Source organism: Phycisphaerae bacterium, from assembly GCA_017999985.1.
Lineage (GTDB): Bacteria > Planctomycetota > Phycisphaerae > UBA1845 > Fen-1342 > JAGNKU01.
On the sequence record JAGNKU010000001.1, the window covers coordinates 179,421 to 294,763 of the forward strand.

The following is a 115,343-nucleotide window of genomic DNA, read 5'->3' on the forward strand; positions in this document are numbered from 1 at the left end:
CCCGCAGCGCCAGCAAGGGCCACCGCGCAGCGCGACAGAATCCGAGCCCGCAGCGCCAGCAAGGGCCACCGCGCAGCGCGACAGAATCCGAGCCCGCAGCGCCAGCAAGGGCCACCGCGCAGCGCGACAGAATCCGAGCCCGCAGCGCCAGCAAGGGCCACCGCGCAGCGCGATGGCATCCAGAAACCGGGGCCCCCATGACCACCCCGCTTGCCTACCTGCTTACCTGGACCTGCTACGGCACCTGGCTCCACGGCGACGAGCGCGGCTCGGTCGACGCCGATCACAACGCCCCAGACTCGCCATTTCTCCCACCCAACCCGGCACGTCTGAACAGCCGCACCGTCAGCCTGCGTTGCCCCCCTGCCAGGCTGGACGCCGCCAGCCGCCAAATCGTGCGCGACACTGTGATCGCCCACTGCAACCACCGCGACTGGACCCTGCACGCCCTGAACGTGCGCTCCAACCACGTGCACGCCGTCATTTCCTGCGGCGTGCCGCCAGAGCAAGCACTGGCCGAACTCAAGGCTTGGACGACGCGGCGTTTACGCGAATCGGGTCATTTCGGCCCGCGTGACAATGTATGGACCGAGGGTGGCAGCCGGCGGTACGTGTGGCACAGCGCCAGTCTGCGGCGCGCAGTGGAATATGTAATGGACACTCAGGGTGATGACCTGAGTTGAGCCGCGGCGCGAATCGCTGCACGTCGCACATAGCGCTCCGCAGGTCCCTCGCTTGCGCTTCGGGCTCGGATTTACGGCGCCGCACAACGCGCCTCCCGCTACAATCCCTGCTTCAGAACTCGTTCCCTGGAGAACCGCCATGCCCAAGTGCGCGCTGCTCGCCATCCTGCTCGTCACCACCATGGCTACCGGCCAGACCGCTCAGAACGACGCCCACCAGCGCTTCGCCGCCCTGCGTGACGCCTACCTGGCGAAATTCAAGCCGCTCTTCCTCGAATCCGAAACCGCGTGGTGGGAGGCCAACATCACCGGCGCCGACGCCGCCTATGCGCGGAAGACGGCCGCCGACCAGGCCCTCGTCGACCTGCACAGCGACCACGCCGTCTTTGCCCAATTGAAGGAGCTGAAGGAAGCCGGCGGCGTTACCGACCCCACCCTCCGCCGCGAGTTGGACGTGGTGTATCGCTCGTTCCTCGCCGGCCAGGCCGATCCGCAACTGCAGAAACAGATCGTCGCGCTCGAAAACGACGTCGAGCAGATCTTCAACACGCACCGCAGCCCGGTCGGCGACAAGATCCTGACCGAAAACGAGGTCCGCGACATCCTCGCCAACAGCACGAAATCCGCCGATGTCGAGGCCGCCTGGAAGGGTTACATGGAGGTCGGTCGCAAGGCCGACGAGAAACTCCGCCGGCTCGTCCAGCTCCGCAACGAGAAGGCCCGCCAGCTCGGCTTCCCAGACTTCTTCACTCTCAGCCTCGCCCTTCAGGAAATCGACCAGGCCGAGTTGTTCAAGCTCTTCGACGAACTCGATGCCCTGACGCGCGAGCCCTTCGCCCAGCTCAAGGCCGACCTGGACAAGGAGCGCGCCGCCCGCTTCGGTATCCCCGTGGCCGAGCTGCGCCCCTGGCACTTCGGCGACCTCTTCTTCCAGGAAGCCCCCGCCAGCACCGAGGTCGACCTCGACGGGCTCTTCAAGGACGCCGACCTGCTCGCGCTCTCAAAAACGTACTACGCCAGCATCGGCCTGCCCGCCAACGACATCCTCGCCCGCAGCGACCTGTACGAAAAGCCCGGCAAGTGCCCGCACGCGTTCTGCTCCGACCTCGACCGCGCCGGCGACATCCGCGTCCTCGCCAATCTCCAGCCCAATATCTACTGGGCCAACACCATCCTGCACGAACTCGGCCACGGCGTATACGACAAGTACATCCACCCCGACGTGCCGTTCCTGCTGCGCACGGCGTCCCACGGCATCACCACCGAGGGCATCGCCGAGCTCTTCGGCGCGCTCGTCAAGAACGAGGAGTGGCTCCAGCAAGTCCTCGGCCTCGACGCTGACACCGTCGCTCGCATCGGCCCCGCTGTCCGTAAATCCCTCCGCACCGAGCGCCTGATGTTCAGCCGCTGGGCCCAGGTCATGCTCCGCTTCGAACAGGGCATGTACACCAAGCCCGACCAGGACCTCGGCCGGCTCTGGTGGGACCTCAAGCAGCGTTATCAACTGCTCAGCCCGCCCGAATCGGTCGCGCGCCCGGACTACGCCGCCAAGGTCCACGTCCTCACGACGCCCGTGTACTACCACAACTACATGATGGGCGAGCTCTTCGCCGCGCAGGTCCGCCACGCGCTCGCCCGTGAAGTCGGCGGTAAGCTCGACGCGCAGCGGACCAGTTTCTATGACCACCCCCAGGTCGGCGCGTTTCTGCGCGATAAGGTCTTCGGCCCCGGCAACCTCTACGCGTGGCACGACCTCACGCAGCGCGCCACCGGCGAACCCCTGACCGCCAGATACTTCGCGGCAGACCTCGCGGCGAAGTAGTCAATTCATGTTGTACCGGCTGCGTGGCACGACCAGCGTGGAACAGGCCGGGTGGCACGGGCGTCTCGCCCGTCACTGATGCCATGTGGTATGGGCGTCCCGCCCGTCATCAATCATCCCCGCTCCGCGTACACCGCGTCCGCCGGATACGCAATGAACTCGATCCAGCGCTCGCCCGGCGCCGCGAGATAGAAGCTCCGCGTCCGATCGCGATGCGTTCGGATCTTGCCGCCATGCTGCGCAGCAAGCCGTTCGAGCTCCGCCTCCGACACGCGCCAGGCAATGTGGTCCGGATGATGGCCCTGCTGAATGAACGCGAGCTTCGTACCCGCCGCCTCAACAAACGCCCACGTCGCATCCTGGTACAGCACGCGGCAGCCGGGCACCATCCGCTGATACCAGCTCACCGCCGCGGCCACATCCGCCACCTGCTGCGCTACGTGATCGAATACTGGGCCGTTCGCTACATCCTCGCCGGGCATGGCATGATCTCCCGCGACGTCGCTCAGTTCGCCAGTACGACGCGATACCGCGCCTCGTTGCGCCGCACACGCGTAATGGCCGCGTTCACCTCCGCCATCGGCATGACTTCCGTACGCGACTGCACCCCGTGCCGCGCCGCCAGCGCCAGCATCTCGCGCATCAGCGTCCGGCTGCCGATCGCGCTGCCCCGCACCGCGTACCGCCCAACGATCAACGCCATCGGCGATACGTTGACCGTCCCCGGCGATGCCCCCACCAGGCAGAGCGTGCCCTTCTTGCGCAGCAGCGGCAGCCACGTATCCGCGTCGAGCGGCGCCGTGATCGTCGAGAGCAGGAAATCCAGCGCGCCGGCGGCGCCGGCCATCTGCTTCATGTCGCGGCTGTGCACGAAATGCGTCGCGCCAAGCTGGCGCGCCTCCGCCTCCTTGTCCGGCGTTGTCGAGAACGCCGTCACCTCACAGCCGAGCGCCCGCGCGAACTGAATCGCCAGGTGCCCCAGCCCACCCACGCCGATGATGCCCACGCGGCTGGTCGCCGCCGCGCCCTGCCGCAGCGGCGTATACACCGTGATGCCGGCGCACAACAGCGGGGCGGCGTTCTCCGATGCAAGCCCGGCCGGAATCGGATGCACGAACCGGCTGTCCAGGCGGATCGCCGCGGCAAACCCACCCGGCCGCCCGACGCAGGTAGCCTCCTCGCGCGGACAGCAGGTCTCATCGCCGCCGACGCACCATTCACACTGGAGGCAGGCGCCCGATTGCCACCCGACGCCGACGCGCTGCCCAATCGCGACCTCCGTGACGGCCGGCCCGCGCTCGCGCACCACGCCGATCACTTCGTGCCCGGGGATCAGCGGGTAGTTGCTGACCTGCCAGTCGTTATCGATCAGGTGAATATCGCTGTGACACAGCCCGCAGTGCGTGACCGCCAGCTCCACATCGAACGGGCCGAGCGGTGCGGGCTCATACGCGAACGGCTTGAGCACCGCGCCGCGCTCCATCGCCGCGTAACACTTGATCGCCATGTATGCGCCTCCTATGGGTCGGCGGCCTGCCGACTCCCCCGATCATAGGCAGACCCCCCGCGCGCCGCATGCGATCGATGCACGGCGACTACTTCCGCCGCCGGCGCTTGCCACGACCGGTTTCGCCCCCGTTGCCCTCTTCCTCGAAAAGATCCTCCGGCACCGCGACAGCTTCGTTTTCCGGCACAATCACCGTGCTGTCGTCGCCGGTCAGCTCGTCGCGCTCCTCTTCGGCGGTCCTTTCCATCGGCTTGCCATTCTCGTCCAGCTCGACGTCCGCGTCCGCTGTCCGGCGTTTCGCGATCGCCTGCAGGTCCTTCAGCAGCCGCTCCGCACTCTGCCCCGTCAGATTCGCCAGCGCCTCCGCCACATCCGGAATGTACCGGCCGAAGATGTTGCGCCGCTCGCTCTCCAGGCGTTGCCGCCGCCGCCGCCGCACGTACGCCGCCAGCTTGCGCCCGCATTCCTGCAGCGCGAGCTTCATCTCCTTGCGAATCTCGTCGTAGTCGGCGATGGCTTCCTTGCTCTCGCTCGTGAACGGCACCCACACGCTGGCCATGTGGATCATCACGACCAGCGGCCCGACCGGCAGCGAACCCGACGGCTGCGACTGGCCATAATTCCGCCAATCCACATCGAGCACGCTCTTGTACGCCGCACACGCCGACTGCTGGTACAAGAGCGGTACGCGGTTCGCGAAGCGGATCACCCGCGCGCCCTGGTCAGCCGGCAGATTGCCGCCGTACGCCAGCGCAATCTCGATCTGGAACGGATTACCGCGGTACACCGCCGGATCGCGCGTCGTCGCGGTGAAGAACTCCGCCTTCACCTCTTTGAGCAGGCCGGCCAGCAGGTTGCGGACCCCGATCGGCGCCAGGCAATCGGTCGGCGGCGCCATGAACTTCACACCCTGCATCGCCTCGTAGAGCTTTTCGACCTCGTGCGTGCCAATCTGGCTGGGCGACGCCTTCGGGCTGAGGTTCGCCGCGGCACAGATCGCCGCCGCCCCCGCCGCCGACACGCGGCAGAACTCGCGCTGCAGGAAACCGGCCAGCTTCACGCCCTTGGCTTCCTTCAGCATCTTCATCAGCACGCCCAGCTCGATGCCGTGCGGGTGCGGCATGATCTCGCGCGTCTCCGCCGGCAGGTCCTGCGTGCCGCGCGGAAACTCGCGGTGCTCCGGCACCGGCGAGATGTAATGAATGATCGCGTGCGGGTTGGCAATCGCGGTCTGCTCGATGTACTCGTCGACCGACTGCCGGCCCTTGGAGTAGCTCGCCACCAGCTCGATCGTGACTTCCGTGCCCTGCTCCCAGGGCACGTCGACGGTTTCTTCCAGGATCACGTCCGCCCGGTTCTTGGCGGTGTCCATCTGAATCTGGAAGTGGTGCGCCTCCTTCTTTGGACTGGTGCGCGACGTGATGTGCACGCTCTTGCCGGTCGTGAGCAGGCCGTACATGCCGGCGGCGGAAATGCCGATGCCCTGCTGGCCGCGCGACATCTTCAGGCGGTGGAACTTCGAGCCGTACAGCAGCTTGCCAAAGATGTTCGGAATCTGCGCGCGGACGATGCCCGGACCGTTGTCGCGCACCGTGACCCGGAAACGCTCCTCGGCAAGCTGATCGATCGTCACGTGCAGCTCGGGCAGAATCCCCGCTTCTTCGCACGCGTCCAGACTGTTGTCCACGGCCTCTTTCACGGTCGTCAGCAAAGCCTTGCGCTTGTTGTCGAACCCGAGCAGGTGCCGGTTCTTGGCGAAGAACTCGGACACGGAAATGTCGCGCTGCTGCGCTGCCAGCGTCTCCGCCGTGACCACGCGCGTCCGCGGTTTGCGGGCCGGCTTCGCGGGCGGCGCAGTCTCGGACGCCGCCTCAGGCGCAACCGCTGGAGCCTTCCGCGCAGCCACTTTCGGCTGGCGCGCGGCCGACTTCGGCGATTCGGCCTTCGCGACGGGATCCTCATCGTCGTCGGCACCCGGCTCCCAGGCCGGCTGGCTGACCGAACCGACCGGGATATGGCGTTGCGGAGCCAAATCGAACAGCGTGGGACTATCGTGTGAGCGCGTTTTCATTTCGGGTAAACTGGCCATCCCTGGCTCCACGTCGGCTGATTCGTAACGCACAACATATGGTAGCGGGATCGCGGGACGTGTACAGTGGGCGGTGGCGGCTGGCTCCGCGAGGTGTTGCGTGTCTCTTACTGCCAAGGAACGTCGGGCACTCCGTGCCGCCGGACATCACCTCCAGCCGGCCGTCAGCCTCGCGGCCGCGGAACTCTCCGAGTCCGCCCTCGCTCACGTCCGGGCCAGCTTCTCCGGTCGGCCCCTCGTGAAGGTGCGCGTCAACGCCGATAGTGTCGTAGAGTGTGACGCGCTGGCCCGAGAGCTGACGCAGCGCGTGCCGTGCGAGCTGGTCCAGCGCATCGGTCACGTCCTGTTGCTCTTCCGGCGTCCGGCCGCGGATTAGACCGCCGCGCACCCTCGGGCGCGGCTTTTGCGCCGGCCTTAAGGAGACTGTCAGCGTGGATGTGCAGACAACGCCCCGGGCACAATGGCTCAAGATTATCAGCCGCTTTCCGGTGGAACCCAGCCCCGAGCATCGGCGCAGCGAGGTGCGGCACGATGTGGCCCTGGGGTCGGTGCAGGTGGCCTACGAGAAGAACGGCCGTCCCACCCTCGCCGGCGGCAAGGTGCTGAACGTATCCGCCAAGGGCGTGCTGCTGCGGCTGAGCGCACGCATGGACAACGGCACCGTCGTGCTGCTGCGGGCGCACCTGGGCGACGAGAGCGTCGTGCTGGTCGGTCGCGTCAGCCACTGCACGGAAACCGTGGGTGCGTTCAAGCTCGGCGTCACGCTGGATTTCGCCAAGGCCGGCAAAGCCGTGCGGTAGACCGGGCGGTTTTCAATCCTTCTGAAACTTCAGCACAAGCTGGACAAGCGACACCGCGCGCCAGACACTCGACAGTGGTGGCGAAGCCGATTGGTGGAGAGACACCGTGCGGGTCGACGCGCTGTCCGGTGCCCTGCGTCTGGCCGAACTGTACGCGCCCATCGCCGACGAGCTCAAGCAGAGCCGCCGCATCCTCGCGGACGAGCTGATCAGCGACCAGACGCGCATCAGCGACCTGTGCCAGCACGTCGCCCAATTCCACGGCAAAATGCTGCGCCCCGCGCTCCTCCTCCTGGCCGGCAAGGCCTGCGGCGCGCTGCGGCCGGCCCACCCCGTGCTGGCGGCGGTAGTCGAACTCGTGCACATCGCCACGCTCGTGCATGACGATGTGCTCGATGAGGCCGACATCCGCCGGCGGGCCGCCACGGTGAATCGCCTGTGGGGCAACGGGCGCGCCGTGCTGATGGGGGACTTCCTGTACAGCCACGCCTATCACCTGTGCAGCGGCCTGCAGTCGCAGTTCGCCGCCCGCTTGATCGGCCAGACCGCGGTCACGACGTGCGAAGGCGAGATGATGCAGGTCGCCAACCGCGGCAACACCGCGCTGACCGAGGGCGAGTACTGCGACATCATCACGCGCAAGACCGCGGTGCTCGTGGAAGCCTGCTGCCACCTCGGCGCGTACTACGCCGAGGCCGACGCCGACACGGTGCGCCACCTGCGCACGTTCGGCCGCGCGCTGGGCATCGCCTTCCAGATCGTCGACGACCTGCTCGATCTCACCGGCGACGAGTCGGAGGTGGGCAAGTCGCTGGGGCGCGACGTGGACGAGGGCGAGCTGACCCTGCCGCTGATTCACTTCCTGCGCACCGCAACGCCGCGCCGGCGCGCCCGCCTGCTCACGCTGCTCGGCAGCGTGGACCCCCAGCGCTACCGCGAGGTGGCCACGCTGCTGCGCGATTCCGACAGCATCGCCTACGCTCAGAACGTCGCGCACGAGCACATCGCCACAGCCCGTACCGCCCTGGCCGCGCTGCCCCCGTCACCCGCACGTGACAGCCTGAGCACCATGGCGGAGTTCGTCCTCGCCCGGCGACAGTAACACTGCTCTGCGCTTCGAGACGGCGATCACGTGCGGCGCGTCGCCCCGGGGACTATCATGCCACCCCATGAGCGCGGCACACTACGTCTTCGCCGGCGGCGGCACTGGCGGGCATCTGTATCCCGGCTTGGCCGTGGCGGACGCACTCCGGCAACAGGCCCCGGACGCGGACATCACGTTCTTCACCACGACGCGCACCCTCGACCGCGACCTCCTCGCCTCCACGCCCTATCATCAGGTCACGCAGCCCGTGCAACCCCTCACGCTCCACCCGCTGCGCCTGCCCGGGTTCTGGCTCGCCTGGCGACGCAGCGTGGCCGCGGCGCGCGCGGCGTTTCTGCGGTGTCGACCGGCCGCCGTGCTGGGCCTGGGTGGCTATGCTGCGGGTCCGCCAGTCGTAGCCGCGCGATCGTTGGGCATTCGCACCGCGATCCTGAACCCGGACGCCGTCCCCGGCCGGGCAAACCGCCACCTCGCGAAGTACGCCGACCTGGTCGTACTCCAATGGGACGTCTCGCGCGCTCACTTTCGCCCCGGCACCAACTGCCAGACCTTCGGCTGCCCGATCCGCGCCGAATTTGCCTCCGCCGACGCCGCCGAAGGCCGCCGCCGATTCGAACTTGATCCGACCCGCCCGGTCCTGCTCGTGACCGGCGCGTCGCAGGGCGCCCATACCGTCAACGAAGCCATGCTGCGCGTTTGGCCTGCCTTCCACGCCGCCCATCCTGAATGGCAGCTTCTGCACCTGACCGGACCGGCGGACGAAGCCGGCGTACGGACTTCCTACGACGCCGCCGGTCACTCTGCGCGCGTCCTCAGCTTCACGCCCGAAATGCCGCTGGCGCTTGCGGCAGCAGACCTGATCGTCTCGCGAGCCGGCGCGTCGACCCTGGCCGAGCTGACGCTGCTTGGTCGGCCATCGATCCTGCTGCCGTACCCCTACCACCGCGACCGACACCAGCACGCCAACGCTCAGGTTCTGGTCGCTCAGGGTGCCGCGGCGCTGCTCGAGGACCAGTTGCGACCGGAACTGAACGCCGGCCCATTGCGCGCCGCCCTGGAGCGAATCGCCGATCCCGCGGTGCGGACGCCAATGGGCCGAGCCGCGGCCGGCCTCGGGCGGAAGACGGCGGCGGCAGATGTCGCCGCCTGGCTACTGAGGTAACGGGTGGGCCGGGCGTTACCGTTCCCGCGGAAGCGTCGTAAGCCCGCCGCAGACCAGATCGCCGCGCACTTTTTCAACTCGCGCTTGACGCGACGCAAAAACGCGCTAACGTGGGTATGAATGCACGGATATCCACAGGGAGGTGTGTGGTGATCAGTCAGACAACCGAGTACGCCTTGCGGGCCGTCGTGTGGTTAGCCGCCAATCCCGAAAAACCGTTGACCGCCCAGCAGATCGCCGACGCCACGCGGGTGCCGGCGGGCTATCTGGCCAAGGTCCTCCAGGGCCTCAGCCGCGCCGGCCTGCTGCATTCCCAGCGTGGCCTCGGCGGCGGGTTCATCCTGGCACGGCCGCCCTCATCGCTGACGATGTGGGAGGTTGTGCAGGCGGTCGACCCGATCCGCCGGATCGAGACCTGCCCTCTCGGCTTCGAAGCTCACGCCGCGCAGCTCTGCCCGCTGCACAAGCAGCTCGACGACGCGATCGCGACGGTTGAGAAGGCGTTCACCGCCTGCAAAATCAGCAAACTCATCGACCCGACGCACCCGTCGTCACCGCTGTGCGCGTATTTGCCCAAGGGCAAGGGCGCCAACGGCAAGCGTCCCAAACGCTAGCCGGCCGCGGGGAGGGCTCGGGCGCATGAGCTTCCGTGGCACGGTCTGGCGCAGCCAGGCCGTGACTTCTTGCACGTCCGGGTAGCTCTGTCTGGCACCGCCGCGCCGTGGCCATCACTCGAGATTCCACCACTCGCGCGCCGCACTACGGCGCCCCCGCCAGCAGCGCCACGAACGGGTTGATATCGCCGAAGCCCACGCTGCCATCGCCATTGATGTCACCGTTCAGCGGCGGACAGCCCGGATGCTCCGCCTGCCACCCCGCCGGATCGGTGAGCAGCAGCACAAACGGGTTGATGTCGGCGAAGTTCACCGCGCCGTCGCAGTTGAGATCACCAGCCAGCACCGCCGCGTCGCATTCGTCCGGGATGCCATTACCGTTCGCGTCGACTGACGTCCCGCTCGCGATGTCACACGCATCCAGCACGCCGTTGCCGTTGCAGTCGTGCCCGGCGAGTTCGCACTCGTCGGGGACGGCGTTGCCGTTGCAGTCGTTCGCCCCGCCGCCCGGCACCAGGCCGAGCAGCTCGATGTCGTCGATGTTCCAGCCCGAGTACGCCCACGCACCGCTGTTTACTTTGTAGCCCCAGCGGATGTACACGGTCGCCTGCTGGTCCGCGGTCGCGGCGAGGTCGCACTGTTGCGTGGACCAGGCATTCTCCCGGATAACCACGCCGCCGTTCGTCCACGCCTGTACCCACTGGCTGCCATCGCGCGACACCTCGATCGTGTCCGTCACGTACGGGTGGTAATCGCTGTTCAGCCAGCGGCGGTACTGCAGTGTCGTCTGTCGCATCCTCCGCAAATCAAGCGGCCCAAGCGTCACGTAGTACGGTCCACCATACGCAACGGAGTAATCGCCATTCAGGTTCACGCCGTACACGTTGGGCCCGGTCGCCCCACTGGTCGGATCGGGGTACCCGTGCGCCCCGCCCTGCCCGGTCGGCTGACCGTACGCCCACTCGCCCGTCACCAGCCATCCTGGGTCGGTGTCAAGCGGGAAGCTCAGCCGCGCCGCGACCAGCCCGACCTCGCAGTCATCCGGAATGCCATTCGTGTTGCAGTCAGCACTCGTGCCCGCCACCAGGTCGCATTCATCCGGTATGAGGTTCTCGTTGCAGTCCGGGCTGGACCCGTTGTACAGCTCGCAGAAATCCAGCACGCCGTTGCCGTTGCAGTCCTCCTGCGCCTGGCACTCGTCGGGCACCTCGTCCTGGTTGCAGTCCGCGCTCGTGCCGTCGCTGATGTCCACCATGTCCGGCACGCCGTTGCCGTTGCAGTCCACCGGCGGGGTCAGCACCAGCGTCGCGATGTATGTGCCCCAGATGTCGCTCGCGTGCCCGTACTCCTGGATCGTCCAGAAGGTGAGCTGGTCCACCGGGTCCAACGTCGTGTAGCTGTAGTCGCCCCAGCGATTGCGGCCATAGCTGTCAATGTTGTTCTGCGCGCCCGTGCCTTCCTTGAACTGCACCGGCGGCGCCATCTGCCCGGCCGGATCGCTCGCCAGCCGCCCGGTGTAGTAGCACCCGGCATACTGGCTCGCGTTCGACCCCGTGAAGCCCATCACCGCGTCGCCCGCCTGATTCACCATGATCGACGGGAAGTAGTAGTGCAGACTGCTGTCCGCCACGTTCCCCCACTGCACCAGCGCCAGCGTCGCCGGGTTGATCTGGTACCACCGGCACCCGGCCCGCCCGCTCACGTCGATCGTGTGGCAAGTCCACAGCGATCCCGCGCGATACACCGCCATCATCAGCCGATCGTCCACCGTGTTCAGCGGCGTCGAACTGCCCTGCGCGGGTGCGTTCGGCGGGTCGCTGAAGCTCGGCACTGTCACCATCCCGACCTCGGCCAGAGTCGGCGCCGTCAGCGGCGGATTGATCCGCCGCACGCGCAGCGACGAGGAACTCGCCCACGACACCAGGTACTCGCCCGAGGGCGCGCCGTACGTGTGCGCTGGCTGGATCGCGCCCTCCCACGGCAGGTTGCGGAACGCGGTGATCGTGCCCAGGCTCGGCGACGGTGCCACCAGCGGCGCCTTGTCGATCGCAAAGATCGTCATCCCGCTGCCGCCCCCCACCATGTACGCCGCCGTATAGATCCCGTGCTGATCCACGCCCAGCGTCGGGTAGTCCGGCCACTTGCCGGCGTCCGCCCCCTGCGCCGTTACGAAACTCGTCTTGAACCAGCTCCCCATCGGGTTGTTGGTCAGCGACACGGCCAGAAAGACCGTCGCCGTCGCGCTGAAATCCGTGACGATCACCACCCAGCGCCCGCTGTGATGATCGTACAGCACGCGCGGATCGCCGTTCGAGCCGGGCAGAAACGAGCCCAGCAGAATGTTCATCAGCTCGGCCCCGTTCGCCTTGTTGTACACCGCGAAGTTGCGGTTCACCGTCTCCACGTAGTGGTTTGGCCCCACGGCCCCGTCCGTGTCCGGCGGATAGCTCATCGAGCCCGCATCGCCGCGAATGACTCCCTGGAACTTCGAGATCAGCGCCGGCGCGGTCGCCCGCATGCCGGAAGGCCCGGCTTCGTCGCGCGGGGCGCCGGGCTCATCGAGCCGGTAGCCCGGCGGCGCGAGCGGGCCATGCACCGCCTGGTCGGCCGCGAAGTCGCCCCGGCCCGTCTCCCAGATCAGGCCCGCGTACCCGCTGTCCGTCAGCTTCGTGTCATACGGCAGATCGTCGAAGTCCACCACGACGGTCTGCGTCTGCCCCTGGCCCGTGGTCACGTACGTGAGATCGTCCAGCGCATACCACCCCCCGCCGCGCAGCACCGGCACGGAGATAATCTCAATCCGATCCACGCCGCGCAGGTCCAGCGGCACCCAGCGCGGCGTGTCGCCGATACCATCAAACCAGTCCGTCTCCTGCACCAGCGCGCCATCGCGGTACCCCAGAGCGCGCACCGCCGGCGTCCACGCGCCGGCCGCCGCCTGGCCCGCGAAATACGCACCCACCACATCGACCCGCGCGGGGAACCCGATCCCCATCCGCGTGTCGCCCCACTTGTTCACCGCGTGATGCGCACCCGAGTGCGGCGCCGTCGTGGCCCCACGGTTCGGCACCATCCAGACGCCCTGCTCGCCCGGTTTGCGGTCCTTGTCGTTGGCCGGCGGCGGCGCGAGTCGGTCGCGCTCCATCGCGGCCTCCATGCTCTCGACGTACGACGGCCCGTAGGTCGCCGGGTCAAGCCGCTCGCCGGTGATCGTCTCCTGGGCCCAGGCCGCCACCGGGGTCTGCCAGCCGATGACCAGTGCCGCGAGAACCACCGCGCTGATCGAAGTGCGAGTCCACATGTGCCCGTCCTCTTGTGCCGGAATCCGATCTGTCTGCGCACACCCGCCCCCCAACCGGCGCGGGTGCGCGTCGGTGGGGGGCAACCCAATTCACGCTCCGGGCGCGGCCAGTCCGCCGCACCGGGTCACACCAGTTTACCGCTGGCTGAGCAGCATCACGAACGGATTGATGTCGCTGAAGCTGACCGTCCCGTCGCCGTTCACGTCGCCGTTCATCCGGAGGCAGCCCGGGAACTGCACCACGTAGGCGGCCTCGTTGCTGAGCAGCAGCACAAACGGGTTGATATCGCCGAAGCTGACCGTACCGTCGCAATTCAGGTCGCCGGGCGCGTTCTCGCACTCGTCGGGCACGCCGTTCGCATCGTCGTCCCAGCTTGTGCCGCTGCTGATGTCCGTCGCATCCGCGATCCCGTTTGCGTTGCAGTCGATGAGCACCGGCGGCGCAAAGGCCCAGATCTCGATATCGTCGATGTTCCAGCCTGAATATGCGTACGCGCCGTTCGCGATGCGGTAGCCCCACCGCAGCCAGACCTGCGGCTGGTGGTCCGCCACCGCCGCGATGCTGTACGCCTGCTGTGTCCACGCCGCATCCCGCACCAGCGTCGTCCCGTTCGTCCAGACATCGGTCCAGGTCGTGCCGGTGGCCGACACCTGGATCGTGGCGTACGCGTACGGCTGGTAGTCGCTGTTCAGCCAGCGCTGGAACTTGAGCGTCGACTCGGTCGCCCCGCTCAGGTCGAGCGGCCCCATCGTGAGGTAGTAAGGTCCACCGATCGTGGTCGCATAGTCGCCATTCAGGTTCACGCCGTACACGTTCAGGCCCGTCGCGCCCGCCGTCGGGTCCGGGTTGCCGTGCGCCAGGCCGCCCTGGCCGGTCGGCTGCCCGAAGGCCCACTCGCCGGCCGTCATCCAGCCCGGATTGGTGTCCAGCGGGAAGTGGTGGATCCGCGCCGGGAATCCCACCTGGAGATCCACGGTTCGCGTCGTGTCACCGGAGTGGTTCGTCGTGTTCGTGAACGTCACTACGTCGCTGTAGCGCCCCGTGACCAGCGCAGCCGCATTGGCGTTGATCGACACGGTCACGGTCACATGCCCGTTCGCGCCCAGTTGCCCCGCCGCCGGCGAGACCGTCACCCAGTCCGCCAGGTGCCCAACCGTGAAGTCGATCGCGGTCGACGTCGGGTTCGACAGCGAGTACAGGATGCTGTTCGGCGCAAACGGCCCGCCAACTTCGCCCGCCGCATCCAACCCCTGTTCCGGTTCCACCACCAGCCGGCCCGGCCCGAGCGTGTCCACCGTCACTGCGCCGGTGTTGTCGGGGTCGAGCCAGTTGCTCAACCGCGAGGCGTTCGTGCCGCCGCCCGTCCACGACTTCGAGAAGCGCCCGTACCAGTCCGACGAATTGTTGCCGCACGCGGCGTAGCCCCCGTGGAGCTGGCCGACCACGCGGTGATTCTGGTCGAACAGCGGCGAGCCCGACGAGCCCGGCTCCGTCGTGCCGACGTCCCAGTCAATCACGCGGATGTGCGTGCCGTCGCCGGGCACGCTCGTGCCGAGATAGGACGTTGTCGTGCAGGCCTGGTATTCAAAGCTGATGCTCTTCTCGTCGCAGTCGGGATGGTGAATCGCCGTCGCACTGGTGGGGTCGTTCGTGCTGCGGTCCCAGCCCGCATATGTGATGTTCCACGCCGGACTCGGCAGCGAATCGAGCTCCACCAGCGTGAAGTCCGACGCGCTGTACGTGGCGCGGAAATACGAGCCCGTCTGGGACTGACTCAGCGACCCGCCACCGTGCTGCCCGCACGTCGGGCTCTGGAAGTTCCAGTACACCACCAGCGACGCCGCATTGCCGCTCGAGATCCCGCAGTGGTTGGCCGTCATGAAGTACGGCGTCATGTCCTGACGCACGTTGTTCACCATGAAGCCCGTGCAGAACAGGCTCCCGCCCGTCGAGATCACCGCCACCGTCGGGATCTCGTTGCGCCAGTTGTCGCCTTCCGGGCAGATCACGTCGACATTGCAGGCCCCGGACTTGTCCGGCAGCATCTCGCCGAACGCGCGATAGCCGACGTTGATCGCCGTCAGCTCCAGCCGCAGCTCGTCGGCGCCAGCCTTCGGCACCATGACCTGCACAATAATGTCGTCCGCCAGCACGACCGGCGTCCACAGCTCGCCGTGCGCCGCGTTATCGGCGGCGGTGAACGGCGGCAGATCGTAGCTGCCGTCCGCCGCGTATACCCGCAGCTCGCCGCCCGCCGGCATGTAGTACGCCGTGAACCCCAGGTTCAGCGACAGCGCACCGGGCGCGCTGATCCGCAGCCGCCACAGCCGCGCCTGGCCGTCCAGCTCCTCCCAGGTGCCGTCCGTCTCCGGCCGGATGATCGTCTCGTTCGGAATCGCGAACCGCGGCGCCAGACCGGCGGCCTCGCGCGCCGCGTCCTCAGCCTGTACCGCCGCCAGGTCGAGCGCCGGCAACTCCACCACGGCCAATGGCCGCGTCTCGGCCGGCACCTGCGCCGTCGCCGGACTCGGCATCAACACCGCGCCGCCGATCGCCGCGGTCACCACCAGACTGAACCATGCACCTCGCGTCATGTGTTGCTGCCTCCATCGCTCTTGCGGCGGATCCACGGCCGCGCTGGCGCGCGACCGCGCCCTCCAGCCACAACCGTGCCCGCGCGCGTCACGGCCGCACGGCCTGACACCTCGACAACCTCTGGCTTCCAAGCTCAGAATGCGATTCTCCGGCCAGGCCCGGCGCAGCCCAAGACGGCCTGCCCCCACACGGTCAGCCGGGCCACCAGGATATCTTTGCTCACAAATGTCCGCCTTGCCTCACCGGCGGCGCTGATCGCACAACATATGAGTGCGGGCTGCCTCTTCTCTGCTCCGGCGGGTACATTCCGCACCTCTGAGCATAGCGGGCACGCCCGGCCGCTTCAACCCAATCTTCTCCGCGCGACCCCGGCCGACCAGACTTCCTCAACCGGTTTTCAAGCTACTCGGCCCGGGCCCAGCGCGATCAGCGACCACTCAATATCCGCACGAACTCCGTCACATCGCCCAGCGACACGCTTCCGTCGCTATCCATGTCCGCATTCTCATATCGACAGTCCGGATACGTTGACTCGTAGAACGCCCGGCCCTGAATGGCCCGCACGAACGGATTGATGTCGGCGAAATTCACGTGCCCATCGCAATCCAGGTCGCCCGCAGCCCAAACCGTTAGCGCTACCGCCGCGCTAGTCACCTCACCGCAGGCATTCGCGATCACGCAGTCGTAAGCGCCCGCGTCCGAGAGCGAAACCGCTGCAATCGCGCACCTCGGCGCCGTCGCCCCCGCGATGTCCTCGCCGTCCCGGCGCCACTGATAGACCAGCGGCGCCAGCCCGCCCGCCGTCAACTGGAAACTCACGGACTGGCCGACCGTCCGCACCGCCGCCACCGGCGGCACGATCACCACCGGCACGGCGCACGCCGGGATCGCCCAGATCTCCACGTCGTCCAGGTTCCAGCCGGAATACTGGCCGGCCGAATCCGTCGGGCCCATCGTCCACTGCAGATACACCGTCGGCTGATTGTCAGCCTGCGCCGACAGGTCGAACTGCTGATACGTCCACGCCGCGTCCGTCACCTCGGCGGAGTTCTCCCACAAGACCAGCCAATGCACGCCGTCCACACTCAGACGCACCCGCGCCCGGTCGAAGAACGGCTGCTCCACGTTCAGCCACCGCCAGAACCGCAGCGAGACTTGCGAGAGCCCCGAGCAGTTCAGCACGGTCGTCGTCAGCCGCCGCTCCGGCAGCTCGTTCTCGTAGTCGCCGGCCAGGTTGTAGCCGTAGACGTTGTGGCCCGTCTGCCCACTGCTCGGGTCCGGGTGGCCATACTGCCCACCCTCTCCCAACGGCACCCCCCACACCCACAGGCCCTCGGCCAACCAGCCTGGGTCGGTGCTCATGTCCCAGCGCAGTACGGGGTGCGGCCGCCCCACGTACAACACCGCGCTGCGCGTCGTGTCTCCCGCGTGCGCGGTCAGGTTGGTGAACCGCAGCGTGTCGTAATAAACGCCCTCCGACAGCAGATCCGCCGCCGCGTTGACCACGACGGTCACCTCGGCCGTGGCCTGCGGAGCCAAAACGCCGCTTCCGCCCACGACCGTCAGCCACGCCTGCGTGGCGGTGACGCTGTACTCGAATTCGGTGTCGCCCACGTTCTCGAGCGTATACGTGCAACTGCCGGGCAAAAACGGCCCGCCCACGTGTCCGCCGGCATCCAGGCCGCTGGCTGGTGTCACGTGGACTCCCGTCGGCTCGTCGTTCGCCAGCGCATCCAGCGTCAGCACGCCGAGATTGAGCGGATCCAGCCACGTGCGCAACTGTGTCCCGTCGGTCGTCCCGCCCCACCACGAGCGCGCGAAGCGCCCGTACCAGTCCGATTGATCGTTACCGCACGCCGCGTAACCGCCGTGCAACTGACCTACGACGCGCCCATCCTGGTTGAACAAGGGCGACCCCGAGGAGCCGGGCTCCGTCGTGCCCAGATCCCAGTCGATCACGCGGATGTGCGTGCCGTCGCCCGGGCTGCCGAGTCCCAGGTAGCTGGTCGTCGGACAGGCCTGGTAGACGAAGCTGATGCTCTTTTCATCGCAACTGGGATGGTGGATGGCGACCGCGCTGCTGGGCGGATCCTCTGCGCGATCCCAGCCCGCGAACACGACGTCGAATTCCGGGGCCGGCGCGTCGTCCAGCTCCACCAGCGTGAAGTCGGTCACCGAGTACGCGGCGCGCAGCACCGACCCCGTCTGATACTGGCTCAGTGACCCGCCACCCTGCTCACCGCACGTCGGACTCTGGTAGTTCCAGTACACGACCAAGCTCGCCGCGTTCCCGGTCGTCACCCCGCAGTGGTTGGCAGTAATGAAGTACGGCTTCTTGTCCTGCGCCGTGTTGTTGACCAGAAATCCCGAGCAGTAGAGCTGGCCCTCGATCGAGATCACGCCCACCGAGCGGACCTGCACCTGCCAGGGGTCGGCCTCCGGGCACACCACGTCCACATTGCACGTACCCGAACGCTCCAGCGATGCCTCGAACCCGCGATAACCCACATTGATCGCCGTCAACTCGAGCAGCAAGTCGTCCTGCTCCGCCCGCGGCACGCGCACCTCGACAACGATGTCATCCGCCGGCACCACCGGCGTCCACAGTTGCCCGTGCTGCTCGTTGTCCGCGGCCGTGAAGGGCCCGACCTCCGGTTCACCGCGGGCCGCACGCACGCGCAACTCCCCCCCCGCTGGCATGTAATAGGCCGTGAAGCCGAGGTTGAGCGAGCGCGCCCCGGGAGCGTGGATCCGCAATCGCCAGAGCCGAGCGTCGGTCCCCTCATCCGCCCACGTGCCGTCCGTGCTCGGTCGAATCATGACCGCGTGCGCCACCGCGAAACGCGGCGCCAGGCCGGCAGCCTCACGCAGCGCGTCCTCCGCCGCCAGCGCGCGCTCATCCGGCCCCGGCAAACACACGCGGGCAACCTCATCCAGCGCGCGCACCTCTGCCGCAGTCACCCATGCCGCCAGCACAACCAGGCCAAGGCGGGCAAGTCTCGACATGGGCCGGGCTCTCCAGGCGCAACTCCCAAGACCGCGCGCTCTGTCTGTTGGCGGCCCCCTCGGCAGGGCAATCAACACCCCACGCCTGTTCCGCGGAGATTATCAGACCAAACACACTGTCCCGAGCGGCTGCCGGGTAGCGGCGGAACACATTCCGCCATTCCGACCCAGCATACCTCCACCCCGCCCGGCATTCAAGCATAGATGGGCAGCGCCGCGCGTGACCCGCCGGCGACTTTCAGGTTTACGTGGCCGATTTCTGCGTCTCCGCGCGCTGCCGCGCCTCTCGCCAGCGCGCGCAGCACGCGAGCAGTTCCGCCCGGTCAATCGGTTTGGTCAGATAATCGTCACAGCCCGCGTCCAGGCATTTCTCCCGGTCCCGCGCCATCGCGTGCGCGGTGAGCGCGATGATCGCCCCCGCGTAGCCGGCTTGTCGCAAGCGCAGCGTGGCCTGGTACCCATCCGTGACGGGCATCTGCATGTCCATCAGGATGACGTCGAACGGTCGCCCGTCGCGCCGCGCCTGCAGCGCCGCCACGACGGCGAGCTCCCCGTTCTCGACCACCATCACCTCCGCGCCCGCGCGCCGCAGCAGAAACGAGACCAGACGCTGGTTGTCCGGACCGTCCTCCGCCAGCAGTACCTGACAGCCGGACACGTCCGCCAGTCCTGCCACACCCCGCGCCGTTGCGCCCGCGGGTGGCGAAACCGACGGGGCCGCCGGGTCGGCGATCAGCGACATGCCCCCCAGCGCGCCCACGCCCACCGTGGCGCGCATGCACGTCCCCTGCTGCGGCGCGCTCGCCACCACACGCACGTCACCCCCCAACAGTTGCGCGAGCCGCTTGCTGATGGCCAGCCCGAGCCCCGTGCCGCCGAACCGCCGCGTCGTCGACGAGTCCGCCTGCGTGAAGCTGTGAAACACCCGCGCCACCTGCTCGGGCGTCATGCCCACGCCCGTGTCCACGATGTCGCAGCGCAGCCGCGGCGCGCCCCCCTCCACCGCGAGCGCCACCCGCAGCGTCACGCTGCCCGTCTCCGTGAACTTCACGGCGTTGGCCACCAGGTTGATCAGGATCTGCCGCAGTCGCGTGGGGTCCGTCTGGATCGTCTCCGGGATCGCCCCCTCGTACTCCACATGAAACGCCAGCCCCTTCGCATCGGCCCGCACCCGCGCCAAATCCGCGACCTCGGCCACAATCTGGCACGGCGAGCAGGGAATCGCCTCGACCTCCAGCTTCCCGGCTTCGATCTTCGAGAGATCCAGGATGTCGTTGATCACGTTGAGCAGGTAGTGCCCGTTGCGGCAGATCGTGTCCGCCGCATCACGCCGCGCCTGCGCCGGCAGGTCTTCCTCGTAGAGACTCTCGGCGAACCCGAGGATGGCGGTCATCGGCGTGCGAATCTCGTGACTCATGTTCGCCAGGAACTCGCTCTTGGCCCGGTTCGCCGCCTCCGCGAACGCCTTGCCCTGCTGCAGCGCCGCCTCCGTCCGCTTGCGCTCCGTGATGTCGCGTGCAAAGAAGAAGACGAACTCCTTGCCACCCGCTTCGAGGTAGTTACCCATCACTTCCACCGGGAACACGCGCCCGTCCCGCGTCCGGTGGCAGGTTTCCGCCATCACCGCGCCGCCTCGCTTCAATTCCTGCCAGCGTGCCGGCCACGCCACCGGCTCGCAGCGCGGATTCACGTCGAAAACACTGCACGCCAGGAGCTGGTCGCGCGTGTACCCCAAACTTCGACACGCCGCATCATTCGCGTACACAAGGCTGCCGTCTGGCCGGACCCAGAAGATCGCGTCCGCGGCATGATCCAGCGAGAACTGCGCCAGCCGCAACGCTTCCTCGGCCCGCTTCCGATCAGTAATGTCACGCACCGCCTCGATGGCCCCCACCACCCGCCCCTCCGAGTCGTGCAGCCGCTTCGCCGCCGCCCACACCGTCGCCCGGGGGCGGCCCAGCGGCGTCGTCTCCACTTCCGTCACCAGCACGTCTCCGCGCCGCTCGACCGCCGGGTACCGCGCCACCGCCTCGGCGTCCGTCTCCAGCACGAGGTCAATCAGCATGGGCCGCCGATGACCGTAGAATGGAAGCGCGTATTCGTGATCACCCTTCCCCAGCATCTGCTCTGCCGGGATTCCGGTCATCTCCTCCATCGCCCGGTTCCATGCGGTTACCCGGCCCTGGCAGTCGATCACGAACGTCGCGTCGGGCAAGAAGCTGACCAAGTCCTTTAAGCGCTGCTCCGAGCTGCGCAGTTGCGCCTCCACCCGGCAGCGCTCGTCGATTTCCCCGCGCAGCTCCGCGTTGGCGGCCAGAAGCGCCTGCGTGCGTTCCTGGACCCGCCGCTCCAGCATGTCGTGGCTCTGCTGCAACGCCGCTTCCGCGCGTCGACGCCGCCCCACATTCACCGCCAGGGCGGCAATCGCCAGGAGCAGCACTGCCGCGACCGCCGCCCCGAAGTAAGCCAACCGCACTTGCGACGCCGTCAGCGGGTACGCCCCGTTCTCCGGGTCGAGCGTCACGACCTGCCAGCCGGCGCCAGGCACGGCGCAGCGCGCCGTGCTGTGCCGGCGCCCTTCGTACTCGACGTGTGCCGCCGCCAGGGACGGCGCCAGCGGCGCCAGCGCTTCCCCGCCGAACTGTCGGCTGGCCACCAGCGCCGCGCGCCGCGCCATCTCCATTGGTAGCGCCGTCCGGTACAGCCACCCGGGCTGGTTGGAGGCCAGCACAACTCCTTCCGGCGACAGCAGCGCCGCCGGACGCCCGGCCGTCTCCAGCAGGCGATCGATCTCCTCAAACCCGACCTTCAGGACGACGGCCCCGACGGGCACCTCAGCCCCCGTCGCCCGCACCGGGATGCTCAGGTACAAACCGCGCACCCCCGTCGTCACACCCAGCGCCGGATACACGCAGATGCGCCCCTGCAGCGCCTCCGTGAAGTAGGGCCGGAAGGCGTAGTTGTTCCCGGTCAGCGTCTTACCGTCGTCGTACGGTGTGCAGGCCACGACCGCACCTTGCCGGTTCAGCACGTAGACTAGCGCAGCCTGGAACACCCGCCGCGCGGTGTTCAGCGCGATCAGCGCCGCGGGGGCATCCACTTCGAGATCACCCTGGGCGACGCGGACGACCTCCTCGGCGACCCCGAGCTGGTTGCTCACGCCCCCCAGCCGGGCCAACACGGCCTGCTCAATGGCCGCGCCCAACCGCAGGGCGTCCTGGCGCTGCGCGCTGCGCCGGTTCTCCTGGCGCAGCGCTTTCACGCCGCGGCTCCCCTCGTAGCCGCAGAGGACGACGCTCGCGAGGACGATCACGCCGAGCCAGCGCTCCCAGCGCCACGTCTTGAACCGGGATTTTGCCAAACGCCATCCGCCCGCACTGCCACGGAGCGCGACACAGCGGGCCCGCGCCCGATAAAGTCCCGCATCCGAACTGGCCGTGCGCCCTGTGTATCTGATTGGAGATCGTCAAACCCCACCCCGGGTGTGAGTTGCGGTACCGCTCAGAAGGCCCCCCGCGGCGCGCCTGGAAAACGGCCCGCACCGTCGCGCACTGGGGCATTAGCGGACCAAGGCGCGCACAAGAAAACAACGCGCCTTCAACCCTCGGCGCGGTCCGAGTAGCCATCCCCCCGGCATCGATCTGCGATTGCCCGCGCGCTAGCGCCGCTTCGAGCGGAAGCAATCTCGGCAGTAGACGGGACGCCCTTGGCTCGGCTTGAACGGCACGGTCGTTGTCGCCCCGCAAGCCGCACACACGGCCTCGTACGATTCCCGCGGCGCACCACCGCGGCCGCCACCGCCGCCGCCACCGCCGCCGCCACCACCGTATCCGCCACCGCCGCCGCCACCACCACGCGGCCCGCGGCTGTGTCCGCCGCCGCCACCGCCCTGGGCCTTGCGCTTGTCGCGGCACTCGCGGCAGCGCTTGGGCTCGTTGGTGAAACCACGCTCAGCGTAGCGCGCCTGATCTTCGGCGGAGTGAACAAACTCCTGTCCGCAGTCGGCACAAATGATGGTTTTGTCTTCGAACGACATGTTGGGGCTCCTCCGAGCGTGGGGTGGGCCGAACGACAGCGGCCCGATACCAGGCGTTGCGCGGTAACCAAACCAGGCGGAGGACCGCGATTCCGCCCACGGCGGGATCGCCCGGCAAGCCCATGCCGGCGCCTCGTGCCCAGTCGGCCCGCAGGGATACGGCGGTGAACCCTTTTCACGCGCCGGCCGCCAGTATGACCGAAGTCCGAGAGTCGGTCAATTACCCCCGCCGCTCCAACCAGGTTGATTCCCAAGCTTGCATGGTCTACTCTGGCTACGTGAACGTGTGCCGGCCGCGCGCCCGCGTTCACGCGGAGGCCGCCCTGGTGGCGTGCCCCTGCCGAGCTCCCCCGCCGCGGTGGACGCTCCAGCCCGGTGTTCAGCAAGCTTCACCTGAGGGTCACACGATGAGCCACGACATGCATTGGTCCCGTGAAACGCTGGCCGTCCACGCGGGCATCGAGTCCTCCGAATTCCATCCCGCCGTTCCCCCGATCTATCAGACGTCGACGTTCGCCTTCCGCAGCGCGGAGCACGGGGCGGCGCTGTTCGCCGGTGAAGACAAAGGCTACATCTACTCGCGGATGGGCAACCCGACGGTGCAGGCCCTCGAGAAGTCCGTCGCCGCGCTCGAAGGCGGCTACGCGGCCTTGGCCTGCGGTAGCGGCATGGCGGCGATCCATACCGTGCTGGGCGCGCTGCTCAGGCAGGGCGACCACGTCATCTCCAGCGAGGCCGTCTATGGGCCCACCTGCACACTCATCAGATCCATCCTGGTGGACTTCGGCATCCAGTCCACGTTCGTGGACACGTCCGACCTTGACGCCGTTCAGCGGGCCCTGCGCCCCAACACCAAGGTGCTCTACATCGAGACCCCCGCCAACCCCACGCTTGTCATCACGGACCTGGAGGCCGTCTGCAGTCTCGCCCACCAGCGCGGTGTGCTTGTCGTCGTCGACAACACCTTCATGAGCCCCATCCTCCAGCAACCCTTTCACTGGGGCGTCGACTTCGTAGTGCACAGCCTCACCAAGTTCCTCAACGGCCACGCCGACGTCGTCGGCGGCATCGTCGTCGTCCGCCAGGAAGCCCACTATCCGCAGCTGCGGCGGACGCTGAATCACTTCGGGGGCGTGCTCCCGCCGCTCGAGTCCTTCCTCGTTCACCGCGGGATCAAGACCGTCGCCCTCCGCATGCGGCAGCACTGCGAAAACGCCCAGCGCATCGCCGAACACCTGCAGAAACATCCCCAGGTCGCCTGGGTCCGCTACCCCGGCCTGCCCAGCCATCCGCAACACGCCTTGGCGCAAAAGCAGATGAACGGCTTCGGCGGCATTATCTCGTTCAGCCTGAAGGGCGGCCTCGAAGCCGGCCGCCGCATGATGAACGCCGTCCGCCTCTGCCTGCTGGCCGTCAGCCTCGGCGGCGTCGAGACCCTGATCCAGCACCCGGCGAGCATGACGCACGCGTCGATGGGCGCCGACGCCCGCCGGCAGGCGCACATCGAAGACGGTCTCGTCCGGCTCTCGGTGGGCATTGAAAACGTGAATGACCTGATCGCGGACCTGGACCAGGCGCTGGAAGCCGCCGCCGGCGAGCGTTCGGGGGGCCGGCAAGTCACCCAACCGGCCGCCAGCTAGGCGCACTCCGAACGCCCCTCCCTCGGACGTAGCGTCGGCCCCGGTAGCCGACGTCCGGTGCCGCGCTTTATCGTCCCGGCAGCCCCCGCTAGACTGCACTGCATGTTTGAGACCCTGAGCGACAAGCTGGGCAGCGTCCTGCAGAGCCTCCGCGGCCGCGGCCGGATCAGCGAAGCCAACGTCCGCGAGGCGATGCGCGAGATCCGCACCGCCCTGCTCGAAGCCGACGTCAACGTCGAAGTCGCCCGCAAGTTCTGCGATGCGTGTGTCGAGAAGGCCCTCGGCCTGGAGGTCATCAACACCCTCCGGCCCGAGCAGGTCATGGTCAAGGTCGTGCACGACGAGCTCGTCCGGCTGATGGGCCCGATCGAGACCCGCATCCCGTTCGTCTCGCAGCCGCCCACGATCATCCTCATGGCCGGCCTGCAGGGCTCCGGCAAGACGACCACCTGCGCCAAACTCGCCCGCTACTGCATGCAGCGCGGCAAGAAGCCCATGCTCGTCGCCGCCGACCTGAAACGGCCCGCCGCCATCGACCAGCTCGAAGTCCTCGGTAAGCAGCTCGACGTCCCCGTTTACACCGAGCGCGACCATCAGAACGCCGTCCGCGTCTGCCGCAACGCCGTCCGCGAGTCGCGCACGCGCGACCGCGACGTGGTCATTCTCGACACCGCCGGCCGCCTCGCGATCGACGACGAGCTGATGACCGAGATTTCGCAGATCGCGACCGCGACGTCGCCGCACCAGATCTACCTCGTCCTCGACGCGATGACCGGCCAGGACGCCGTCAACACGGCCAAGGCGTTCGACGAGCGTCTCGAGCTCGACGGCGCCATCCTCACCAAGTTCGATTCCGACACGCGTGGCGGTGCCGCTTTGTCGGTGAAGTCCGTCACGGGCAAGCCGATCAAGTTCATCGGTGTCGGTGAGAAACTCGACGCGCTCGAGGAGTTCCATCCGGAGCGCATCGCCGGCCGCATTCTCGGCATGGGCGACGTGGTCTCGCTGGTGGAGAAGGCGCAGGAGACGTTCGACGCGGCGCAGGTCGCCAAGACGCAGGAGAAGATGGCCAAGGGCGCGCTCGGGCTGGACGACTTCCTCGGCCAGCTCGAAAGCATGCGCAAGATGGGACCGATGAAGTCGATCCTGAAGATGATCCCCGGGGTCGGGTCCGCACTGGGCGACATGGACATGCCGGAGGAGGATCTCGACCGCATCCGCGGGATGGTGCACTCCATGACGCCGAAGGAGCGGCGCAATCCCGAGGTGATCGAAGCGTCGCGCCGGCGGCGGATCGCGAAAGGCGCCGGCGTGGACCCGCAGGACGTGAGCGGGCTGGTGAAGCAGTTCGTGCAGATGCGCGGCGTGATGAAGCAGATGGCGGGGCTGGGCATCGGCGGGCGGCTGAAGATGACGCAGCAGCTTGCGAAGCTGGGGATGATGGACGGCGGCATCCCGAAGATGAAGAAGGGCACGACGAAGTACCAGCCGCGCAAGCTCGAACGCAAGAAGCGCCGCCGGCGGTAGCCCAATGTCGCATCGACATCCCGCCGGCGGTGTGGTATCGGCATTGTGCCGGCGCTGTCGGGGGAGAGCAAAGCTCTGCTTTGCTACCGAGTGGTATCGGCGTCTCGCCGGTGATGTGGTACCGGCATTGTGCCGGCGCTGTCGGGGGAGAGCAAAGCTCTGCTTTGCTACCGAGTGGTATCGGCGTCTCGCCGGTGATGTGGTACCGGCGTTGTGCCGGCGCTGTCGGGGGAGAGCAAAGCTCTGCTTTGCTACCGAGTGGTATCGGCGTCTCGCCGGTGATGTGGTATCGGCATCCTGCTGGTGCCATAGGGTGCACAAGGGAGCTGCGCTCTACCCTGGTTCAACAGTGCCACGCGGCGCCGGACGCGATGGTCCGGCGCCGCGTGTTTGGCCCTGGATCGATCGAGCGCGTCGCCGTCATTCCGCGGGCGACGCGCCGTGCGCCCACTATGGGGCGGTCAGCAGCGCGATGAACGGATTGATGTCGCGGAAGTCGACCGCGCCGTCGGCGTTGATGTCACCGTTCAGCAGCGGGCAATTGGGGTTCGTCGCCTGCCACAGGTCCGGGTTGGTCAGCACCAGCACGAACGGATTGATGTCGCCAAAGCTCACCACGCCGTCGCAGTTCAGGTCGCCCGGCTCCAGCAGCCGCAGGTGTAAGTCGTCGTAGTACAGCGGGCTCGAGTTGTTGGCGACCAGATCGAGCGCGCCGATGTTGAGCACGCCGCCGCCGTCGCCGAACACGCCCGCGGTCCAGGACGCCGCCGTGCCGAGCTGCTGCCCGTCGTAGTAGACGCGGTAGAGGTCCGCGTTCAGGTCGATCAGCACCTCGATCTTCACCCAGCGGTCCGTGACGAGCGGCGCCGCCACCGGCTGGTCCTGATCCCGGATCAGCGTCTGCGTCAGCGAGTCGGCGTGGAGCTGCACGGACCAGTGGTACGGCCCGCCGTCCGCGTACGTGTTGAGCAGGACCAGATACGACCCGCAGTGGCCGTACGGGTCGCAGCCTGACACGAAGTCGGCCGGCACGTACTGCCACGCCGTCAACGCGTAGCGGCCCCAGTTGAAATCCGCGAACGGCTGCAACAGATCAGCCCCGCCGGCGATCTCGAGCGCGTGGAACGGGCTGCCGGCCTGCGCGTCGGTGACGACGGCGTCCAGCGTGGGGTCGTTGTCCCAGCCCTGCCAGCCGTACTGCCCGTGCAGGCCGGTGCCGGCGTCGTAGTAGTCGAAGCCGTCGTACCAAAAGTCGGACCACCACGTGCTGCCGGACATGACCAGGTTGTCGATCGCGACCGGGCCACTGCGGCCGGCGTCCGTCGCCATGTACCAGTGCAGCTCCTGCCAGGCCGGCGGCGGCGTGACCTCGAACTCGAGCACGACGCGCTGCCAGCCGTTTTCGAGCTCGTCGATCGCCTCAACCAGGTTCTGGACGACGCACTCCGGCGGCATGACCGGCTCCCACCACAGCATGCCGCCGCCGGTGTAAACGTCGAACTGGTAGGCCACGTACTCCACGCCCGCGGGCTCGGGCTGATCGTCGAGGCGCACGGCCAGCAATCCGTTGGCTGCGAACCCGCCGGGCAGGCCGACGACGCCGATGTGGTCCGTGACGGCCGGCATCCAGTCCGGCAGGAAACTGCCGCCCCGCCACCACTCGGTGCCCTCGTACCAGCTCGGCAGGACGGAGAGGTTCTCGCGCGGGGGGTACCAGTAGGGATCCAGGTAGTCGGGGAAGAACGTGTAGTGGGATTGGCTCTTGTCCTTCTGGGCGGGCGGCGCGTTGGTCTTGGACTGCGGCTTGTCCTTCGGCGTGCATTCGGTCTCGATCTTCACGTTGTCGATCGTGATGAAGTCATCGGTGTTGCGGCCGGTCTTCAGGGTGATCTTGACGTCCTCGACCTTGGGCTGGGGCTTGATTTCGAACTCCCAGGTCCACGTCTGCGGGCCGTTGGGGTCGTTGGGATCCACGGGCTGCTGGCTCGGCGGTTTGGAGGGCTGGTGTTCCGGCGGCTCCTTGAAGGAATCGGGGCGCCCGGGGGTCCGCGACACCGCGCCTGGGCGGTTCCTAGCGGGGTCATTCGTGCGAATGTCCGCCCGGATCGTAATGCGTTTCTTCTGTCCCCGGTCAATCGTGTTGTACACGTGGAACCACAGCTCAACCGTCTTGTTCGCGCCAAACACGCCCCACTCGCCGTCATTCGGATCGTTCGGGTCCAGCCAACGTACCAGCGGGCCGATCTTCTGGACCTGGGGTGGCTTTACCTGGGGCGGCAACTGCGTCTCGTTCGGGTCCGTCGGGCCGGGGAAGGTCGGGGAATCGAACGGATAGCCTACCTTGACGATGTTGGGCGGTGGCGGCGGCGGGGGCTGATTCGGATCGCGGCCCCCCTCATCGGCCCAGGCCGGCCACGTCCCGAGCGCAAAGCCCAGGACCACCGACAAAACCACGGCCGTCCAGATGGACACCTGCCGTTCGCGGGAAGTCCGCACTGCACACCGCTGGGCTTGACTCGTGCTTCGGGGGTTCATGGCGGCTCTCCTGCCTGGACGCACGGGGGGCGTCCGTTGCTTCCGGCTGCCTCAGTCTCACTCGGATCGGCCCCGCAGCCTGATTTCGGTCGATTCACTTATATATAGACCGGAACCGCGCCTCATTTAACACGCCACCCGGAATTGACCCGACATTTGTGCCGGCCGGAGATGAATCCGTGGGCACGCGGCCGGGCCGTACCGCCCGCCGGCTCGCGGGTTAGAATCGCGACATGCTGGCAGTGCCGAATCCAGGCCGATCGCCGCAGCACCGCGCTGTGGTCCGGGAAGAACTGCTTCTGGGCACAGTCTTCGTGGCGGCCCTGGTGCTGCGGGGTCTGCACGCCTGGGGCCAGGCCGCCCACAACCCCTTCTTCTACGCCCCAACCATGGACGAGGGGATGCACGATGCGTGGGCGCGGCAGATCGCGTCGGGCGCCGGGCTGGGGGCGGTGCCGTTCTTCCGCGCGCCGCTCTACTACTACCTGCTCGCGGCGATCTACAAGCTCGTTGGTCCGAATATTGTCCTGGCGCGCGTCGTGGGGTGCTGCGTCGGATCGGTCACGTGCTACCTGATCGCGCGGTTCGGGGTGGCACTCGGCGGGCTGCGCGTGGGGCTGATCGCCGGGCTGATCGCGGCGGTGTACTGGCCGCTGATCTACTTCGACGGCCAACTGCTGACGGTCTGGCTGGAGCTGTTTCTCAATGTCGCCATGCTGATGCTGCTGTGGCACGCCGAGCGCCGCGCGGACTGGCGGTTGTTCCTGCTGGGTGGCGTGGCATTCGGGCTGTCAGCGATCACGCGGCCGACGGTGCTGGCGCTGGCACCGGGGATCTTGTTGTGGTTGTGGGTGATGCGGCCAATGCGCACCAGCGGCGCTCTACGGCCGACTCGGGGGTCGGCCGCTACTACACGGGCAAGAATGCCGGTGCTGCATGATGCGGTTCGGCGGGAGCCTCGCCCTCCCAGGGTCGGTGGTCGGCCCATCATGCGGGCGGCGGGGCTGATCTTCGCCGGGGCGGCAATCGCGATTCTGCCGGTGACGATCCGCAACCGCGTCGTGGGCGGCGAGTGGGTGTTGATCGCGTCGTATGGCGGCGTGAATTTCTACATCGGGAACAACCCGCAGGCCGACGGCGTCGCGGCCATCGTGCCCGGAACCCGCGCCGACTGGCTGGGCGGGTATGAGGACACGCATCGCATCCCCGAAGCGGAACTCGGCCGGAAGCTAAGCGAAGGCGAGGTCTCCAGCTACTGGTTCGACAAGGGGCTGGCGTGGATCCGAGCGAACCCGGCGGCATGGCTGCGTCTGACCTGGCACAAGTTCCGCCTGTTCTGGAGCCCGGTCGAGATTCCGAACAATCAGCCGGACTGGTATTTCGCCCGGCTGTCGGGCGTCTCAGTGGTGTACTGGATCGGGTTCCCGGTAGTCGCGTGTCTCGGGCTGGCGGGGCTGGTGCTGATCGGGCGTGATTGGCGCACGTGGTCGCTGCCGCTGCTGTTCGCGCTCATCAATATGCTGGCCGTCGTCGCGTTCTTCTGTCCGGGCCGCTATCGGTTGCCGGTGGTGCCGGTACTGATTCTGCTGTCGGCGGCGGGGCTCGCACGGGTGCCGGAACTGTGGCGGGCGGGGGCGCGGCGCACGCTCGGCGCGTATGCGCTCGTCGCGCTGCTCGCGAGCGTGTTTCTGGCGACGAATCCGCCGGACCGGGCCGTCCATTGGCGGGAGACGGAGGGGATGGCGCACCACAACCTGGCGGTGCATTACGCGCAAGCGGCCCAGAGCGACCCGGCGGCCCGCGGGCAGGTCATCGAGCAGATGCAGCAGGCAATTCAGTTGCGGCCGAACGACGCAACCATGCACACGGCGCTGGGCATGTGGCTGCTCAAGTTCGGCCGCCCCGCGGAGGCTGCTCCGGCGCTCGCGCGGGCGCTGGAGCTGGACCCGAACAGTCCGGAAGCGCACGGCTATTACGGCGACTACCTGTATGCGCAGGGGCAGCTCGCGGAGGCCGTGGCACAGTATGAGGCCGCTGTGGCTTTGCGACCAACATGGAGTGGACCGCGCGTCTCGCTCGGGCACGTGCTGGCGAAACTCGGACGCACGGAGGATGCCTGTACGCAGCTTGAAGCGGCGCTGCGTATCGATCCTGAGCTGGTCGATGCACGGCAGCAGCTTGGCATGCTGTTGATGCAGCAGGGTCAATTCGCCGCCGCGCGCGCGCAGCTTGCGGAAGTGGTGCAGCGCAAGCCGAACGGCCCGGCGGCCGCGCAGTTGCTCGCGACCGCACTATGGAAAGATGGCGCGGCGGCCGAAGCCGTGCGGGTGTTGCGCGACGCGGTGCAGCGCACGCCGGACGACGAGCGAATTCTGAAGGCGCTGGCCTGGATGCTGGCGACGGCGCCGGACGCGGAGCTGCGCAATGGCGCCGAGGCCGTGCAGCTTGCCGAGCGTGCGCTCCAGGTCGCGGGGCGGCCGAGCACGAGCCTGCTGAACACGCTGGCGGCGGCGCTGGCGGAGGCGGGTCAATTCGACCGGGCGGTCGAGGTCTGCACGCAGGCCATCGAGGGCGCCCGCGCCGCGGGGCAAGGCGAGACGGTCGCGGAGCTGGAGACACGACTGGCCCTGTATCGTGCTGGGAAGGCATACCGCGAGTCTAATTGAAAAGCGCGGGTGTCGCGGCTGCACGCCTGGTCACTTAGAATTCCGGCGGGCGTGCATGGAGTCGCGTATGCCAGTGAACACCGCGAAATCGACGCACGGGCGCTTCGGACCCTTTGGCGGGCAATACGTCCCCGAGGTGCTGATGAATGCGCTCGGCCAGCTTGAGGCGGAATACGACCACGCCAAGGCCGACCCCGCGTTCTGGACCGAGCTCGATGACTACCTGACCAGCTACGCCGGCCGGCCGAGCCCGCTGTATTTCGCCCGGCGACTCACCGCACACTGCGGCGGCGCGAAGATCTACCTCAAGCGCGAAGACCTCAACCACACCGGCGCCCACAAGATCAACAATACGCTCGGACAGGCGCTGCTCGCCCGGCGGATGGGCAAACGCCGCGTCATCGCCGAGACCGGGGCCGGTCAGCACGGCGTCGCGACGGCGACCGCGTGCGCCGTGCTCGGGCTGGAATGCCGCGTGTACATGGGCGCAGAGGACGTCCGGCGACAGGCACTGAATGTCTACCGCATGCGGCTGCTCGGCGCCGAGTGCGTGCCAGTCGAGAGCGGCCAGCGCACGCTGAAAGACGCGATCAACGAGGCCCTGCGCGACTGGATGGCGAGCGTGACGCACACGCACTACGCGATCGGCAGCGTCATGGGGCCGCACCCGTTTCCCACGATCGTCCGCGATTTCCAGGCCGTCATCGGGCGCGAGACGAGGGAGCAGTTTCGCGAAATCGAGGGCCGCCTGCCCGACGTGATCCTCGCCTGCGTGGGCGGCGGCAGCAACGCGGCGGGCATCTTTTTCCCGTTCATCGATGAGCGCGGGGTACGACTGATCGGCGTTGAAGCCGCCGGCGAGGGGCTCGACGGCACGCGGCACGCGGCCACGCTCGCCAAGGGTCACCCCGGCGTGCTGCACGGCATGCACACGATCGTGCTCCAGGACGACGACGGCCAGACGCTGCCGGTGCATTCGGTGTCCGCCGGCCTGGATTATCCCGGTGTCGGCCCCGAGCACGCCCACTGGCACGCGACCGGGCGCGTGGAATACACGTCGGCGACGGACATAGAGGCACTCGATGCATTCGAGCTGCTGTCGCGCCTGGAGGGCATCATTCCGGCGTTGGAGTCGGCGCATGCCGTCGCACACGCGGTGAAGATCGCGCCGAAACTGCCGGCCGAGCAGAGCATCGTGATCAATCTCAGCGGACGCGGCGACAAGGACTGCGTCGAGGTCGCGCGCATCCGCGGGCAAGCACTGACGTAGCGTGCGATTGCAGGGTTGTCGCCACACGGGGGGAAGGGGCAGCCTGCAACAGTGGTACGAGCATCGCGCGTGGGCGGCAGGGGCATCGTGTATGGGTGGTACGGGCAGCTTGCCCGTCTGCAACGGGCGGGACGCCTGTACCACCCACCCATGCGAGTCGCCCGCTTGCGAAGCCGCGGTCGTTTGGTCACACTTAGGCCGTCCACCACCGGACCCGTGATCGAAAGTGCAACGCCGTACCGAGGGGCGACGATGCCGTTCATCCGCTGTCCAGCCTGCAACGCCCGCTACAAGGTGCCGGAGACGGCGGGCGGCCAGCGCGCCAGGTGCGCGAAATGCGGCAAGAACTTCCGCATACCGGCGTTCCCGCCGCCACCGCCGCCGGAGGAGGAGTTGCGCCTCACCAGTCTCGATGCCCTGAGCGAGGGTGAGACGATCCCGATCCAGGCGCCGCCGCCGGCGCCGAGTGTCGGTGATTCCACCGTGCTCGAGGCCGTGCTGGTCAACGAGACGGCGACGTACGCCGCGTCGGACCACGTGGACGAGGGGCCGGCGACGGCCGGGGCGTATGGCGACTACCTGCGCGCGTTAATGCGCTCGCTGGCGTTTCCGGTTCGCGGGGGCGACCTGGCCGCGTTCGCGATCGTGTGGGTGTTGCTGATGCTCGGCGAGGTGGCGGGTGCGTGGATTGGGTGCATTGGCGGCATCGTGTCGCTGGTCGTCCAGGCCTGGTACATGGCGTTCCAGCTCAACATTGTGCTGGGAGCGGCGGGTGGCGAAGAGGAGTTGCGGACGCTCACGATCACCGAAGGCTGGTGGGACGATTTGGTCGTCCCGCTCTTCAAGATGGCAACGGCATCGATCCTCGCCCTGGCGCCGCTGTTCGTGTTCCTGGTCGGCGCGGACGCATTCGCCGCCGGCGGCCCCGCGTCGGGGGGCACGTGGACCTGGCTGCAATCGCTGCCGCCTACCACGCTGACCGTGGCCGGTGCGCTGGCGCTGGCCGGCTATTTCGTCTGGCCGATGCTTGTGCTGGTGGTCGCGGTCGGCAGCTTCGGCGGGCTGGTGCGCGCGGACCTCATCGCGCGCACGATTGTGCGCTCGTTTCCGGCGTATCTGCTGACCGTGGTGACGGTGTACCTGAGCCGCGGCCTGCAGTTCGGCGCCATGATCGCACTGGCGATCCTCTCCGCCCAGTCTGCCGGCACGGGCTCCGGTCTGCTCCTCGGCGCGCTGCTGAAGGCCGTCGAGCTCTACTGCACGATCATCGCGATGCGCGCGATCGGGCTGTACTACCACCACTTCAAGCACCGCTTCGCCTGGTCGTGGGGCTAGACCGCGCGGCGCGGCGGTTCACCGCCAGTAGTAATGCCACGTGTAGTGCAGCTCGATATCCTTCTCCGGCTCGAGCGTGAACTGCCACGTGACGCGCCCAACGCCGTTGAAGCGATGCCACCAGTAGGGCCAGTTATACCAGTACCACCAACCCGGGTATTCGCCACCCGTGTAGCCGCGACTGTCCTCCAGCGCGTTGGCCGCCTCGATCCGGCCGTCGTGATCCGCGGTGTCCGCCGCGCCGAGCAGGTGCCGCGTCACCTCCAGCCGCACCGGCTGCGCCCGCCGGTTGGTGAGGCGGATGGTCCCGGCCAGGTCCGCCCGGCCATACGTCGCGCCGTTCCACTTCATGGCGTCGGGCGCGCGCTTCGTCTCAACCTCGGACTTGCTGACCGGCACATCGACGGCAGTCGTCAAGTCCAGGTCACTGCGGCCGCCGCGGGCGGTGTAGGTCATCAGGCTCTGCGCCAGGAGCTGCCCTTCGCGCAGGATGATCGCCGGCGCCGTGGTCAGCGGATACGGCCCGCTGTTCTGCAGCCGCAGTCGATGCCGGACCTGCGGCGCCCGCATGAGCCGCGCCAGCTCGCGAAGCTGCTCGTGGCTGCAGTTGCGCTCGATCTCCGGCGGCGGCGCAAAGGGCATGTCCAGGACGAAGACATCCTCGTACGGCAGCGTGAATTCGGCCACGGAGACGACCATCCGCTCGCCCTTGCGGAGCGTGAGGTGCTCCACGCGGAAGACGAACAGGTCTTCGTGGCGCGAGCCCTGCGCGTAGTCCGTTTCGTCGGCATCCACCGGCGACCCGGACGCCGGCTCGTACCACCCCGGCTGGGCAACCTGCGTCTGGATGGCGTTATCGAACGCGTAACGCAGACGCTGCACCTGCGGGAGCTCGGGCGCCAGGCGCGCCGCCGCCGCCTGCAGCGCGATGGGATCGATCTGGTCCTCGAACTGGAACGACGGTACGCCGATCACAAGACTGGCGGTCACGTCGTTCAGGTCCGCCAGCTCGTTCACCAGCGTGGCCTGAAGCCGGATGCGCGCCTGACCGGCGCCGTCGATGTCCACGCGATAGCTGGGGATCCAGCGTACGCCGTTCTGCAGATACACCATGCCGACGCGGGCGCGCGGGCCGGGCTGGCCGTCCCAGGCGAGCTTGAGCGTGAGCAACCGGCGCGACTCCTCCACGGGCAGGGCGCGCCGGGCGATCGTGCGGAAGGTGACCTCGCGAATGCGCTCCAGCGGCAGGGCCTTCACTCCTTCCTGCATCTGCAGGAGCACGATGGTGCCCGGCTGCCCAGCGTTGGGCGCCGGCGGCGCGGGCGTCGGCCCGGCCGGCGTGGCCCCCGGGGCGGGCGCCTCGGCAACAGGTCCGGGTTTCGGAATGCCCAGCACGGTGGCCCCGTACGACCGTCCGTCCTCCTCGGTGATGATGACCTCGGCACCGGGGTTGGCGTCGAGGAGCTCGCGGATATTGAGCGCGGTCCGCTCCGATTTCACTGGCCGCTGTCCCGCGACCACGGCGGCAAGTTTCGCCGCGGGATCGGCGGAGTACGCCCAGAACGTGCCGATCACGGGCGTCGGCAGCGTGTCCAGCACGACATCGCCGGTACCATCCGTCGGCAGCTCGCTTTCGTGCAGGACGAAGGCATGCCCATCCTTGAAGATGGCAAGCTCCTTGACCGGCATGGACGTGAGGACGCTGGCCTCGAGCGCCACCGGTGGCGCCGCGTGGCCGACGGCCCCCCCTTTCTGGGCGCGCGCGGCGGCCGTGAAGGCGGACAACAGAACGATAGCGAACCCCGCGGTGCGTGCGGCCATTGTGGCAACCTCCCGGCGAATGCCCGGTCAACGCCCAGTCGGGCTGCGGTGCGCCACGCACGAGCGGCTCACCGATCGCCTAATGGAAGTATGCCCCGCCGGCAGCGGAGGTGTGTAAAAGTCATGTAACGAATGGCGCGGCGGCGCGCCGGCTGCAACTTCAACCGCCCACGCGCCGCCGCACACCCCGCGAGGACACGAATCCGGCGATCACACCGGCCGGCGGCGCCCCCAGCGCAGCCAGCACAGACCGGCCAGCGTCAACGGCAGCATGGCCGTGCCGCTGGCGCCACACAGACTGATGGGCGACACGCCGCCGTTCGGCGTGCCGTCGTTCGGGTCCGTGTCGTCCCCGGTGTCGGGCGCGCCGAAATCCGGCACGCCGCTGTAGTCCGTGGGTGGATTGTTGTCATCATCTCCCGGTGCCGGGGTATTGCTGTCGTCCGGCTCGGTGGGCTCGAGCGCGTTGGGATCGACCATGACCGGGTTCAAGAGGAAGCCGCGCGTGCTGCCGTCGCTGCTGCCCCGGATGGTGCCCCAGCCGACGATCACGCCATCTTCGTTGATGTCCCGGGCCTCGGTCAGCGTGATGCCCGGAGTGATCCGCTTGCCGTCCTCGTCCAGCAGATACAGCAGGTCGTTGAGATCCTGCATCACGCCGTCACGGTAGACGAAGGCCCGGCGGTTCCGCTCCTCATCCTCGGCCCAGCCGACGATGACGCCGGCATCATTGATGGCGGACGCGGCGCTGAACCCATGCAGCGGGTCGTCGCGCAGCGTGCCAAGGTCCGTCATCGTACCGTCGCTCCAGTAGAACGCCCGGGTGTAGTGCTCGCCCGTGGGCGCGTCATAGTCCGACTCGCCGACCACGTCACCGTTGTTGTTGATCGCGCGACCCCAGCTGTTCACGCCGCCCAGCGTCCCGAGGTCCGCCATCAGGTCATTCACGCCGCCCGCGCCTGCGTACCACTGGTCGGGAAAACCGTCGGCGTTGTTGTCCAGCGGCGTCAGCAGGAACGCGTGGTAGCCGCCGGTGCCGTCGCCGCGCAAGGTGTACGAGTAGCCGGTGACTTCGCCGGCGTCGTTCACGGCGGTGGCGCTGCTGACGGGATCCGAGGCGGCGAGCGTGCCGAGGTCGATCATGAGGTCATTCACGAGGTCCTCGTTCAGGTCGGCCACGAACGTGCCATTCAGCGGGCGGACCAGGAAGGCGTGCGTCACGCCGTCAATGCGATCGGCCCAGCCCACGACGTAGTTGCTGTTGCTGATGCCGATGGCGGCGCTGTCATACGCCGTCTGGCACGGGTTGCCGAGCGTCATGAGGTTGGCGAGGGCGTCGCCGGGATAGGGCGTCGCCAGGTCGCTCAGCACCGAGGGGCGCAGGACGAAGGCGTTGGTGATGACGAACGTCGGCGGGCACTCGATCGAGGTGCGCGCGGTGCCGACGATCTGGCCGCCGTTCGAGATCGCGAAGGCCTCGCTGTAGTCCTGGTCGAACAGCGGGTGTTTGAGGCTGAAATGCACGGTGCCGTGCAGGTCGGTCGTGGCCCGGTTGTGCCACTGGGCCGAGTGCTTGCCGCTGTCGGCCTGGACCCAGCCGACGGCCTGGCCGGTGTTGTTCACCGAGTACGCGCGACTCTGTCCGCCCTCGGGCGCGGTCAGTTCGATCAGCTCGTAGCGGAGCACGAGCCCGTTCTGGGCCAGGGCGGCCAGGGCGGCCACGCCGCCTAGCAGGGCAACGCCCAGAAACCGATTGGTCAGTTTGCTGGAGGACCTCAGCATGGGAACGTTCTCCAAACCCACCCCCGGTGGTCTCATTCGATCAACTCGTTGCGGACCCAGCTCACGTGGTTGGCCGCGGGGTCGTCGCCGTTCAGGATCGCCACGACATCGGCATCCCCGTCACCGTCCAGGTCGCCGTAGCCCAGCCGGCCGACGTCGCCCGGCGGGTCAAAGGTCACGATGATGTGCCCGGTCCACTCGTCGAACGGGATCGTCGGCGACTCGAAGTACCGCAGGGCCCCCCGGGTCCCGCCGACCACCAGTTCCAGGATGCCGTCGTTGTTCACGTCCAGCGCTTTGACCGCGCGGGGCTCGAAGGATTCGAAATTGACGATCGGCACGGTGTACCAGTCAAAGCCGCGGTCATTCACTTCCGTCGGCTGCACGAACAGCGTCAACTGCAACTGCTCCGGGCTCGTGGCCACGACATCCACCAGGCCGTCGCCTGTGAGATCCGCGACGTCGATGGTGAAAGCACCGCGCACGCTGCCGATCCGGTGCTGCAGCCAGGTGGCCGCCGGATCGCTGGCATCGCCGCCGCCGGGGTTCTCGAACCACGCGACCTGCACGTTCTGGTCGTCGGTCGCGGTGGAGATCAGATCGAAGTAGCCGTCGCCGCTCAGGTCGTAGGCCCGCAGGTCGCGCGCCCCTTCGCGGTCGAGCACATCGTGGCGCTCGTGCGTGCCGAGCGCGAGCGTCGTCCACCCCACGCCGTCCTCCGCGCCGCCCGGGTTGATCAGCACCTGCACGGAACCGGCCACGATGTCGATGGTCTCCAGCGGCAGGTCCGGCTTGGGCGTGAGCTGCACATGCAGGCGCCGCGAGGCGGCGATGTCGTTGTTGCCGTCGCGGTCGAAGTCGGCGATCTCGACGCTGGTGTAGCCCTGCTCGACGGTCACGATGTAGTTGTCCAGATTGGTGCCGACGCCGACCTCCTGGGCAAGGATCGCCGTGAGCTCCTCGTTGGAAATCGACTCGGTCGTACCCGCGATCATCTCGAGCGCACCGGTCGGCTGGCCCCATTCGTTCAGGACGTGCGTGCGGCCGGGATCCGCGGGGTGGTGCATGTAAACAACGCCGTCCTGCGTGGCGATCACGATGTCCAGGTTGCCGTCCCCGTCGAGGTCGCCGACGGCCAGGTCGGTGAGTTCCTTCCAAGCGTTCTCGCCGCCGTCGAGCGTCAGGCTGGCCAACTGACCGGCGCTCAGCTCGCCGTAGCTAAGCAGGATCTGCACGATGCCCTTGCCTTCCTGGTTGTAGCCCACCACCGGGTCGACGCGCCGGTCGCCGTTGAAGTCAATCAGCACGGGCGCGCGGGTCAGGTCCCCCACGCGATATGTCACCGTGGTCACGGCCTGCCCGCCGGTGAACGTCCGGCCGTCGATCAGCAACTCGGTGAAAGTGCTGCCCGAGCCCGAGATGAACGTGCTGCCCGCCACCACGGCCGTGCCGCCGCAGTTCCCGTTTAACAGGCACCAGCGCCACTCCGGCGCGCAGTTCAGCACGCTGCCAGCCAGCAGTACCCCGCAAACCACCGCAAGCGTCAGGCGCATATGGCGAAGCTGCATGTTCAGGGCTCCATCTGAGCGGACGCCGGCAACCGGCCCGCGGCCCACGCCGGCCAGCGCCGGCCGCCGCAGACCCGGCGGTCCGGCGGAAACCAGGTACACTTCACTTATCGGGTCGGCACTTCGCAGCGGTGGCTTGACTTGGAATCAGGCGGGAGCGCGGAATGGCGGCGGCGAAATGCGTTCCGGCGCGCTTTGCGCGGTGGGCGCAGAATTGACCGCCCCGGCGGCCGTCACGACCGCCCAGGCTTCTCGGACGTGCCCGAGCACCGTGTCCACGTCGAGCCCGGCCAGGCAGTCGTGGTGGCCCAGCGGGCACGTGCGACGGTAGCACGGGGCACACGCGAGCGGCCGCATCACGATCCGCGCCGTCGCGCCATACGGCCCGGTGCGCGCCGGGTTGGTCGGGCCGAACAACGCCACCAGCGGTTTGCCGAGCGCGGCCGCGATGTGCATCGGCCCCGAATCGTGGCAGATCACCAGGTCCGCGAGCGCGAGAGCGGCGCTGAGGGCGCGCAGCGACGTGCGCCCGACGAGGTCGACCACCGGGCCCGCGCCGGCGGCGATGAGTTCCTGCGCGAACGTCCGATCGTCGGGCGCCCCGAGCAGCACGCACGGCGGCCAGCCCTCGGCGTGCAAACGCGTGCACAAGGCCGCGAGACGCGCCACGGGCCAGCGCTTCGACGCCCAGCGCGCGCCGGGAATGACGGCGATGAAGTGATCGAGCGGCCGCCCGGCGGCGTCGGCCAGCAGACTCCGGGCGGCTGCGAGTTCATCGGCGCGCAGCCCCAGCGGAAACCGTGGCGTGTCGAGCGGCAGCCCCAGACTGCGGCCGACGGCGAGATTTCGGTCGACGGCGTGGCAGTCGGCGGGGCCAGACGCAGGTGTGCGGACGCGCTGCGTGTAGAACAGCCATGCGAATTCGCGCGCCGCGGCAAAGCCAACCCGCCGGCGGACCCCGCTGGCCCAGGCGAGAAACCCGCTGCGCACGAGCCCCTGAAGATCGATGACCAGGTCGAACCGGCGGCGGCGCAGGCCCCACACGAAGCGGACGAATTCCGCGAGGATCCGGGGGCTCTGGAGCATGCGCCCGTAGCGTCGCCGGTCGAAGCGAATGACCTCGTCGAGCAACGGATGACCATCGAGCAGCGGGGCAAACGCGTTGCCGGCCAGCCAAGCGATGTGGGCAGTCGGGTGCGCCGCGCGGAGCCCGACGAGGACCGGCAGAGCATGGACGATATCGCCGAGCGAGCTGGGCTTGATAATGAGAATTCGTTCTGGATTAGCCGGGATCACTGGCGCTTTGCTCCGCATGGCGCACACTATACACGCCAGCCGGCGCCGCGGCACCCGACCCCCCGTGGAAACGCTCAAACCCCCGCTTGCCTGCCGGGTTGCGCGAATTTAACTTGATTCGTCCGAGGGCCTCTGCTATCGTCTGAGCAACTCGGAGGGCCGTGGGGGGAACCCGATCGGCCACGCCCCGCCCGGGCGAGATTCTGCGCTCTGACGCGTGCCAGTGGCCCAAGAACCGAGCGAACGTAAAGCCCGTGCCGCACGGGGCGCGTCAGGTGCATCCCGCCGGCGCGACCGTCCATGTAGCAGACTTGAAGTAACCGAAGCACAGACAAGAAGTTAAGACAGAACGCGAACTACGCCATGAACCCCATCCACCGCATCCGCAACATCGGGATCTCCGCCCATATCGACTCGGGCAAGACCACGCTCTCAGAGCGCATTCTCTTCTATTCCGGGCGGATTCACCGCATGGGGGAGGTGCACGACGGCGGCCGCGGCGCGGTCATGGATTACATGGACCTCGAACGCGAGCGCGGCATCACCATCACGTCCGCCGCCACCAGCGTCCATTGGGGCGAGCACGACATCAATCTGATCGATACGCCGGGCCACGTCGACTTCACTGTCGAAGTCGAACGTTCGCTGCGGGTGCTGGATGGCGCGATCCTGGTTCTGTGCGGCGTCGGTGGCGTGCAGTCGCAGTCGCTCACGGTCGACCGGCAGATGAAACGTTACGGCGTGCCGCGGATCGCCTTCATCAACAAGCTTGATCGCGTCGGCGCCGATCCGGCCCGCGTCGTCGCCGAGGTGGAGAAGAAGCTCGGCCTGGTGGCCGTGCCGCTGCAACTGCCGATCGGGCTCGAGCAGGACCACCGCGGCGTGATCGACCTGATCACGATGGAGGCGCTGTACTTCGACGGCGCTTCCGGCGAGCGCGTGCGGCGCGAGCCAATCCCCGCCGAGCTGCGCGCGGCGGCCCAGCGCGCGCGGCAGGGACTGCTTGATACGCTTTCGCTGTACGACGACGAGCTCATGGAACTGCTGCTAGACAACGACGCCGCGGCGGCCGATGGCGTGACCCTCGTGCCCGAGCCGCAGCGGCTGCACGACACGATCCGCCGGCTGACGATTGCGCGCGACATCGTGCCGGTGCTGATGGGCTCCGCGTTCCGCAACAAGGGCGTGCAACCGCTGCTGGATGCGATCGTGCAGTACCTACCCTCGCCGCTGGACATCGTGTACTACGCGCGCGACAACGACAACGACGGCGCCGAGGTGGCCATCACCGCGGACCCGGACGCGCCGCCGGTCGTGATGGCGTTCAAGCTCGTCGAGGAATCGTTCGGGCAGCTCACGTACGCGCGCGTCTACCAGGGTCACGTGCGCAAGGGCACGGTGCTGCGCAACACGCGCGTGCGCCGCACAACACGCGTCGGGCGCATGGTGCGCATGCATGCGAATGACCGCGCGGACGTGGACGAAGCTGGTCCGGGCGACATCGTTGCGTTCATCGGCGTCGAGTGTGCCTCGGGCGACACGTTCTGCGACGACCGGCTGAACTACGCGCTCGAAAACATCCTGACGCCGGAGCCGGTGATCTCGCTCGCGATCGCGACGGCGAAAGGCGCCGACCGCGACCGGCTTTCGAAGGCGCTGGCGCGCTTCGTCCGCGAGGATCCGACGTTTCATGTGCGCAGCGATCCGGAGTCGGGCGAGACGATCATCGCCGGGGTCGGCGAACTGCAGCTCGACATCTACGTGGAGCGCATCCGCCGGGAGTATGGCTGCCAGGTCGTCACCGGCGCGCCGCGTGTCAACTACCGCGAGGCTCCGACCCGCCCGGCGACGTTCAACTATCGGCACCGCAAACAGACCGGCGGGTCCGGGCAGTACGGCCACGTCATCGGCCGACTCGAGCCGCTGCCCGAGGACGCGGCCGCGGACTACGAGTTCGAGAACGAAGTCACCGGCGGCCGGATCCCGACGGAGTACATTCCGTCGTGCGACAAGGGCTTTCAGGCGGCGCGCATGAACGGGCCGCTGGCCGGCTACGAGGTCGTCCGCGTGCGGATGGTGCTGGAGGACGGCACCTCGCACGCGGTGGACTCCTCCGATCTCGCGTTCCAGGTCGCGGCCCGCGAGGCATTCAAGCAGGCCTACGCCGAGTCGCGGCCGGCCATTCTCGAGCCGATCATGAAGGTCGAGGTCGAGGTGCCGACGGAATTGCAGGGTGGCGTCGTGGGTGACCTGACGTCGCGCCGGGGCGTCATCCACGGGACGGACATCCGCGCGGACGTGACGGTGATCATCGCCGACGTGCCGCTGGCGACAATGTTCGGTTACGCGACGGATCTGCGGTCGATGACGCAGGGGCGGGGAACATTTTCGATGCAGTTCGGGTACTACCGGGCGGCGCCGCGCGACGTGCAGGAAGAGATCATCGCGAAGGCGAAAGCCACCGGTAGCAAACGCTAGGGGCTGCGGTCTCGGCAGCCCCACGATGTGGGGGGCCGGCGCGCCGCGCGTGCCGACCGGCGCAGCGCCCCCGCCCTTACCCTTCATGAGCCGCGAAGGTCACAAGCCGGCTCCCGGCGCGCCCACGACCCTGGTCCTGCGGGAGGCACGCCCGGTTTTCGACGATTGTCGGGGGCCTTTCCCGGTTGCGCTAAGCTTGTTGGGCACCCTTTGCCGATACGACTCGTTGCGCCCCTGGCATGGGCGCCGCGTTCTTTGTGCAGGCAGGGCAAAGGTTCAATCAACATGCGCGCAATCATGGGGCGACGATTCTGGCAGTGGGGTGGTCTGCGTAATCTGCGCGCGTATCCCGAGCAGGCACGGTCATTTCGAACGACCACGCTGCTGGCCATCGTCGCCGTCTTCAACCTCTTCGACCTGGCCTTGACGCACTCCCAGTTGCCACGCGGCAACTTCGCCGAGGCGAACCTCCTGGCGACGACCCTCGCCGCTGGTCCGGCCGGGATGGCGCTCTACAAGCTGCTGCTCTTCGGGGCCGGGGCGTACGTCCTGTACCGCTACCGGCGGCGGTGGGTATCGGAGGCGGGGCTCTGGGTACTGGCGACCGCCTACGCCGCCCTGATGGTCTGGTGGCAGCTTTACCTGGGCGCCGTCGAGATCTGCGTCAGTGACCCGGCGGTGACGGCACCGCTGGCGCTGTACTGAAGCCGAGTCGGTCGCCTGCCTGGGGGACCGCGCTGGTCGGACCGGGACTTCCGGGCTGCCGGTCGGCACGCCAGGGGGAACCACGCACCGCGCAACCGCTGACTCACGCCCGCGTCATTGCGGAGCGGACACCGGCGCGCTAGCATGCCCACCATCCGAACTGGGTCGAGCGAAGACCCACGTCGACCGTCATTTCGCGTTGCTCACGGAGAAAGTCCCATGAATCCTGTCGATCGGCTCGCGTCCATCAACCCGGCCCAGAAGGCATTCGGCCTGCTCGAGGAGTTCAAGCGGTTCGCGTTCAAGGGCAACGTCATTGATCTCGCCGTCGGCGTGATCATTGGCGCGGCGTTTGGCAAGATCGTGGATTCACTGGTAAAGCACATCATCATGCCGCTGGTCAGCCTGCTGATCCCCGGCGAGCAGGGGTACCTCGGCTGGAAGCTGGTCGTGGGCGCGAAAGAAGTGCCCTATGGCCTCTTCATCGGCGAGGTCGTGAACTTCCTCATCGTCGCCGTGGCGCTCTTCATCTTCGTGGTGAAGTTCCTCGGCTGGATCATGAAAGCCCGGAAGCAGGAAGTCGCGGCCGGGCCGCCGCCCCTGACGAAGGACCAGGAACTCCTCATTGAGATCCGGGACCTGCTGGGCAAGAGTCGCGCGTAGGCGCGCAGGACCGGCCGCGGCCACTGACGCTGGTCACACCGCCACTGCCGACACCCGCGTACTCGCGGGCGAGGTTTTTGTGCGCTGCGCTGCGCGGCGGCGACCGGCGGGTCACTCCGCTGGCGTGGGCGACGACGCGGCTGAATCCGCCTCCGCGATGGTCTCGATCACTTCCACGGCCGTTTGGGCCTGCGCCAGCCGGGCGCGCACGGCCGGGTCGCTGGCCACGCGGGCAATTCGGCCGAGCAGCAAGACTTGCAGATCCGGCTGCTCCGCGGGCGTGACCAGCAGGAAGACGAGTTGAATGGGCGCTGATGTGCGCGCGCTGAAGATGATCCCTTCCGTGGAGCGGCCGAACACCACAAGCGGGGCACGCAAGTTGGGGCAGCGCGCGTGGGGCAGCGCGACGCCGAAGCCAACATCCGTGGAGACCTCGTGTTCCCGCGCGATCGCGAGCGCCGCGATGTCGGCCCCCGCTGGCAGCTTGCTCGCCGCGATGGCCGCGGCGAGTTCTGCGATGGCGTGCTCCGCCGTCCGCGCCGCCAGGTCCAGCACCACGCCGCCGTGCGCGCAGGCGTCCCGCAGGCATACGCTAGGCTGGTGCGGGTACTCGTCCTCCATCCGTCCCACGACCTGCTCGAGGATGTCCTCGATCGTAATCAGCCCCACGGGTCGCCCGGCGTCCACCACGACGCACACGGTGGCGTTCTGGCGCTGCAGCTCGAGGAGCGTGGACTCGATGCTGGCTTCGGGTGCGACGGCGTGGAGCGGCCGCACGAGTCCGGCCCAGTCCGACGCCGTCAGCGCCTCCGCGACCAGGTCCTTCGTGAGCAGATAGCCGAGCGGAACGTCCGTCGCCGGATCCACCACCGGCCAGCGCGAGAAGTGCCGGCGGCTGACTTCGCGGAGCACGTCCTGGAGGCTGGCGGACCTGGACAAGCGGTGGACGCGCGTCCAGGGCACCATGATGCTGCGGACGGCCTGGGTGGCCAGGTTCGACACATTCTCGAGGATCAGCCGCAGCCGCAGGTCGCGCACGGACCGCTCGACGGTTTCGCGGCTCGCCCCCGTGTCGGCGAGCACCAGCCGGGCCAGCGCGATGGCGGCTTCACCTTCCTCGAACACGGCGGCCGTGGCTCCGGCTTGTTCGAGGTAGGCTCGCTCGCCGAGGTAATGCGCCCGGACGAAGATCCGCAGGTCGGGGTTCAGGAGGCGGGCGTGCGCGACCACGGTGACGCGCTCGCTGGAGTGCGGCGGGGTAAGCACGAGGTGCGACGCGTGGCGTACGCCGGCCTGCTCGAGGATGGCGTCGTGCGACGCGTCACCGAAGAGCGCCGTCCGGCCCTGCGCGGTGAGCTCGGCCACGGTGTCCATGTTGAGATCGATGACCACGGTCGGCAGGCCCGCTTCATGCAGCAGGTGGTCCACGGAGCGCCCGACCGGGCCGTAGCCCACAACAATCGCCCCGCGGTCGCCCGCGGCGCCGCGCTGGGCGATCGTCTGCCGGGCGGCGGCGTTCATCGACCGCAAGCGGCGCTCGGCCCGGCCGTTGAGCAGTTCCCACAGGCGCGGGCGGCGGCGCAGCCAGGCCTCCAGCGGCTCCAGCACGCGGAACACAAGCGGGGTCAGCGCGATCGAGATGATCGCGGCCGCCACCAGGACGCTACGGGTCTCCTCCAAGATGAGCTCATACTCGCGCGCCAGTCCCGCCAGAATGAACGAGAACTCGCCGATCTGCGCCAGGCCCAGCGCCACGGTCAGGGACATGCGCACCGAGTGGCCGAGCAGCGCCACGATCGCCATGGCCACCAACGGCTTCACGATCAGGATGATCCCGAGCGCAACGACAATCAAGTGTGGCTCGCGCGTGATGACCGCCGGCTCGAAGAGCATGCCCACCGACACGAAGAAGAGCACGGCAAAGGCGTCGCGCAGCGGCAGCGCCTCAGCAGCGGCCTGGTGGCTGACCGGCGACTGGGCCACGACCATCCCAGCCAGGAAGGCCCCCAACGCCATCGAAGCGCCAAAGAAATAGTACGCGCCGGCCGCAATCGCAATCGCGAAGACGAGGACAGTCAGCGTGAACAGCTCACGCGAGCGCAAGCGCGCCACCTGCACCAGCACCCACGGAATGGCGCGCGAGCCGCCGAGCAACACGAGCGCGACCAGTGCGGCGAGTTTCAGCAGCGCCAGGGCCAGCGCGGTCCACGGTCCCGCGGCCAAAGCATCCGCGCCCGCGGCGAACAGCGGGATCATGACCAGTACGACGACCGTGAAGACGTCCTCAACCAGCGACCAGCCGGCGGCCACGTGGCCCTGGGGCGAGTCAAGCACCTGCGCGTCCATCAGCACGCGCATCATCACCACGGTGCTGCCAACCGACAGCGCCAGGCCGATGACCACTCCGGACTTTAGTGGCACGCCGAAAGCCGCAAACACGACGATGCTCAGCAGCGCGACCACGCTGCTGCGCCCCAGCGCACCGGGCACGGCGATGGCCTTCATCGCCAGCAGGTCCTTCACGCGGAAATGGAGGCCGACGCCGAACATGAGCAGAATGACACCCACTTCCCCAAGCTGGTGCGCGATCTGCTGATCACTCACGAAGCCGGGCAGGGACGGCCCGATCAGGATCCCCGCCAGCAGGTAGCCGACGATCGGCGACAGTCTCAGACGTTGCGTAAGCAGGCCAAACAACCAAGCCGCGCTGAACGCCACCGCGACGGTCGTGATCAACGGAAGATCCTGCATGACGGCAGAATATGCGACCGGCGTCCGGGCAGGCTACCGCGGCGGGCGGAAATCTCGTGGGAAGTGAGCCCGGTCGACAGGCCGCCCATGCCGCGTCCGTGGCGCAGTCCGGGTGCGTTCCGCGCACAATGGCCGCGCCGCCTGCAACTCTGACGGCGAAGCGTTGGCTACGGCGTCGTCGTCAGCAGCGTCACGAACGGATTGATGTCGCCGAAGGATGGATAGGTGCCATCCTCATTGATGTCGCCGTTTTCCGCCGGACACCAGCGGTACACGGTCTGCCAGGCCGGGAAATTCGACAGGTATAAGACGAACGCGTTGATGTCGCCGAAGTTCACGGCCCCGTCGCAGTTCAGGTCGCCGATGACGACCGCCGGGTGTTTCAGGGCCAAGCTGTGCAGCTCGCCCCCGGCGACGGCCACGAAGTTGGTGTTCGGCGCCGGCGGGTTGCACTGGCCCTGCGCGTTGTAGCCCCACTCCACGACCGAGCCGTCGGCTTTCACGCCCAGACTGAACTCGGCACCGGCCGCGATGGCGATGAAGTCGTCATTGGGTGGCGGCACATTGCCCTGGCCGTAGTTGTTGCTGCCGAAAGCCGCAATCGAACCGTCAGCCCGCAGCCCGAGGCTGTGCCGCCAGCACGCCGCAATGGCCACGAAGTCGGCGTTGGGCGCGGGCACGGTGGTTTCGCCGTAGTTGTTCGAGCCCCACGCTGCAATCGTCCCGTCCGCCCGGAGGCCGAGACTGTGCGCGTAGCCTCCGGCGATGGCGACGTAGTTGTTGGGCCCCGGGACGTTGCACTGGCCAGCGTGATTCGCCCCCCAGGCCACGATCGAGCCATCGGACTTGAGTCCCAGGCTGTGGTTCGTTCCCGCGGCGACCGCCACGAAATCCGCGTTCGGTGCGGGAACGTTGCACTGGCCATTGGCGTTGTAGCCCCACGCCACGACCGTGCCGTCGCTCTTCACCGCGAGGCAGTGCGACCCACCCACCGCGCCCCCGATGAAGTCGGCATTGGGCGCCGGGACGTCGCATTGGCCACTCGCGTTGGACCCCCACATCGCGAGTGTGCCATCCGCCCGCAGCCCCATGCTCACGCACCAGAACGCGGAGATCGCGACGAATTCCGCATTGGGCGCGGGAACATTGCATTGACCCCATCCGTTGCTGCCCCACGCCACGATCTCGCCGTTCTGCGCCGCCGCTGGGGGCAATACGACCAACAGCGCCGCCAGCGCGAGACGCACACGTCCCCACCCGCCCAGTTTCGTCGTGATCCGACTGTCCACACCGCACGCCGTCCGCCCCGCGATACCCCGGTTGATATAGTCCATGACCTGTCCCCTTGTGCGCACGCCGTCAGGCAGCGCGTTTCAGTTCCGGCCGCGCGCCGGCACCCGACGGTGCAATCCGGCACACGGCACTGTTCTCCGTCTGCGTTCCCCGCGCGGACGATCAGCAATCGATTCGCGTGTAAAATGCCCCGAACCGCCGCCCCGGGAGCCCGGCGCCGGTTCCTCCAGGCCGGCGTGCACCGCGGGAGCCGCAAACACCGCCCCCAGTATACACCAATCAGGCAATTCAGGTGTCGCATTGCCCCCAAGAAGTCGGCGGGGGGGCGCCTACGGCTGATCGTTCATCGCCTCGGGCTTCACCTCGGTGCTGCCGGGCTGCGGCTGCGGCGGGCGGACTTTCAGCACCGGCGGCGTGATCGAGACCTGGTGGCCGGGCTCGACGCTGCGCGTCAGGAAGACGGAGCCGCCGATGATGCTGCCGTCGCCGAGGTGCGTCTCGCCACCGAGCACGATCGCGTTGGCGTAGATGGTGACGTGGTGGCCGACCGTCGGGTGGCGCTTGTAGCCGCGGATCAGCCGGCCGCGCTCGTCCTTGGGGAACGAGAGAGCGCCGAGCGTGACGCCTTGGTAGAGCTTCACATGCGCGCCGATGTCGGTCGTCTCGCCGATGACCACGCCGGTGCCGTGATCGATGAAGAACGACCGGCCGATGCGGGCGCCGGGGTGGATATCGATGCCTGTGAGGTAGTGGGCGTGCTCGGTCATGATGCGCGGCATGAGCGGAACGCCCATCTCGTAGAGCTCGTGGGCGTAGCGGAAGATGGTGATCGCCAGGATCGCGGGGTAGGCGAGGATGACCTCGGCGGTGCCGCTGGCGGCGGGGTCGCCGTCGTAGGCGGCCTGGACGTCGTCGGCGAGCATGGCCCGCACGTCGGGGATGCGCTCCATGAAGCGGCTGGCGAGCTCGGCGGCGCGCTCGCGGCAGGCCGGGCGGTCCTCGGGCCGCCGCGGACCGCAACACTCCTGCTCGTGGCAGAGACACTGCGTGATCTGGTCGGTGAGATGCTCCCAGAGGCGTGGGAGCAGCTCACCGACGTGGAAGCTGATGTTGTGCTGCGTCAGGCCCTTGCGGCCGATGTACCCGGGGTAGGTCAGCTCCAGCAGCAAATCGCAGATGGTGATGATGACTTCGCGCGCCGGGAGATACTCCCGGTCGATGTGCTGCGTGCGGGCATCGGAGACGTAGCTCTTCACGATGCGCGCCACCAGCCGCGGCAGGGCTTCGCCCAGGCGTCGCGAGTCCATCACTCCGCTCCTTACATGTGCGGCACGACGCGGCCACGGGCGTCGGTGCAACTGATCTCGACCTGGTCCAGGCTGAAATTCGGGTCGGGCCGAATCGAGACGATCCGCCGGTGCTTCGTCTCCAGCTCGTTGATCAGCGCCCGCTTGCGGTTCTGCAGCAGGTACGCCACCTCGGGCGAGACCGAGATCTCGACCATGCGGATCTGCTCGCGCGTCACCGCCAACTGGATCAGCCGCATGACGTCCAGCGTGACCGATTCGACCGTCTTCACCAGGCCGGTGCCGCGGCAGTGGCGGCAGTCGCGGTAGACGCTGCGGGTCAGGCTGGCCCGCTGCCGCTGGCGCGTCATTTCGATCAGGCCGAACGCGCTGGTGCGCAGGACCTTGGCCCGCTCCTTGTGCTGCTTCAGGTTCTCGATCAGCCGCCGCTCGATGTCGCGGCGGTGCGACTCCATCCGCATGTCGATGAAGTCACAGACCACGACGCCACCCAGGTCGCGCAGCCGCAGTTGGCGCGGGATCTCGTCGGCCGCCTCGATGTTGATCTTGTACGCGGTGGTCTCCGCGTCATCCTCGGTGCGGAACCGGCCGCTGTTCACGTCGATGGCGACGAGCGCCTCGGTCTGGTCGATCACCAGCGAGCCGCCGGACTTGAGCGGCACGTGCCGCGAGTGGAGCCGCTCCAGCTCGGCCTCGATCTTGTGCTTGTGGAAGATCGGCTCCGGGTCGGTGTAGAGCGTGATGATGTCCTGCGAACGCGGGCTGAAGATCGAGAGGAATTCGCGCGCCCGCGCCAGCACTTCCTCGTCATCCACCACGATTCGCTCGATGTCATTGGTGAACACGTCGCGGATCGTGCGGATCACCAGGTCGGATTCGCGGTACAGCTCGGCCGGCGCCGGCTCGCTTTCGATGCGCTTTTCCACGGCCCGCCAGAGCCGGGTCAAGTAGCCGAGATCGTTTTGCAGCTCTTTCTTGTTGCGGTCCATGGCCGCGGTGCGGGCGATGAAACCCATGCCCTCCGGCAGTTCCAGTTCGCCGAGGGCGTCGCGCAGCTTGTCGCGCGTGGCGTCGTCCTCGATGCGCCGCGATACGCCCAGCCGTCGCATGCCCGGCATCATCACCAGGAACCGGCCGGGAATGCTCAGGTAGGTCGAGAGCGTCGGGCCTTTCGTGCCAATGCCCTCCTTGGTCACCTGCACGAGCACTTCCTGCCCGCGCCGCAGGCAACGCTGGATGGGCGGACGGCTGCGCCGCGGCATCTTGCGCCCAACGTTTTCCGTGTGCCCGACCCCGTCGGGGAAATACTGGGGGTGCAGATCGGAAATGTGCAAAAAGCCGTTCTTGCCCTGGCCAAAATCGATGAACGCCGCCTGGATGCTCGGCTCGACGTTCGTCACCACGCCCTTGTAGATGTTGCCGACGTGGTTCTCCGCCGCCGCCCGCTCGAGGTAGATCTCCTCCAGGCGCCCGCCTTCCAGGATCGCGATGCGGCATTCCTCGCGCTGCACCGTGTTGATGATCATCTCGCGCGTGCCGGCGGCCGGCCGCACTGCCGGTGCAGCAGCCGGCGCCGCGGCCGCGCGGGCCTCGCCGTTCTCGCCACGCCCACCACGACGACCCCGCCGCCGGCGGCGCCGCGACTTGTCGCGCGCCGCCTCCTCCGTGGCGGCCTCGGGCAACGTCTCAGGCGCGAGCGCCTCGGCCAGCGCTGCGCCCGCCGGCTCCGCGCCCCGCTCCTCCGGCTCGGGCTCAACGATCTCAGGTTCCCCGGGCTCACCTTCCTCGATGTCGGCCTCTACGACCGCGACGTCCTCAAGCCAGGGCGCCGGGTTCTCCTCGGCAGCTTCAAACGCCGTCTCGGGATCGTAGTGCGTCTCGGCCGGCGTCTCGGGCTCCGCGTGCGCGGCAGCCTCCGCGCGCGGCGCGGGTCGTGCCGGCGGGGTGGCCAGCGTGGCCGCGCCGTTCGATTCGGCCGCAGGCGAAGCGTCGCCTGGCACCCGCCGCCGCTTCCGCCGACGGCGGCGCCGCTGGCTCCGCGTCAGGCCCGCGTCCTCCGCGGTGCCGGGCACAGCCATCGGCTCCGGTCGCGTGCGGACCGGAGGCGGCGCAGACACGGGCGGGACCGTTTCCTTCGGCTCGACGGGCCTGGGCTCCGCGACCGCCGGCGCCGGAGCCGGCTTGGGCGCGGGCGCTGGCTTCGGCGCCCGGGCGGTCGGCGCCGGCGGCGCCGCAGGGATCACGAACGGCGGCGGCGCAACGGGCGGAAAGCGAATCACGATCGCTTCGCCGGTCTGCTCCACCTCGGCCTGCGGGGAAAGCGGCTCGACGGTGTGGGCCGGCGCGGAGGCTTCCGCGATGACGGCAGCGGCACCTGCGTCTTTGCGGGGCGCTTTGGTCCTGCGCCCGCCGCGGCCCGCCGCGCGGCCGCGGGGCGGCCGGGCGGCGGTCGCTTCCGCCGGCTGCTCGGGGCCGGCCGTCAGTGTCTCGGTCGGGGGCGTGGTGACATCCGTCACAGGCTCAGTTTCGCCCGAGGGCTTACGGCTGGCGCGCTTGGTCTTGCGCTTCGGGCCGGCCGTCTTGGACGCGCCGGCGGTCTTCTTGCGAGGGGTCTTCTTCGTAGTCAAATCCAGTCCTTTCGTTGGCCGCGGGGCCAAATGCCGGCCCCGCCAGCTCCATGCTCCAGAGGACCGCGGCACGCCGGAACCGATGGTTGTAGGTTGCGGCGGCGAGTCCCAATTCCGTGATGACCTCCGCGGGCCGCGCGGTGCGCTGCGCTGCACAGCGCAGCTCCATTCGCAACCGGCCGCCCTCGGATTCGAGCTTGTTGATGTAAGGTCGAATGTCGACGGGCCGCGTCGGCTTGCCCGGGCCGTAGTCGCGGGCGACCGTCACGATCGGACGGGCCAGCAGCGCCGCAATGCGCGGCGCCAGCGGCTCCGCGTCCGCCGGATCCAGGTCGACCTCGAAGGCGACCTGCGTGGCGACGGGCATGCCGGCCGCGACCGGCGCCACGACCCGCAGCAGTCGGCAGCTGGTCGGCAACTGCCGCGTCAGGCTGGTGAACAGCTCGGCCGGCGGGCGCAGCGCGGACAACTCGACGAGCGCCAGTTGCCGCTCGGCCGCGATGCCCAAGTTGCGCGGCAGCGGCAGCACGAGGCGCGGGCGCGGGTTGAAGCCCTGCGAGTACGCCAGCGGCCAGCCTGCCCGCACCAGGGCCCGCGTCAGCAGGCGCAGCTCGTCGTGGTGCGCGAGGAAGCGCAAATCGCCGGCCAGGGCGAACTCCAGCGCCGCGCGCAGCCGGCCCGCGCCGCATGGGGCGGCCGCTGCGCCAGTCGTGGCCGAGGATTGCGCGACCATCAGAATTCGTCCTCCGGATCGATGGCACGGGTCTCGTCACGCAGGAAATTCAGCACCTGCCGGTCCGAGTCGAACCGGCTCACCTTGCGGGCAATCATCTGGCAGCGCTCGATGGTCGTGGCGCGGACGACGCGCTTGATGGCGGCGATGTCCTTGGGCGCCATCGACAGCCGCCGCAGGCCCAGCCCGAGCAGAAGTTGACAGTAGATGGGCGAGCCAGCCATCTCGCCGCAGATGTTCACCTGCACCTTGCGCCCGCGGGTGGCGCGCACCACCTGGTGAATGAGCTTCAGCACGGCAGGGTTGTGCGAGGAGAACAGGTGCGCGACGCGCTCGTTGCCGCGGTCCACCGCCAGCGTGTACTGCGTCAGGTCGTTGGTGCCCAAGCTCAAAAACGCCGCCTCGCGCACGAACGCGGACGCCAGCAGGGCCGCGGCGGGCGTCTCGACCATCATGCCGATCGGCAGGTCGCGGCGGTACGGGATGCCCTCTTCGTCCAGGTCCTCCATCACGTCGGCCAGCGTGGCCTTCGCCTGCCGCAGCTCCATGACGGTGGTGATCATCGGGAACATGATGCGGGCGTCGCCCACGACCGAGGCGCGCAGGATGGCCCGCAGGTGCGTCTTGAACAGGTCCAGGTGCAGCAGGCAGTAGCGCAGCGAGCGCAGGCCAAGCACGGGATTGTGCTCGTGCTGCGTCGCGAGCGTCGGGGCCATCTTGTCGGCGCCGAGGTCGATCGTGCGGATCACGACCGGCTTGCCGTCCACGGCCCGCAGCACCTCGCAGAACGCTTCGTACTGCTGCTCTTCGGTCGGGACGCGCGGGGTCGACAAGAAGAGCAGCTCGGTCCGGTACAGCCCGATGCCCTCGGCCCCATTGGCCATCGCCTCGTGCGCCTCTTCGGGCATCTCGATGTTCGCGAGCAACTGGATCGGCACGCCGTCACGCGTCACGCTCGGTTCGTCGCGCAGGCGGCGCAGCTTGTCCTCGTAGCGGCGATACTCGCGCTGCCGGACGGTGTAGCGCTCGACGGTCTCGCCGTCCGGGTTGGCGACGACGATGCCGTTCGTGCCGTCCACGACGACGGTCTCGCCGCCGGAGACGTCGGTCGTGATGTCGCTCAGGGCCACGACCGCGGGGATGCCGAGCATGCGGGCGATGATCGCGGTGTGGGACGCCGGCCCGCCGACGTTGATCGCGAACGCGAGGATGTGCCGGCGGTCGAAGGAGACGGCCTGCGAGGGCGTGATCTCGTTGGCCACGATGATGACCGGCTCGCTGAGGCGGGTCATGTCCTCGCGGGTGCGCCCGAGGATGTGTCGCAGCACGCGCCGCTCGATGTCGAACAGGTCGCGGACGCGCTCCTTCAGATACGGGTCGGCCACGTTGCGGAACAGGCGCTGGCGCTCGTTCATGACCTGGCCGAACGCGTACGCGGCCGTGTAATGGCGTTTCTCGATCAGCTCGACGACGCTCTCGCGCAGCTTGGGGTCGGCGATGAACTGCTCATGAAAGGTGAAGATGACCGCGGTCTTGTCCCCGAGTTTGCGCGCAGCCGCCATGCGCAACTCGCTGACCTCCTCACGCGAAGCCTCCAGGGCGGCGTCGAGGTTGCGAATCTGCCCGGCCAGTTGCGCGGGGTCGATCGTCCGGTGCGGGATGCGGTACTCTTCCGTGTCCAGTACCAACGCCGGACCGATCGCCACCCCGGGCGAGGCGTTGATGCCCTTTTTTGTGATCATGGGCCGCGGGTTCCGCGGCGTTGGCGGCCGCGCCGCAGCGCGTCCGCGTCATGCCGTTGTCCTCTGCTACATTTCGCCAAATCCGGATTCGACCAGCCGGATCAGTTCATCGAGCAACTGCTCCGCGTCGGCACCGTCGGCGACCACGCGGACCTTCGAGCCCTGCGTGGCCACCAGCATCAGCATCTCCATCGGGCTGCGCCCGTCCGCCGCGCGGTCGGCACAGTGCACCGTCACTCCGGCCTGGTAGCGCTGCGCAATGTCCACGAATTGCATGATGGGACGGAAGTGCAGGCCTTCCTTGTTCGGGATGACGGTTTCTCGCTCGACGGCCACGCGCGCGCCCATCCGTATCAGGGCCCTTCTGCTCCAAGTCGTTGCCAGTTACGCCACGGGCGCCTTCTCATCGGCCTCGTTCAGCAAGTCGTAAATCTTGTCCACCGCGTCCGACTGCCGCAGAAACTTGCGGAACTGCTCCTGCTGCAGGTGCCGAAAAATCAAATCCATCGCCCGCAGATGCTCTTCCGGCTGCTCCGCCGGACTGACGATCAGAAAAACACTGTACACCGGCTGACCGTCGAGCGAGCCGAAATCGATCCCCCGACTGCTCCGCCCGACCGAGGCCACGATCCGCGGCAACCCCTCGACCTTCACGTGCGGCACCGCCACGCCCTTGCCGAACCCCGTCGTCCCGCGCGTCCGCTCCCGCGTCACGATCGAACGCACGATGCCCTCGACCGCCGACTCCTCCAGCAGCTTCGCTTTCGCCAGCACTTCCACCAACTCGCGGATCACGCCATTCCGGTCCGAAGCCTCCAGCTCAGGGATGATCGATTTGCGGTCGATCAGGTCAAGCAACTTCATCGTTCTCATCTCCGGTCGGGGGCGGCCATACCTACTCCGGCGACTCACCGGCCGTCGCCCGCGGCGGGTGCTTGCGGTTACGGTGCTTCTCCTTGTAACGCCGCAGTTGCTCCTCAATCTTATCGATCAGAAGGTCGACCGCCGCGTACGCATCCGCGTGTTGCTCCGTCGCGACGAAGGGCTGCGCGCCGGCCGACCGGACAATCATCTCCACCGTGTGGGTACCGTCCTTGCCGTCCACAACGACTTCGATCGCCTGAATGCGGTCCAGGAAGCGCGGCAGACGCTCCGCCTTCTCCAGGCAGTAGGCCTTCAAGGCGTCGCTCACGCCCATGTGCCGGCCGCTCACGGTTACCTGCATGATGCCCTCTCCTGTGAAGCTCGCGGCCCATTGGCCGCGGCACGGGCCGCAAACCGCCCCGCACACCGACGGACCAGCGGTTTCGACAGACAGGCAATAGGCCATCCGCCTCCAGCCCGGGAACCACGACCCGCGCCGCAGGCTGCACCGCTAAGCCGCTGCCGTTCCGAGTTTTCCACAACCAGCTGCGGAATGTATCCGATCCCCCGCGCACGCGTCAAGCGACCCCCGCGCGGCCCGATTTCCTGCCCCGCAACCGCCCACAGACATCCCCGCACCTCACCCAGGTCAAGTCAGGCTTCGTGTCGACTCCCGGACGACCAGCGCGGGCGCGACCAAAATCTCCTGCGGAGCGTCCTGACGGGCTTTCGTCACCCGCTGGAGCGCGATGTCCATTGCCCGCTGCCCGATCTCCTCCGCGCCGTAGTCCACGGTGGTCAGGCTCGGGGTGATCCAGGCCCCGCACGACTCGTTGCCCTGCCCGATGACCGCGATGTCACGCCCCGCCATCCGCCCATGCGAGGCGCAGAGCATCATCAGCTCCACCGCCAGGCAGTCGTCGCTCGCCGCGATCGCCGTTACTTCTCCCAGGCGACTCGCGACGGCGTCCAGTCGGTTCGTCGCCCCACTCTCGCGTGGCGGAACCTCCACGGTGAGCGCCGCGGGTTCGATCCCGGACGCCCGGCAGACCTCCTGGAACCCGGCGCGGCGCAGCGCCGCCGTCGGCGAACCGGCCTGATCCACGTAGAGCACGCGCCGCGAATCGCCCCGCAATATGTGGCGGGCCACCAGCCGGCCAACCTCCATGTAGTCCGGTGACACCACGTCGCATGCCGCTCCGGGAATACGCCCCGCCGCAACCAGCGGGCGCTCGTTCATCTGGGCGCCGATCCGCTGCGCGAGATCCGCGCGCAGGGGCGTGCCGATCAGCACGCCGTCCACGCGCTCGTTCACCAGCGTCCGCAGGTGCTCGAGCGCGCTCTCGGGCTCGTGGCCGAGTTCGGACACGTGCACGGCGTAGCGCTCGCTGCGGGCGCGGACGATTACGCCGCGCAGGAAACCACCGGCCAGCCCGGCGCGCAGGTCGTCCACGAGCACGGCGACCGCGTAGCGGCGGCCGGTCGCGAGCGAGCGCGCCGCGTGGCTCGGCACATAGTTGAGCTGGCGGCACGCATCCAGTACCCGTTCCTTGGTCTGCTGGCTGATGTCGGGACGATCATTGAGCGCCCTGGACACGGTCCCACGCGACAATCCAGTGTGCTTGCTAATATCTTCGATTGTGATTTTGCTCATGGCCCTGCCCACCCGGTTCGGCTCCAGCGCGGACCTGAAGCCTCACCGTAGTCCCATTCACATGACGAGCTTCCGCACACGGTTATTGTACCGCCGGGCAGGGGGGGATCAATCATGAAACGCACAGTTTCCGTCCCGCTGCGCAGCGCATAATTTGCGCCCCGGGCGTCAGCCCTGGCGGCAACGCGGCGCTGTCGGGGGGGGCAGCCCGCTCCCAGCTAGTTCACGCCGAATAACTCCGAGAGCAGTTGCGGCGCGTCCTGCGTGCCAATCGGTTCCATGTCGCTCGTCGGGGCCAGATCTGCCTCGGTGAACTGGAGGGCCGCGGCGGCGACCTGATCCGCGGACACCGTCATGACGTCGTCGATGGCGCCTTGCGGCTGAATTGTCTCGTTCAGCCCGCACATCAGACCGATCTGATGCGCCGCCGCGTTGCCGATCGCCAGCCCGAGCTGGCCGTCGCCCAGCGCGGCGATGGCCGGCACGTCGAGCATGTCACCAACCGCGACGACCGCGTGCCCGCTCAGGGTCGCGTTCCGCGGATCAATGTAATTGGGCAGACCCCAGAACTGGAGGTCGTCCGTCGTGATCTGCTGATCACCGTCGCGGTCCGGGATCTCCGCGCCGAGCAACGCGCCGTTGACATCGAAATAGATCGTCAGCCGCGGATCGGTATTGCTGGGCGGTGGCGACGCGCTGACCACGAAGCCGTAATCGCCCAGCAGGTCCGCCACGCGGGCGATCACCGCCGTCCGCACCGTGTTGACCGACGCCGCGTTACGCCCCTCGATCGTGAACGCCGGGATCGTGAACACGTTCGAGCCGGCCACTGCGATGTTGCTCGCGCCCGCGAAATTCAGGTGGACGTATTGCTGCCGCGGCTCACTGCTGTCCGCGAACGCGCGCTGAATGCGCACGTCAACGCTGGGCGTGTCCGCGCCGCCCTTGCCGTCCAGCACGAAGTAGTAATTGCCGCTCAGGTGCCCGACGATCAGCTTCGTGTCGCTCGTGAACAGCACCCGCCCGGACTCGTACCAGGCGAACAGCTTCTCCTGCGTGTCGAGGATCATCACGCTGAAGCCGTAGTCCAGCCCGGCGGGGTTGGTACCGCTCAGCGGGTTCAAGCCCTCCGCGGCGTACGTGCGGCGGTATCCCGGCACACTCATGAGGGTCAGGTAGATGCGGTCCCCGACGTCGAGCTCGCCCAGATCGAAGATCTGCCGGTCCGAGCCCGCCGGCACAACCACGCTGGCCACCTCCTGCGTCACGCCCGTCGTCGCATCCGTGACGCTGCGCAGCGGGATTACCGGCGTAGTCGGCCCGATCGTGCTCGTGTACTCCGGGATCACGTGGACCCGCGTGCGGGAATAGGTGCGGACGGGGGTCGTGCGGTCGGTGGCGATCTCGACCCACAGGTAATACAGCCGCCCTTCCGCCCCGGTCGGCACACGCCGCAGATCCAGCCCGGTCGGCAGTGTCAGATTGAGATCGTTCCCGGTGCGCGGGTTGGTATCAAGCGGAAAATCGTTCTTCGCGGCCACGCCCAGCAGCAGCGTGCTGCCGTCCGGGGCGTAGGCGACAGCGGTGATCGGCGACGCGCAGGGCTTCAAAGCCGGCGCCGCCTCGCCCGTTGCCAGGTCCCAGATCAGGGCCGTGCGATCGTCGCTGCCGCTGAGCAACGCCTTGCCGTCGGGCGCGAACGCCACCGCCCGGACCGCGTCCGTGTGGCCGCTGAGCGTGGCGGTCTCGCTGCCCAGCGCCACGTCCCACAGCTTCACCTTCTTGTCGGCACTACCCGTCGCGATCACCGTGCCCGCAGGCGCGAACGCCACGGAAGTGACGGCGTCACTGTGCCCGGAGATCAGCACCCCGTTGCTGAACACCGGGGCGAATTCCTGCAGCTGATTGCCATTCACCGTGCTCCACAGCCGCGCCGTCGCGTCCGCGCTGCCGGTGAGCACCCGCTGCGGGTCCACCGGCGAGAACGCGACCGACGTCACCGGCGATCCGGCGTGGTCCAGTTGCAGCGCCTGCGTGGCATCGGCCGCGTTCCAGAGGATCGCGCTGCCGCTGTCGTCGCCGGCGAGCATCTGCGTGCCGTCCGCCGAGAACGCCACCGCGTTCACCGCCCCCACATGCCCGACAAATGGGCGGATCACGTCGTTCGAGTTCGTCTCGCGGAGCACCAGCGTCCCATCGCTGTACCCCACCGCGAACGTGGCCGCGTCGGGCGCGAAAGCCAGCGAACGCACACCCGCGCCGGTCCCGCCATAGCGCCGCAACAGCACGCCGCTGATCGTGTCATACAGCCGCACCACGCCGTCATCGCCGCCCACCAGCGCGCGGGTGCTGCCGGCGACGGGTGCGTAGACCGCGGCCCGCACGGCGCCCTGCTCCGCCTCCGGGTCCGTGGTCGGGTCGACGAGGCTCGCCAGCTCAGCCCGCGAATCGGCGGTGTACAGCACAACCTGCGCGGAGCAGGCGTCCCGGTCGCCATCCAGCCCGGCGCGCAGCGTGTACGGCACGCCCGGGGTGACCGAGTAGGCTGCATGCACCCAGAGCAGCGCGCTCGGCGAACACACGAGGTTGGCGATGTCCGCCGGCGGCGCGCGGAAGCTGATCGTCGGGCGCGGGATGCCGACTTCGATGATTTTGTCGGCGCTGCCGGTCACGCCCACGGCGTCCGTCACGGTCAATCGCACACGATAGGTGCCCGCGGTCGCGAAGGTGTGCGACACCGAGGCCAGCAGTTCCCGCGAGCCGTCGCCGAAGTCCCAACGATAGAGCAGCGTCTCCCCCTCGGCCGCATCGGGGTCGAACGAGGCCGAACCGTCGAACTCAAACGTCGCCGGGGCCGTCTCGGCCGTCGTCCGGTCCACCGCGATGATGGCGATCGGCCGTTCGGTCACGCTGATCACGATCGTCGTGGATGATGTCGCCCCGCGATCATCCGTGAGCGTCAACCGCACCGTGAAGATCCCGTTGCTCTGGAAGGTGTAGGTCGGGGAGATCTCCTGGCTGGTGCCGACGCCGTCGCCGAAGTCCCACTCCCGGCGGACGATGACGCCGTCGTCGGAACTGCCCGACGAGCTAAAGTAGACCTTCAGGGGCGCCACGCCCCGTTGCACGTCGCTCGTCAACACCGCCGTCGGCGGCAGGTTGAAAAGCGGAGATCCACCGCCACCCGTCCCATCGCTCAAGCACCCGGACGGGGTTGTCTGCATCAGGAGCAAGGGAGCTGCCAGCCCGAATAGAGTAATTGAGCGCGGCCGTCGCATGCGGAACTCCTCTGCAAATCACAATTCACTGCCTGTTCGTTCGTAGTATGGGGCCCTCAAGGAGTCGTATCAAGAGCCCGCCCGGGCGGGTATAATGGAGATGACCGCCCGTTTCAGGTCGGCCGGAGTGGAGATTGCCCGTGCGTTACCGTTTGTGCCTGTGCCTGCTCGGCGTCGCGAGCTGGGCGCTGCTGATGGGCGGCTGCCCGCGGCAGCCAGAGGAAGAGTCCGATACGGAGCCCACGCGTCCGGGCCGGGGCTCCACTACCGGCACCGGGCTGACACCCACCGGGACCGGGGGCTCCGGCGACGCCGGGACCGGGTCGTCCACCGTGGTTGTCGGGGGTGACACCGGCTCCGCAACGAGCACGCCGGATGCCCTGTCGGTCGAGTTTCCCGGCTGCACGGAGCCCGCCGAGGGCGCGTTCTGGCGATCGGAGGTCCTGCGGCTGGTCAATCAGGAGCGCGTTCGGCAGGGCCTGAATGCCGTCACCCTCAGCAGCACGCTCGAGGCCCAAGCCACGCAGTATGCGTGCGAAATGATCCACTACGACTTCTTCGGCCACGAGAACGACACGACCGGGTCGACACTCACCGATCGGGCCGCCGAGTTCGGGTACGATTACTGGATCATCGGGGAGAATCTCGCCGCCGGGCAGCCCTCGCCCGCCCAGGCCGTTGCCGACTGGTTGGCCAGCCCGTGTCATCGAGAGAACATTCTCAATCCGGCGTTCACCGAGCTCGGGGTGGGCGTGCGGGCCGGCGGCGACTACGGCATCTACTGGGTGCAGGAATTCGGTCGCCCGTTCACCGCGGATCCCTACGCCGGCGAGCCCTACCACGATCCTGAGTGCGATCACGACGACTAGCGATTATCGGACACCTCGTGTCATCATGCACCCGGGTGGCATAATCCCGCGTGTTCCACCCCTTCGCCGCGACTCGGCGCGGAACCAGTTGATCGCTCGCCGCCGCCCCCCCTATGAATGAGTGCGGACCCCACGCTCCCGCGTGTCGCCCGCAGCCCGAGGAGGCGGAAGAGATGTTCTTCATTTGGACACCCCAGAGAATCCGCATCGCGGTCTACTTCGTGGCCGCGTATCTTGCTCTGTGCTAGCCGGGCGTCGCCCGCGCTATCGCACGGAGACCTGCCGGTGCGGTCGCTGCAACATGCCGATCTGACGCCGTGGCTGGAGGTGCGCTTCGACCCCGCGCGCGGCCCCGGGGGCCAGCACGTGAACAAGGTCAGCACGCGCGCCACGCTGTGTTTTGATTTTCGCGCTTGCCCACTGCTCTCGCAGGCGCAGCGGGCGCGCATCGCGCAGCGCTGTGCCGCGCGCCTGACCCGCGATGGCCGCCTGCGGGTCGTCGCTCAACAGCAGCGCACCCAGTCCGCCAATCGCGCGCTGGCCGAGACACGCTTGCGGGAGCTGCTTGCCCAGGCCCTGCATGTGGCGCCGCCGCGCGTCCCGACCCGCCCCAGCCGCGGCGCCCAGCAGCGCCGCGTCACCACCAAGAAACGCCGCGGCGAAACCAAGCGGCAGCGCCGCGCGCCCGGCCCCGGCGACGATTAGCGCGCGGGCGTGTGTCGGAGGACGCCCTGATAGACCTTGAGCACGGCCTGCACCGTGGCCTGCGGATCGAGGTGCGCGCGGGCCCAGTCGGCCGCACTCTGCCCCAGCGCGCGCCGCGCCGGCTCATCCGCCCGCAGCTTCAGCAGGGCCGCCACGTAATCCTGCGCCGCGCTGCCCCGCACGAGCACGATGTGCCCATGCGCACCCGCGAGTTCCCGCAGCGCCGGGATGTCGCTGGCCACCACCGGCACGCCACAGGCCAGCGCTTCGAGCACGGCGTTGGGCATGCCCTCCGTGCGCGAGGGGCACAGGAAGGCGTCGGCCGCCGACAGGACCGCCCCGATGTCCGCCTGCCAGCCGAGCAAATGTACGACGCGCGCCGCGCTGCTCAAGCGCAGCGACCGCTCCAGGTTTGCGCGCTCCGGGCCCTCCCCCGCCAGCAGGAACCGCACGGGCACGGTCGTCATGATCTCGGCACAGGAGACGATCAGACCCAAGCGCTTCACCGGGTCGAGCCGGCCCACCCACGCGACCACGAACTCGTGCGCCGGGATGCCCAGTGCCGCGCGCGCCGCGGCCCGCTCCACGCGCCGCGGCCATGGGTCCAGCGACGGCGGCACAATGTGCACGCGTCGCCGCGGCACGCCGAACACGCGGATCACATGTTCCGCGACGGCGTGACTGTTGACGATGTGCGCGCGGTCGAGGCCGGCGGTGGCGCGTTCCAGCGCCCGGTGCCAGGGGCGCTCGACCTCGATCGTCGCGGTGGCGCCGACGACCGGGATGTGCTGCACGCCGCCGACGATGCGCGCCGCGACGTTGGCGTGCAGCAGCGTCGCGTGAATCAGGTCGGGTTGCACGCGGCGCATGTGCTGCGACAGACGCTTGAGCGCCAGGAAGTCACGCGCATCTTCCGCGTCGCAGGCAAACGTCGCCAGCCCGGCCGCTGTCAGCTCGCTGCTGAGCGGCCCGCGCGGGGCAAGGCAACCGGCGTGCACCTCGACCCCCGCGGCCGACAACCCGCGCGCCAGCCGCACCAGGCGCAGCGGCGTGCCGCCGCGCTCGAGGTCGGTCACCAGCAACGCCACGCGCATCAGGCCGGCCCCCTGTGGCGCGCGCCGCCGCCGGCCTCTTGGCAGGCTTGACGCCGCGAATACCATTTCCAGGAGAGAACGGTGCGGCGCGTGGCGCTGGGCCACGCGAGGAGGTGGTGCATGCTCGATCTGAACGGCAGTTTCAGCGACTTCATGTCATCCCTGTTCGGGTTTCTGAGCGAGTTGCTGACCGGAATTTTCAGCTTCCTGTCCGACTTCTTCAGCGGTCTGCACGTCAACATCACGTAAGCGCGATCGACGGCCGAGACCGGCTCAGCGGAACCCAATCTGCGGGCGGCACGCGTCGGCCAGTGCCGCCGGCAGAGCGTCAGCAACCTCGCGCGCCAGGTAACCCACCGGCGCGATGTCCCGCGCGCAGCGGTCCGCCGCCAGCCCGTGGCAATACACGCCCAGCCGGGCCGCGGCGAACGCATCCAGCCCTTGGGCGAGCAGGGCGGCGAGCAGGCCGGTGAGCACGTCGCCCATGCCACCGCTGGCCATCCCGGGATTGCCCGTTGCATTCACGTACGTGGCGTCGGGCGTGCTGACCACCGTCCGGTGACCCTTCAGGACAACGGTGACCCCCGCCCGCACCGCGCACTCGTGCGCCGCCGCCAGACGCGTGTTGTCATCCGCGCCACGACATTGCGGCAGCCCCAGCCCGACCCGCAGCCGCGCCATCTCTCCCGGGTGCGGCGTGATGACGGTGGCACGCGCGGCACGCGGCTGCCAGACGGCAGCCCCCCGCGCCGCAATGTTGTTCAGCCCGTCGGCATCCACCACCACGGGTCCGGCGAACGATACGAGCAGCGCCGCGACCAGTGCAGCCACCGCGTCGCTCTGCCCCAGTCCCGGACCGATTGCCAGCACGTGCGCCCAGTCGAGATTCAGTTCGACCTTGGCCGGATCGAGCGCGATCCGGCCGTCCGCATCTTCGGGCAGCGGGACCGTCATGAGGCACGGCTCGGCCACCGCCACAATGGGCTGCACCGACGCCGCGCAGTATACGCGGACCAGCCCAGCCCCGCCGCGCAGCGCTCCCAGCCCGCTGAGGACAGCGGCGCCGCTGAGTCCGCGGCTGCCGGCGAAAATGGCTACGTGCCCGGCTTGCCCCTTGTGCAGGTCCGGCGGGCGCGGTGCGCGCCGTGGCAGCGCGGTGGTGGGCGCGGGGACTTCAGGCTTCGGCGTCGTCATGCGCGGTTGGGGCCTCCGGAGGGCGTGGCGCGGCCGCCAGGCGATTGATCAGCGCGGCCTGGTAGCCGGCGCCAAATCCGTTGTCGATGTTCACGACGGACACGCCCGCCGCGCAGCTGTTCAGCATCGTCAGCAGGGCCGCGAGCCCGTGAAAGCTGGCGCCATAGCCGACGCTGGTCGGCACGGCGATGACGGGCGCCTGGACGAGGCCACCGACCACGCTCGGCAGCGCGCCCTCCATGCCGGCGACGACCACGACGACCGTCGCCGCGCGCAGTTCCGCCGAGCGCGCCAGCAGACGATGCAGACCGGCCACCCCCACGTCGTACAGCGTCTGCGTCGGCTGGTCCATCATCTCGGCGGTGATGCGGGCCTCCTCCGCGACGGGCAGATCGCTGCTGCCGGCGCAGACGATGGCGATGCGGCCCGGTCCGGGCGCGCCGTGTTGCTGGCGCAGCGCGAGCGTGCGGGACAACGTGTTGTAGACCGCGGCGGAGAACCGCTCGCAAACGGGCTGGGCAGCTTGCGGACTGACGCGCGTCGCCAGCACGTTGCCGCCCATCGCCGCCAGCTTCGCGAAGATGGTCTCCACCTGCTCGGGCGTCTTGCCCTGACCGAAGATGACTTCGGGGAAGCCGCAGCGCAGCGCGCGGTGGTGGTCGACGCAGGCAAAGCCCAGCGATTCGAACGGCAGGGTCTCCAGCCGGCGCAGCACCGCGGCCGCCGTCGTGCGCCCGGCGGCCAAATCCTCGAGCAGCTCTCGCAACACCTGTGGGCTCAGGGGCGGGCCTCCAGCCCGGCTGGTCGGATCCAGCCATCCGTCATGCGCCGCCGCAACTCGCTTCGGACCGGCGGGCACCGTAGTATACGTTTGCTGGCGATCGACGACGAGAGGAGCAGTATGAACCAGGCCGCCAACAGCAAGCCGCAGATCGAAACGGTCGAGCCACTCGGCAAGCGGGTCTTGATCCGCAAGGACGAGGACAAGAAGACGACCAAGGGCGGCATTCAGCTCCCGGGCAACATCGAGATCCCGACCATCACCGGTCGCGTTGTAGCGGTATCGGCCCAAATCGGGCGCGACGAGGATTACCCGCTGGCGCAATACGACAAGGTGCTGTTCAACCCCAAGAACGCGATCCCGGTGGATTTCGAAGGCGACAATCGGCTGTTCGTGGTGCCGGTCGAGGACATCGTGGCGGTTTTTCGCCGCGGAAAGTGAGCGCCTGGCACGCGTTCCGGGTCGCGGAGTTTTTTCCCGTCCCCCCGGGCGGGGTGACCACCCCACGGCTAGAATACCCGGTTGCGAATGGGGAGGCATATGCGCCGTGTGCGGCGCGTGTTATGATCTGGCAACAACTGGCCGCTATGGCGCCAGGTCATCTGGTTGTTGAGGGCACGCCGCGTGCTGACGGAGAAATCGAACGTCTTCGTGACCGGCGCTACCGGGCTGATCGGTGGCGAGCTGGTGCGGACCTTGGTCACGGAGCCGATCGGCAAAGTCTGGGCCCTGGTGCGCGTGCGCCAGGATGCCTCGCCTGAGCATCGGCTGGCCCACCGGCTGCGGCGTTCGAGTGGCCCGCCGCCCGGCGTGGCTGTGCGCATGCGCGCGGTGGCCGGCGACGTCAGCGTCCCGCGGCTCGGGCTCAGCGACGCGGACTATGACGAAGTGCGCCGCGAGGCCGACATCATTATCCACAGCGCGGCCGAGACGTCGTTCATCCGCGCCGCGGACTGCCAGCGCACCAACATCGCCGGCGCGCAAAACCTGATTGAATTCACGCGCTCCTGCCAGCGCCACCCGTTGCTGGTCTGCCTGAGCACGGCGTACGTGAGCGGCGTCATCGCCAACGCGTGCATCTCGGAAGAAGACAGTTGCCGGCCGGACAGCGCGCACCACAACGAGTACACGCGCTCGAAGGCGGTGGCTGAGGAGCTGGTGCGCACCAGCGGCCTGCCCGTGCTGCTCACCCGGCCGTCGATCGTGCTCAGCGCCGGCGTGCCCGATGCGGCCTTCGCGAAAGCCATCCTGGGTTTCGTCCCCGCGCTGAACGAACTGGACGCGGTGCCGGTCAACCCCGCCGCCCGAGCCGACACGGTGCCGGTGCAGTTCGTGGTGGACAGTATCATCCGCCTGCTGCAACGGCCGCGGCTGCGGTACGACTGCTACCATATCTCGGCCGGCAACGCGAACGCGGACAACTACGGCCAGTTGGCGCGGGTCCTCGACACCTATTATGAGCGGAGCACGCCGCTGCGGCTGATCGCTCCGTCACAGTGGACGCGCGAGGTGCACCGCCAGTACATCCACCTGCCCGAGCAGCGCCGGATCTTTGCCGCGCTGCGAAACTACCTGCCGTTCCTGAACATGAACGTGCTGTACGACAATTCGCGGCTGCGCGACGAGCTGGGTGCCGATTTTCCCCCGCTGCCGCCGCTGACGGCCTACCTCGGCGAGCTACTGCACCTGATGGCCGCGCATCATCATGGCCCGCGCCGCGCAGTGCGCGCGGCCCGCGGCTGACGCGCGTCTCCCGGCCGCCGTAACCAACTCAAGGCTCCACGCGTCGCAGAAAATACCACGTTCCCAGCGCGAAGCACGCAATCCCCAGGACCGGGGCCAGGCGGTTGAACCACCAGGCCGCGTCAAACGGCGCCGGCTCGCGGCTCCAGCTGATGCAGAACAGGACCGCGCCCAGGAGCATCGGCGCGAGCAGGCCGATCGCGGTCGCGAAGGCCGAGCTGTCGAGCAGCGCCGACCCCAGCCACGCCGCCCCAAACAGCAATACCGCAATCGCCGCAATGATGGGCAGCTCTGACACTTTCCCAGCGCGAAACGCCCAGGGCACGCTCGGCAGCCAGGGCGCCACGACGTAGATCAAAGCCAAGTTGATCAACCAGACCGCGGCGCAGGCACCGAACGCGACGCTGAACTTGCTCGCCAGAATCTGGCGGCGCGTCGGCGGCAGGTACGCCAGGAACTCGGCCGAGCGATCAACGCGCTCGCTGGCGATGGCGTTGCCGGCCAGGGCCACGACGGTCAGCAGGGATGCGACCAGGCTGAAGAAGGCGAGTTCCTGGCAAACGACGCCGGGGAGTGGCAGCAGCTCGCCGATGCGCAGCCAGCGGTGCAGATCGTACCCGCCCGCGACCGCGAACGGCATTACCAGCAGCACAGCGCCGATGAGCAGCAACAGGCGATTCGCCCGCAAATCTTTCCAGAGTAGCGCTTTCATGCCGGCACCTTCTGACCGCGCACCATGTCCTTGAACACGTCCTCGAGCCCCACGTCGACGACCTCGACACTCGCCACGGCGGCGTCGGCGCGGAGCGCGTCAACCAACGCCGGCGTGAAGCCGCGCACCGTCAGCAGCCACTCGCGGTTCGCCACGCGCTGCCAGATCGTCCCGGCCGGCGGCGCGCCCGGACGACAGCCATCGCGCAGCACCGCCCGGATACGCTTCGTGCCCGTGAGTAATTCGTCCGTCGGGCAATGCGCGAGCAGTCGCCCGTTACAGATGATCCCCACCTCGTCCGCCAGCCGCTGCACGTCACTCAATGTGTGACTGGAGAACAACACCGTTCTCTGGCGTGCACAGATCGTCCGCAGCACGCCGTCGAGAAATTCCTCGCGCATGAGGGGGTCCAGTCCGGACGTGGGCTCATCGAGGATCAAGAGCTCGGGCTCGTGCGCGACCGCGAGCAGCAGCGCCAGTTTCGCCACCATCCCCTTCGAGAGCTGCTTGATCCGTCGGCGCGGGTCCAGCTCGAAGATGTCCAGCAGTTCGCCGCAGAACTGGTCGTTCCACGTCGGGTAGAACGTCCGGCAGAAGGCGATCACCTCGGACACGCGCATCCAGCGATACATGAAGTGCAGCTCGGGCACGTAACCCACACGGTGCTTGAGCCCCTCGGCCCGCGGGCCCACGTCCTGGCCGAGCAGCCGCGCCCGGCCGGCGGTCGGCGACAGAACCCCGATGAGCATGCGGATGGTCGTGCTCTTGCCCGCCCCGTTCGGGCCGATGAATCCGAACACGCTGCCCGCCCGAACCGTGAGATTCAAATTGTCCACGGCGAGCGTGCGGCCAAAACGCCGCGTGAGACCCATCGTTTCAATGGCGGCCACTGCGGCCGGTTCTGCGTTCATGGGTCATTCCTCACTTCCGACACCTGGCCCCAGGCGCGCTCGAACAGCGCGCGCACCTGCTCTGGCGGGAGCTTGGCGCTCCGCGCGGCCCGGAGCGTCTGGACGAAGCCCGCCAGCACCGCGGCCTGCGACTGGCTCTGGGCTGAAGCCAGCCCGTCCTGCGCGACGAACATGCCCAGCCCCTTCCGCGCCTCGATCAACCCCTCGCGCTCCAGTTCGTCGTACGCCCGTTGGACGGTGTTGGGATTCACGATCAATTCCTGCGCAAGCACGCGGAGCGAGGGAATCGCCTCGCCCGGCCGAAACACGCCAGCCGCGACCGCCCGCCGGATGTACCCTGCGATCTGCTGGTAAATCGGAACGGGACTGTGGGGATCGACGCTCAAGGTCAGGCTCCATGTGAAGTAGTGCACTACCTCACTAATGCAGTATACGCACGACTTCCCGCCCGGACAAGCCCTCCACCACGATAAACACGACCGCGAACCGGTGGATTGAACCTAACATCTTGTATAGATTGAACGTATGAACACGCACCCGACCGCGATCGTGCTTCTTTCCGGCGGACTCGATAGCGCCACGACCCTGGCCATCGCGGCTGCCGACGGTTTTCGGTGTGTCGCGCTCAGCTTTCGGTATGGGCAACGGCATGCGGTGGAGCTGGACGCCGCCCGCCGGGTGGCGGAGGCCGCACGCGTCGCCGAGCACCTGATCGTCGACCTGGATCTCCGCGTGTACGGCGGCTCCGCGCTGACCGCCGACATTCCCGTGCCGAAGGATCGCGACCTGCATGCGGCCGAGATTCCGATCACGTACGTCCCGGCCCGCAACACGATCTTCCTGGCCCACGCACTGGCGCTGGCCGAAGTGCGCGCCGCCCGGGACATCTACATCGGGGTCAACGCCGTGGATTACAGCGGCTATCCGGACTGCCGGCCCACGTACATCGCCGCCTTCGAGCAGATGGCCGCACTCGCCACCCGTGCCGGCGTTGCGGGCGAGTCCGTGCGCCTGCATGCGCCGCTGCTGCGCCTGTCCAAGGCGCAGATCATCGCGCGCGGTCGTGAGCTGGGCGTCGACTACGGCCTGACGCGCAGTTGCTATGATCCCGACGATACCGGACGCGCCTGCGGGCACTGCGACAGTTGCCGCCTGCGGCTGGAAGCGTTCCGGCAACTCGGACTCACGGACCCCGCACCCTACAGTGCCACGGGAACCGACTGACCACGATTAGCGGACACCCGCACCGTACCTTCCATTTACTGCAACTGCACGCCGCGCCGCCCGATGCATGAGACGTGGCCGCGTCTCAAGTCATCACGGCACCCGCGCCGCGACGTGCGGCGGCGCCGACCGGCACGCGCGACGTGCCCTGCCGCGCCGCGCTGAGCGCGCCGGGCAGCCCCGCTGCGGCGCCACCTGCGGTCGCGCCACAGGCCGTGCCCGCCCGACCGCGCTTCGGGGCCTGGTTCAATCGCCCGCGACGGATTCTGCTGCTGCTGGCCGCGGTCTGGGTCGTGGCGGTGTTTGATCTCGGGTACACGCTCGCCGAGTCGGGGACGGCCGACTTCGTCGAGATGAACCCGCTGGCGGCCAAACTGCTGGGGGGCCCGCAGCACTTCCTCATGGCCTACAAGTTCGGCCTGCTGAGCATCGGGACGGGAATTCTGCTCGCGCTCCGCCGCCACGCCGCCGCCGAGGTCGGGTGCTGGCTTCTGTTCGGGTTCAAGCTGTATCTCGGCATCCGCTGGTACCTGTACTTCGACTGCCTGCTCAGCGACGGCGACGACGCGCTCAGCACGTTCGTGAAGTGAGCCGCGCCCATGTCGCGCCTGCACCGCTTGCCGTATACTGCTGTGCCCCGCGCAACGCCGTGACGCGCTGCGCAGCGTTGCAGCAGGTGCACAACATGGAATCCCCCGCGTCCTCGGCCGTCTTGCCACTTGAATTCCGTCAACCCCGGCAGTTGATCCGCTGGCTGGGCGTGATCGTGGCGTTCGCGGGCTGGGCCGCCTCGCTGGATCTGTTCCTGGTCTCGACGCGGGTCATGGCCAAGAGCGCGCTCTTCGACGCGGTCTGCGGCGGCGGTCCGGACAACGACTGCACCTCCGTACTGACCGCACCGCAGGCGTACGTGCCGTTCCGGACCAGGACCGGCACGATTCAGGTTCCGGTGTCGGCGTTCGGGATGGCGTATTTCGCGTGTGTCGCGCTGTGGTACCTGTTCGTCGGGCCGCCGACGCACACCGGCCGCTGGTGGCACCTAGTCATCGCGCTGTTCGTGGTGCTCGGCGTGTGGCAGTCGCTCGAGTACATCCGCATCATGCATTCTGTGCTGCACCGCTGGTGCGGCGGATGCCTCGTTGCGCACGCCCTGAATGGCGGGTTGCTGCTGCTCACCGCGCTGGCGTATCCGTGGCACCCGCCGACGCGTCCGAATGCACGCCATCCAGCCGCGCGGCTCGTGCTGGCCACGCTGACCGCCGGCGCGCTGGCCTTCGTCCTGCACCTTCTGGTCGTGGGGCTGGCGATCGCCAACTCGCTGCAGAAAGAGCACCGGGCAAGATACGAGGCGGTGCTGAACGATCCGGAGTATGTGCGGTGGGACTTCAACCGACAGCCGGTCGTGACGATCCCGCTGGACGAGGACGAGTTGTTCGCGGGCGACCCCGCCGCGCCCGACACGATCGTCGTATTCGGCGATTTTCAGTGCCATGCCTGTCGCGAGCTGCATCTGGCACTGCAGCGCGTGGTCGCGAAATACCCGCAGCGGCTGCGCGTCGCCTTCCGGTACTTCCCGCAGGATCCGGAATGCAATCCGAAACCACGGTGGAGCGCGGGCGGGAATGTTTCGGCCTGCCGCGCGGCGCGGGCCGCCGAGGCGGCGCGGATGATCGGCGGACGCGACGCGTACCTGGCCATGCGCGCGTTGCTCTGGGAGCGCCAGGACCAACTCCCGACACGCCCCGTCGCGCAGCAGGACGCACGCGAGCAGAAGCTGTTCGAAGACTGGGCCGCGGAGCTTGGCCTGGACCGGGCGGCCTTCACGGCCGCGTTCGACGGCCCCGCAGTCGCCGCCCGCGTGCAGCGCGATATCGCGCTCGGCGCGCGGCTGGACTTGTCCGCGATGCCGGTCGTGTACTTGAACGGCAAGCGCCTCCGCAACTGGAGCAAGCTCGAGGTGTGGGATCTCCTGCTCGGCGGCCCGGCACCCGTCACCACGCAACCGGCTTCCGCCCCGGCACCGTAGTGGCTACGCGGAGGCTGCGCCCAGCCATGCAACTCGACGGCCTGTTCATCGACATGTACGGCACGCTCACGACCGGCGATCGCGCCGCCGTCGAGTCGGCGTGTGCCGAGATCATCGCCGACACGAAGCTGCCACTGTCCGCGCGCGAGCTGAGCGTCATCTGGGGCGAGCGGTTCTTCGAGGCGATGAACTCCGCCAACGGGCCTGCCTTCGCGACCCTGTTCGAAATCGAGGCGCGCACGCTGGTGGAGACGATGACCGCGTTCGGCATCGACGTGGTGCCGGACCGGTACGTCAAGGGGCTGGTGGACTATTGGCGCGACCCCCCGCTGCAGCCGGAAGTGCGCGAGTTCCTCGCGCGGTGCCCGACGCCGGTCTGCATCGTGTCCAACGCGGACCGCGCGGATATCGAGACGGCCGTGGCGCGGCTGGGGCTGCGCGTCGCCGGGCTGCTGACGTCCGAGGACGCGCGCTCGTACAAGCCCGACCGCGGCATCTTCGAGGCGGCACTGCGGCAGACCGGCTGGCGAGGCGGCGCGGTCCTGCACGTCGGCGACTCGCTGCACAGCGACGTCGGGGGCGCGCTGGCGGCGGGCATACGCAGCGTCTGGATCAACCGGGCGCACCGGATCCACGACATCGGCAACCATGAGCCCGACTTCGAGTTCGCGGACCTCAAGGGGCTGCTCGCACTCGTCGAAGGGAATTGATGAACTGGGAGCGCGCCCGCGCCACGTTGGCAGCGCCGTGCGTTATCGGGCCTGGAACTCTCGCGTTGCTTTCCGCGTTCGAAGAGGGTACCGTGAGGTCTGCTGGTGATGGAAACTCCGTGTACGTTTGCCATCCCGACGCCATGCTTACTTGCTCACACCGAGGCTTGCCAATGAACTTCCGTCGTCTGTCCGCGATCTTGACCACTGTGGCCTTGTGCACACTGACCGCCGGCACCGCCCGCGCCGAAACCGACCTGCACTGGGCCGCACGCCTCGGCGACAGCACCGTGGCGGCCGCGCTGCTCGCCGCCGGCCACGACGCTAACGCGACCGAGAATGACGGCACGACCGCGCTGCACATGGCCGCCGTGCGCGGCGACGTCACACTGGTCCAGATGCTGCTCAAGGCTGGCGCGAACCCCAGCCAGCGTGACGCGCTGGGGCGCACGCCGCTGCACCACGCGGCCCTGGGCGGCAATGGCGCGCTCGTCGAGTTGCTTGTCGCCGCCGGGGCCGAGGTGAATGTTGCCGACTTGCAGGGCGACACCCCGCTGCACCTGGCCGCGCGGCTGGTGCGCTCGGACGGCGTGCGGGCTCTGCTCGCCGCCGGCGCGGACGTGGGCGCGCGGAACGCCAACGGGCAGACGGCACTGCACGTGCTGGGGGCGGACCGGCGCGACGCCGACGAAGCGCGTGCGTTGATTGACGAACTGGCCGAGGTGCTGATCGCCGGCGGCGCCGATCCCGGCGTGCAGGATCAGGACGGCCGGCGGGCCTGGCCGCGTGACGAGCAGCCGCCCAGCACCGGCCGACCGCCGTCGGGCTATCCGTCTTACGACACCATCGTGTCGACGCTCCAGAACCGGGCGACCACGTATCCGGACCTCTGCCAGATCTTCGACCTGGGCGCATCAGCGGGCAGCGCCGGCCGTCACATCTGGGCCCTGAAGATCACCGACAACGTGGCCGTGGAGGAGGACGAGCCGGAATTCAAGTGGATTGCCAACATCCATGGCGACGAGGTCACCGGCCTGGTCATGTGCCTGAACATGATCGACTACCTATTGCAGAACTATGGCACGCTGCCGCGCGTCACCGACCTCGTGAACGAAGTCGAAATCTGGATCGTGCCGACGATGAATCCCGACGGCTACATGAACAACACCCGTTACAACGTCAACGGCATCGACCTGAACCGTAATTTCCCCGAAGGCTCGGGCCCCAACCCCGACCCGAACACCACGACCGGCCGGGCCGCGGAAGTGGGCGTCATCATGAACTGGAGCTTCGCGCACTCGTTTACCCTGGCGGCGAACTTCCACGGCGGGGCCCTGGTCGCGAACTACCCCTTCGACAACGACAACATGGGCTCCGTGCCGTCGCCGACGCCGTACGAAGACCTGTTCGTCTGGATCAGCGAGCAGTATTCGCAATACAACCTGCCGATGTGGAACAGCACGACGTTCTACCACGGCATCACGAACGGGGCGGCGTGGTACGCGATCGACGGCGGCATGCAGGACTGGGACTACCGCTACATGGGCGGCAACGAGGTCACGCTGGAGATCGGCACGACCAAGAGCCCGGCCTATTCGCAGATGCCGACCTACTGGAGCCAGAACCGTGACTCGATGCTCGCGTACATGGAGACCTGCCTCACCGGCGTGCGCGGCATTGTCACCGACGCTTACTCCGGCGCACCGCTGGCCGCCACCGTCAGCATCGTCGGCCGCAACCACAACATCTACACTGATCCCGACGTTGGCGACTATCACCGCATGGCGCGCCCTGGCTCGTATCAACTCCGCGTGGAAGCGGCCGGCTATGACCCCGTGATCTATCCGGTCACCGTGGTCGAGGGCCCGGCGACGCGGCTCGATATCGCGCTGGCCGGCCCACCGCACCTGGTGGCGCCGAATGGCGGCGAGACGCTGACGGCGGGCGTGCCGACGACCGTGACCTGGACCGGCGCCCCGACGGCCCAGTTCCAGGTGCAGTACTCGGCGAACTACGGCGCGACCGGGCAGACCACCGACGGCTTTGAAAGCGGCGCGCTGGACTCGACGTACACAACGGGCGGCAACGCCCCCTGGTTCGTGACGACCGGGACCGTCCACGGCGGCACGTACGCGGCCCGCGCCGGCACGATCACGCACAGCCAGTCCACGTGGCTGACGCGCACGGCCGAGCCCGGCACGATGAGCTTCTGGTACAAGGTCAGCTCGGAGAGCGGCTACGACTACTTCAATTTCTACATCGACGGCGTGCAGAAGCTCCACCGCTCCGGCAACGTCAACTGGGTCCAGTACACGACCAGCCTCGCGGCCGGTAGCACGCACATTCTGAAATGGGAATACGTCAAGGACTCGGGCGTGAGCGGCGGCAGCGACACGGTCTGGATCGACGACTTGTCGCTCACCGGCGACGCCACGACCTGGACCGACATCATCGCCCTGACCGAGGTGGGCGCGACCGCCGCGAGCTGGACGCCCCCGGCCGAGGGCACGGACTACAAGGCGCGCGTACGGGCGGTGCTCGGCGGCGGCGGCTACAGCGCCTGGGACGAGAGCGATGGCAAGTTCACCGTCGTGGCCGGCCCGGAGTATCCGCTGGGCGACATGAACTGCGACCAGAGCGTGACGTTCGCGGACATCAACCCGTTCGTGCTGGCCCTGACCAACCCCGAGACGTACGCAGCGCAGTATCCGACCTGCCCGATCCTGAACGGCGACATCAACCAGGACGGAGCGCTCGGGTTCAGTGACATCAACCCGTTCGTGATGCTGCTGGCCACGGCGAAGTAGCCGGGCGCGGGTCCGCGCCACCGCCGGAGCGCCAATGAAACAGGGCCGCCCGCGGTGTCATCCGCGGACGGCCCTGTTCCACAAAGCCGCAGCGTCACTGACCGGCCGCGCGTACCCTACGGTTGTTTGGCCGCCGCGACGAACTCGCGCGGCCACGGCAGGTTCGCCGCCAGCTTCACGCGCACCAGCAGCAGCGCCGTCTCGAGCTGCGGATCGACCTTCGGCGCTTCGTTCGGATCCGCTTCGAGCTGCTTGATGTCATCCTCGCTCAGCAGCGGCGGGTCCTCGTTTTGCGATTTCTCATCGGCCTTCAGCGCGTCGAGCACGCGCGCCCGTTCGTCCTCGCTGAGCGCCTTGTTCTCGCCGGAACTCTGTTCGTTATGAATGATGTAGGTCTCGCGCTCGCGCTCGATGACCCGCCGCAGCTCCTTGGGCGTCAGCTTCAGCTCCCAGTCGGGCTCGACGCCCCACTGCTCGGCCTTCGGCGCCTTGTGCGGACTGCGCCCGCTGGGCAGATAGTACAGGGCCGTCGTCAGCTTCAGCTTCGCATCGTCGTTCAGCGGCCGCACGTGCTGCACGCTGCCTTTGCCGAACGTCCGCTCACCCAGGATGAGCGCGCGGTGATGGTCCTGCAGCGCACCAGCCAGAATCTCGGAGGCGCTCGCGCTGCTGTCGTTCGCCAGCACAACCAGCGGCAGATCCTTGTACGCCGCGGCCCCGCCGACGCGCTCGCGCTGATCCGACTCCACCCGCCCGCGCGTCGAGACGACTTCGCCTTCCGGCAGGAACGTGCTCACGATGTCGATCGCGACATCCAGCAGCCCGCCCGGGTTGTAGCGCACGTCCAGCACCAGGCCCTTCATGCCCTGGGCCCTGGCCGCGTCCAGCGCCTCGCGCAGCTCATCGGCCGAATCCGGGTGAAAACCGGTCAGCCGGATGTAGGCCACGCCGGCGTCCTTGTCCAACATGTAGTTCCACGCCTTCGCGTCGCCGGGCACGCGTTCCAGGCCCCGCACCGTCGGCAGGACAATCCGGCGGCGCGACAGCTTGAAGGGAATCGTCTCGCCTGTGCTGGGCCGCTGAATCGTCAGCACGACCTCGGTGCCGGCCGGCCCCATGATGTTACGGACGGCGTCGTCGGTGTCCCAGCCGGACGTGCTCTGGTCATCGACGGCGATGATCAGGTCGTCGGGGTGCACACCCGCCTCGAGCGCCGGCGAGTTTTCCAGAGGCGTGACCACCTTGAGGCGGTTCGTGCGCTCATCCATGCCGAGCTGGATGCCGACGCCCTCGAAGCCGCCCATCATCATCTTCTCGAAATCGACCGCGTCGGCCGGCCAGATCATGCCGGTGTAGTCGTCCAGTTTTCCGATCGCGCCCTCCAGGAACTCGACCACCAGCAGGCTCTCGGGGATCTCGATGCTCTCGCGATTCAGATCGTTCACCTGGTTGAACAGCCGCAGCAGGTCCTTCTGGCCGTAGCTCTTCTCCGCCTGGACCTCCTTGCGCAGCTCACCCAGCCGCTTGACGAAATGCTCGCGCAGCGTCGGGTTGCCGAGGCCGTCCATGTACTCGCGCAGCTTGGTCACGCTGGCGAGCGTCACCAGGTTGTCCAAGGCCCCGGTCGCGAGTTCCCTGAAGTCCGGCTCGCGGTAGTACAGGTGATCGATCAGCTTGACGGCCGAGCGCAGCAGACCCTTGTCGACGCGCCGGATCCGCTCCTGCAGGGACTTCTGGTCCTTGTAGGCCAGCTCGATCCGCGCATGCCGCACGGCGTTCTCGCTCGCCGCGCGCAACTCCTCGTCCTTGGGGTGAATGCGGGTCAGCAGCAGGTAGTAATTCAGGGCGTCCTTCCAGTGATCTTCCTGCTCGAGCTGCCGGGCCGTCTCGGTGGCGCTCTTGGTCAGCTCGACGACCCACGGCAGGCTCGTCAGATTGTCGCCCTCGGGGGCGTAGGGCACCGCCTGCGCGACAAAGTTCAGCGCCACAAACGGCTTCGCGTCCGCCAGCGCCTTCTGCGCCTGCTCGATGTTCCACTCGAACGTCTTGGCCTTCAGCTCCTTGCGGGAGGCGACGACCTTGTGGTAGTCCTCCAGCCAGTTCTGCACACGTCCGGCAGCCGCATCGTGCTCGGTGGTCGCCAGCCGCTCGATCGTCGCCCGGCCGGCGTCGTAGTCGCCGCGGAGGATGGCGGCGTAGGCCGTCGCGAGCGTTTCGTCCCCGGCCACGGCCCAAACCGGCGCCAGCAGGAGCCCGACGAGCAAGGCCAGACGCGCGTAACGTGCTGCCATGTACACACTTCCTTTCAAAACGACGCGGCCCGCAGGCCGCCCGTGTGCCGCTCAGCATGGGTAAAGCGCTGCTCCACCCACCTTGTACGTATTATACGACCGTGCGGATTCGCCGCCCACGTCGCAACTTTCTCATCGGCCGGCCGCAGACAAGTTCCCACAAAAAGCACGGCCGCGGTATTGTCTGCCCTCCAGCCCGCCTCCGCCCCGGAAAAACGCCCGGACCGCGACGGGCCCCGGCCTGAGAAGGCGGTTCGAGTCGCTGCCACCCGCGCGGGCCGCGCGCGGAAAATCGCGCAGGTCCCCTTTTGCGGGACCGAAAATGCGGCATGATGCCGGCATGGCAACGGCACGTCCGAACCCGTCCGGCGACGCAGAGCTCGTGCTCGGGATCGACCCCGGGCTGCAGCGCACCGGCTATGCGGTGCTTGCGCCCGCACCGACGCCGCGCGAGGGACACCTCGTCGAGGCCGGCGTCATCCGGCTGCGGCGCGAGCACGCACTCACCGCGCGATTGATCGAACTGGAAGACGCACTGACCACGCTGCTGTCGCGCCATCATCCGCAGGCGCTGGCGTGCGAGGAGCTCTACGCGCACTACAAACACCCGCGGACGGCGATCCTGATGGCCCATGCGCGCGGCGTCATCCTGGCCTGCGCCGCCCGCCACGGATTGCAGATCATCTCCATCGCCGCCACGAACGTGAAAAAGCTGCTGACGGGCAACGGCCACGCGGGCAAACGCCAGGTGCAGCTCGCTGTCGCGGCGACGCTGCACCTGCCCGCGATTCCCGAGCCGAGCGACGTGGCCGACGCCATCGCGATCGCGCTGGCCGGCGCGCGGCTGCGCTGTGCCGCGTCCGTCGTGGCCAAAGCGACGAGGAGGGCCCGCGCGTGATCTGCCGGCTGACCGGACGACTGGTGAGCGTGTCGGAAGAGACTGCTGTCATCGACCTCGGCGGCGTCGGCTACGAAGTCATGGTGCCCGCGGCGACAATCGGCGAACTCCACACCCACATCGGGCAGGACATCACGCTCTTCACGGTGCAGTACTTCGAGGGCAATCCGGCGGGGGCGCACCTGATCCCGCGGCTGGTCGGGTTCGTCACCGAGGCGGACCGCGATTTCTTCCGCCTGTTCACGAAGGTAAAGGGCATCAGCAGTCGGCGGGCGCTGCGGGCGATGAGCGTGCCGGCGCATCAACTCGCCGCCGCGATCGAGCACGGCGATACGCGCCTGCTGACGACATTGCCGGAGATCGGCAAGAAGATGGCCAGCCAGATTCTGGCCGAAATGCAGGGTCATTGTCAGGCATTCCTGATACCCGAGGCCGTGCCGCCGCCGATCGCCGAGCTGACCGACGCGCAGCGGATCGCGCTCGACATTCTCGTGCAATGGGGCGATCGCCGGGCGGATGCGCAGCGCTGGATCGCGGCGGCGGTGGAAGCCGACCCGAGCCTGAAGGTGCCCGAGGACATCGTCCGGGCGGCGTATCGCGCGAAGCAGGCGCTGTAGACGCGGCCTTTGACGCGGGATGGGAAGCAATGATGGCAAACGGGGTGTGCCCGATCTGTCGGACGGAGATGGCCGCCGGCACGGCGGTGTGCGTGGCGTGCGGCTTCAATGCGATCGAAGACGCACCGTTGCCGGGCTGGGTGCGAGAGGGCGTGGACCTGCGCACCGTGGCCCGTCGGCAGCGCCTGCTTCTGTGGTTGGTACTGGGGCTGCTCGCACTGCAGGTGTTCTTGCGCACGCAGTCGTTTAGTAATCCGCTCATGTTCACCCTTCTCGTGGTAATCCTGTTCGCTACGATGATCGGCGTCGCCGTCACGGTCGTCACCCTCATGGTCGCGCTCCGGCGACATGTGATTGTCTGCGTGCTGTACACAATCCTGATGTTCGCGCCCTGCGTGAACCTGATTGTTCTGCTGATCATCAACCAACAGGCCACCACGGCACTCCGCAAGGCCGGGCTCCGCGTCGGGCTCATGGGCGTAAAAGACGAGCAGGTCGTCCGCCTCTTGGGGCTCTACTGCTGCCGCAAGTGCAGCTACAGCCTGATCGGTAACGTCTCCGGCGTCTGCCCGGAATGCGGCACGCCGGTCGGCACGGGCCTACACGGCCCCGGCCCGACAGTGCCGGCGCGGCCGGCCCCTTAACTCGCGGCGAACAACCGGCTACCCTTTGCGCATGGCGATCGAACGCGTCTTCACGCAACCCGGCCCCGACGAAGAGCGGTTCCTGACCTCCCTCCGCCCGCAGCGCCTCGACGAGTGCGTCGGCCAGGAAGTCGTCCGCGAGCAGCTCCGCATCGCGCTCGACGCCGCCCGCAAGCGTGGCGAGCCGCTCGATCATGTGCTGCTCGACGGCCCGCCCGGGCTCGGCAAGACCACGCTCGCCCACGTCATCGCCACCGAGATGGGCGCCGCCGTCCGCGTCACCAGCGGGCCGGCGATCGCCCGCCAGGGCGACCTGATGATGATGCTCACGCAGCTCGACACCGGCGACGTGCTCTTCATCGACGAGGTGCACCGGCTCGCGAAGGTCGTCGAGGAATTCCTGTACCCCGCGCTCGAGGACTTCCGCGTCGACTACACGACCGAGAGCGGCATAGGCGGCCGGACGGTGAATTTCGCGCTGAAGCGCTTCACAATGGTCGGCGCGACGACGCGGGCCGGCATGCTGTCGGCGGCGCTGCGCGACCGGTTCGGCCTGCTGTTCCACCTCCAGTACTACACCGAACCAGAGCTGGTCCGCATCGTCGAGCGCAACGCCGCGCTGCTGAAGATCCAGGCCGACCCCGCCGCCCTGGCGCGCCTGGCGTCGCGCTCGCGCGGCACGCCGCGGATCGTGAATCGCCTGCTGCGGCGAGTGCGGGATTACGCCGATGTCCGCGGCGACGGCACGCTGACGCCGGCGGTCGTGGACATGGCGCTCGACATTCTGCAGATCGACCGGCTGGGGCTCGACAATCTCGACCGCGCGTACCTGCAATCGCTGATCAAGCACTACGACGGCGGCCCGGCGGGGATCGAGGCGATCGCGGCGACGATGGGCCACGAACGCGACACGCTCGAAGACGTGGTCGAGCCGTACCTGCTGCAGATCGGCTTCGTCATCCGCACTCCGCGCGGCCGAGTCGCCCGCCCGGCGGCGTACGAGCACCTGGGCCTCGCAACGCCGAAGCGGGCCAATAACGAGCCAGGCCTGTTCGACGCGTAAGGCATAGGCGCCGGCTTCACCACGACGGGTGAATCCACGTGAGTCAGCCGTAGTACAATGACACGATGAGAATCTCACGGCGTGGATTCCGCATAGGCGCTTGGGCAACGAGCCTGCTCGCCGTGCTGCTCTTGGCCGTGTACCCGTTCAGCTATCGCCTTTGGGTCGGCCCGTGGAGCGAGAAAGCAGGCATCGGCTGCATGATTTGCTGGCGTCAGGCGTGTTGTTACTGGTGGACCACTGGGCACGGCGAAGCGGGCCTCACTTGGTGCTACTTGCAGGCGGTGGAAGGACGACCTTGGCCATCGATATCGATCTGGGCAGAACCACGGGTGGGCTGCGTCTGCGTTCCCCTGTGGATCCCGCCGGTGCTGTCTGCGGGGCTCTCGTGCATCTGCTGGTACCGTAGCCGCGGTCGCAAGCCCGGCACCTGCCACAATTGCGGGTACGATCTCACCGGCAACATCAGCGGCGTGTGTCCGGAGTGCGGCGGTACGGTCACCAGAGACTTGACGGCCACGGATAAGCACGGATGAACACGGATTCTGAGCCGCCGGATCGGACTACGCGCCGGTTATCGTGGCGCTCGCCCCAGTATCCGGACGTAGAGCGCGCGAGGGCAGCCTCCGGTCCGAGCTGCGCATGTGGCCACCAGCGCTGTTCGATTCGGGAATCCCCCACCCCTAAAAGCCCGGCCGCAATCGTCAACCCGCAGCCGCGCGAATACGGGACGCCGTAAGCTGCTACCGCAACTTCTGCATCGCCGGGTCGCGAAAACTTGACCGGGAGCGGGAACGAATTGGATACTCCCCCTCGGGCCCCTACCCGGGCCCTTGGGTTACGGGACACGATCACTTCCAGGGACGCGCAACTTCCGTTTCGGCGTTTCGCCGATCGGAGCGTTGTCATGTTCGGCCAGGATTTCTCAGTGGGAGCGGCGGCGGCGGCTGGTGCGGCGCTGACACCCGTGAGCCGTCCGCAGCCGGAGCAGCGGGTCGTGGAGAGCACAGCGCACGCCCAACTGCGTCAGCGGGACGCGGGCTCCAATTTCGCCCGCGCGCCCTCGGCGCTTGAGCAACTGAGCTCTTCGGCACGGCAGTTCGCCGACGTCCTCGACGCCACCGGTAGCATCCAGGTGGCGTCCAGCGTCAGCGGCTTCCAAGCCGGCCACCTCGACATGTACGTGTAGCTCCGGCATGCGCGACGCACGTCGCCGGCCGAGCGGGGAAGCGCGCGGCGGGCCGCGAGCGGCGGCCCGGTCCGGCGCGCCGTCGCGCGGCGATACGCGCCCGCGACGTGCGGCGGGGGGCGGACGCCGCGCACCAGCCACGGTGCGCGCCGTCTGAGACCCGGGGGAAATCAAGCGACCGCAACGGCTCAGCAGGACCTTCGCGCGCCCGAAGAGAACCACCAAATTACCAAGATAGGTGCGCACTCCCCCGCCGTACCCGCGCGCTCACGTTCCCACGCCGCCAGCTATGCGACGCTCAGAATGCGCCGCCGCGCACAGGCCCGCCGAATCGCCGGAAACACGAAACGCTCCGCGACCACGTCCCACCCCATCTCCTTCGCCAGGCCATGCCCCGCCTGCACCAGTTTGGCCTCATCCTCCGGCGACTGCGGCAGGCGCTTGAAGACCTGGTCGGCGAGCTGCTCGGCGAGCTTGACCTCGACTTCCCGCCGTTCGTCCGCCTCGATCGCCAGCGAGTCCTTCACCGTCCGCGGCCGGCGCACCTGGTCGATGTAGTTCGCGAGGATGACGTTCGGCACGCGCTTCGTGCCCATGACTTTCTTCAGGAAACCCGTGCAGCCGCAGGTCGTGCTCACCAGGCACAACCCGCCGTACGTGAGCGTCTCCAGCGGCGAGATCCCGAACGGCTCGTACAGGCTCAGGCCGAACTCGACGTCGCTGGCCCGGCGGATGTCGAGGAACTCGAGGTCTTCCGGCACGCGGCGGCCGCCGCGCTCGCGGCCGAAGCCAAACTGGTTGATGTAGATGATCCGGGTGTTGCGGGCCCGCGCGTTGAAGGCCTGCACCCACTGGTAGTAACGCGCCTCGCCGGGCGAGAGATCGGGCGGCCCTTCGCGATGCGTGAGCGGCCAGTCCCACGTCTGCTCCATGTGCAGGACATCCGCCGCCGAGCGCCGCGGCTGGTCGGTGGACAGCACCAGCATCACGGCCCGCTGGCCATGCGCGACGAATTTCTCGTCGAGCGCCATGAGCACGTCGACGTCGCGCCACATGGCCTTGCTCTGCGCCATGCGCGTCACGTGCGTGAACACGCGGTCGGGCCGCCAGCCGAGCAGGTTCTCGCAGTACGCCCCGACCCGCGCACGGCTGGCCTGCCGGTCTTCGAGCTTGATCGGCCGCGACGGCACGCCGTTGTACGCCAGCATGATGTCAGCGTCGTCGAAGTCGCGATTGACGAAGCGCAGTTCATCGACGACGCGGTGCCCGACCGCGAGCAGCCCGTCGCAGTGCCGGGCCGCCTCGACTACCGCGTACTTGTGGTAGTCGTGCTGCGGGCCGAAGACGTGCTCCAGGTACAGATCGCCGTCCGCCGCCGCCCGCAGCGCGTTGTAGAACATCACGTCGTGCCCGGGGTGGCGCTCGACGATTCGGCGAACGGGCGCGACCTCGTGGGCATAGAACAGCGTGCGATAGCGCTGCGGGTGCTGGGCCTGCAGCGCCAGCGCCGTGGGCACGCCCACGAACTCGTGCGCAAACACCACCGCCGGCGCGTCCTTCGTCCCCAGCCGCAGGGCCTCCGCCGCCGCCACCACCGGCGGGGCCAGCCGCACGTATTGCTCGTATTCCCAGATGTGCTCGTACGAGTCCGAGCGCAGGCCGAAGTGCTCCCACAACCGCCCCTTCAGCTCGTTCACGCGCGGCATAAGGATGCCGCGCAGATCGACGAGGAGCACTTCGCAGACGGTGCGGCGGGCCGACGGCTCATCCTCAAGCGGCCGGCGCCCGTAGACCAGCCGCACGCCGTAGTCGCGCTCGATCTGGCGAAAGGCCTGCGCGTAGGGCCCGTCCTGGCGCTGATCCAGCGAGGAGTACTCGATGACGCCGCCGGGGCCGAGGCGCTCGGGATTGTCCGGGTAGTAAAGCGGGCAGACCAGCACGGTGCGGCCCACGCCGTCGCGATAGGGCCGACTGTTGATCAGGCCTTCGAGGACGGTGCCGATGCCCCCGACCTTATGCACCGCTTCATGCGAGACGTGGATGGCGTTAAACACAGTCCGATACTGCCTGCGGGTACGAGTTCATCCTACCCATCGACGGTTCCGGAAGCGCACTTGATCGGGCGCGAACAGCACCGGCCGCGCGCGGCCCAGTCGGCACCGCACGCTGGCAGGACCCCGCGCGCCCCGCCGCTGGCTCAATTCGCCGATTTCTGCTTCAGCGCGTTGACGCGCCGAGCCAGCCGGCTCTTGCGGCGGGCGGCGGCATTGCGGTGGAGCGTGCGTTGATTGGCGGCCCGATCGAGGGCCTGCGCGGTCGTGCGCAGGGCCGCGTCCGCGTCGCCGGGCGTGCCGCGCAGCAGCGTCTCGTTGCACTTGCGCAGCTTGCCGCGCAGGGCGCTGCGCCGCGCGCGGTTCCGCGCCCGACGGGTGGCGTTCTGTCGAATGCGTTTCTTCGATGAGAGCGAATGAGCCACAAGACCTCCTTCAAGCGTCCATCACTGCAGACTTTCGAGTCGTTTCCGGGCGTCGCCGTCCATGAAATTGTAGTCCTGGCGGAGCAGGCGCCCAAACGCGTCCTTGGCCGCGGCTGCGTTGCCGGCCGCCTCCTGGGCGCGCCCCAGCCAGTACAAGAGATCCTTGCTGAAATCGTCCGCCAGTTCGGCGTGGGCCAGCGCCTCGTTCAGCACCGCCGCGGCCTGCACGGGGTCGCCCTTTTCGAAAAAGGCGCGGCCCATCATCAGCTCGCAGCGATCCCGGCTGCGCGGGTCACCCTGCGCAGCCTGCAGCATCGGGATCGCCTCGTCGTACTCGCCGGCCTCGAACAGGATCGAGCCCAGCTTGAACTTGAGGCGCAGGTCGGTGGGGTACTTCGCGACCCGCTCGCGGAACACGCCGAGCGCGGTCTGGCGCTGCTCCAGCGCGGCCAGCCGCGCCTGCTGCCGGTCGTCCGCGGAGCCCGTCTCGCGCGCCTTCGCCGCCAGGGCCCGGGCCTCACGCGCCAACTGCCGCAGCAAAATGTCGTCGGCTTTGAGTTTCAGGCTGTAGTTGCGGGTCTTGTCGTACGCGGCCCGCAACAGCGCGATCGCCTCATCCTCCTGCGGCTTACGCTCGGCCCGCAGCAGCAGGTCCACGTACGCGTTCAGCTTGCTCTGCGAATCGGGGCTGGCTTCCCACTCGCGCTTCGCCGCACTGACCAGCGCCTCCAGGGTGTCCTCGCCCTGTTGCACCCGCTCCGCGTCGTGCAGCAGCTTCTGCTTGTCCGCGTCACGCAACGACTCGCGGAAATCGCCCGCGTCCTGGTATTTCCCGCGTGAAATCGTCAGCTTGCCGGCCAAGTCCCGCTGCTCGTTCCGCAAATCATCGTCCGCCGGCAAACGCACGATGGCGTACTCCAGCGAGCTGACCGCCTGATCCAGGAACCAGGTCTCCAGGGCCGATTCCCCGCGCGCGTCCGCCAGCTCCGCCGCCTCCACCAGCGAATCGCGAAACGTTCGAAACCGCCCCTTGTTCGGTTTCTTGTCTTTGCGGAGCGCGTCGAACACCAGCGGCGCCACCCACTTCGCCGTCTCCAGGTAGCCCGCCTTGATCGCGTTCTTCAGCAGGCCCTCCGCGTAGCTCCCGTTCGGCGGGTCCATGCTCAGGAGGTGCTCCGCGTTGAACATATTCTGCTTGGGATCCTTGCCGCTGATCGAACGCTTGATCCCGTCCATCAGCCCGGGCTTCTTGCCCCCGGCTTGCTGCCGCTGCACCGCCAGCGACCGCAAGGGCATGTGCCCCTCTTCAACCGCTTCCGGCCAGTAGTTCAGCCCGGTGATGTAGCACTCGATCGCGTAGTCGTACTCGCGGCGTTCCCGACAATCCATCGCCTTCTTGAACCACTGGCGGGCGCGCGCCTTGTCCGCATCCGAGAACTCGGGCTTCTGCGGCGGCTCGGTTGTCTTCTCTGCCTTGGCCATCCCGGTTCTTTGCGTTCGCGTCGACGGCGCAGGGCCGCCCTTCTACCACGGCCCCGGACCGCGCCACAACTCCAGAGTGGGCCGAGTATAACCGAAAGCGCCGCCGAGTAGAAGCACCCCCGGACCCGCCAGCCGGATCCTCACGGCCGCAGCGGCAAGCCGCCGTCCAGCAGGCCCGCCACCACCTTGAAGGCCCAGCTCCCCAGCAGCAGGATCAACAGCGCCAGAAACGCCCGGTACGGCGTAATAAACCAGACGTTCACACGCGGCCAGCGCCCCGCCATCACCATCCACGCCGCGACCAGCCCCGTTGCGCCCGTCGCCAGCGCCAGGATGAACCCGCCTGGCTGCGCCCACAAGGCCCGCAGCCACTGACCACGCACCGTGTAAGCGAACGCGGTGGTCATCCCACAGGTGGGGCACGGATAGCCCGTCATGATCAGCATGCCGCACGGGCCGGTGCCGAGCTGGCTGTGCGTCCCGTAGCCGCGCGGGTCCGGCTGCAGGTACGCGGCGAGGCCGAGCAAACCGGCGCAGCCCAGCAACACCACGCCGGCCCACAGCCGCACGTGGGCCGTGCGAGACGCGGGGCGCGGCGGACTCCACGTCGTCGGGGGGACCGGCTTTTCCTCCAGCGCGTCGGTCAAGGACTACATCCGTCGGGGACGTGACGGCGTCCGCGCCGTCTCGGCCAGCTTGCGCCGGGGTTTCCGCTCGTCCAGCACCTGCGCAGCTTTCTTGAAGTCGGAGACGCGGAAGACACCGAGCGTCTGGCCGCCCGCCGCCCCGGTCGTGCAATAGGCGTAGTTGACTCCGATGTGGTTGCTGGCCAGGCGCGCGACAACATCGGCCATGGCACCCGGCCGATTGGGGAGCGTCGTGAGCAGGACGGTGGTTTCCGCCGTCGGAACGTTGAGCGCGGTGAGACACTGGCGGGCGCGGTCGGGGTTCTCCACCACCAGCCGCAACACGCCGTGCTCGGTGGCATCCATCATGCTCAAGGCCAGGATGTTCACGCGGTCGTCCGCGAGGCGCTGACAGACCTGGGCGAGGACGTTGGGCTTGTTAGCCAGGAACACGGAGAACTGGGTGTCCGTTCTCGTCGCGCCGTTGTACGCCTTCATCGCTGTCGCTCCTTAGGTTCGAGGCGCGTTACCGCGGGTCAGACTGGCCCGCGGCCGCATGGCAACCACGCACGCTGGCGGCACGCCGGCTCCGGACGTGAATGCAGGATGTGTGTATCACTTCGGTCGCGGGATCGCAAGCTGCCCGAGGGTCTCGCATCCCACCACGCCTCCGCGCTGGCACGTGCCGCGCTGGTCGGTCTGGGGCGCATACGCGGGCTTGCCATACCACCGAGGGATTATATCACTTGGGCACGCGCGGCCGCGCGGCCGCCGGACGCAACTGCTGCCACCCGCCCGGCGGCGTTCGCCGGCATCGCGCAAAAAAAGAGGGCACCAGGGGCCCGAAGGCGACCCGGTGCTCTCCGGAGGGGAAAGAAGCCAGATACGACTGACCCTACTCCACAGGGTCCGGTATCTACTCCTCCTGAAGTATAGCGCTGTGCAACCGCGCTCGTCAAAATCCTGCCCGCTGCAGGGCTTACGCAAAAGCGCGCCGCGGGCCGCAACCGTTAGATCGGTTGGGTCGCCGAAAAAGTTGAGGAAATCCAACGTGGTATTGGAGGGGCGCCCGTAATCGCGCACGGACCGCGCTCAGGCCCAAGTACGGCCGGCATCCCCGCCGGCCGGTCAGGCTACATCGCCGCGCCATGTCCAAGTCTCCACAGCCCTACTTTCCGACACAAAACTCCGCGTAGATGCGGTCGAGCAAGCGCTCGTCAAGCGGCGCAAATGTCTCAGAGAAAAAGACTTGGAACGCTGTCCGCAACTCGACGCAGATCAGCTCCGGCAAAGACAAGACCCCGCCCGACGTCGCGGCCAATTCCTTCGCCCGCCGCAACGCCGCGCACGCCACCCGCAACTCGCCAACCGCCGGTCCGCCGCTTCGCGCCGCCGTGCATTCGCCCAACTCGCGCGAAACAACCGCGCGCAATTCCTGCAGGCCTGTGCCGCGCGGCGCGCTCACCCGCACCTCCGCGACGAATCTCTGCTCCGGCGTGGGCTCCGTCACAACCGACGCCAGATCCGCCTTGCTGACCACGAGAATCAGCTTCGCCGGACCGATCCGCTCGAGGGCGGTGGTTTCGCGCGTGTCCCACCGCGTGTCCGCCGCATGCACCCACAGCACGAGGTCCGCCTGTTGGGCGGCGCGTTCGCTCGCCAGGTGGCTGGCGAGCTCGAGGTCATCGGCGCTGGACCCCAGCCCGGCACAGTCCTGCAGCACGGCGGCGAGGCCGCCGAATTCCACCTCGGCCGAGAGCACATCGCGCGTCGTGCCCAGCACCGGCGACACCAGCGCACGCTCGTACCCCACGAGGGCGTTGAAGAGCGTGCTCTTGCCCGCATTGGGCAAACCCCCCAGCGCGACGTGCGGGCGCCCGAGGTGCGGATCGTGGCCGGACCGCGCCTCGACGGCGTCGAGGTCCGCCAGCAGCCCGTCAAGCGTCGCGACCACCTCGGCCGGCGCGATAAACCGCACGTCGTCTTCATCCGCGAAATCGATCCCCGCCTCGATCAGCGCCAGCAGGCGCGTCACGCGTTCGCGGAGGTCCGCGATCCGTCGACGAGCGTCCCCGCGCGCCAGCCGCGCCGCCTCGCGCACGTCGGCGGCGTGCTGCGCCTGCATGAGGTTGAGCACGCCCGCGACCTGCCGCGCTGCGAGGCGCCCGTTCAGGAAAGCGCGGGCGGTGAACTCGCCGGGCAGCGCCCGTCGGGCGCCGCATTCCAGCAGCCGGGCGGACAGGGCCCGCAGCAGCGGCAGGCAGCCGACGACATGCAGCTCCACCAGGTCCTGCCCGGTGTAGCTGCGCGGCGCGCGAAACCAGTAGGCCGTGGCCGGCAGAGTGTGGACGTCGTCCAGGCGCACCCGCGCGTCCGTCCAGGCCGGGGCCGTCGCCGGCGGCACGGGCCCCAGCTCCCCGACCAGCGCGAACGCGTCCGGGCCACTCAGGCGGACAATGCCGAGCGCGGCCGGCTGCCAGCCGGTGGAGACGGCCACGATCGTGTCGCTGAGCGCCGGGACCTGCATAGCACGAACTCCGGAGCGGGACATGCGCTGGGCCGGTCACCCCGCGGTAGACCGGCCCGGACCGCAACTACGCCTCGTCTTGCGCGGGCGGATTGCGCCGCGCGCCCGGTTCAGCCGGGTCATTCTTGCCGGTCGCCATGTCGACGACCTTCTTGGCGACGGCGCCGATGGTGGCGCCGACGGCGGCGGCCCCGGCAACCGCAGCCTTCTTCGCATCCGGCGGCAATGAGCGGTCGAGACCCTCGACAAACATGCCGGCCGATTGGCCCTGGAAGAACGCGGCGGTCATTCGCTGCACCGTGGTCGGGTCGCCCCAGACCGTCATGTGGGCGTTGGCCAGCGCCTGTCCGAACGCTTGTGCCGCGGCGATGCGCGCGTCCTTGTCGGCCGCGATCTTGGCCAGCTCGACCTGCAGTTCGCGGGCGATCTTCTCGAAGCGCGCCTGGCCTTCGAGGTCGCGGATCTTCACCGACACCTGCGCGTCCTGCACCTTCACCTGCTCCTGCGCCACGTTGACCGGCACCATCTGCACGGCCCGCTCGGCCTCGGCCTCCAGTGACTTGGCCTGCTTGGTCGCCTCGGCCAGCGTGATCCGCGCCGAGGCCTGCTTGTCCGCGGCGAGCTGCTCGCCTTCGGCGTGCTTCACCGCGGCGTACGCGGCCACGTCGGCGTGCATCTGCTGCTCGATCCGCTGCTGCTCGACCTCGGCCTGCTTGGTGATCACGGCCTTTTCCTTCTCGCGCTCGGCCGTGGCACGGACCTGCACGGTCACGACCGCTTGCTCGGCGGCCTTGCGCTCCTGCTCGGCCTCGAGCTGCGCGGCCTCGGCGGAAGCCCGGCGCTTCTCCGCCTCGGCGACGGTGATCTGCTGCTCGCGCCGCGCGAGCTCGACCGCCTTCTCCTTCTCCACGCCGGCGACGAGGGCCGCCTTCTCGCGCTCCTGGTCCGCCACCTGGATGTCGCGGGTCTGCTGGACGGTGGCGAGCTTCACCTCGCGCTCGGCCTGGACGCGAGCGACGCCAGCCAGCTTGTTCTGCTGCGCCGCGAACGTGGCGGCCTTCTGCTGGTTCTCGGCGGCGGCGATGTTCTTGGCGGCCTCAGCTTCGACCTTCGCGCGGGCCTCGATCACTTCCTGCTGCGCGACGTACTGCGAGGTCTTGACGTTCTGCTCCTTCACGCGCTGATCGGCCTCGCGCTCGATCGAGTTGCGCGCCACGCGCTGGGCCTGGACCTGCTCGGCGATCGTCCGCACGCCCTGCGCGTCGAACACGTTCTCTTCCGGGCGCATCGCCTGCACCGGGGCCTGGTCGAGGCTCGAAATCGTGACCGACTCGAGTGTCAGGCCGTTCGACTTCAGGTCCTGCTCGACAATCCGCTGCACCGCCTCGGCAAACTCGGCCCTTTTCGCGTTGAGGTCGTACAGCTTTTGCGTCGCCGCCACCGTGCGCAGTGCCGAGACCAGCTTCTCGAAGATGAGCTGCTGCACGGCCTGCGGGTTGCCCGAGCTCATGCCCAGCGACGTCGCCGCCTGGACGATGTCCTGCGGCTCCTTCTGGACGCGCACGTAGAACACCGCCTTGACGTCGGCGCGCAAGAAATCGGCCGTAATCAGGGCCTCGCCGCCGGTCCGGTCCACGTCCAGCTTGAACGTCTTGAGCGAGACCGGAATGACCTCGTGCACCACCGGAATCACGATGGCACCGCCGTCGATGATGCACTTGCGTCCGCCCACGCCGGTGCGCACGAACGCCTCATCGGCCGCGGTCTTGCGGTACAGCCGCGTGATCACGATCAGGACCGTGAATACCAGCAGCAGCGCCACGCCGAACCCCAGCAGCACGATGCGCGAGGCATCCGGCAGCGCCGGCACGAAGAACGGCCCGACGATCAGGGCCAGACCCGCCACGATCCCCAGAAAGAGCACAAACGCCATCGACCCGCTGTTGCGACTCATCGGTTTCCCCTTGCGAATGCGGACTCCTCAGCCTCCACGTAGAAGCAGTTCGCCGCCGCGTCGTAGCGCTTGAGCACCACCAGCGACCCGGCTGGCAGCGGCAGATCACCCGTCACGATCCGGCTCGAAACATCGTGCAGCACATTCTCCGGGTCGCAGACCCGCACCACGCCGGACCGGTCCGTCACCTCATACAGCACTTCACCATGCAGCCCGAGCAGCGCCCGCGCCGGCGTCGCGTACGTCTCGACCGCCGGCACCAGCCGCGCGATGCCGGCGGCCAGATGCCGCGTCACGAACACCGCTGCCCCGAGGGCGATCGCCATGGCCGTCCAGACCGCCGCGGGGCCCAGCCACGTGATGCTCGCCAGACCCGCCGCGCCCCAGACGAAGCAGTAGCTCATCGCCAGGATGGCGAGCGGCACCTTGCCCAGACCGAGGAAGCCGGCGATCCCGGCCAGCACGCCGGGGTGCGCGTCGACGCCCGGATGAACATCCGTGCTGTGATCCAGGTCCGCGTCATGGTCCAGGGCGGGACCGTGCGCCAGGTCGCCGCCGGCCCCGTGCTCGCCCCACGACAGGCCCAGGGCCATCAGGATCAGGTACAGCGCGCCGGCCACGATCGGCAGCAGGAAGATCAGACTCTGCCACTCCAGGAGTTGCATGTGAGTCGCTCCCATCGGCGTCGGCGGTGCGCGCCACCGCGAGCTGTGCTGGCCCCACCGCCGGTGCTCTATTCAAATACTAACCGCGCAGCGCCGGCCCGAAATTACAAACCGGCACGATTCGTGGAACGCACCCCCGCGTCACGCTAGCGGTCGCCACTCGGCTCGCGGGCCGGTTGCGTGGCGGGCGCTGTTGCTACCGGCGCCGTGCTGGACCGTTCCGCCGGCGCGAACTCGACCGCCCCGACGTGCCAGCGCTCATCCGCGCTGCGCAGGCATTGAATGCGGAGCACGGCGCGATCGTCGCGCACGCGGGCCGGCACGTCCACGACGGCCTTGCGCCCCTCGGCGCCCGCCGCCGCCAGGCGCAGCTGATCGAGCGCCAGGCCGTCGGCGTAATAGGCGATCGTCGCCCCCCAGCTTTTCACTAGCGTGTCGAGCACCTGCGCGTCATCTTGGGCGACATGCCCCGGCAGCGCCTTGTAGCGCGCCAGGATGTCCGTGCGCGCCAGCACCTGCTCCGCCAGGCGCTGGCGTTGCTGCGCGGCGGCCGCGTGATCCCGCCGCGCGACGGCCGCCAGCTCGGCCCGCAAGCCTTCGAGCAGGCTGCGCGCCGCGGCCTCCGGGGAGGTCAACACAATCTCGGGGCCGGCGACGGGCTGACTCGACGGCGCGGCCGCGCGCCGGCAGCCGCCCCACGCCGCCAGCACAAGCAGCAGCCCGCAGCCGATGCGGCGGAAGCCGCGCGCGTGTTCGATGCACGTACACATGACGCTACCCCAGGGCCCCCGGCTCCAGCTTGGCAAACAGGATCGTCGGCTCACCGAGCGGCGTGCCGCACTTCGGCGGGCGCGGCGCCGCCCACTGGATCGTCTCAGCGGGCCGTCCGAGCATCCGCTGCAGCTTGCGGGCAGCGCCCGGCATGAACGGCCAGCACATGATCGCCAGGTACTCGATGGCGTGAATGCACGTGGCAATCGTCGCGGCACAGTCGGCGAGATCGTCCTTGCGCGACGACCACGGCGCCCGCACACTGAAGTACTCGTTGCAGACGCGGGCGTAGGCCATCAGCTCTTCCAGGCCGTTGCGGAAACGGTGTTCGGCCAGGCACGCGCCGACTTTCCGCAGGGCCTCGTCCGCCTGCGCTAGATGGGCCCGGTCGGCGTCGGTCTGTGCCGCCGGGTCCGGCACCCGGCCCTCGAAGTAGCGGGCCGCGAAGGTCAGCGCGCGGTTGACGAAATTGCCGAGGGCCGCGACCAGCTCGGAATTGTTCCGCGTCACGAAGTCCTCGGGATCGAACGCGGTGCGTGCCGCCTCGGGCGCCTGGGCCGTCAGGTAGTAGCGCAGCGCGTCGGGGTCGAGCCCTCGCTTCAGGTATTCCTCGACCCACACGGGCGCATCGGCGGCGGTCGTGCTCTTGCTGATCTTCTGGAGCTCGCCCGCGACCTTGTGGTTCATGAAGTTGTTCGCGACCACCGCGGTGGGCAGTTGCGGGCGGCCGTGCGCCATCAGCATCGCCGGCCACGTCAGGGCATGGAAGACGGTGTTGTCCTCGCCGATGAAATGGATGATGGCGCAATCCGGAGCGCACCACCATTTCTGGTAATCCTGCCAGTCGCCGGCGTGCCGGGCACACCAGGCCGCGGTAAACGACATGTAGCCGATCGGAGCGTCGAACCAGACGTACAGCACCTTGCCGCGCGCGTCCGGGTCATCGAGCGGCACGGGCACGCCCCAGGCGATGTCGCGGGTCATGGAGCGCTCGGGCAAGCCCTGCTTGATCTGCCCCAGCGCGAAGTTCAGCACGTTCGCCCGCCACTGCCCCTGCTTCGACTCCAGCCACTGGCGCAGCGGCTTTTCAAAGTCGCTCAGCCGCAGGTACCAGTGCGTGGTCTCGCGCACCTCGGCCGGCTGCCCCGTGATCACGCTCAGCGGGTTCTTCAGCAGCAGCGGCTCGATCATCTGGCCGCAGGCTTCGCACTGGTCGCCGGTGGCCCGCTCGAACCCGCAGTGGTGGCAGATCCCGCGCACGAAGCGATCCGGCAGGAAGCGCCCGGCCTGCGCGTCGTAGAGCTGCTGGGTGCGGCGCTTCGTGAAGTAGCCGCCGGCGTGGATCCGCGTGAAGAAGTCCTGGCTGAAGTGCTCGTGCAGGGCAACATAGTCCGGATGGTGCGTGCCGCCATAGACGTCGAACTCGATTTCCAGACCGGCAAAGTCCTGCGCCTGCCGCTCGTGATAGTGGCTGGCAATCTGCTCAGGCGTGCTCTGCTCCTGGAGCGCCGAGATCTCGATCGCGACCCCGTTGTCGTCGCTACCGCAGATGAAGCGGACTTCGTGGCCCGCCGCCCGCAGGTAGCGCACGTACGTGTCGGCCGGCAGATAGGCGCCGGCGATGTGCCCGACATGCAGCCGGTTATTGGAGTAAGGCAGGGCAGCGGTGACCAGATAGCGGCTCGGCATGCTTCAGGACTCCGAACTCGATGGAAGCGCCGGATGGTACGGCGCACGCCGCGGACCCGCAACGCCGCGCGGCGCAAAGCAAAACGCGTCGATTCACTGCCGATGGGCAAGCGATCGACGCGTTTCAGATCCGGTCTGTCCAGTGGACGACCGATCTCGCGGTGGGCGCGATTAGGCCGCCTGCTGCGTGGTCAGAATCGTGTACAGAATGATCGCGATGCCGCCCCAGATCAGCCACGTCCACCAACCGCCACCAAACCAATTCCACATGTCCAGGCTCCGTGTACGGACCCACTCGCCGCGGCCCCCGCCGCGCCGGCAGGGAAACAGCCGCTTCGATGATCAGACGCGTATTCTGAAACGGGCGCGGCGGTGTGTCAATGCGGCCCCGCCGCCAAAATCCGGCGGGCCCGCGCAATACCCCGGGCCCGCGACGACGCGGTATCATGGCGGACCATGGCCCCTGGCGGCGACAATCCGGCGGTCACCCTTTCACTCGTCGTGCCCGTCCTCGATGAGCGCGAAAACATCGTGCCGCTGGTGGAACGCATCCGCGCCGTGCTGGCCGAGCTCGCGCTGAGCTACGAGATCATCTTCGTCGGCAACGGCAGCCTGGACGACACGGCCGGACACGTGCAGCGCCTCGCCCGTGACGACCCGCGCGTGCGGCTGGTGCACCTGTCGCGCAACTTCGGTCATCAGCCTGCGCTCGTGGCCGGCCTGGAACACGCGCGCGGCGCCGCGGTCATCACCATGGACGGCGACCTGCAGCATCCGCCCGAGGTTATTCCGGCGCTGGTCCAGCAGTGGCGCGCGGGTTACGAAGTCGTGCAAACGATCCGGCGTGCGCCCGCCGATGCGAGCGTTTTGAAGCGCGCCGGCTCGCGGTGGTTCTATCGGTTGCTGTCCGCGCTGACGCATCTGCGCGTCACGCCCGGCGCGGCTGATTTCCGACTGATGAGTCGCCCGGCGGTTGATGCGTTCCTGTCATGCCGCGAACGCTGCCGCTGCAACCGCGCGCTCGTGCAGTGGATCGGTTTCGCCTACACCGAAGTCCCGTACGACGCCGCGCCCCGCCTGGCCGGCGAAACCAAGTACTCCACCCGCGCCTTGTTCCGGCTGGCCGCCGATGCGATCTTCTCGTTTTCCAGTTGGCCACTGCGCGTGGCAGGACTGGCAGGCGGCCTCGTGTCGCTGGCCGCCCTCGGGTACCTGATCTTCATCCTGTGGGCCCGGCTGTTCACGGACAACATTCCACCGGGCTGGAGTTCCACGCTCGCCGCCGTGCTGATTCTGGGCGGCGTGAACCTGATGGTGCTGTGGATTCTGGGCGAGTATGTCGGGCGCCTGTATGAAGAAGTCAAGCAGCGGCCGATCTACATCGTACGCCCGGCACCGGCGCCCGGCTCAACCGATGCGAAAAAGGACTGATTTCGCGTAGTCCGGGTCGCCGCAGAAGTCGTCCGGCAGGGCCGGGCGGGCGGCGACCGCGCAGGTGCGCCCCACGGAGCATGCCGCTTCCGCGACCACCCGTTCCAACCGCTCCAGGCTCGTGCCCCGGTGATTCACCGACAGATGCAACAGTCCGTCCGGATCGAGCAAGGTCAGCGCGCCCGCCACGAGCCGCGCCAGATCGTCGGTCAATGAGAACACGCCGCGCGCTGTGCGTTGCCGTGCGAAGGTCGGTGGATCCAGAATGATGAAGTCAAAACGCTGCCCCTGCCGCGTCGCCCGACGGTAGTAGGCGAACGCGTCGTCGCAGATGAAGCGGTGGGTATCCAGCGCTATGCCGTTGGCCGCCAGATTGCGCTGGCCCCATTCAAGTGATTTCTTCGAGATGTCCACGCTGACCGTAGCCGGTGCCCCGCCCAGCGCCGCGGCCACGGTAAACCCGCACGTGTACGCGAACACGTTCAGCACGCGCCGCCCGGCGGCGAGCTCACGCACGCGTTGCCGCGCGTGGCGATGGTCCAGGAACAGCCCGGTCGCGTAGCCGTCGTAGGGCCGCACCAGGAACTGCAGCCCGGCTTCGTACACCGCGAACTCCGGCGATGCGGGCTGCCCCCACCACGGCGTGGCGTCCCGGTGCTGCTGGTCCAGCGCGGCGCGCGGCGCACTGCGATCCCTGGGATAGACCTTGCGGTAAACCGCCGTCGCGCCGACGCGCTCGGCGGCCAGTGCGCACAGGTCGCGCGCCTGCTCCGCGTCCACCGCCAGCCGTCCGGCGTGCAACTGCGCGATCAACACCGCGCCCAGCCGCTCGATCACCAGGCCGTCCACGCCCTCGGCCGCGCCGTGGAACAGCCGGCAGACGTTGGTCTGCGGCTCGGCCAGGATGGCCGCGCGGCGCGCCAGCGCGGCGGTGAGGGCCGGCACGGGATCTGGAGAGAAGCGCGGCGGGTTCGGCGACGGCGGGCGCGGCGGCATTATTCTGTGGCCACGCGTAGCACGTGGAAGTGCTTCTTGCCCTTCCGCAGAATGACGTAGCCACCTGGCAGCAGGTCGGAGGCAGACAAAGTGTAGCCCGCATCGCGCACCGGCACGTTGTTGACCGACAGACCGCCGGCGGCCACCTCCTGCCGCGCGCGGCCGCGCGACGGATAGAGGCCGGCGTCGGTTGCCGCCGCGAGCAGACCGGCGGCGGGCGTGCCCAGCGCGGCGGCGGCAAGTGGCGTGCTCGGCGCGCCGTGGAAAGCCTCCCGCAGCTCCTGCGCGGAGAGCTGGCGATAGTCCGCGTCTTTGCTGAACAGTACGTCCGTGGCGCGCTGCGCGCGGGCCAGGGCCTCGGGGCCATGCAGCATGCGCGTCACTTCGGACGCCAGCACCCGCTGCGCTGCGCGCTTCTCGGGCGCCGCGGTCACGGTCGCGCCCAGCGCGCGAATCTCCTCCACGGGCAGCAGGGTGAACGTGTTCAGGTACTGCACGACGTCCTTGTCGTCCGCGTTCAGCCAGAACTGGTAGAACTGGTACGGGCTGGTGCGTTCCGCGTCGAGCCAGACGTTCCCCTCTTCCGACTTGCCGAATTTCTTGCCATCGGCGCGGGTCAGCAGCGGTGTGGTCAGCCCGAAGGCCTCGACGCCGCGCAGGCGGCGAATCAGGTCCGCGCCCGAGAGAATGTTGCCCCACTGGTCGCTGCCGCCCATCTGCAGCAAGCACCCGTACCGATCGTGCAGCGCCAGGAAGTCATAGGACTGCAGCAGCATGTACGAGAACTCGGTGTACGACAGCCCGTGCTCGCGCGTCTCCAGCCGCATGCGCACCGAGTCGCGGACGATCATCTGGTTGACCGAGAAGTGCTTGCCGATGTCGCGCAGGAAGTCCACCAGGTTCAATTCGCAGAGCCATTCCGCGTTGTTGACGACCAGGGCCTCGTCCGGGCCGAGCTCGAGGAAGCGCTCGATCTGGCGCCGGATGCCCGCCACGTTGTGCTCGACCTGCGCGCGGGTCAGCAGGGTCCGCTCCGCCTCCTTGCCGCTCGGGTCGCCGATCAGCCCAGTCCCACCGCCGAGCAGGCCGATCGGCCGATGCCCGGCGCGCTGAAAGCGCATCAGCGTGATCAGCGGCATCAGGCTGCCGACGTGCAGGCTGTCGGCTGTCGGATCAAAACCCGCGTACGCCACCACGCGGCGCGTGCGGAGCAGCTCCGCCAGCTCGGGCGCGGAGACCTGGTGGATGAGATGGCGCTGCTCGAGGTCGGATAGAAAGTCAGTCATCATAGGGTGGATTGTAGCGGCAGGAACGTGTCGTCGGAAACGGCCCAGCGGCAGCGCGCGCCGCACACCCGCCGGGCAAGACCAGAGTGTCACCGGGGCGGCAGCATCCGTGGCCACGCCACGCCCGCGCGCCCCGGCGACACCCACCCGGTGCGCCGTGCGATGACGGCCGCTCTATTTCAGGCGGAAACGGCCGCGCCCGATCTTGGCGACGTTCTTCATCTCGGCCAGGGCAATGCCCACGCTCTTGGCCAGCGTCTTGTTCCTGGTCTTGTACCCGGCCTTCAGCACGCCGGCCGTGATGTCCTTGACGGCCATGATGCCCTTGCCGGTGAGGACGGTCGTGATCACGGACTTCAGCGAGCCGGGGCGCGGGCCACGGCCACCGGGCCGCCCGCGGCGTGGGCCCGCGGCGACGGGGCCGCGCGGCAGGGCCGCGCCCATGGCCGCGAGCGCACTGTCCACCGCTTGGATGCGGGCGTCCAGCAGGTCACGCTGGCTGATGAGCTGGCCGCGCGCGTGCTGCAGGCTGCTGATGGCGCCGCGCATGTCCACCGGTCCGTACGAGCGGCCCCGCTTGCGCGGACGGCGTGTCTGGCTGGCAACCCTGGGGCGGCGCTTGGCTCTAGGCATGGGCTGTTCTCCAATCTCAAATGGAAAAGGTAACAGATCGCCGGCTAGCGTGTGACTCTACCGGCAAGACTACCTTTACGCGTCACGGCGGGCGGTGTCAAGGGCGGAAGGGTATGGCCTGCAACGAATTCCCCCGTGACCATGCGGCACAGCGCGCTGGCTGCGCGCTGTCAGAACGCCTGGTCGTCGTCGCTGGCCTGGTTGGCGGGTTGCGCTGGGCGCCCGATGATGGGCATGAGCACGTCGCGGAGCTGCTCGGGACGGAATGGCTTGCGTACAAAGCCGCGCGCCCCGGCGGCCATGAGTTCCTGGATGCGGGTTTCGCTGCCCTCGGTGGAGGCGATGATCACGGGGATATCACGCATGCGCTGGTCGACGTGCATCCGCTGCAGGAGCTTGATGCCATTCATCACCGGCATGTTGATGTCCAGCAGAATCACGCTGATCGGGTGTTCATACATCTGCGCCAGCGCCTCGATGCCGTTGCCCGCCTCGTAGACCTCGCCAATGTCGAGCGCACACATCGTCAGCGTGCGCTTGATCATGCCGCGCATCGTTCCGGAGTCGTCTACAACCAGTATGTTCGCAGGCATGGCAATGTTCCTACTTCTTGGCAAACAGCGCCTGGACGGCGCGCAATTCGCCAATGGCCTCGGCCCCGATGCCTTCGAGGTCCGATTCGGTCAGGTGCGCGCGCCCCAGCACGGCCGGGTCGGCCCGGTAGGCCAGCCCGTCGTCCCCGGTGCCCACACCAAACAGCAGGCAAACCGCATCCGCCAGATAGACGGCGTCCACCAGCGCGTCCGGTGTCGGCAGTGCGCCGGGGTCGTGGTGATAGCGGATGCAGCGCACGATCGAAGCCGGCAGGCTCCAGGTTTCGGCCAGGCGCGCCCCGACTTCCGCATGCGTGTAGCCGAGCAGCTCCTGCTCGACCTCGGGGAACGACGTCCGGTCCTCGCTGACCCGCCGCACGATTTCGGCGTATTCCTCGCGCACAAACTCGTTCAGCACCAGCTTGCCCGTGTCGTGCAGCAGGCCGGCCGTGAAGAGCATCCCGTACTGCGTCAGCCGCATCCGCCGCGCCAGGATCTGCGCCGTCACCGCGACCCCAATCGCGTGCGACCAGAGCGCGCCCGCCGGCAGGCCGTAGCCCTCCTGGGGCGGACTCATCAGCGTGCGGGCATGCGTGGCCATGACGAGCTGGAACACGCGGACTGTGCCCAGCAGGCACACCGCGTCGTCGAGCGACTCGACGCTGCGTTCCAGGCCGTAGTACGCCGAGTTACACAGCCGCAGGACCTCGGCCGTCAGCGCCGGGTCGTAGCGGATCACGTCCACGATCTGCGGCAGCGTGCTGCGCGGGTCGCTGACCACGGCGGCCAAGCGCAGCACCGTGGCCGGCAGGTGCGGCAGCGCGTTCACGCGCTCGACAATCCGATCGACCACCACGGGACTCACAGCGGCACCTCCTGATTGCGCGACTTGACCGTGACGACTCCGGTGTCCACGTCGAGCTTCAACGTGCGACTCACGGAGCCGCCGACGTTCTCCGCGCTGATCATGACGCCGTTCTTCCAGAAGATCTTCCGCAGCGCGAGGTAGTTCCGCTTGCCGATGTTGAACGTCCCGTTGTCGTCGAGCAACTGCGAGCCGCCGGCGACCTTGATCACCAGCCGGCTCTTCACCGCGCCCAGCTCGTACGCCGCCTTGAACAGCCGCGGGACGCCCGTGTCGCAGAACATCGCCGGGCTGCTGCGGGCCTTCTCGGGCGACAGTTGCGACTCCGGCAGCATGTAGTGCAGCATGCCGCCGACGTGCGCCACCGGATCCCAGATCGCCAGGCCGATGCAACTGCCCAGCGAATAGGTGATCAGGCTGCTGCCCGGCTCGGCGGCCACGGCCAGATCGGCAATGTCAACGACCACGAGGGCCATACGGACTCTGCGGGGCGCGCCCGTTCGCCCGCGCCACGCGGCACAGCGCGGCGCGGATGAAACGGGTCGGCGGTGACGGGCCTACGACTCGCTCGCGGCGCCGGCAGCTTCCTCGAGCGCGGCCACCAGCTCCTCGGACCCGAGGACCTTGTCGATGTCGAGCAGGATCTTCACGTCGTCCTTGACCTTGCCCATGCCCATGATGAAGGTCGTATCGACCGACGCGCCCAACGGCGGCGGCGGATCGATCTGCGTCCCATCGATGTCCAGGACTTCCTGCACCGTGTCCACGATCACCCCCACCAGCGAGCCGACATCGACGACCACGATGCAGGTCTGCTCCGTGTACTCCGCCGACTCGAGCCCGAACTTCGTCCGCAGGTCGATGACCGGAATCACCTTGCCGCGCAAGTTGATCACGCCCTTGACGTACGGGGGCATCTGCGGCATCGCCGTGATGTCCATGATCCCGATGATCTCGCGGACCTTCAGGATCTCCAGCCCGTACTCTTCCGCGGCCAGGCTGAACGTGAGGTACTTGCCGCCCTGGGCGGTGTTGCGGCTCCGACTGCTCTTCTCGATCTGCGCTGCTTGCATGGGTTCACACTCCTAGGCCGGCGCGGTGACCGGCTCGGCCGGGCACGCGACACCGCTGCTGGGCAACGCCGCACCAACGGCGTCGCAACCGTACTCGTCTGGCTCCGTGTCGAGCGGGGACGGCGGCCGCTCCGCCGACCCGGGGGAAACGGTGGGGGCCTGGTACGCCGCGCTGCCCCGCTGCTTGTGCAGCGCCAGCAGCCCGGTCGGCTCCAGAATCACACCGACGCGCCCGTCGCCGAGGATGGCGGCGCCGGACACGCCCTGCACGCTCTTGAAACGCTCGCCGAGCGTCTTGATCACGACCTGCTGCTGGCCGATCAGCTCGTCCAGCACGAGGGCGATCTTCTGCCCCTCGCACTGCACAATCACCACCAGGTTCTCGCAGGGGTCGATCGGCGCGCCATAGCCGAACAGCGCCCCGAGCTGGATCAGCGGGCACAGCTCGCCGCGCACCTGCAGCATCGCGCCCCGCCGCTGCACGCTCGTGATCTGCCGCGGCTCCGGCCGCAGCGACTGTTCGATCAGGATCGTCGGGATGATCATGCGCTCGCTGCCGACGCGCACCAGCATGCCGTCGATGATCGCCAGCGTGAGCGGCAGGCGGATGAAGAAGACGCTGCCGCGCCCCTTCTCCGACTGGATCTCGATCTTGCCGCGGAGCTGTTCCACGTTCCGCCGCACGACGTCCATCCCCACCCCGCGTCCCGAAATGTCGGTCACGACTTCCGCGGTGGAGAAGCCGGGCTGCAGGATCAGCGCGAAGGCCTGCTGGTCGGAGAGCTGGTCGTCGGCCGTGATCAGCCCGCGCTCGATACCCTTGGCAATCAGCTTCTGCGGATCGAGCCCGCGCCCGTCGTCGCGAATCTCGATCACGATGCTGTCGCCCTGGTGATACGCGTTCAGCAGCACCTGCCCGACTTCCGGCTTGCCGGCCGCCAGGCGGTCCGCCACCGGCTCGATGCCGTGGTCCACCGCGTTGCGGACCATGTGCACGAGCGGGTCGGACATCTGCTGGATGACGTTCTTGTCCAGCTCGGTCTCCTCGCCGTTAATCACCAGCTCGACCTGCTTGTTGGCCTTGCGGGCCACGTCGCGCACCAGCCGGCGCATCTTCTGGAAGGTCTGTCCGATCGGCACCATCCGCATCGCCATCGCCGTTTCCTGGACGTCGCGGACAATCTTGGTCACCTGCGACACGTTGCGGTGCAGCTTCTCGTCGCCCGTCACCGCCTCGGTCAGGCACACCATCGACTGCGCGATCACCAGCTCGCCGACCGCGTCCACCAGCATGTCCAGCTTGTGCGTGTCCACCCGGATCGAGTGATCCATCACCGGCTTGCCCGCCGACTGCTGCGACAGCGCCCGCTCCACGTCGCCGACACTGGCCGCGCCTTCGTCGACCAGCACCTCGCCCAGCTTGCGCTGCGGCGGCGTATCCCGTTCCTGCGTCCGCAGCGCCGCGTGCACCTGGGACGCCGTCGCGGCCCCTTCGGCCACCAGCAGCTCGCCGAGCATCGGGCGGGCTGGCGCGGTCGCCGCCGGAGCCGCGGCGCCCGGCTGGGCCGCCCGCCGGAGCTGTCTCATGACGGCGCTGATCTCCGGCTGCGGGCACGGCCCACCGGTCGGGGCCGCCATGTAGCGCCGGATGGCGTCGAGCTGCGCCTTCAGCACGTCCACGCTGGCGAAGATCAGGTCCACGGTGCCCGCCGTGATGCGCAGCTCGTTCTTGCGGCCCTGGTCCAGGATCGTCTCGATTTCGTGCGTCAGCCGGTTGATGTCGCGCAGGTTCAGGAAACCGGCGATGCCCTTGATCGTGTGGAACGGTCGGAAGAGCTCGTCGATCTTGGTCGTGTCCGTCGGGTCTGTCTCGAGCGCGAGCAACCCGGCCTCGATCGCGTCCATGTGCTCGGTGGACTCGTCGAGGAAGCCGACCAGGTGCTCGCGCTCGCTCAGATCGAGCACCAGCGGCTCGCTGACATATGTCTCGTCCGGCGCCGCGGGCGCTGCGGCCCCAGGGGCGGACGCCGCGCGCTCGGGCACCGCAGGCGCCGACGGCGGCGCCGGGGCCGGCGTCACCGCGTTCACCGGCGCACTGGGCGGCGGCGCGGGCGACGGGGCGACGGCCGGCGGCGCCGGAGGCGCGCCGGCCCCCGCCGCCGGGCCGTTGACGGCTTCGCGGATGCGCGTCACCAGCGAGTCCGCGGCAACCGTCTGGCCTTGATGGGCCTGTTCAATCAGGCACGCGGCTTCGGAGACGAGCGCAATCCCGAGTTCCGGGTTGGCGGCCTCGTCGAGAATCAGGCGTTCCAGCAGCAGCACGAGGCTCTCCGCCATCTGCCCGATGGGCGGGCTCACGACCGCGCCACCGCCCGGGGAGGCCGCCTCGACCAGGCTCTGGCCCCAGGAGTGCATGCGCGCCAGGCGCCCCAGGTCGTTCCTCTCCGGGGGCGTCGAGATTGCCTCGTGCAGGCCCGCGATTGCCGCTTCAACTGCTTGTTTCATGACTGCCCCATGCGCATGTGGGTCCGTGTTTCTGTCCGTACAGCGCACCGCAACCGGGCTGGCGCGCCGCAGCGTGGTTAGTCCTGTCTGTCGCGCGACCTCGCGCGCCGGCCGTGCAGCCCGGATCAGACGGCCGTGGCCGTGTCGCGGCCAACGGTCGCTCGTGAAGAGCGCAGCGCGCCGGCCGTGGCCGGTCAGCCGCGCTTCCAACAACCATCAGCGTTATCGATCGGCGGGCGGCGACAATTGAATAGGTCCCCGCCGTTGCGGAATCGCACTCGCCACCCGCCCGGTCCCACCGCCGCCGGCTGCCACCGCCCTGTGCAAACGGCGCCGCTGCGCCAACCTGGCTGTCCGATAATGCGTCCGGGGACGGACGACTCGCGCGGAGCGCGGCCGACGAGGGTCCCACCTTCGTCGGCCAGCGCCGCATGCACGTCCTGTAACCCCGAACGCCGCCGCGGCCACGCACGAGGCCACTCAGTCGGCGTCCACAACACGCCCCGCGCGGTGGGGCTTCACGACCCCTGAGTAAGCAGCAGCACGAATGGATTAACGTCGGCGAAGGTCACATAACCGTCGCGATTCACGTCGGCACCGCAGCGGGCTGCCACGCTCGCCGCCGCCGGATCGACGAGCACGCTGACGAACGGATTGATGTCGGCGAAGGTTGCTTCACCGTTGCCGTCCACGTCGCCCGTTTCGCACTCCACGACGGAGAGGCGGAGCGTGAACGGCTCCGAATCCGCGTAGCCGGTGCTGCCCCGGTCTTCCAGGCTGAACGTCCCGTACCACAATGTACGCAGCGGGTCGTAGAGCGGGTCCGCGCAGTCCACGACGAAGATCACGTGGCGGTGCAAGGTCGCAGAGCCCAGCGGCAGCGACTCACCCGCCTCGTGGACGGTCGTCGTGCCATACTTGACGCGAAACGCCGGCTGCAAGTCTTCGTAGGCGACGAGGTAGATCGCCGCCCCGTAGTCAAGCAGGAAGTAGTCCTGCGCCGGATCGGATGCGAAGTTCGCATCGAAGCCGGGACTCGTCGCCCGCCAGCTCGTCGGCGCCGTCGGGTCCGGGATCGGCGTCAACAGGCCGATCCCGACCGCCGGCTCAAAGCACGGATTCTGCGCGTCGGACAGGCGACACTTGAGCTGCCCTGCCGCCGAGTGCCCGACGCCGATATCACCCGAGTGTTGCGCAAGCGCGGCGACCGTGGCAAACGACAGCCATAGGAGTCCCACCACCGTCCTACGTATACTGCTGAAACTGCACATGGGAATGCCTCCGAAATCACACCGCTCGCAAGCTAGACGCTTTGCCGCCGACGCGCGACTGCCAGCACGCCCGCCGCCAGCAACAACGCCGCGCTCGGCTCGGGCGCAAACGTCACCGTCACCGGATCGCTGGCCAGATGCGCAGCGCCGGTCCGCAGATCCACAAACCGAAATGTCACGTCCCACGCCGTCACGGTCGGGTCGTAGTGGGGGTCCGTCGTGTCGATGTGCCACCAGACGTGCTCGTGAAAATCCCCCAGGCCCGGGAAGTTGTACGTCTGCCCCGCCAGAATCTGGAAGCCCGTCTCGCCCGGCCCCAGCGGATTCCACACCTTGAACGCCGTGCCGCTCACCGCCAGCAACTCGAATCCGATGTCCGCCGCGGCGTCCACCGGCACGAAATCCGGGTCGTCCGGATCCGGCCCATCCAGTCCGATCAGGCCCGGATCGTCGAGCGCCCAGCCAACCAGCAATAGGTGTTCTGAGCGCGGCAACGCAAAAGGATAGAGGTCCGGGTCATACTCGACCTCGAGCTGGTTGGTCGGCGCATTCACGCCAATGAGAAAGTCCTCGCCGTGGGCATGCGCCCAAGTAATCGCCGGCGTAAGCGCCGCAACAGTAAGGACCGTCAATGCGAAAGCAAATCGTGTCATGGGTTTCAAACCTCCGAAGTGAAAGTGACGCGCAATGCGCCGTGCGCTCAACGCGCCACCGTCGGGTCATACTTGTTGAACAGCCAGGTGACCGTGCCTCCGGGGTCGGTCGGCTGCTGATCGATCAGAAACGTCTCTTCGAATGAATGCCGCGCGGCGTGCCCGTCGATGAATCCATAGTTTCCCCGCCCGAGATGGCGCTCCAGGACTACCTGGGTCGCCGCCTCGCGCTTCTCCGCCGGGTGCATCTCGCCCCAGAGCTCCGGGTGCACGTGGTCCGCTAGCGCGTAGGGCCCGGTCTCAGCCAGCTCGACAAAAAGAACCGTCGCCACCGGTCGGCGAATCCAATCCAAGCGGTTGTACGCGTGCCCGTCGCGCTCCCAGAGCGGACTGTCGATCCCGCCCGCCGCGACATAGAAGTTCGTCGCGAAACTCGTCCGGCGCAGGGGGCCGCTTTGCGGCGTCAACGGCTGCGTCCAGTGCGGACTCGCATCGGCCGGACAGCGCAGAACGTTCCGATTGTCGCCGTACTCGCGGGTCATCTCGAGGATCCACGAGTGCGCGGCATGCGCTTCCCCGCCGCCGTGCATGTAGCCAAACTCCGGCAGCCAGCCGTTGTGGCTCTCAGCGTACATGAACGCCGCGAGGCTCAGGCTGCGCAGGTTGCTCGCGCAGACCACCGCGCGCGCCTGCTGACGCGCGCGCCCCAACGCCGGCAGCAGCACTGACACGAGCAGGGCGATGATCGCCACAACGACTAGCAACTCAATCAACGTGAACCCGCGCAGCGCGGGGCGCTGCCGGCCGGTCACCATGGCCATGTCGCTCCTCCGGGAACTGCGGCCCAGCGCGGAAGCTCGGTAATTGTGAGTGCAGAACTACACTGCGGGGAGGAGAGATGACGGCGGGGCGCGCGCGCACGCCACGGGAGCGCTGCGCGTGTGAGTGATGATCGTTGGTGCATCACCGGCTGCCAGCGCCGGCCGCGGATCCGCCAGCTCCAGGCCGACGGGCAGCTCGGCGACAATGGCCGGCGCGAGCGCGCACAACGAACAATCGTGGGGGCTGCCGGGATCGCCGCCGCGCTCGTCATCAGCCGGTGTCGCGGCATGATGGTGCCAGCCCTGGATCGGAGCGACCAGCGTCGGCGTACATGCGCCGAGCACGACGAGCACAACCCAGTGACGCGACGGAAGCATCAACCCGAAACCCGAGGCACGTAGCAACACCCAGTGGTATTACGAAGTATTAAGGATCATAACCTCGCGTGCGGGCCTGTCAACGGGTCGCGGTGGACGCACACATCAATTCATGGAGCTTGAATTCCGATGACCGACGGTCCTAAAACCGAATGAGCCGCGGGTTCGAGCGGGGCTCCGCGCGTTGCCGGCAGCACGGCAGCCCGCGATGGACACGAACGTGGTTCCCAAGGAGTGGAAGATGTCCACGAAACTGGAAATTACCGCACGTATTTTGCTTGCTGTCGGCATGTTAGCCATCGTGACCGCCGCCAGCGCGAACACCGTGGCGACGTTCGCCGATCCGGCCCCGGATGGCGCGACTCCGCTCTTCACGCTCGCTGGCGCTTCCTTCACCGGCGGCTGGAGCGGCACTGGCCTGACGCTGGAAGTACCGTTCACGGGTCAGAGTTGGAACGACGCCACGTTTACACTTACCCCCTTGACGCTTATCGGTCCTGGACAGCTTTCCGCCGGCACGCTCGAGTTTTTCAAGAGTGTGACCGACGGGGGCGGCCAGATCCTAAAGATCGACTTTGATTTCGCGGGGCTGGCGTTGTTCGGATTCGGTGCATCCGACGTATTTGGGCAGGCGGTAACGATCTCGGGACCGGGCCTGCCGGTTGGACTGACGGACGAGACGTTCGCGTTCAGTTTCGCGAACCCCGTGCCCACGTCCAACGGGTATACGTTCACGGCCGCGTTCACTTCGTCCGCCATTCCGGAGCCGACCAGCCTGGCCCTGCTGGGTCTGGGCGTCTGCGGTCTGCTCCGCCGAAGATAGCAGCGCGACCACCACTCCAGGTCGCATGAATCGGCCCACGGCGACGCGTCGTGGGCCGTTTTCATTGGGGCGCCGGGTTTACGGCGGCCGGGCGCGGGGGTAGGGTTCACCGTTACGTTCGATTCCGAGCGCGGCGCCGGAACGTGGGTTCGTGCCCAAGCCATCGCGAAGCATTCATCACGTGGAGGTGTTGTACCATGCGCAACCTGGCGATCATCACCGGTTTGATCCTCGTGGCGGTCCTCGCCGCGGGCAGCGCCCCGGCGGACCCTGTAACGACCCGCAGTTTATTGGCTCAGATGGCGGACCTGGGAGCGCTGGCCGAGTTTCCCGAGCCGCCCTACACCTGCCGCCAGTTCTCCAGCTACGATCGCGCCTCGACGTCACCGGCCGACCAGGAGAAGTGGTTCGCCAACGCGGATGCGAATCAGTACCTGCGCATCGAGGAGCACGACGGCCAGAAGGAGTATGTGATGATGGACGCGGACGGCCCCGGTGCCATCGTCCGCATCTGGTCGGCCAACCCGAAGGGCACCCTGCGCATCTACCTCGACAAGAGCGCCCAGCCAACACTGGAAGTGCCGATGGCCGATCTGCTCGGCGGGAAGTTCGCCGGCATCCCGACGCCCATCGCACACGAGGCGAGCCGAGGCTGGAACAGCTATTTCCCCATCCCCTACGCCACGCACTGCCGCATCACGAACACCGAAGGCGGCTTCTACTACCACGTCAACTATCGCACGTATCCCGCCGGCACCGCCGTCACGACCTTCACACCGGACGATCTGAAGGCCCTCGCGGCGGACGTGACCGCGGTCGCGAAAGCGCTCGCCGCCCCGTCGGCAGCGTCCGGCGAGCGCGCGGTGCCGCGCGATGAGAAGGCAGCCATCGTCCAGCCCGGGAAGGAGCTGGAAGTGTGGAAGTCGGCCAGTGCGCCGGCCGCGATCCGCGGGCTCGCGTTCGAGGTGCAGGCCGCGGAGCGCGAGCGTGCCCTGCGCGAGCTGCTGCTCGTGCTGGAGTTCGACGACCAGTCCCCGGTCGTCTGCCCGCTGGGCGACTTCTTCGGCGCGGGTCCGGGCGCGCGGCCCTACGAGTCGCTGCCGCTAGGTGTTACTGCGGAGGGCGTGCTGTGGTCGCACTGGGTCATGCCCTTCCGCAGCACGGCGCGCGTCGTGGTCCGCAACGCGGGCGCGCAGGCGATCACGCTCAATCAACGCCACGTGGAGGCGGCGCCGTATACCTGGACAGACCGCACCATGTACTTTCGCGCGGGCTGGCGTGTGTCGCGTGACGTCCCGACGCGTCCCTTCCAGGACTGGAACTACGTCAGCGTGAAGGGCCAGGGTATCTTCGTCGGGGCGGCGTTCACACTCGCCAACCCGTCCAAGGCCTGGTGGGGCGAGGGCGACGAGAAGATCTACGTCGACGGCGAGGAGTTCCCCAGCCACTTCGGCACGGGCACCGAGGACTACTACGGCTATGCCTGGGGCTCGCCCGCGCTCTACACCAACGCCTACCACGCGCAGCCACGCTGTGACGGACCGGGCAATTACGGCATCACGGCCGTAAACCGCTGGCACATTCTCGACCGCATCCCGTTCCAGCGCGACTTTCGCTTCGACATGGAGCTCTGGCACTGGTGGGAAGGCATCGTGCCGGAGATGTCCGTCATGACCTACTGGTACGCGCGCCCGGGCGCTACCAGCAACCGCACGGCCCCGCAACCGGCGGACCTCCAACTCGTCACGCTGCCACCCTACGTGCCGCCGAAGGTCGCGGGTGCGCTGGAGGGCGAGGAGCTCCGCATCCTGGCGCAGACCGGCCAGGTCGGCCCGCAGGACATCGACAAGTGCAGCGGCGAGCGCCACCTCTGGTGGCGCGAGGGCAAGCCCGCCGACAAACTCGTGCTCGCGTTTCCCGCGCCGGCAGCCGGCCAGTACCGCGTGTTTGGTCGCTTCGTGAAGGCCGGCGACTACGGGATCGTGAAGCTGTCGGTCAATGACCAGGCTGCCGCCGAGCCGTTCGATTTCTACAACGATGGCGTGACGGTTTCGGACGAAATGTTGATCGGCGTATTCAACCTGTTGCCCGAGGACAACAAACTGGCCGTTGAGATCATTGGTCGCAACGAGAAGGCCATCCCGGGTCACATGTTCGGTCTCGACTACCTGCGACTGGAACCTGTCAAATAGCAGAAATCTCGACGAAAATAGCGATTTTTCACTGGTAAGTTTCTGAAAGCGTTATATACTTAAATGTGTCCGAGCGGAGCGCGGCACGTACAGGTTTCCCCCCCGGCCTGTCGGCCCCCCGCTCGGACATTTTGTTTTCCCGCCGCTTCTGATTCCCGCGAACAGCGTCCCCGCCCGGCAGGAGCGCGCCGATGCGCGCGGGTCACACCGCCGAGGGTCTCGGATATACTCCGAACCATCAAGGTCGTTCGACGCGCCGCCCCAGCGTCGCTGGTGCCCGCCGCGCGATCCGCCGGGACACATCCAACCACCGCGTGAGGTCTGAGCATGCAAGTCAACCTGGATGGGAACTCGCTTTCGATCGAGCAGATCGTCGCCGTCGCGCGCGACTGGGCCACCGTCGCCATTGCCCGCGCGGCGCGCGACAAGGTCCAGCGCTCGCGCGATTTCCTCGAAAAGTGCGTCAAGGACGGCATCGCCATCTACGGCGTCACCACCGGCATCGGCGAGCTGGCGCGCGTCCGCATCTCGCCGGAGCAGAGCGCCGAGCTCAGCCGCCGGATCGTCTACAGCCACTCCGCCGGCACGGGTGCGCCGTTTCCGGAGGACGCAGTCCGCGCCGCCATGCTGTTGCGCGCCAATGTGCTCGCCAAGGGCTACTCCGGCGTGCGGCTCAGCCTGCTTGACACCGTCGTCGAGATGCTCAACAAGGGCGTCATCCCCTACATCAATGAGAAAGGCTCGCTCGGCGTCAGTGGCGACCTCTCGCCGATGTCGCAGTTCGCCGAGGTCGCGATCGGTGAGGGCCGCGCGTACTACAAGGGCGAACTCATGTCCGGCGCCGATGCGATGCGCAAGGCCGGTGTGCAGCCCACCGATCTCACGTTCAAGGAGGGCCTGGGTCTGATCAACGGCTCGCAGATGATGACCGGCGGCGCGGCGTTATTGTGCTATGACGCCGAGCGCGTGCTGAAGAACGCCGTCATCGCGGGTGCCATGACGCTCGATGCGCTGCGGGCCGTCGAGCGGGCGTTCGATCCGGCGATCCACCGCGCCCGGCCGTATCCCGGGCAGAACGCCATCGCGGCGAATCTCGTGCGCCTCTTCGCCGGCAGTCAGATCATGGCGGACAAGACCGGCAAGGTGCAGGACGGCTACAGCATGCGTTGCACGCCGCAGGCGCTCGGCCCCTCGTTCGATACGCTGGAACATGTCCGCAAGATGGTCCACATCGAAGCGAACTCCGCCGCGGACAACCCGCTCTTCTTCCCCGACGAGCAGCAATACTTCGCGGCCGGCAACTTCCACGGCCAGCCGATCGGCATGGCGGTCGACTTCCTGTGCATCGCGCTGGCCGAGGCCGCCGACCTGTCCGAGCGGCACACGAATCGCCTGCTCAACCCGGTGCTCTCCGGCCTGCCCGACTTCCTCGTCCAGGGCAACGGCCTCAACTCCGGGCTGATGGTCGCGCAGTACACGGCCGCCGCGCTGGTTTCCGAGAACAAGGTGCTGTCGCATCCAGCGTCGGTGGACTCGATCAGCGTGTCGGCGGACCAGGAGGACCACGTCAGCATGGGGCCGATCGCGGTCCGCAAGTGCGGGGAGATCCTGCGGAACGTGCGGGCGGTGCTGGCGGTCGAGATGATGTGTGCCGCGCAGGCGTTCGACTTCTACCCGGGCAAGCGGCCGGGCAAGGGCACGAAGGTTGCGTACGACCTGATCCGGTCGAAGGTGCCGATGCTGAAGGACGATCGCGTGCTGTACCCGGACATCGAGGCGATCCGGCAGCTCATCGAATCAAACGCGATTCTCGAAGCGGTGGAGGCGGAAGTCGGCCCGCTGCTGCTGTCGCGCGACATGGACCTGCCCGAGCCGAATGTGGGGAAGTGAAGCGACGCAGGGAACGGTGGGGAGGCTGCACGCGGCCACGCCCATCCCAGTGTGGCTCCGGCCAGTGGCCCGTGCTCAGGTATTCCCGGCCTCACTTACCGCCGGTCAGCGCCGCCACAAACGGATTGATGTCGCCAAACCCGACTTCGCCGTCGGCATCCATATCACCGTGCAGCGGCGGGCAGTCGGGGTACATCTGCGCATACGCCGGCGGATTGCTCAGGGCCAGGACGAAGGGATTGATGTCGCCGAAGCCGATCGTCCCGCTGCAGTCGAGATCGCCAAACGGGATTTCGTAGGCGCCCATGTCGACGACGAACCGCGCGATGCGCGGGTGGCCATCGAGGTCGAGCGACCCCGCGGGCACCACGCCATTATCGCCCGCGTCGAGACACGGCGAAGCGAACGTGAGGCGGTAATCGTTATCCGCGATCGTACTCGGATCGTTGTCCGGCCCGTCGGGGTCGCGGAAGAGCGGATCGGCGTCGATGTTACCGTCGCCGCTCCAGCCGCCCTGTACGTCGCAGTGGGTCACGACCGGACTGCCCAAATAACCGTCGAATTGCTGCGGCGTGTTGGCCCAGAGAATGCAGTTCGTAACGACCGGGCTTGAGGATTGGCAGTAGAGGCCGCCCCCAGCGGTGCCGGCGATATTGCCCACGATCGTGCAGTTCCGCAACGCTGTGCCGGCGGCGGCGCAGTAAATACCGCCACCGTTATTCGTTCCTGTGTTGCGCGTGATGATGCAGCCGGTGAAGATCACACCGGAATTCGCGGAGTACACGCCGCCGCCGTTGCCGGCCGTGTTGTTGGCGATCCAGCAGTGGGTGAATGTCGGGCTGGAATCGACGCTGGAGATGCCGCCGCCAAGGTTATTGATGCTCGTGTTGCCCACGATGAGGCAGTTCGTCAGGCTCGCGTTGGAGGAGGCTTCGCAGCTCACGCCACCGCCGCCGGTACCCGCATTGCCGCTGATCGTGCAGTCGAGCAACGTGGGGCTGGCGTGCTCGCAGTGCAGCCCGCCCGCGAAGAACTGGGCTGTATTGCCCGTTATCACGCAGTTGCTCAGCGTCGGGTGGGCGGAGATGCAGTACACACCGCCTCCGCCAGGGTAGACCACATTCCCATTGCGGATGGTGAGGCCCTGTACGAGCGCCGCCGCGGATTCGCCGCTGTGGAAGTAGAAGCCCCGGCCGCTGTTGCCGGAATCGATGATGCAGGTGGCCGGAGCGCCGCTCGCCGAGCGCACCGTGATCGCCAGACCGTGAAAATCGAGGTTCTTGTTGCCGGTGCCGGTGTAGGTGCCATCGGCGATGATGACCGTGTCGCCGGCGACACAGGCATTGATGGCCGCCTGAATCGTGGCGTATGTGCCGGGCACATGCCGGTCGGTTGCCAGGGCGGTCGCGCCGCACAACAGTGCGAACGCGCACGAAAGGGCGATGAACTGGTTAACCCCGGCCATGTTCTTCCTCCTCCAGGTTGCGCCGCAGGGCGGACGAAATGCGGTGCCGCAGCACCACGACGCCCTCCTGCAATATACCGACAGAGATGCGGGTCTCAAAATATATTTTGCGTCCGATAGTTGCGCGCCCCTGAATCGCCCGCGCAGCGGGTGTTTGTCGCGCCGGCCCAACTCCCTGTGAAGAAGATGCCGGGCCGACGAATGGGTCGACCCGGCATCCACGCAATACCCACAGCGCACCGCACCCCGGCCTCGGACCGGGCCGCGGATGCGCCTCGTCTTACCGCCGGCGCAGGGCGATCACGCCCAGCAGCGCCAAGAGCGTCAGCGCGCCCGGCTCGGGCACCGCCAGCCGCAGAATCGCCTCGATTTCGCCCGTGCTGCCGATCGGAACGAGGCCGACCTCCACATATACGAACCCATCCTCGGCCAGGCACAGCCCCGGCCCGATAGTCGTGCTCGCCTTGAAGTCGGTGACAAGGTAGTCGGAAACCCCATCGCCGTTCGTGTCGATCTCGTCATTCGTCTGCAGCAACTGAACCGAATTGGCAAGATCATCGCCCAGGCCGTAGAACAGATGCTCGTCGGCGCTGAGGCCCCACATGTGCACGACGCCGCCGAAATTGTTGATGCTCGCGGCTCGCAGAGCATAGCCCGACAGGAGCGTATGGCCGTCCAGCGTGTTGCCCTCGCGCACCGCGATCACGCCGTTGTATGCCAGGAACTCGTCGGTCGCCACCGCACCGTTGGTGTCGCCGGTGAAGATGTAGTTGCCGGCATTGTTGACACCCACGATGTCGAAGCTCTCCCACAGTTCGCCGCCGCCGGCCGAGTGGCCTTCCTGCGCGACGAACGCGCCGTCCAGGTAGACGTGCTCGTTGTTGGTCGTGGAACCCGTGTCCATGTCGAGCACGTGGATGTGGTGCAGCCCGTTGTCCGAGATCCAGTAGTCAAAATTGCTCGCGGTCGTCTTGATCGGTATCCCGTTGATCAGGTCGCCGCCACCAAGCACGCGCGTAATCGACGCCGGGTTGCTTGGGTCCGTCGCCTTGAACAGGTGCCGGTTCGTCGAAGTGCTGCTGCCCTGGGTCGGCGTCGAGCCGCCCACCCAGTACGCCGTCCCGTCCGGCAACATCGTCGGCCGGCTGTTGAAGGAGCTGAACAGCCCCGGCAGCGGCGGAATCGGGTCGCCCTTCTGGAGCAACGTGCCCGCGTGCGTATGGACCGCGTCGTTGCCGTTCACCGATGGGCTGTAAATGAACCCGCCCGTGTCGCTCACGCCCATCGTGCTTTCGCCGCCGGTCAGCACATCCGGCAGGGCGTCATTGGAGAAGAACACCGGTCCCGTGTTCCACCAGATGAAGCGCTGGCTGTCCGCCAGGCTCCCGACGAAGCCGACCCGGCCGTTGCCATCCGTAAACGGCGAGTTCAGCGTGCTGACGGTCGACACGCCCAGCGTGTCGCCCTGTCGCACGACCACGTAGGCCGGAATCGGGGGAAGCGCCAACGCCGTGCCCACGACACAGCCCACTGCCACAATCAAACTCACATGCATCCACTCTTTCCGATTCACCATTCTGATCCTCCTCTACGCGCGAACGCGTCGCCGCGTGCATTCAGACATGAGCGCCCGACCGGGCGCGCGCAGCGCGCTCCACGCAAACGGGACCCTGATGACCGTACGGTGCACCCTGCCGTGCTTCTGCCGTCCCGACGCGGCCCAGCGTACCCGGGCACACCCTCCTCAAGCCACTATCCTACGGGCCCGGACTGCCGAATGCAACCCCAACTTCACGCTCACGGCCCGCTAAGCAAGAGTACAAAAGCATTTATATCGCCGAAGCCGACGCTGCCGTCCCCGTTGCAGTCCGCGTGGTTCACGTCACAGTGCGGGAACGCCGCCGCGTACGCCACCGGGTTGGTCAACGCCAGCACGAACGGGTTGATGTCGCGGAAATCCAGCCGGCCGTCGCAGTTCACGTCGCCGGGCAGCTCCGCACAACCCGTCGCATAGACCTGCACGTCATCCACGTTCCAGCCGCAGTACGCCCAGCCCGCGTCGGTCGGCCCCATCGTCCAGCGCAGGTAAACCGTCGGCTGATTGTCCGCCTCGGCGGAGATGTCGAAGTCCTGCAGCGTCCAAACGTTGTCCGCCACTTCCGTCGTGTTCTGCCAGACCGTCACCCAGTTCACGCCGTCGCGGCTGACGCCCACCGCCGCCCGGTCGTAGGGCGCCTGCTCGACGCCCAGCCAGCGCCAGAACGACAGCCGCAGGCCCCATTGGCCACGACAATCGAACGGCAGGCTGGTCAGGTGCCGCTCGGGCAGGCTGTTCGTGTAGTCGCCGGCGAGGTTGTAGCCGTACACGTACGGCCCCGTGTGCCCGCTGGTGGGATCCGGTCCGCCGTGGGCCCCGCCGCCGCCCGTCGGCTGCCCCCACGCCCACTGTGCCTCCGTTGACCACCCGGGGTTGGCGGCCAGGTCATCCTCGAACACGGTGGTGCCGCTGACCATCCCCGCCGCATAGAGGTCCCCCGGCGCGCC

At 68.1% G+C, this 115,343-nt stretch carries 89 protein-coding genes (1 of these 89 only partly in view); 33 read left to right on the forward strand and 56 right to left on the reverse strand.

Annotated features, from left to right (window positions below):
• Nucleotides 1-197: 197 nt before the first annotated feature.
• Nucleotides 198-683, forward strand: a complete 486-nt coding sequence (locus tag KA383_00695; GenBank protein ID MBP7744617.1) for a transposase — start codon at nt 198-200, stop codon at nt 681-683.
• Between the two features lie 139 nt (nt 684-822).
• Complete coding sequence (locus tag KA383_00700) at nt 823-2,505, forward strand: M2 family metallopeptidase (GenBank protein MBP7744618.1); 1,683 nt, start codon at nt 823-825, stop codon at nt 2,503-2,505.
• A gap of 113 nt (nt 2,506-2,618) precedes the next feature.
• Here the strand turns inward: KA383_00700 and KA383_00705 are convergent, their stop codons facing one another.
• The 3 genes from KA383_00705 to KA383_00715 form a co-directional block, all read right to left on the reverse strand.
• Nucleotides 2,619-2,987 (reverse strand): hypothetical protein, encoded by a 369-nt coding sequence (locus KA383_00705; protein MBP7744619.1) that lies wholly within the window; start codon nt 2,985-2,987, stop codon nt 2,619-2,621.
• A 23-nt stretch (nt 2,988-3,010) separates the two neighbouring features.
• On the reverse strand, nt 3,011-4,012 hold the full coding sequence (locus KA383_00710; GenBank protein MBP7744620.1) for an NAD(P)-dependent alcohol dehydrogenase: 1,002 nt from the start codon (nt 4,010-4,012) through the stop codon (nt 3,011-3,013).
• Between the two features lie 88 nt (nt 4,013-4,100).
• Nucleotides 4,101-6,083, reverse strand: coding sequence for a DNA topoisomerase VI subunit B (locus KA383_00715; GenBank protein MBP7744621.1), 1,983 nt, complete (start codon nt 6,081-6,083; stop codon nt 4,101-4,103).
• 118 nt (nt 6,084-6,201) lie between these two features.
• On the opposite strand from KA383_00715, the gene KA383_00720 reads away from it, so the two are divergent.
• The 5 genes from KA383_00720 to KA383_00740 all read left to right on the forward strand — a co-directional run bounded on the left by KA383_00720 (nt 6,202) and on the right by KA383_00740 (nt 9,782).
• Entirely contained in the window at nt 6,202-6,477 is a 276-nt protein-coding gene (locus tag KA383_00720; GenBank protein ID MBP7744622.1) for a YhbY family RNA-binding protein, read from the forward strand.
• Nucleotides 6,478-6,532: 55 nt separating this feature from the next.
• The gene (locus tag KA383_00725) at nt 6,533-6,901 is read left to right on the forward strand and encodes a PilZ domain-containing protein (GenBank protein MBP7744623.1); all 369 of its coding nucleotides are present in this window, start codon (nt 6,533-6,535) and stop codon (nt 6,899-6,901) included.
• Between the two features lie 106 nt (nt 6,902-7,007).
• Entirely contained in the window at nt 7,008-8,003 is a 996-nt protein-coding gene (locus tag KA383_00730) for a polyprenyl synthetase family protein (protein ID MBP7744624.1), read from the forward strand.
• 67 nt (nt 8,004-8,070) lie between these two features.
• Entirely contained in the window at nt 8,071-9,168 is a 1,098-nt protein-coding gene (locus KA383_00735; protein ID MBP7744625.1) for a UDP-N-acetylglucosamine--N-acetylmuramyl-(pentapeptide) pyrophosphoryl-undecaprenol N-acetylglucosamine transferase, read from the forward strand.
• 149 nt (nt 9,169-9,317) lie between these two features.
• Nucleotides 9,318-9,782 carry an Rrf2 family transcriptional regulator gene (locus KA383_00740; GenBank protein MBP7744626.1) on the forward strand — a complete coding sequence of 155 codons (465 nt, stop codon included), beginning with the start codon at nt 9,318-9,320 and terminating at the stop codon, nt 9,780-9,782.
• Nucleotides 9,783-9,927: 145 nt separating this feature from the next.
• Here the strand turns inward: KA383_00740 and KA383_00745 are convergent, their stop codons facing one another.
• The 5 genes from KA383_00745 to KA383_00765 all read right to left on the reverse strand — a co-directional run bounded on the left by KA383_00745 (nt 9,928) and on the right by KA383_00765 (nt 22,721).
• A complete protein-coding gene (locus KA383_00745) occupies nt 9,928-13,083 on the reverse strand; it encodes a hypothetical protein (GenBank protein ID MBP7744627.1) in 3,156 nt (1,051 codons plus the stop codon).
• A gap of 135 nt (nt 13,084-13,218) precedes the next feature.
• Nucleotides 13,219-15,678, reverse strand: coding sequence for a trypsin-like peptidase domain-containing protein (locus KA383_00750; GenBank protein MBP7744628.1), 2,460 nt, complete (start codon nt 15,676-15,678; stop codon nt 13,219-13,221).
• A 427-nt stretch (nt 15,679-16,105) separates the two neighbouring features.
• Nucleotides 16,106-18,685 carry a trypsin-like peptidase domain-containing protein gene (locus KA383_00755; protein MBP7744629.1) on the reverse strand — a complete coding sequence of 860 codons (2,580 nt, stop codon included), beginning with the start codon at nt 18,683-18,685 and terminating at the stop codon, nt 16,106-16,108.
• Between the two features lie 244 nt (nt 18,686-18,929).
• Complete coding sequence (locus tag KA383_00760) at nt 18,930-22,046, reverse strand: PAS domain S-box protein (GenBank protein MBP7744630.1); 3,117 nt, start codon at nt 22,044-22,046, stop codon at nt 18,930-18,932.
• Between the two features lie 297 nt (nt 22,047-22,343).
• Nucleotides 22,344-22,721 (reverse strand): zinc-ribbon domain containing protein, encoded by a 378-nt coding sequence (locus KA383_00765; GenBank protein ID MBP7744631.1) that lies wholly within the window; start codon nt 22,719-22,721, stop codon nt 22,344-22,346.
• A gap of 407 nt (nt 22,722-23,128) precedes the next feature.
• Between KA383_00765 and KA383_00770 the strand changes: the two genes are divergently transcribed.
• Nucleotides 23,129-24,361: a PLP-dependent transferase gene (locus KA383_00770; protein ID MBP7744632.1), complete on the forward strand. Its 1,233-nt coding sequence runs from the start codon at nt 23,129-23,131 to the stop codon at nt 24,359-24,361.
• Nucleotides 24,362-24,463: 102 nt separating this feature from the next.
• A complete protein-coding gene (ffh, locus tag KA383_00775; protein MBP7744633.1) occupies nt 24,464-25,888 on the forward strand; it encodes a signal recognition particle protein in 1,425 nt (474 codons plus the stop codon).
• A gap of 450 nt (nt 25,889-26,338) precedes the next feature.
• Here the strand turns inward: ffh and KA383_00780 are convergent, their stop codons facing one another.
• A complete protein-coding gene (locus tag KA383_00780; GenBank protein MBP7744634.1) occupies nt 26,339-28,423 on the reverse strand; it encodes a hypothetical protein in 2,085 nt (694 codons plus the stop codon).
• Nucleotides 28,424-28,656: 233 nt separating this feature from the next.
• On the opposite strand from KA383_00780, the gene KA383_00785 reads away from it, so the two are divergent.
• The 3 genes from KA383_00785 to KA383_00795 all read left to right on the forward strand — a co-directional run bounded on the left by KA383_00785 (nt 28,657) and on the right by KA383_00795 (nt 33,694).
• Nucleotides 28,657-31,089, forward strand: a complete 2,433-nt coding sequence (locus KA383_00785; protein MBP7744635.1) for a tetratricopeptide repeat protein — start codon at nt 28,657-28,659, stop codon at nt 31,087-31,089.
• 67 nt (nt 31,090-31,156) lie between these two features.
• Nucleotides 31,157-32,359 carry a tryptophan synthase subunit beta gene (gene trpB / locus KA383_00790; protein ID MBP7744636.1) on the forward strand — a complete coding sequence of 401 codons (1,203 nt, stop codon included), beginning with the start codon at nt 31,157-31,159 and terminating at the stop codon, nt 32,357-32,359.
• 252 nt (nt 32,360-32,611) lie between these two features.
• Nucleotides 32,612-33,694, forward strand: coding sequence for a hypothetical protein (locus tag KA383_00795; GenBank protein ID MBP7744637.1), 1,083 nt, complete (start codon nt 32,612-32,614; stop codon nt 33,692-33,694).
• A gap of 18 nt (nt 33,695-33,712) precedes the next feature.
• On the opposite strand, the gene KA383_00800 is transcribed toward KA383_00795, so the two are convergent.
• From KA383_00800 to waaC, 4 genes are all read right to left on the reverse strand, one after another.
• A complete protein-coding gene (locus KA383_00800) occupies nt 33,713-35,515 on the reverse strand; it encodes a hypothetical protein (protein MBP7744638.1) in 1,803 nt (600 codons plus the stop codon).
• Nucleotides 35,516-35,725: 210 nt separating this feature from the next.
• Nucleotides 35,726-37,297, reverse strand: coding sequence for a DUF3466 family protein (locus tag KA383_00805; protein MBP7744639.1), 1,572 nt, complete (start codon nt 37,295-37,297; stop codon nt 35,726-35,728).
• A gap of 32 nt (nt 37,298-37,329) precedes the next feature.
• Nucleotides 37,330-38,865 (reverse strand): VCBS repeat-containing protein, encoded by a 1,536-nt coding sequence (locus KA383_00810; GenBank protein MBP7744640.1) that lies wholly within the window; start codon nt 38,863-38,865, stop codon nt 37,330-37,332.
• A 147-nt stretch (nt 38,866-39,012) separates the two neighbouring features.
• On the reverse strand, nt 39,013-40,179 hold the full coding sequence (waaC, locus tag KA383_00815; protein ID MBP7744641.1) for a lipopolysaccharide heptosyltransferase I: 1,167 nt from the start codon (nt 40,177-40,179) through the stop codon (nt 39,013-39,015).
• A 345-nt stretch (nt 40,180-40,524) separates the two neighbouring features.
• Between waaC and KA383_00820 the strand changes: the two genes are divergently transcribed.
• The 3 genes from KA383_00820 (at nt 40,525) to mscL (ending at nt 44,007) form a co-directional block, all read left to right on the forward strand.
• A complete protein-coding gene (locus tag KA383_00820) occupies nt 40,525-42,639 on the forward strand; it encodes an elongation factor G (protein ID MBP7744642.1) in 2,115 nt (704 codons plus the stop codon).
• Between the two features lie 285 nt (nt 42,640-42,924).
• Nucleotides 42,925-43,344: a hypothetical protein gene (locus KA383_00825; protein ID MBP7744643.1), complete on the forward strand. Its 420-nt coding sequence runs from the start codon at nt 42,925-42,927 to the stop codon at nt 43,342-43,344.
• A gap of 273 nt (nt 43,345-43,617) precedes the next feature.
• Nucleotides 43,618-44,007: a large conductance mechanosensitive channel protein MscL gene (mscL, locus tag KA383_00830; GenBank protein MBP7744644.1), complete on the forward strand. Its 390-nt coding sequence runs from the start codon at nt 43,618-43,620 to the stop codon at nt 44,005-44,007.
• A gap of 111 nt (nt 44,008-44,118) precedes the next feature.
• On the opposite strand, the gene KA383_00835 is transcribed toward mscL, so the two are convergent.
• The 11 genes from KA383_00835 to KA383_00885 all read right to left on the reverse strand — a co-directional run bounded on the left by KA383_00835 (nt 44,119) and on the right by KA383_00885 (nt 60,256).
• Nucleotides 44,119-46,743, reverse strand: coding sequence for a cation:proton antiporter (locus tag KA383_00835; GenBank protein ID MBP7744645.1), 2,625 nt, complete (start codon nt 46,741-46,743; stop codon nt 44,119-44,121).
• Nucleotides 46,744-46,925: 182 nt separating this feature from the next.
• The gene (locus KA383_00840; GenBank protein ID MBP7744646.1) at nt 46,926-48,092 is read right to left on the reverse strand and encodes a hypothetical protein; all 1,167 of its coding nucleotides are present in this window, start codon (nt 48,090-48,092) and stop codon (nt 46,926-46,928) included.
• Between the two features lie 288 nt (nt 48,093-48,380).
• Nucleotides 48,381-49,358, reverse strand: a complete 978-nt coding sequence (locus KA383_00845; GenBank protein MBP7744647.1) for a serine acetyltransferase — start codon at nt 49,356-49,358, stop codon at nt 48,381-48,383.
• Nucleotides 49,359-49,369: 11 nt separating this feature from the next.
• Nucleotides 49,370-50,884, reverse strand: coding sequence for an Rne/Rng family ribonuclease (locus KA383_00850; GenBank protein ID MBP7744648.1), 1,515 nt, complete (start codon nt 50,882-50,884; stop codon nt 49,370-49,372).
• A gap of 1,012 nt (nt 50,885-51,896) precedes the next feature.
• Complete coding sequence (locus tag KA383_00855; protein ID MBP7744649.1) at nt 51,897-52,718, reverse strand: TIGR03936 family radical SAM-associated protein; 822 nt, start codon at nt 52,716-52,718, stop codon at nt 51,897-51,899.
• Nucleotides 52,718-54,460, reverse strand: a complete 1,743-nt coding sequence (ptsP, locus tag KA383_00860; GenBank protein ID MBP7744650.1) for a phosphoenolpyruvate--protein phosphotransferase — start codon at nt 54,458-54,460, stop codon at nt 52,718-52,720. The genes KA383_00855 and ptsP overlap by 1 nt, the downstream gene beginning before the upstream one ends.
• A 66-nt stretch (nt 54,461-54,526) precedes the next feature.
• Nucleotides 54,527-54,796: an HPr family phosphocarrier protein gene (locus KA383_00865; protein ID MBP7744651.1), complete on the reverse strand. Its 270-nt coding sequence runs from the start codon at nt 54,794-54,796 to the stop codon at nt 54,527-54,529.
• Nucleotides 54,797-54,844: 48 nt separating this feature from the next.
• The gene (locus KA383_00870; protein ID MBP7744652.1) at nt 54,845-55,324 is read right to left on the reverse strand and encodes a PTS sugar transporter subunit IIA; all 480 of its coding nucleotides are present in this window, start codon (nt 55,322-55,324) and stop codon (nt 54,845-54,847) included.
• Nucleotides 55,325-55,355: 31 nt separating this feature from the next.
• Nucleotides 55,356-55,685 (reverse strand): ribosome-associated translation inhibitor RaiA, encoded by a 330-nt coding sequence (gene raiA, locus KA383_00875; GenBank protein ID MBP7744653.1) that lies wholly within the window; start codon nt 55,683-55,685, stop codon nt 55,356-55,358.
• A gap of 288 nt (nt 55,686-55,973) precedes the next feature.
• A complete protein-coding gene (locus KA383_00880) occupies nt 55,974-56,978 on the reverse strand; it encodes a LacI family DNA-binding transcriptional regulator (GenBank protein MBP7744654.1) in 1,005 nt (334 codons plus the stop codon).
• A 218-nt stretch (nt 56,979-57,196) separates the two neighbouring features.
• Entirely contained in the window at nt 57,197-60,256 is a 3,060-nt protein-coding gene (locus tag KA383_00885) for a PKD domain-containing protein (GenBank protein MBP7744655.1), read from the reverse strand.
• A 140-nt stretch (nt 60,257-60,396) separates the two neighbouring features.
• Here KA383_00885 and KA383_00890 point away from each other — a divergent pair, with 140 nt between their 5' ends.
• Nucleotides 60,397-61,125: a CAP domain-containing protein gene (locus tag KA383_00890; protein ID MBP7744656.1), complete on the forward strand. Its 729-nt coding sequence runs from the start codon at nt 60,397-60,399 to the stop codon at nt 61,123-61,125.
• A gap of 117 nt (nt 61,126-61,242) precedes the next feature.
• Nucleotides 61,243-61,830 (forward strand): aminoacyl-tRNA hydrolase, encoded by a 588-nt coding sequence (gene arfB / locus KA383_00895; GenBank protein MBP7744657.1) that lies wholly within the window; start codon nt 61,243-61,245, stop codon nt 61,828-61,830.
• Here arfB and KA383_00900 read toward each other — a convergent pair.
• From KA383_00900 to larB, 3 genes are all read right to left on the reverse strand, one after another.
• A complete protein-coding gene (locus KA383_00900; protein ID MBP7744658.1) occupies nt 61,827-62,924 on the reverse strand; it encodes a glycosyltransferase in 1,098 nt (365 codons plus the stop codon). The genes arfB and KA383_00900 overlap by 4 nt on opposite strands.
• Nucleotides 62,925-63,197: 273 nt before the next feature.
• A complete protein-coding gene (locus KA383_00905; protein MBP7744659.1) occupies nt 63,198-64,118 on the reverse strand; it encodes an NAD(P)H-hydrate dehydratase in 921 nt (306 codons plus the stop codon).
• The gene (gene larB / locus KA383_00910) at nt 64,099-64,899 is read right to left on the reverse strand and encodes a nickel pincer cofactor biosynthesis protein LarB (GenBank protein MBP7744660.1); all 801 of its coding nucleotides are present in this window, start codon (nt 64,897-64,899) and stop codon (nt 64,099-64,101) included. The genes KA383_00905 and larB overlap by 20 nt, the downstream gene beginning before the upstream one ends.
• Before the next feature lie 120 nt (nt 64,900-65,019).
• On the opposite strand from larB, the gene KA383_00915 reads away from it, so the two are divergent.
• Together KA383_00915 and KA383_00920 are read left to right on the forward strand one after the other, a co-directional pair.
• On the forward strand, nt 65,020-65,340 hold the full coding sequence (locus KA383_00915; GenBank protein ID MBP7744661.1) for a co-chaperone GroES: 321 nt from the start codon (nt 65,020-65,022) through the stop codon (nt 65,338-65,340).
• Between the two features lie 165 nt (nt 65,341-65,505).
• Nucleotides 65,506-66,642, forward strand: coding sequence for an SDR family oxidoreductase (locus tag KA383_00920; GenBank protein ID MBP7744662.1), 1,137 nt, complete (start codon nt 65,506-65,508; stop codon nt 66,640-66,642).
• 28 nt (nt 66,643-66,670) lie between these two features.
• Here KA383_00920 and KA383_00925 read toward each other — a convergent pair whose 3' ends face one another.
• The 3 genes from KA383_00925 to KA383_00935 are packed head-to-tail and all read right to left on the reverse strand — an operon-like array spanning nt 66,671 to nt 68,651.
• The gene (locus KA383_00925; GenBank protein MBP7744663.1) at nt 66,671-67,354 is read right to left on the reverse strand and encodes an ABC transporter permease; all 684 of its coding nucleotides are present in this window, start codon (nt 67,352-67,354) and stop codon (nt 66,671-66,673) included.
• Nucleotides 67,351-68,265, reverse strand: coding sequence for an ABC transporter ATP-binding protein (locus KA383_00930; protein MBP7744664.1), 915 nt, complete (start codon nt 68,263-68,265; stop codon nt 67,351-67,353). Before KA383_00930 ends, KA383_00925 begins: the two co-directional genes overlap by 4 nt.
• Nucleotides 68,262-68,651, reverse strand: coding sequence for a GntR family transcriptional regulator (locus KA383_00935; GenBank protein ID MBP7744665.1), 390 nt, complete (start codon nt 68,649-68,651; stop codon nt 68,262-68,264). The genes KA383_00930 and KA383_00935 overlap by 4 nt, the downstream gene beginning before the upstream one ends.
• A 139-nt stretch (nt 68,652-68,790) precedes the next feature.
• Here KA383_00935 and queC point away from each other — a divergent pair, with 139 nt between their 5' ends.
• The 5 genes from queC (at nt 68,791) to KA383_00960 (ending at nt 75,032) form a co-directional block, all read left to right on the forward strand.
• Complete coding sequence (gene queC / locus KA383_00940; protein ID MBP7744666.1) at nt 68,791-69,489, forward strand: 7-cyano-7-deazaguanine synthase QueC; 699 nt, start codon at nt 68,791-68,793, stop codon at nt 69,487-69,489.
• A 74-nt stretch (nt 69,490-69,563) separates the two neighbouring features.
• Complete coding sequence (locus tag KA383_00945; GenBank protein ID MBP7744667.1) at nt 69,564-70,079, forward strand: hypothetical protein; 516 nt, start codon at nt 69,564-69,566, stop codon at nt 70,077-70,079.
• A gap of 95 nt (nt 70,080-70,174) precedes the next feature.
• Nucleotides 70,175-71,515, forward strand: coding sequence for a thioredoxin domain-containing protein (locus tag KA383_00950; protein MBP7744668.1), 1,341 nt, complete (start codon nt 70,175-70,177; stop codon nt 71,513-71,515).
• A 26-nt stretch (nt 71,516-71,541) separates the two neighbouring features.
• On the forward strand, nt 71,542-72,225 hold the full coding sequence (locus KA383_00955) for an HAD family hydrolase (protein ID MBP7744669.1): 684 nt from the start codon (nt 71,542-71,544) through the stop codon (nt 72,223-72,225).
• A gap of 173 nt (nt 72,226-72,398) precedes the next feature.
• A complete protein-coding gene (locus KA383_00960) occupies nt 72,399-75,032 on the forward strand; it encodes a DUF2817 domain-containing protein (GenBank protein MBP7744670.1) in 2,634 nt (877 codons plus the stop codon).
• A gap of 116 nt (nt 75,033-75,148) precedes the next feature.
• On the opposite strand, the gene KA383_00965 is transcribed toward KA383_00960, so the two are convergent.
• Entirely contained in the window at nt 75,149-77,323 is a 2,175-nt protein-coding gene (locus KA383_00965) for a S41 family peptidase (protein MBP7744671.1), read from the reverse strand.
• Nucleotides 77,324-77,663: 340 nt separating this feature from the next.
• Here KA383_00965 and KA383_00970 point away from each other — a divergent pair, with 340 nt between their 5' ends.
• The 5 genes from KA383_00970 to KA383_00990 all read left to right on the forward strand — a co-directional run bounded on the left by KA383_00970 (nt 77,664) and on the right by KA383_00990 (nt 81,734).
• Nucleotides 77,664-78,221, forward strand: coding sequence for a crossover junction endodeoxyribonuclease RuvC (locus KA383_00970; protein MBP7744672.1), 558 nt, complete (start codon nt 77,664-77,666; stop codon nt 78,219-78,221).
• A complete protein-coding gene (locus KA383_00975) occupies nt 78,218-78,838 on the forward strand; it encodes a Holliday junction branch migration protein RuvA (protein ID MBP7744673.1) in 621 nt (206 codons plus the stop codon). Before KA383_00970 ends, KA383_00975 begins: the two co-directional genes overlap by 4 nt.
• Nucleotides 78,839-78,867: 29 nt before the next feature.
• Nucleotides 78,868-79,482, forward strand: coding sequence for a hypothetical protein (locus tag KA383_00980; protein MBP7744674.1), 615 nt, complete (start codon nt 78,868-78,870; stop codon nt 79,480-79,482).
• Between the two features lie 31 nt (nt 79,483-79,513).
• Nucleotides 79,514-80,545: a Holliday junction branch migration DNA helicase RuvB gene (gene ruvB, locus KA383_00985; protein ID MBP7744675.1), complete on the forward strand. Its 1,032-nt coding sequence runs from the start codon at nt 79,514-79,516 to the stop codon at nt 80,543-80,545.
• A 907-nt stretch (nt 80,546-81,452) separates the two neighbouring features.
• Entirely contained in the window at nt 81,453-81,734 is a 282-nt protein-coding gene (locus KA383_00990) for a hypothetical protein (GenBank protein ID MBP7744676.1), read from the forward strand.
• A gap of 287 nt (nt 81,735-82,021) precedes the next feature.
• On the opposite strand, the gene KA383_00995 is transcribed toward KA383_00990, so the two are convergent.
• The 10 genes from KA383_00995 to metG all read right to left on the reverse strand — a co-directional run bounded on the left by KA383_00995 (nt 82,022) and on the right by metG (nt 93,924).
• The gene (locus KA383_00995) at nt 82,022-83,788 is read right to left on the reverse strand and encodes a hypothetical protein (GenBank protein ID MBP7744677.1); all 1,767 of its coding nucleotides are present in this window, start codon (nt 83,786-83,788) and stop codon (nt 82,022-82,024) included.
• A gap of 143 nt (nt 83,789-83,931) precedes the next feature.
• Nucleotides 83,932-84,210 carry a 30S ribosomal protein S20 gene (gene rpsT, locus KA383_01000; GenBank protein MBP7744678.1) on the reverse strand — a complete coding sequence of 93 codons (279 nt, stop codon included), beginning with the start codon at nt 84,208-84,210 and terminating at the stop codon, nt 83,932-83,934.
• A 21-nt stretch (nt 84,211-84,231) separates the two neighbouring features.
• The gene (locus tag KA383_01005) at nt 84,232-85,692 is read right to left on the reverse strand and encodes a hypothetical protein (GenBank protein ID MBP7744679.1); all 1,461 of its coding nucleotides are present in this window, start codon (nt 85,690-85,692) and stop codon (nt 84,232-84,234) included.
• A gap of 140 nt (nt 85,693-85,832) precedes the next feature.
• The gene (locus KA383_01010; GenBank protein ID MBP7744680.1) at nt 85,833-86,339 is read right to left on the reverse strand and encodes a DUF2752 domain-containing protein; all 507 of its coding nucleotides are present in this window, start codon (nt 86,337-86,339) and stop codon (nt 85,833-85,835) included.
• A 3-nt stretch (nt 86,340-86,342) separates the two neighbouring features.
• On the reverse strand, nt 86,343-86,816 hold the full coding sequence (locus tag KA383_01015) for an amino acid-binding protein (GenBank protein MBP7744681.1): 474 nt from the start codon (nt 86,814-86,816) through the stop codon (nt 86,343-86,345).
• A gap of 670 nt (nt 86,817-87,486) precedes the next feature.
• The gene (locus KA383_01020) at nt 87,487-88,845 is read right to left on the reverse strand and encodes a 50S ribosome-binding GTPase (protein ID MBP7744682.1); all 1,359 of its coding nucleotides are present in this window, start codon (nt 88,843-88,845) and stop codon (nt 87,487-87,489) included.
• Between the two features lie 67 nt (nt 88,846-88,912).
• A complete protein-coding gene (locus KA383_01025) occupies nt 88,913-90,799 on the reverse strand; it encodes a hypothetical protein (GenBank protein MBP7744683.1) in 1,887 nt (628 codons plus the stop codon).
• Complete coding sequence (locus tag KA383_01030) at nt 90,796-91,464, reverse strand: DUF1449 family protein (protein MBP7744684.1); 669 nt, start codon at nt 91,462-91,464, stop codon at nt 90,796-90,798. The genes KA383_01025 and KA383_01030 overlap by 4 nt, the downstream gene beginning before the upstream one ends.
• Before the next feature lie 146 nt (nt 91,465-91,610).
• On the reverse strand, nt 91,611-92,234 hold the full coding sequence (locus tag KA383_01035) for a hypothetical protein (GenBank protein MBP7744685.1): 624 nt from the start codon (nt 92,232-92,234) through the stop codon (nt 91,611-91,613).
• Between the two features lie 4 nt (nt 92,235-92,238).
• Nucleotides 92,239-93,924, reverse strand: coding sequence for a methionine--tRNA ligase (gene metG, locus KA383_01040; protein MBP7744686.1), 1,686 nt, complete (start codon nt 93,922-93,924; stop codon nt 92,239-92,241).
• A 456-nt stretch (nt 93,925-94,380) separates the two neighbouring features.
• On the opposite strand from metG, the gene KA383_01045 reads away from it, so the two are divergent.
• A complete protein-coding gene (locus tag KA383_01045) occupies nt 94,381-95,355 on the forward strand; it encodes a glycosyltransferase family 2 protein (GenBank protein ID MBP7744687.1) in 975 nt (324 codons plus the stop codon).
• On the opposite strand, the gene KA383_01050 is transcribed toward KA383_01045, so the two are convergent.
• The 12 genes from KA383_01050 to KA383_01105 all read right to left on the reverse strand — a co-directional run bounded on the left by KA383_01050 (nt 95,332) and on the right by KA383_01105 (nt 106,429).
• The gene (locus KA383_01050) at nt 95,332-96,300 is read right to left on the reverse strand and encodes a class I SAM-dependent rRNA methyltransferase (GenBank protein ID MBP7744688.1); all 969 of its coding nucleotides are present in this window, start codon (nt 96,298-96,300) and stop codon (nt 95,332-95,334) included. The two genes, KA383_01045 and KA383_01050, sit on opposite strands and share 24 nt — an antisense overlap.
• Before the next feature lie 50 nt (nt 96,301-96,350).
• Complete coding sequence (locus tag KA383_01055; GenBank protein ID MBP7744689.1) at nt 96,351-97,640, reverse strand: tyrosine--tRNA ligase; 1,290 nt, start codon at nt 97,638-97,640, stop codon at nt 96,351-96,353.
• A gap of 171 nt (nt 97,641-97,811) precedes the next feature.
• Nucleotides 97,812-98,186: a hypothetical protein gene (locus tag KA383_01060; GenBank protein ID MBP7744690.1), complete on the reverse strand. Its 375-nt coding sequence runs from the start codon at nt 98,184-98,186 to the stop codon at nt 97,812-97,814.
• A 254-nt stretch (nt 98,187-98,440) separates the two neighbouring features.
• Nucleotides 98,441-98,863 carry a response regulator gene (locus KA383_01065; protein ID MBP7744691.1) on the reverse strand — a complete coding sequence of 141 codons (423 nt, stop codon included), beginning with the start codon at nt 98,861-98,863 and terminating at the stop codon, nt 98,441-98,443.
• Nucleotides 98,864-98,873: 10 nt separating this feature from the next.
• Nucleotides 98,874-99,728 carry an HDOD domain-containing protein gene (locus KA383_01070; GenBank protein ID MBP7744692.1) on the reverse strand — a complete coding sequence of 285 codons (855 nt, stop codon included), beginning with the start codon at nt 99,726-99,728 and terminating at the stop codon, nt 98,874-98,876.
• Nucleotides 99,725-100,204 carry a chemotaxis protein CheD gene (locus KA383_01075; protein ID MBP7744693.1) on the reverse strand — a complete coding sequence of 160 codons (480 nt, stop codon included), beginning with the start codon at nt 100,202-100,204 and terminating at the stop codon, nt 99,725-99,727. Before KA383_01075 ends, KA383_01070 begins: the two co-directional genes overlap by 4 nt.
• 81 nt (nt 100,205-100,285) lie before the next feature.
• Nucleotides 100,286-100,801, reverse strand: a complete 516-nt coding sequence (locus KA383_01080; GenBank protein MBP7744694.1) for a purine-binding chemotaxis protein CheW — start codon at nt 100,799-100,801, stop codon at nt 100,286-100,288.
• Between the two features lie 12 nt (nt 100,802-100,813).
• Nucleotides 100,814-103,306, reverse strand: coding sequence for a chemotaxis protein CheA (locus tag KA383_01085; protein ID MBP7744695.1), 2,493 nt, complete (start codon nt 103,304-103,306; stop codon nt 100,814-100,816).
• Between the two features lie 518 nt (nt 103,307-103,824).
• On the reverse strand, nt 103,825-104,577 hold the full coding sequence (locus KA383_01090; GenBank protein ID MBP7744696.1) for a hypothetical protein: 753 nt from the start codon (nt 104,575-104,577) through the stop codon (nt 103,825-103,827).
• 32 nt (nt 104,578-104,609) lie between these two features.
• Nucleotides 104,610-105,230, reverse strand: coding sequence for a hypothetical protein (locus KA383_01095; protein ID MBP7744697.1), 621 nt, complete (start codon nt 105,228-105,230; stop codon nt 104,610-104,612).
• Nucleotides 105,231-105,277: 47 nt separating this feature from the next.
• Complete coding sequence (locus tag KA383_01100) at nt 105,278-106,051, reverse strand: prepilin-type N-terminal cleavage/methylation domain-containing protein (GenBank protein MBP7744698.1); 774 nt, start codon at nt 106,049-106,051, stop codon at nt 105,278-105,280.
• A 57-nt stretch (nt 106,052-106,108) separates the two neighbouring features.
• Complete coding sequence (locus KA383_01105) at nt 106,109-106,429, reverse strand: hypothetical protein (GenBank protein ID MBP7744699.1); 321 nt, start codon at nt 106,427-106,429, stop codon at nt 106,109-106,111.
• 208 nt (nt 106,430-106,637) lie between these two features.
• On the opposite strand from KA383_01105, the gene KA383_01110 reads away from it, so the two are divergent.
• The 3 genes from KA383_01110 (at nt 106,638) to hutH (ending at nt 111,334) form a co-directional block, all read left to right on the forward strand.
• Nucleotides 106,638-107,252 (forward strand): PEP-CTERM sorting domain-containing protein, encoded by a 615-nt coding sequence (locus KA383_01110; protein MBP7744700.1) that lies wholly within the window; start codon nt 106,638-106,640, stop codon nt 107,250-107,252.
• A gap of 197 nt (nt 107,253-107,449) precedes the next feature.
• Nucleotides 107,450-109,444 carry a DUF2961 domain-containing protein gene (locus KA383_01115; protein ID MBP7744701.1) on the forward strand — a complete coding sequence of 665 codons (1,995 nt, stop codon included), beginning with the start codon at nt 107,450-107,452 and terminating at the stop codon, nt 109,442-109,444.
• Nucleotides 109,445-109,771: 327 nt separating this feature from the next.
• Nucleotides 109,772-111,334, forward strand: a complete 1,563-nt coding sequence (hutH, locus tag KA383_01120) for a histidine ammonia-lyase (protein ID MBP7744702.1) — start codon at nt 109,772-109,774, stop codon at nt 111,332-111,334.
• 91 nt (nt 111,335-111,425) lie between these two features.
• On the opposite strand, the gene KA383_01125 is transcribed toward hutH, so the two are convergent.
• The 3 genes from KA383_01125 to KA383_01135 form a co-directional block, all read right to left on the reverse strand.
• Nucleotides 111,426-112,799: a right-handed parallel beta-helix repeat-containing protein gene (locus tag KA383_01125; protein MBP7744703.1), complete on the reverse strand. Its 1,374-nt coding sequence runs from the start codon at nt 112,797-112,799 to the stop codon at nt 111,426-111,428.
• A 280-nt stretch (nt 112,800-113,079) separates the two neighbouring features.
• A complete protein-coding gene (locus KA383_01130; GenBank protein ID MBP7744704.1) occupies nt 113,080-114,375 on the reverse strand; it encodes a hypothetical protein in 1,296 nt (431 codons plus the stop codon).
• A 221-nt stretch (nt 114,376-114,596) separates the two neighbouring features.
• Nucleotides 114,597-115,343 carry the 3' portion of a hypothetical protein gene (locus KA383_01135; protein ID MBP7744705.1) on the reverse strand. The gene runs 1,503 nt beyond the window's last position, so 747 of the gene's 2,250 nt are visible here — the last part of the coding sequence; the start codon falls outside the window, past its right edge; its stop codon occupies nt 114,597-114,599.

Bases quoted from the DNA above. Each gene is read 5' to 3' on its own strand.
- KA383_00695 (MBP7744617.1), top strand. From the start codon at position 198: ATGACCACCCCGCTTGCCTACCTGCTTACCTGGACCTGCTACGGCACC.
- KA383_00700 (MBP7744618.1), top strand. From the start codon at position 823: ATGCCCAAGTGCGCGCTGCTCGCCATCCTGCTCGTCACCACCATGGCT.
- KA383_00705 (MBP7744619.1), bottom strand. From the start codon at position 2,987: ATGCCCGGCGAGGATGTAGCGAACGGCCCAGTATTCGATCACGTAGCG.
- KA383_00710 (MBP7744620.1), bottom strand. From the start codon at position 4,012: ATGGCGATCAAGTGTTACGCGGCGATGGAGCGCGGCGCGGTGCTCAAG.
- KA383_00715 (MBP7744621.1), bottom strand. From the start codon at position 6,083: ATGAAAACGCGCTCACACGATAGTCCCACGCTGTTCGATTTGGCTCCG.
- KA383_00735 (MBP7744625.1), top strand. From the start codon at position 8,071: ATGAGCGCGGCACACTACGTCTTCGCCGGCGGCGGCACTGGCGGGCAT.
- KA383_00745 (MBP7744627.1), bottom strand. From the start codon at position 13,083: ATGTGGACTCGCACTTCGATCAGCGCGGTGGTTCTCGCGGCACTGGTC.
- KA383_00750 (MBP7744628.1), bottom strand. From the start codon at position 15,678: ATGACGCGAGGTGCATGGTTCAGTCTGGTGGTGACCGCGGCGATCGGC.
- KA383_00755 (MBP7744629.1), bottom strand. From the start codon at position 18,685: ATGTCGAGACTTGCCCGCCTTGGCCTGGTTGTGCTGGCGGCATGGGTG.
- KA383_00765 (MBP7744631.1), bottom strand. From the start codon at position 22,721: ATGTCGTTCGAAGACAAAACCATCATTTGTGCCGACTGCGGACAGGAG.
- KA383_00770 (MBP7744632.1), top strand. From the start codon at position 23,129: ATGAGCCACGACATGCATTGGTCCCGTGAAACGCTGGCCGTCCACGCG.
- ffh (MBP7744633.1), top strand. From the start codon at position 24,464: ATGTTTGAGACCCTGAGCGACAAGCTGGGCAGCGTCCTGCAGAGCCTC.
- KA383_00780 (MBP7744634.1), bottom strand. From the start codon at position 28,423: ATGAACCCCCGAAGCACGAGTCAAGCCCAGCGGTGTGCAGTGCGGACT.
- KA383_00785 (MBP7744635.1), top strand. From the start codon at position 28,657: ATGCTGGCAGTGCCGAATCCAGGCCGATCGCCGCAGCACCGCGCTGTG.
- trpB (MBP7744636.1), top strand. From the start codon at position 31,157: ATGCCAGTGAACACCGCGAAATCGACGCACGGGCGCTTCGGACCCTTT.
- KA383_00795 (MBP7744637.1), top strand. From the start codon at position 32,612: ATGCCGTTCATCCGCTGTCCAGCCTGCAACGCCCGCTACAAGGTGCCG.
- KA383_00800 (MBP7744638.1), bottom strand. From the start codon at position 35,515: ATGGCCGCACGCACCGCGGGGTTCGCTATCGTTCTGTTGTCCGCCTTC.
- KA383_00805 (MBP7744639.1), bottom strand. From the start codon at position 37,297: ATGCTGAGGTCCTCCAGCAAACTGACCAATCGGTTTCTGGGCGTTGCC.
- KA383_00810 (MBP7744640.1), bottom strand. From the start codon at position 38,865: ATGCAGCTTCGCCATATGCGCCTGACGCTTGCGGTGGTTTGCGGGGTA.
- waaC (MBP7744641.1), bottom strand. From the start codon at position 40,179: ATGCGGAGCAAAGCGCCAGTGATCCCGGCTAATCCAGAACGAATTCTC.
- KA383_00820 (MBP7744642.1), top strand. From the start codon at position 40,525: ATGAACCCCATCCACCGCATCCGCAACATCGGGATCTCCGCCCATATC.
- KA383_00825 (MBP7744643.1), top strand. From the start codon at position 42,925: ATGCGCGCAATCATGGGGCGACGATTCTGGCAGTGGGGTGGTCTGCGT.
- KA383_00840 (MBP7744646.1), bottom strand. From the start codon at position 48,092: ATGGACTATATCAACCGGGGTATCGCGGGGCGGACGGCGTGCGGTGTG.
- KA383_00845 (MBP7744647.1), bottom strand. From the start codon at position 49,358: ATGGACTCGCGACGCCTGGGCGAAGCCCTGCCGCGGCTGGTGGCGCGC.
- KA383_00850 (MBP7744648.1), bottom strand. From the start codon at position 50,884: ATGATCATCAACACGGTGCAGCGCGAGGAATGCCGCATCGCGATCCTG.
- KA383_00855 (MBP7744649.1), bottom strand. From the start codon at position 52,718: ATGGTCGCGCAATCCTCGGCCACGACTGGCGCAGCGGCCGCCCCATGC.
- ptsP (MBP7744650.1), bottom strand. From the start codon at position 54,460: ATGATCACAAAAAAGGGCATCAACGCCTCGCCCGGGGTGGCGATCGGT.
- KA383_00870 (MBP7744652.1), bottom strand. From the start codon at position 55,324: ATGAAGTTGCTTGACCTGATCGACCGCAAATCGATCATCCCTGAGCTG.
- raiA (MBP7744653.1), bottom strand. From the start codon at position 55,685: ATGCAGGTAACCGTGAGCGGCCGGCACATGGGCGTGAGCGACGCCTTG.
- KA383_00880 (MBP7744654.1), bottom strand. From the start codon at position 56,978: ATGAGCAAAATCACAATCGAAGATATTAGCAAGCACACTGGATTGTCG.
- KA383_00885 (MBP7744655.1), bottom strand. From the start codon at position 60,256: ATGCGACGGCCGCGCTCAATTACTCTATTCGGGCTGGCAGCTCCCTTG.
- arfB (MBP7744657.1), top strand. From the start codon at position 61,243: ATGAGTGCGGACCCCACGCTCCCGCGTGTCGCCCGCAGCCCGAGGAGG.
- KA383_00900 (MBP7744658.1), bottom strand. From the start codon at position 62,924: ATGCGCGTGGCGTTGCTGGTGACCGACCTCGAGCGCGGCGGCACGCCG.
- KA383_00905 (MBP7744659.1), bottom strand. From the start codon at position 64,118: ATGACGACGCCGAAGCCTGAAGTCCCCGCGCCCACCACCGCGCTGCCA.
- KA383_00915 (MBP7744661.1), top strand. From the start codon at position 65,020: ATGAACCAGGCCGCCAACAGCAAGCCGCAGATCGAAACGGTCGAGCCA.
- KA383_00925 (MBP7744663.1), bottom strand. From the start codon at position 67,354: ATGAAAGCGCTACTCTGGAAAGATTTGCGGGCGAATCGCCTGTTGCTG.
- KA383_00930 (MBP7744664.1), bottom strand. From the start codon at position 68,265: ATGAACGCAGAACCGGCCGCAGTGGCCGCCATTGAAACGATGGGTCTC.
- queC (MBP7744666.1), top strand. From the start codon at position 68,791: ATGAACACGCACCCGACCGCGATCGTGCTTCTTTCCGGCGGACTCGAT.
- KA383_00950 (MBP7744668.1), top strand. From the start codon at position 70,175: ATGGAATCCCCCGCGTCCTCGGCCGTCTTGCCACTTGAATTCCGTCAA.
- KA383_00955 (MBP7744669.1), top strand. From the start codon at position 71,542: ATGCAACTCGACGGCCTGTTCATCGACATGTACGGCACGCTCACGACC.
- KA383_00960 (MBP7744670.1), top strand. From the start codon at position 72,399: ATGAACTTCCGTCGTCTGTCCGCGATCTTGACCACTGTGGCCTTGTGC.
- KA383_00965 (MBP7744671.1), bottom strand. From the start codon at position 77,323: ATGGCAGCACGTTACGCGCGTCTGGCCTTGCTCGTCGGGCTCCTGCTG.
- KA383_00970 (MBP7744672.1), top strand. From the start codon at position 77,664: ATGGCAACGGCACGTCCGAACCCGTCCGGCGACGCAGAGCTCGTGCTC.
- KA383_00980 (MBP7744674.1), top strand. From the start codon at position 78,868: ATGATGGCAAACGGGGTGTGCCCGATCTGTCGGACGGAGATGGCCGCC.
- ruvB (MBP7744675.1), top strand. From the start codon at position 79,514: ATGGCGATCGAACGCGTCTTCACGCAACCCGGCCCCGACGAAGAGCGG.
- KA383_00990 (MBP7744676.1), top strand. From the start codon at position 81,453: ATGTTCGGCCAGGATTTCTCAGTGGGAGCGGCGGCGGCGGCTGGTGCG.
- KA383_01005 (MBP7744679.1), bottom strand. From the start codon at position 85,692: ATGGCCAAGGCAGAGAAGACAACCGAGCCGCCGCAGAAGCCCGAGTTC.
- KA383_01015 (MBP7744681.1), bottom strand. From the start codon at position 86,816: ATGAAGGCGTACAACGGCGCGACGAGAACGGACACCCAGTTCTCCGTG.
- KA383_01020 (MBP7744682.1), bottom strand. From the start codon at position 88,845: ATGCAGGTCCCGGCGCTCAGCGACACGATCGTGGCCGTCTCCACCGGC.
- KA383_01025 (MBP7744683.1), bottom strand. From the start codon at position 90,799: ATGAGTCGCAACAGCGGGTCGATGGCGTTTGTGCTCTTTCTGGGGATC.
- KA383_01030 (MBP7744684.1), bottom strand. From the start codon at position 91,464: ATGCAACTCCTGGAGTGGCAGAGTCTGATCTTCCTGCTGCCGATCGTG.
- KA383_01035 (MBP7744685.1), bottom strand. From the start codon at position 92,234: ATGTGTACGTGCATCGAACACGCGCGCGGCTTCCGCCGCATCGGCTGC.
- metG (MBP7744686.1), bottom strand. From the start codon at position 93,924: ATGCCGAGCCGCTATCTGGTCACCGCTGCCCTGCCTTACTCCAATAAC.
- KA383_01045 (MBP7744687.1), top strand. From the start codon at position 94,381: ATGGCCCCTGGCGGCGACAATCCGGCGGTCACCCTTTCACTCGTCGTG.
- KA383_01055 (MBP7744689.1), bottom strand. From the start codon at position 97,640: ATGATGACTGACTTTCTATCCGACCTCGAGCAGCGCCATCTCATCCAC.
- KA383_01060 (MBP7744690.1), bottom strand. From the start codon at position 98,186: ATGCGCGGCGCCATCAGCAGCCTGCAGCACGCGCGCGGCCAGCTCATC.
- KA383_01065 (MBP7744691.1), bottom strand. From the start codon at position 98,863: ATGCCTGCGAACATACTGGTTGTAGACGACTCCGGAACGATGCGCGGC.
- KA383_01075 (MBP7744693.1), bottom strand. From the start codon at position 100,204: ATGGCCCTCGTGGTCGTTGACATTGCCGATCTGGCCGTGGCCGCCGAG.
- KA383_01080 (MBP7744694.1), bottom strand. From the start codon at position 100,801: ATGCAAGCAGCGCAGATCGAGAAGAGCAGTCGGAGCCGCAACACCGCC.
- KA383_01085 (MBP7744695.1), bottom strand. From the start codon at position 103,306: ATGAAACAAGCAGTTGAAGCGGCAATCGCGGGCCTGCACGAGGCAATC.
- KA383_01090 (MBP7744696.1), bottom strand. From the start codon at position 104,577: ATGTGCAGTTTCAGCAGTATACGTAGGACGGTGGTGGGACTCCTATGG.
- KA383_01095 (MBP7744697.1), bottom strand. From the start codon at position 105,230: ATGACACGATTTGCTTTCGCATTGACGGTCCTTACTGTTGCGGCGCTT.
- KA383_01100 (MBP7744698.1), bottom strand. From the start codon at position 106,051: ATGGCCATGGTGACCGGCCGGCAGCGCCCCGCGCTGCGCGGGTTCACG.
- KA383_01105 (MBP7744699.1), bottom strand. From the start codon at position 106,429: ATGCTTCCGTCGCGTCACTGGGTTGTGCTCGTCGTGCTCGGCGCATGT.
- KA383_01110 (MBP7744700.1), top strand. From the start codon at position 106,638: ATGGACACGAACGTGGTTCCCAAGGAGTGGAAGATGTCCACGAAACTG.
- KA383_01115 (MBP7744701.1), top strand. From the start codon at position 107,450: ATGCGCAACCTGGCGATCATCACCGGTTTGATCCTCGTGGCGGTCCTC.
- hutH (MBP7744702.1), top strand. From the start codon at position 109,772: ATGCAAGTCAACCTGGATGGGAACTCGCTTTCGATCGAGCAGATCGTC.
- KA383_01125 (MBP7744703.1), bottom strand. From the start codon at position 112,799: ATGGCCGGGGTTAACCAGTTCATCGCCCTTTCGTGCGCGTTCGCACTG.
- KA383_01130 (MBP7744704.1), bottom strand. From the start codon at position 114,375: ATGGTGAATCGGAAAGAGTGGATGCATGTGAGTTTGATTGTGGCAGTG.